Origin of the sequence: Companilactobacillus alimentarius DSM 20249 (genome assembly GCF_002849895.1) — a bacterium.
GTDB lineage: Bacteria > Bacillota > Bacilli > Lactobacillales > Lactobacillaceae > Companilactobacillus > Companilactobacillus alimentarius.
In genome coordinates, this window is record NZ_CP018867.1 from 1,845,490 (window position 1) to 1,960,832 (window position 115,343).

Below are 115,343 nucleotides of genomic sequence, written 5' to 3' on the forward strand. Positions count from 1 at the left end.
AGCCCTTAGAGAATAAGCAGATTGGTGTAATCACAACCCATATTGCTAATTATATTTTTCCCAATATAATTACGGGAATTGATCGTTATATTTCAAACGAAGGTTATACGATTCTATTAGGGAATACCCAAAATGATCCTGAGAAAGAAAGAACTAGTTTAGAGGGAATGCTCAACAGTAATATTTCGGGATTAATCATTGAACCGACACAGAGTGCGTTGAGTAATCCTAATAAGGACCTCTTTGATCAATTAGCAACATCAAAATTACCGACAGTTTTTATTAACTCTCACTATCCTAATTTGAAATTTAATTATATTGAAATGGACGATGTTGCTTCAGGCAAGGAAGCTACGGATACCTTGTTTGCAATGGGACATAAGCGGATTTTAGGAATCTTTAAAATTGATGATAGTCAAGGGGTTCATCGTATGAATGGCTATATTAATTCATACCAGACTCACAGTCAGTATTCATATTTAAGTGAGATCGTCATGTATCAATCAACTGATAATCTACATGCACTTTTCCAAAGAATTGAAACCATCTTTAGACGTGAAGACCACCCAAGTGCCGTTGTGTGTTATAACGACCAATTAGCGATCCAAATAATGGATTTGATTCGGACTCTGAATCTCAAGGTTCCTGATGATATTTCAGTGATTGCTTTTGACAATTATCAACTATCGAAGTACATTGCTCCCAAGTTGAGTACCGTTCAACATCCTAAAGAAAAGATGGGTCGACAGGCAGCTAAAATGCTCTTCGACTTGATGGATGGAAAGAAGGTACCTCCATATATAAAGTATGAACCAGAAGTAATTCTAAGAGAATCGACACGCAAGATTAATTAAATATGCTAGAAAATAATTTTAAATAAGCGACAACAATCGAATTGTGATTGTTGTCGCTTATTTTTTAGATGAAATTTATTTTTGAAAGATTAATTATAATAATAAATCCATTGATACGTACGAATATCAATGGATTATTAAATTGTTATCAGTATAAATATGCTAGAAAGCAATAATACAGCCTTGATTTATCCGTACAAATAAAGTAAGATGACTTTGTTGAAGAAAACGGTTACAAAATTGTTTGTTAAATAAGGAGGTATGACTTATGGGAAATTCAAAAAAGATTTCACGAGGCTTTATTTACTTCTTTGGTTCATTCGGAGGAATTCTATTTGGTTATGATATTGGTGTAATGACTGGTGCTTTGCCATTCTTACAGAGTGATTGGAATCTTCAAAACAGTGCCGGAGTAGTTGGAATGATTACATCGGCCGTGATGTTTGGAGCTATCTTTGGTGGAGCTTTGGCCGGGAAATGGTCAGATAAAATTGGGAGAAGAAAGATGATCTTGATTTCAGCATTAATTTTTGCTGCAGGATCTTTACTATCAGGAGTTGTTCCCAACAATGGTCAGTATTATTTAATAGCCGTTCGAATTTTTCTAGGATTGGCGGTTGGTGCTTCTTCCGCTTTGGTACCAGCTTATATGTCAGAAATTGCACCGGCTAATTTAAGAGGACGGTTAACCGGAATCAATCAAACGATGATCTGTACGGGAATGTTACTTTCTTATGTAGTTGATTTCTTACTTAAAGGTCTTCCGGAACAATTTGCTTGGCGCTTGATGCTTGGATTAGCAGCTGTACCCGCAGTTATCTTGTTCTTAGGTGTCTTGAAACTACCAGAATCACCAAGATTTTTGGTTAAAAATAATCGTCTCGATGAAGCTAAGACGGTTTTGTCATTTATTAGACCAGCAGATGAAGTCGAAGCGGAGTTAAAAAATATTCAAGAAACAGCAACAGATGATAAGGCAGCAACAAACAATGTATCGCTCAAAACAATGTTTAGTGGAAAATATCGTTACTTAGTAATTGCCGGTATCGGTGTAGCAGCCTTTCAACAATTTCAAGGTGCCAATGCAATCTTTTATTACATTCCATTGATCATTGAAAAAGCTACTGGAAGAGCCGCAAGTTCAGTTTTGATGTGGCCTATCGTACAAGGAGTATTGCTGATACTGGGATCATTATTGTTCTTAGTAATTGCCGACAAGTTCAATCGAAGAACCTTGTTAACACTTGGTGGGACTGTAATGGGATTATCATTTATTTTTCCAGCAATTTTAAATTTGTTATTTCCAAATCTAAATTCAATGACAATTATTCTTTTCCTAAGTATTTACGTGGCATTTTATTCCTTTACTTGGGCACCACTAACTTGGGTACTTGTGGGCGAAATATTCCCCTTGGCAGTTAGAGGCCGAGCATCAGGAATCGCTTCTTCAGCTAATTGGGTAGGATCATTTTTAATTGGATTGATGTTCCCAATCATGACTGAACATATGCCCCAAGAAATGGTATTTGCTATTTTTGGAATAATTTGTTTACTCGGAGTTTTGTTTATTAGAACTAGAGTACCTGAAACTAAAGGACATACATTGGAAGAAATTGAGCAACAAGGTGTTGTCAAAGAAAACGATAACAAAAATAAATCTATAAAGAGTTCTGCTATCAATAATTATTAGGAAGTGATTTGGATGAATTTAGTTGAAATATCAAAAGCCATTGCGACAGGTCATACTTCTTTAGGAATTGAACTAGGATCGACCAGGATTAAAACAGTTTTGATTACAGAAGACTATAAGACTATCGCCACAGGTAGTTATAACTGGGAAAACCAATATCAAGATGGTATCTGGACCTATTCGCTCGATGATGTTTGGAAGGGAATTCAGAACAGTTATGCTGCAATGTCAGCTGAGGTCCAAAGCAAATATCATAAGCCAATATTAAAAATAGGTTCAATTGGAATCAGTGCGATGATGCATGGATATTTAGCCTTTGACAAAGCCGATAAGTTGTTAGTTCCATTTAGAACTTGGCGCAATAATATTACAGCGGATGCGGCCAAAGAATTGACTACCGCATTTGATTTCAATATTCCTCAGAGATGGAGTATTGCTCACTTATATCAAGCTATTTTAAATGACGAACCACATGTAGCTAATATTAATTTCATGACTACTTTGGCAGGCTATGTTACTTGGAAAATTTCTGGAGTTAAGGTTTTAGGAATTGGCGATGCTTCAGGAATGTTTCCGATTGATGAGAAGACAGGTTCTTATTCACAGAATATGTTAGATAAATTCGATAATTTAAAATTGGTTAAGAAATATCCTTGGCAAGTTGAAGATTTATTACCTGAGGTAAAAAAAGCTGGAGAAATGGCTGGAAAGTTATCTTCACAGGGAGCTAATTTACTTGATCCTACAAAGAAACTAACAGCAGGCAGTATCATTGCTCCTCCAGAAGGCGACGCTGGAACTGGTATGGTCGGGACTAATAGTGTTCGTGAACGAACTGGTAATATCTCTGTTGGAACATCGGCTTTTTCAATGGTCGTATTAGAGAAGCCTTTGAAGAAGGTCCACAACAATATTGATGTCGTAATGACACCTGATGGTTCAGCTGTAGCAATGGTCCACGTTAATAATTGTTCATCTGATATTAATGCTTGGGCGGGATTGTTCAAAGAATTTGCTACGAGATTGGGAGTTCATCTTCCAGCCGACAAATTATATGAAGCTTTGTTCTTGGAAACTACTAAATCTGATCCGGATGCCGGTGGCTTAGTAAATTACGGCTATCAATCAGGTGAGAATATCACTGATATAAAAGATGGTCGGCCACTATTTGTCAGAACACCAAATAGCAAGTTCAATCTACCTAACTTTATTTTGACGCAGCTATATTCAGCCTTTGCACCTTTAAAAATTGGAATGGATTCTTTGAGCAAAGAAGAAAACATTAAAACAGATGTGATGATTGCTCAAGGTGGTCTCTTTAAAACACAAATAATGGCGCAACAAGTTCTTTCAAACGCTTTGAATTTGCCAATTACAGTTATGGAAAATGCTGGCGAAGGTGGACCTTGGGGCATGGCAATCTTAGCAATGTACGCCAAAGATAGTCACGGATTGAAATTAGGCGATTACTTAGATAAAAATGTTTTCACAAATTCAGAAAGTATGACTTTAAGTCCAGAACCCACAGGAGTTAAAGGATATGAAAAGTTTACACAGCAATATATTTCAGGATTATCAATTGAGAAGATTGCTGGAAATTTGAAAGGAGAAAATAATGCTCGAAAAGTTGAAGCAAGAAGTCTATGACGCCAATATGCGTTTACCAGCTTTAAATTTAGTTACGTTTACTTGGGGGAATGTTTCAGGAATTGACCGTGAGAAAGGTTTGTTCGTTATCAAACCATCTGGTGTGGAATATGGATCACTGAAACCTCAAGATATGGTGGTTGTTAATCTAAAAGGTGAAGTTGTAGAAGGCAATTTGAATCCTTCTAGCGATACGCCAACTCATACAGTTTTGTACAATGAGTTTCCTGATATTGGTGGTATCGTCCATACTCATTCACCTTGGGCAGTCTCATTTGCTTCTGCTAATATGGATGTCCCTGCAGCCAGCACTACTCACGCTGATACTTTTTATGGGGATGTTCCAGTCTCTGATCCTTTGACGAAAAAAGAAATTGAAGAAGGATATGAAGAGAATACTGGTAAAGTTATCGTTCGTACTTTCAAAGAAAGAGGTATTGACCCAGAAGCAATTCCAGCTGTATTAGTAAGTCAACATGGTCCATTTGCTTGGGGTAAGACGCCTGATAAAGCCGTTTATAACGCTAAAGTTTTAGAGGTGGCTGCGGAGATTAGTTATCACGCATTGCAGCTTACTAGAGATGATATTAGAGTTCCACAATACTTATTAGATAAACATTATTATCGAAAACATGGTAAGAACGCCTATTACGGCCAAACGAATGCTAAATCGAAAACACATGCTGAACACGTTTTGAATAATTAAAAATGGGAGAAAATATTATGAAGAATATGAAAGATTATGAATTTTGGTTTATTACTGGTAGTCAATTCTTATATGGACCTGAAACTTTGAAATCAGTTGAAAGAGATGCTAAAGAAATTGTTGATAAGTTAAACGAATCCAAGAGCTTGCCTTACCCAATTAAATTCAAGTTGGTTGCAACAACAGCTGACAATATCACTAAAATCATGAAGGAAATTAATTATAACGACAAGGTAGCTGGTGTGATTACTTGGATGCATACTTTCTCACCTGCCAAGAATTGGATTCGCGGAACTAAATTATTGCAAAAGCCGTTGTTACATCTAGCTACTCAAAAATTGAATTATATTCCTTATGACACGATTGATTTTGATTATATGAACTTGAACCAATCAGCTCATGGTGATCGTGAATACGCCTTTATCAATGCTCGTTTGCACAAAAACAACAAGATCATCTCTGGTTATTGGGGAGACAAAGACATTCAAAAAGATATTGCTAAATGGATGGACGTTGCTGTCGCTTACAATGAATCCTTTAATATCAAAGTCGTTACTTTTGGTGGCAAGATGAGAAACGTTGCTGTTACTGATGGTGATCGGATTGAAGCTCAAATCAAATTTGGCTGGACGGTCGATTACTGGGGTGTAGCTGATTTAGTTAAAGAAGTAAATGCTGTTTCTGAGAGTGATATTGATAATAAATATAAAGAACTTCAAAATGAGTACGATTTTAACGAAGGCGACAACGCTTCTGAAAAATTTGAACACAATACTAAGTATCAAATTAGAGAATACTTTGGTATTAAGAAATTCATGGATGACAGAGGCTACACAGCTTTCACAACTAACTTTGAAGATCTAGAGGGCTTGGAACAATTGCCAGGATTAGCTGTTCAACTTTTGAATAAAGAAGGTTATGGATTTGCTGGTGAAGGTGACTGGAAGACAGCTGCTTTAGACAGATTGCTTAAGATTGCTGCTCACAACAAACAAACTGGATTCATGGAAGACTACACACTCGACTTACGCAAAGGACATGAAGCTATTTTAGGCTCACACATGTTGGAAGTTGATCCAACAATTGCTTCTACTAAGCCAAGGGTTGAAGTACATCCACTAGATATTGGTAATAAAGCCGATCCCGCAAGACTAGTATTTACTGGTTCTCAAGGGGATGCAGTCGATGTAACTATGGCTGATTTTGGTAAGGAATTTAAATTGATTTCTTACGATGTTGAAGGAAATAAGCCAGAAAAGGAAACACCACATCTACCAATCGCAAAACAACTTTGGACACCTAAACAAGGTTGGAGAAAAGGTGCAGAAGAATGGCTAACTGCTGGTGGTGGACACCATACCGTTCTTTCATTCGCTATTGATTCTGAACAAATAACTGATTTGAGTAAGATGTTTGGCTTAACTTATGAGAATTTGAATTTGAAGTAACTAACAGGGTAAAAAAAACATAAAAACTGGCAAAATCCTACAATTATATCTATAGGATTTTGCCAGTTTTTATTTAGAGATATTTCAAAGAATTTATGTAAACAGATTATCCGAACAATTCAATAGGAATCGTTGACTTGGTTCGTGAAACAAGCTATGTTTAATGCAATAAATGAATAAATGGGAGAAATAATATGTTTACACCTGAAGATATTTTAGAAAAAAGTATCAATGCGGGCGTGGGTAAATTGAAGAAATCGCTGATTGCCAAGATGATTCTTGGTTTTATCGGTGGTGCAATGATTTCAATCGGTTTCTTGGCCTATGTCAGAGTTAGTGCTTCAATTCCGAAAGACCTAGCAAGTGTAAAAGCTTTTGTGGGGGCAACTGTCTTTCCAATTGGGCTGATTATTATTTTGTTAGCTGGAGGGGAACTAGCTACAGGAAATATGATGGCAGTTGGATCAGCTATTTTTGCCAAGAAACTGTCGATTAATGACTATTTGAAGAATCTAGCGATAATCACGTTGTTTAATTTCTTGGGAGCAATTTTTGTAGCTTACTTTTTTGGTCATGTAGTTGGTTTAACACATGTAGCACCATTTCAACAAAGCGTGATTACCATAGCCGCAAGTAAAACCAGTGCGAGTTTCCTATCCGCTTTTATTTCCGGTATTGGCTGTAACTGGTTAGTTGGCTTAGCCGTTTGGCTGTCTTATGGAGCTAAAGACGCGGCTGGTAAGATTATGGGGATTTGGTTTCCAATCATGATTTTTGTAGCCATTGGGTTTCAACATAGTATCGCTAACTGTTTCATTATTCCAGCAGCCATTTTCGAAGGTGGCAGTACTTGGAATTTGTTCTTGCAAAGCTTTGTTCCAGTGTACTTGGGTAATATTCTTGGTGGATTGATTTTTGTGGCTGGTTTTTATTACTTAAGTTATCAAAATCGACACCATTCGAAATATAGAAGTAAAGTTTTACAATTTCTCATGAATTAGGTTCAAAATCAGTTCTACAAAAACAATTGGAATCGATTGACCATCTGTTACAGAACGATTGGCAAAAGTTGCTCCTGGTAAAGTAATCGTATTAGGAAAAATTTTTGTTAGTTCAGCTTTGGGATTGGTCGTTATTAAAAAAGAATTCTTTGGCATGTCGTTAGCAATATCTGGTAAAAATTGAGCAAAATCATGCTTGTTACCACTGGCTGAAAAGAGGAGTAAGGTAGATTTCTTGGTCATTGTTAAGGCGATGTGGGCGGAATTGATATAGTCGTTGGAATAAAGGGACGGTTTACCTAGGTCGGATAGGCCATAATATAATTCTTTTGCAGGAAATGACGAGTAGTACGTTCCTAATAGATAATTTAATTCATCATTCATCAAACAATTAATTAAATTGTTAATCTGGTTTTGATTTACTTGCGATATTTGATTGATGACTCTGACATAATCATTTAAAAAGGTGCTAACTAAGCTGTTGGCATCTTTTTTTTGCTTGCCGCTGTGTAGGAAGTGAATTACTTCAAAGCGAAAATCTTTATATCCTTGAAAACCTAAGGTTTGGCAAAATCTCAAAACAGCGGAGGTTGAGGTTTTGGCTTCTGTAGCTAGTTTGGTGATAGTGAAGGTTTCAATATTCTCTGGATGATTAATGATATAGGCACTAACCTTTTGTTCAGATTTAGAAAATTTCTCTTGTTGGTTTTTTATATTGACGATGATATTCATTAATGGTGTACCTCGATTAGATTAAGTAATTTTACTTTACTGGTCTATGAAAATATTGTCAATTTATTTCAACAATTTTGTTGACAATGATAATACAAATAACTTATGATAAAAATATCATATGGAAATGACAAAATTGTTAGGAGGATAATGATATGTCAAAAGAATTGCCAAAAGGATTTCTCTGGGGCGGAGCTACCGCAGATTTCCAATATGAGGGTGGCTTTGAAGAAGGTGGACGAGGGATCTCTTCACATGATTATGAAACTGACGGGTCAAAGGACCATCCTCGCCATCACACAATGAAGATGCCTGATGGAACAATTATTGAACCTAACAGTTCCTTTATTTTGGCGGATCCTGTTCCTAAAGATGCACAGCCAGTATTTTTAGATGATCAGTATTATCCAAGCCACAAAGCAGTCGATTTCTATCATCACTATAAAGAAGATATTAAACTCATGGCAGGTATGGGTTTTAACGTTTATCGCTTTTCAATTTCTTGGAGTCGAATTTTTCCAACTGGAGAAGAGGAACAACCAAATAAAGCGGGCTTAAAGTTTTACGATGATGTTATCAATGAAATGGTTAAATATGGTATGGAGCCGTTGATCACAATTTGTCATGATGAAATGCCAGTCAATTTAGCTTTAAAATATGATGGTTGGAATTCTAGACGTGTGATTGACGATTATGTAAAATACGCCAAAGTTTTGTTTGAACATTTTGGCGATCGCTGTAAGTATTGGTTAACTTTTAATGAAATCAATGCTGTTCGTGGATTCGGACCAACTGGAGTTCGCAATTCACAGGGACAAGATCGCTATCAGGCTGATCACAATATGTTTGTGGCCTCTGCTAAAACCGTTAAAATGGGTCACGAGATGATGCCAAATAGCCAATTTGGAACGATGTTTGCGATGAGTGCGGCTTATGCTGCTACTTGTAAGCCGGAAGATATGTTCCATTCCTTACAAGAAAACCGTGAGAATTGGTATTTCATTGATGTTATGGGACGCGGTTATTATCCTAAATATGCTGATGAACTTTTGCAGCGGCATAATGTTGAAAAATTACAGATGGAACCAGAAGATACCCAGATTCTAAAAGAAGGTCAACTTGATTTTATTGCTTTTAGTTACTATCGTTCCAGCACAACTAAAGCTGGGGATGAATGGTTTAATGTTGGTGGCTCTTCAAACCCTTATTTGAAAGAAACGCCTTGGGGCTGGCCAGTTGATCCATTAGGATTGAGATATACAATGAATGAAATTTATGATCGAATTCAAAAACCAATTTTTATTGTTGAAAACGGAATGGGAGCAATCGACCAAGCTGATGAAAATGGTTATGTGGAAGATGATTATCGAATCGACTATTTGAAAGACCATCTTAGTGCCATGTCTGATGCTATCAATATTGACCACGTACCATGTTTGGGTTATACGATGTGGGCACCAATTGATCTAGTTTCCCTATCTACTGGAGAAATGAAGAAACGCTATGGTTTCGTTTATGTCGATATGGACGACAAAGGAAATGGTACTTTGAAACGGACACCTAAAAAATCTTATAAATGGATGAAACATATTATTGAAACAAATGGTGCAGCTTTAGACGAAACAAATTAGTAGAAAATAGAGCGGAACATAACAGGTTCAGCTTTCGAGTATTAAGACAAATGGACTAGGGTAATCGTACTTTGGTTCTTTCTTAAGTTTGTTTATTCAGATTAATTTAAGCTAAAAATAGCATCTATATTATTGAAAAAAGTCCCTGAAGAGTGGCGCACGGACAAATTTCTATATATAGGTGCCATTTGTGTTTTCATCATTAAAATATAGAACCACTATCTAGTCCGGAATAACAAAGTAAATTGGCTCAAATGTGAAATTATTCTTAGCAACTTGTTGCTTAGAATAAGGCCGAGCTTGAAGACTTTGCCCGATTTTGGGTTTAGCAAAGGCTCCAAGTCGTGCCCACATTGTTCCAGCCAAATTTGCTTTGCTATGGAGGACGGAATTTTTTACTAATCAAAGTTAAGAAAAAGCCGTACTTTGATTACCCTGGTCTATTGTTTTAAGTGGAAAATAGATTTGTTTGATTAATTATTTTTGTAAACTAGATAATTTCTCAAAGTCTTCACTACTCAAGTTAACATTGGCAGCATTGAGGTTATCCTTCAAATGATCTAATGAACTTGTTCCAGGAATTGGAATAATGTTCTTTGAACGCTTCAATAACCATGCCAAAGCAATTTGTGCAGGACTAGCATTGTATTTCTTAGCAATGTCTTCCAAAGGACTGTTGGTCTTAGCTAGATTACCAGTATCTAGTGGGAACCAAGGCAAGAAGGCTATATTGTTTTCTTCGGCGTAATCAACGATTCCATCATCATCCTTGTGGTGACCAACATTGTACATGTTTTCGACTGCATCAATCTTAGCAATCTTTTGAGCAGCTTTTAGTTCGTCAAGTGAAACTTGGCTGATACCGATGTGCTTGATTTTTCCTTCATCTTGCATTTTCTTTAATTCGCCAACTTGATCTTCGATAGGAACGTGGGAATCAATTCTGTGCAAGAACAATAAGTCCTCATGGTCACGATGGAACATTCTTAATGAAAGTTCTACTTCTTGACGAAGAAAGGCAGGCACACCAACCGGAGTCCATTCATTTTCACCAGTTCTAACTTGTCCAACCTTATCAGAAATAAAGATCTTATCTGAATCTGAATATTCTTTCAAAGCCTTGGCCAAATATGAATCAGCAGTCCAAGGACCGTAGGAATCAGCTGTATCAATGAAGTTAACTCCTAGGTCAAAGGCATTCTTGATCAAATCGACGGCGTGATCGGGATCTTTATATGGACCCCAAACTCCTTTACCAGTTAGTTGCATGGTACCGTAGCCTAGGCGATTAACAATAAAATTATCATCAAATTTGAATGTTCCAGCATTTGCTGCGTTATTTTTATCCATCAAAATTCCTCCTAATAATTAACTATTACAATAGTTAGATTAATTAAGTAGTTCATTTTATACAAATATTTACTCCGGAAAATATGAATATTATTGTCACGCAATATGATGTGTTGATATTTTTGAATTGGTTTCGGAATAGTGGTAACATTATATAACTTTAATTTAAGAGGTTACTATGACAGATAAATCTAAAATCAATGAACTAGATGAAAAGAAGATTGAACAGGCACACCTCGATGATGTGGTTGAAAAGATTAAAAAGTCTGAGGATCAACTTCAAGAACATATGAATGTTGCCGAAGAGGATTTAAAAGTTATCAATAACGCTTTTGATGATATTCATTTAGGAATGGATGGCGATTCGATTTCAATGGACGCTGCCCTTTCCATTCACCAGCAACAACAGATGTTGGATGAGCGTAATAATAGTTGGCAACAGTCTAAACAACGTTACGGAATTTTGAAGAAGCTAGAAAAGAATCCATTCTTTGCGCGACTTGATTTTCAGGAAAAAGGTGAACCAAGGGAAGAGACAGTTTACATCGGTTTAAGCTCGTTTACTGATAAAAATGATCATTTTTTGGTTTATGATTGGCGAGCTCCAATTTCTTCTATTTATTATGATGGAAAATTAGGTAAAGTCACTTATATGACTCCTGATGGTGAACAAGAAGTTAATCTATTTTTGAAGCGTCAATTCTTAGTTGAAGATGGCAAGATCAAGGCTTACTTTGATACTCAAGAGACAATTGGGGATCAGATGTTACTAGAAGTTTTGGATGGTAAGTCTTCGACTCATATGAAGGGTATCGTCAAGACGATTCAAAAAGAACAGAACAAGATTATTCGAGACACTACTTCTAAGTTATTGTTTGTTCAAGGAGCAGCAGGTTCTGGTAAGACTTCAGCAATTTTGCAAAGAATCGCCTATCTACTATATAGATACCGTGGGACTTTGACCTCTAGTCAAGTTGTCATGTTTTCGCCTAATTCGCTTTTCAATGACTATATCAAAGATGTTCTTCCAGAAATGGGTGAACAAAATATGGTCCAGATGACTTACAAACAATTCTTGGCACGTCGGTTGCCTAACTTGTCAGTCGAAAGTTTGTCGCAACAATTCGAAACAGTGGTCGATACAGCTAATAAAAATATTAGTAAATTTGTTTCCGATATTGAGTTCTTCAATATTTTGACTAACTACAGCAAGCTACTTGATCAAAGTGGCATGGCTTTTAAAAATATTAAATTCCAAGGTAAAGTATTCATCCCTAAGGAAAAAATTCAAGAAATCTACTATAGTTATGGTCCCCAATATAATCTAGGTAATCGCCTAGACGCAACGGTCGATCGATTGATCAAGATGCTACATCGTAAAATGGGTGCGGAGATGCGTTCTAATTGGGTGTCTGAACGAATTGAAAACTTAGACAAAGAGCAGTTACAAGCACTTTATAATGCGGCTGATCAAGAGTTTAAGAATGGTGACGAAGAGAAGAAGTTTTTGGCCCGTAAGATTGTGGCAGTGACGATGCAAGGCGTTTATAAGTACATCAAGCATTTGCGCTTCTTGAACGTGGCTGGGAACTATTTGAATTTCTTGAAGGCTGTTCCTAAAATTGTTGATTTAGAGCAACGTGGCATTACGAAAGAACAGTGGGAAGAGTACACGACCAATTTCGTTAAGTCATTCAATAGTAAACAAATTTCCATGAATAACCTAAGTCCTTATCTCTATCTATATGATTTGGTAACTGGTAAACATGGTGAACTGGATATGAAATTTGTCTTCATTGATGAAATTCAAGATTACACACCATTCCAATTAGCCTATATGAAATATAAATTCCCTCGGGCTAGATATACGATGTTGGGTGATTTGAATCAGTCCATCTTCACTAAGAAGAATAGTCAGACCTTGTTATCTGAAGCCCAGAGTTTGTTTGAAGCTGATGAAACTAGAGTGGTTCAATTGGTTCATTCGTATCGTTCAACCAAACAGATTACTGACTTTACGAAAGCCATTTTGACCAATGGACAAAAGATCGAACCCTTCAATCGAGAAGGCGATTTGCCTAACTTGTTTATGGCTGATAGTGAGTCTGAGTCACTTAAACAAGTGATGACGCAATTGAAGGTTAATGATAAGCGTAAGTTCACGACAGCTATTATCGCTAAAACTTTGGAAGATGCCGATCATCTGCATGAGCTATTGGAAGAAAAAGGCGTTAAATCAACCTTGATTCGTTCTGAAAATCAAAGATTGGCAACAGGAACAATTGTTTTGCCATCATTCTTGGCTAAAGGATTAGAATTTGATGCTGTAATTATGTGGGATGCTTCTAAAGATAAGTTTGATGAAGATGAGCAACAATTAGTTTATACGATTGCTTCACGGGCAATGCATAAGTTGACTATTGCTTCTATTGGAGAATTGTCACAGTTATTGCAACGAGTACCTGAGAAATTCTATACGAGGGAAAAATAAGATATAGCTAAATTCCTAATTTCTTTAAGTATGCCGTCGTCCACAAAATCCCTGTGGTTTGCGCTGTTACGTGAATCAGGTGCGTAATGATTTCAAAAACAAATAATAAAACCCTGATAGGATTCTAAAGTGCAACACAAAAGTTAGACAAAATTGAATATTGTTAAGCTGATAAGGCATGTTCCCTGTATTCGCGGGGAGTCATGCCTTTTGTTTTTCTTGAGATGCGTCGATTGTTAAACCAATCGACGTACTCCTTAGAAAGTTTCCTAAATTCTTTCATATCTTTACAAGGTGGAAATCCATTGAGACATTCTGTTTTGAATAGATGAAAGAAACTTTCGATTGGCGCATTGTCGAGACAATTTCCTTTGCGAGACATGCTCTGTATAAATCCATCTTCAGAAAGCCTATCAGTATAATAATTTAGTTGATAATGCCAGCCTTGATCTGAATGTATCACTGGGTTGCTTCCTTTAGGTATAACTGTCGTTAATTCATTTAATGTATCCATAATTAATTTACTATTGGGACTATTACTTACTTGGAACGCTAGAACTTCTTTGCTTGCCTCGTCGGTAATTGCGGAAACATAAGCCCATTCGTTATCCCTTAAACGAACTTGTGTGACATCTGTATGCAGGACTTTAAAGGGCTCAGTTTCATTAAACTGTTGATGTAAAATGTTGTGTGCGACCTTTCCAACAGTTCCTTTATATGAGGAATACTTTCCATTTTTATGACGATTATAAAGATTTACTTGAACATTTAACTCATTCATCAAGCGACGAGCTACGGCATCTGCTATGTGAATATCTAGTTTAATTAATCCTTCTTGTACGCGACGATAACCGTAGGTTAGGCGTCCACGACATTTTCCACTTTCAGTAATTTTTAATATTTCAGTTTTTATATCTTTGTACTTATCTACATGATTTTTGATATGTTTACGCTCATCATGGTAAGTGGCCTTTTTAAGTCCAATGGCCTTAAGAATATCGCCTATCTTATACCGTTCTGCTTTTGGAAGAGACTCTTGTTCTACCCTGATCTGATCAACTATTTGTGTTTTTTTGCGTCCTTTGAAGTTCCGAACAGGGTCATTGATTTTTTTAAAATATCATTCTCCAACTTTGTGTCATATAATTCTTGATTCTTCTTTGCGAGTTCCTCGCGAAGTTGATCTAATTCATTCTTGTTTATTAAATGACGTAATTTCTTTTTATCATTTTTCACTTTGGATTTTCTGCCTTTCGGATGAGACTTCAAGGCTTCTATGCCATGTTTATTGAATGCCGTTCTCCAGGAACTAATCTGACACTTGTTAACATCAAATCTGGCGGATACTTCAGCTAAAGTTTCATCATGAGTTTGATAGTAGTTTATCACATCAATTTTAAATTCAGCTGAAAAGCTCCGTTTAGTTTTTTTTCGCTTAAGCGAGTCTACGCCGCTTAAGCGATATTTTTGAATCCAGAAACTGACTTGCCGTTTAGGTAAATTATGTTTCTCTGAGAGACTTTGCATGCTGGTTCTACCTTGGAGGTATTCACCAACAACCTCTGCCTTTAATTTTGAACTGTATTTAACCATATAAAAAGCGCTCCATAACTGTTAGATTTCTTGTCTAACAATTATGAAGCACTTTATTCTATCAGGGTATTTTTTTAATAAATAGTGCTGTTATTCAAAAATTATATGTCTAAATCTATCTGAATAGAAAAAGAAATTCAGTCGGGAGCAAAATCCCTGTGATGGCTCAATAGCCAAATTATTCTTAGCAACTTGTTGCTTAGAATAAGACCGAGTTTTGAGATTTTGCGAACTATGCAAAAGCTCAAAATCGTGTCGGTTATGTTCCAGCCAATCACAGGGATTTTGTGGACGACGGCATACTTATACCAATTTCAATTCATGAGTTCTTCAAAATATCTTTAAAAAATTCGATAGTTATATCAACTAACGGCTTTAAAATAGCTGACATCAATAATAGTAGATCAACAAACAATAATTGGACTAGCCAAGTGGTCGACATGTCTGTTGTAATGTGGAAGTATAGCGCAAATAATCCCAAGAATACCGCCACGAAAACGAAAATATAAGTGATAGTTAATCTTGTAATTTTCTCTGCAATGTTTTCTTTGAGTTTCATGGTTTTTTCCTCCTCAATGGAAATAATAGCCCTCTTTGGTAACGCTTTCATTATAACATTTTTGCGGAATGATAAGTTAAAAGCTTGCACTTGACCTGATAAAATAGATATAGTTTAGGGTATTGTAATTAATTTTGATTGGAGATGAGAATGTGTCCCAGTCCACTTACTGGAATCGCATTGCAGAAAAAGCTAAAAAAGAACAGCGTCCATTTTTTAGTTTGGCACCAATGGAAGCTGTCACTGGTTCAGTATTTCGTCGTGTCGTTATGAAAGCAGCGTCACCGGATGTTTTCTATACTGAATTTACGAATGCTTTAGCCATCACGCACCCTTTAGCTAAGGAGGCTACGAAGGGACGTTTATATATTGATCCTAAAGAGAGCCCTAAGCCAATCGTTCAACTCTGGGGTAACTCTGGTGAAGACTTTGCTAAAGCAGCTGTAGAAGTTAAGAAGCAGGGCTACGAGGCAATTGATATCAATACTGGTTGTCCTGATATTGCTGTTATAAAAAATCATAGTGGAAGTGATTTAATCCGCCATTTTGATACAGCTAAAGAAGTAATCGAAGGTGCTCAAAAAGCAGGATTACCAGTCAGTGTTAAGACTCGCTTAGGCTTTAGTGAAATAGACGAATATAAAGATTGGATTCCTTTCTTGCTAGAACAAAAAATTCCAGTTTTAACAGTCCATGTTAGAACTAAAGAAGAAATGAGTAGGGTTCCAGCACATTATGAATTAATTGATGATTTAATTAAAATGCGTGATGAGATTGCGCCAGATACGCTTTTACAAATTAACGGCGATATTATGAATTATCAAGAAGGAATCAAATTAGCCCAAGAACATCCCGGTGTAGATGGCATTATGATTGGCAGGGGAATTTTCTCCAATCCTTTCGCCTTTGAAAAAGAGCCACAACAACATTCAAGTACTGAACTTTTGAGTTTGTTGCGTTATCAACTTGATTTGTATGATGAATTCGTAGCCAAGGGCATTCCTGGACACTTTGCACCATTGCAAAGATTCTTTAAGATCTATGTTCGTGGAATGAAGCATGCTGCTGAGATTAGAAATGACTTGATGCAAACTAAGACTACCGATGATGCACGTAAAGTTATTGATAAGATTGAAAATAATGGATACTAAAAAATAGACCAAAGTAATCGTAATTGATTACTTTGGTCTATTGTCGTAATGCGCAAATCTTCGTATGATTAACTCAATAAAGTTAGAGTGACACGATTCAAACGTTTCGACAGTTCAAACAATTTATCATAAGTAGGATCTTTTTGATAAAGAGCAATCTTGTCTTTTAATTGTTTCTGTTCGAATTGTGAGAAGTACGTTTTCAGATCGTGATTACCATAGAGCGTGGCTAATAGAGCAAATGATTCTGGCGAGATTTTATTAGAAGTTAAAATTTCCTTACGCAAGTTGGTAACTAATTCTCGTTTAACACTGCGATTAGGCAAATAATTGTTCGTTTTAAAAACCAATCCAGTTACAGCTTTAGTTACATCAACTTTGTTGACTAGTGAGTCACCGATTTCGTTGTAGATGATTCGAGTGATCTTTTCATTCGTAGCCATAGCTCGCAAAACATGCGTGACACTTTTACCTTGATTCTTATTGATAATTTGGAAAAACTCGTTGAGATATGTTTTGTCGTCGGGCAAAACCTTATTAATGATGACACTATTATCGGTTAGATCGATGATATCGTTTAAAGCTAAATCAAAAAATGAACTTTCAGCTAAATAGGCACGACGTCTGGTATTCTTAAAGATTCGGATACTACCTTTTTCATTACACGATAAAATAAAATATTTTTGAGGAATATTTAAATCCATAAAGTGCTCCTTCAATTTGACACCAACTCGTTTTGATTAGCCAGTGTGGCTTTAATTTCTGGTATTAATTCGTCTTCTAAAAGATTATAACCTTGTTTGGTAAAGTGCAAACCGTCTGCCTGCAACAATTCGTTAAGATTGTTAGTATTTGCCATTTTATGTAGCAAGTCAATATACGATACGTCTAGTTGCTTACTCAAATGTTCAGTCACTAATTCGAATTGTAGTTGACGTGTCCATGGTCTAGAACTATCCTTGCGCCAATCCGTAAAGGGAGGAGAGAGCAAGATGATTTTTTGACTCCCCAAGGTTTCAATAATATTGGTTAGATTAGCCGCAAATTTTCCAGGTTTGATTTCGTCGTCTATCGAGATATCATTGACACCAAACCCTAAAATAATCACTTTAGGATCCAATCTTTTGATCCGATCAACCCGTGTCATAGCATTATTGGTCTTGTAGTCGGCAATCGACATATTAATGACTTCGTAACCTTGAAAGTCCTTGCGAATGCGCTTAGCTAAAGTGTCACTAGGCTTGCCATTGCGAAATCCCATCAAAGTCGAGTCCCCAAATAATACTATTCTTTTCATATATTATTTTCCTTTTTTAAAAAAGTTCTATACTATACTAGAATACCAGAAAATAAATAAAAGTTAATTACTATATTAGGTAGGTTTAACAATATGCAGAGTTTAGCTAACTATGATGAGTTCTCAAGACAAGAATGGGAAAATTTTCATGGCGAGTATAAGAAGCAAGCCATCACCGATGGAGAATTGCGTAAGATCAAGTCTTTAGACGATGAAATATCAATTGCTGATGTGAAATCAATCTACGCTCCAATTCGACATCTATTACATATATACTTAAAGAATTATCGCAAATTAACCAAGTTGAAGAATGAATTTTTGAATAATGGAACTAGAAAAGTTCCCTTCATTATTGGAGTCTCGGGTTCTGTAGCCGTGGGTAAGAGTACAACCGCTAGATTATTAAAAATTATGCTAGAGCGTGCTTATCCACAATATAAAGTTTCCCAAATGACAACTGATGGGTTCTTGTATCCTAGTAAGATCCTAAAAGAACGTCATTTAATGGATAAAAAAGGCTTTCCTGAGACTTATGATATGTCGAAATTATTGGAATTTTTAGGCGAAGTCAAAACTAAAGGTGGAAAAATTAAGTATCCACTATATTCCCACAATATTTATGATATTATTCCGGGAAAGTATGAAGAATTGGATAATCCTGATATTTTGATTGTTGAAGGGATAAATGTTTTACAATTGCCCCATAAGGAACAGATCTATGTCAGTGATTTCTTTGACTTCTCTATCTATATTGACGCAGAAGTCGAAAATATCGAAGAGTGGTTTTTAAAACGTTTCGAAACATTGTTGGATTTAGCTAGAGATGATCACAATAGTTATTATTATCAATTTACGCAGATTCCAAAATCTGAAGCTATGCAGATGGCTCATGACGTTTGGGATACGATCAACTATCCTAATTTGCGTGATTACATTAAGCCAACAATGAACCGCGCAGACTTGATTTTGCACAAGTCAGAAGACCATCAGATTAATAAAATTTACCTTAGAAAATATTAAGCGCTCACAATATATGACATGGAACGCAATTTCGTATACAATAGAATAAATAAAAAAAGTGGGGGAATTTGATTTGAGCAAGCAATGGCCAGATGCTGATAGCATCATTGTTCTAGATTACGGTAGTCAATATAATCAATTGATTACTCGTAGAATCAGAGATATTGGGATATACTCTGAATTACTACCAAATACTATTACTGCTAAAGAAGTTAAAGAAATCAATCCTAAGGGTATTATCCTTTCCGGTGGACCAGATAGTGTCTACGATAAGGGTGCCTTTTCAATCGACCAAGACATTTACAAGTTAGGTATTCCTATCTTGGGTATTTGTTATGGTATGCAATTGATGTCTTATAACCTCGGTGGTAAAGTCGAATCAGCTAGCAACCGTGAATACGGTCACGCCGATATTACAGTGACTGATAAAGATGCTGCATTATTCAAGGACTTACCTGAAAAGCAATATGTTTGGATGAGTCATGGTGACCTCGTTAAAGAAGCTCCTGAAGGATTCAAAGTAGTTGCTACAAGTAAGAACGCACCTATTTCATCAATTGCTGATGATAAACGTAAGATGTACGGTGTTCAATTCCATACCGAAGTTAGAAATACTGAATTCGGTTCAGAAATTTTGAAGCACTTTGCATTTGACGTTTGTGAAGCTAAGTCTAACTGGTCAATGGATGATTTCATTGATCAACAGATTCAAAAGATTCGTGAAACTGTCGGTGACAAGAAAGTTCTTCTTGGTTTATCCGGTGGGGTCGATTCTTCTGTTGTTGGTGTATTGCTACATAAAGCTATCGGTACACAATTGACAAGTATCTTCGTTGATCATGGCTTGTTACGTAAGAATGAAGCTGATCAAGTTATGGATAGTTTGAAGGGTAAGTTTGGTTTGAACATCATTAAAGTTGATGCTCAAAAACGTTTCCTCGACAAACTTGCTGGAGTAACTGATCCTGAAAAGAAACGTAAGATTATTGGTAACGAATTTATCCAAGTGTTCAATGATGAAGCTCAAAAGCTTGATGGAATCGACTTCTTGGCTCAAGGTACACTTTATACTGATGTTATCGAAAGTGGTACAAGTACTGCTCAAACAATTAAATCTCACCACAATGTTGGTGGACTTCCAGAAGACATGCACTTTAAGTTAATCGAACCATTACGTACTTTGTTCAAGGATGAAACCCGTGAGTTAGGTGAAAAATTAGGTATGCCACACGAATTAGTATGGCGTCAACCATTCCCAGGTCCAGGACTTGGAATTCGTGTTATCGGTGAAGTTACCGAAGAAAAATTACAAATCGTTCGTGATAGTGATTGGGTTCTTCGTGATGAAATCGCTAAAAACGGTCTAGACGAAAAAATTTGGCAATACTTCACAGTCTTGCCAGGTATTCGTTCAGTCGGTGTCATGGGTGATGGCAGAACATATGATTATACAATCGGAATTCGTGCCGTTACATCAATCGACGGTATGACAGCTGACTTCGCTAAGATTCCATGGGATGTACTTCAAAAGATCTCAGTTAGAATCGTAAACGAAGTAGACCATGTCAACCGCGTAGTCTATGACATTACTTCTAAGCCGCCCGCAACAATTGAGTGGGAATAAAATTCCGTAGAAAAATATGAGAACTGGACATAATATGGTCAGTTTTCGAGTATTAAAACAAATAAGCCAAGATAATCGTATTTTGATTACCTTGGCTTATTTGTTTTAAACAGAAAAGTATATTCCAAACCCAATTGATAAAAAAATAAATAGTTATATCAAAATGAAATGGAATATACCAATTAGGCTAGATAAAATATTCTCAGGTAGAATTTTATGATTTATTGAAATTATATTTCCTCTACCATAAATAGAAAAGAGGAAAACGTGTTTATGAGAATATTTAAGAAATTATTGAGAGCCATTTTGGGCTTAATACTTTTAGTTGGATTAGTAGGTTGCTCTACTCAAACTAGTTCTGAAAGTAAGGAAAAGGTTGATACATCAAGCTCGAAGAAAACAGATACAACTAAGAAAAAAAACTCTGAAAAAATGAAGAAAGAAAAATCTGAAGAAAAAGATACCGAGGAATCAGAGAAATCAGAATCAATAGATGATTCTCAAGAAGAAAGTGAGGATCAAGAATCTAATGATGATGATTCTGAAAGCACAGATGAAGATTTAAGTTTTTCAATGGAATCTGATTATCAGACAGTACCAATGGAATATACATCAGCTCTAACAACTGCAGAGTCCTATGCAACAGATATGAATATGTCTAAGCAGGGAGTATATGAACAATTAACTTCGGAGTATGGGGAAAAATTCTCCAAGGAAGCTACCCAATATGCCATGAATAATATTAAAATTGATTGGAATGAAAATGCCTTAAAAACAGCTAAATCATATCAAGAAGACCAATCTATGTCTCCGGAGGCAATCAGAGACCAATTAACTTCAGAGTATGGAGAAAAATTTACACCAGAAGAAGCTAACTATGCAATCAGTAATTTGAATAAGTAATAACTTGATTCTCATTTCATGAGGGATTAACCAATCAGTTGATGTTTGGGTTCTTCTTATATTGTAAAATTGTATCCATTTATATATAAAGGCTAACTGGGGTCAAGGATGTGAATAATGATTTAATAAAAGCAAGTAATGAATGTAAATAAATCTTTACTCTAAATTCACGTAACTTTTACATGGACTTGTTAAAATAAAAAGCATTAAATCAATATGAGGTCAAAAATGAATATTCACTTGTATAAAGTTTTACTCGATTTTATTTCTTTAATTATAGTGGCGACCTTTTCAGTCTCTTTGACAATGTACCATTTAAAAGCTCAACTGTTTAATGTAAAAAATATACTCATATCAATGATGATATTTATTATGATTTTTTTGATAATAATTAAGTTTCATTTTATGTATTATTTATTGATATTAATTTTTTCGTTTTGTATACTATTCGATACTTATAAATGCACTAAAAATAAATCATGATTTTTGGAAGACAACTTTGAAAAATATACGTTGGATTTTTCCAATTCTTTATAGATCCTACGTTCAATAACTATGATATTATTACTTTGTCGAATTTGAGTATCGGGCAATGGTCATTCTCGCTACCAAAGAAAAGTAAAAAATCTATTTAAATTAAGAGCTGATTGCCATTTTATATGGATAATCAGCTCTTTTTGTTACAATAAATCCTAATAGTAGTGAAAGGAGAAATCTCATGTCAGCTAAAGAAGGTAAATTGGATAAACTTATTAAGACGGTGGATAAGTTAACGGATTCTAAAGGAATTTCAAAATTGGGAAAAACTTTAAACAAGACCTTAGATATTGCAGGCAATGTGATCAACTCCACGGCTGAGGTGGCTAATCACCAGTTAGATGAACGTAATAAACGCCATCTTGATGATATTAAACTTCCAGATATCAGCGGGCTGAATTTGGATCAAACTAGGGAGTTATTTGATTCGATGAATATTAGATATGCATTTTTAACTGTCGCACCTGACATTAAGTTAGCTGCTTCTAAGGTTGATACAGTTATTAAGACATTCCCCAAACCTAAGACTGTTTTGAAAAAAGGCAGTTTTGTAAAAATTTATTATCTTGACGCTACAACTCTGGAACAAAGCCAAGATATTTTGAAAAATTATATTGAATTAAAGAAGTCACGAAAAGAGTCTGCCAAAGGTTTTGTTAATAAAATTGGTCATGGAACAATGACTGGAGCTAAGGGCATTCTGAAAGCACCGAAAAAATTAATTCCTCATTCTAAGCATTCAAAGAAAAGTAAAACTACGGATGTTGAGCCATCCGAAAAATCTGATATGGAAGGTTGATTTTATTAATATATTTAGCTTTCAAGTGGGAAAATAATAGTTTGTTGACATAAATATTTGAAGTTATTATAATTAAATTACCTTTTAGGTAATTTCATGCAACAAACTGGAGGACGAAATGGAAATTTCCTACAAAAACAGGAAAGTGGAGAAACAGTGTGAAAGTTTAAGGGAAGCCAAAAAGAACCTTCCAGAGAAAGTTGCAAAGAAATTATTAAAGTTAGTCAATTTTATTAATGCTGCCGAAAATTTAAAGTCATTAATTAATAATCCTGTGTATCATTTTCACAGTTTAAAAGGAAATAAGGATGGTCTATATTCTTTAGATATAGATGGTAGAAGAAGTTCTTACAGATTAATTGTCTCATTTGGCAGTTTGACTAGTGACAATCTATTTGAAGAAGCTATTTTGATTGTTTCAATACAGATTGAGGAGGTCAGTAAACATTATGAATAAGGAAAAAATATATAAAGATTTAATTGCATTTCATCCAGGTTCGTATATTGAGGATATTGTCAATGAACTAAATATCACACAACAAGAATTTGCTGATCGGCTAGGGATATCTGCGAAAACAATCAGCAAAATAATAAATGGTGAAGATAATATTAGCAATGATATCGCTAATAAATTGGCAAAACTTACTGGAATATCAATAAATACATGGATTAATTTGCAAAAAGAATATGATATTAAATCAATGGAAATAAAAGATAAACAAAATGAGGATGAAGAGAAAAGTATCTGTAAATTAATTGATTTTGGATATTTAAAGAGAAATCACTTTGTTGAAGATAAAAAATATTCGAATGAAGAAAAAATTGTTGAATTAAGGCAAGTATTAAATATTTCAGATTTATCTAATCTATCTGAATTTAATTCCGTAGTTAGTTATCGAAATACTAGAGGCTTTTCAGAGAAATCGATTGTTAACTCTAATGTAATGCTAGAGTTAGCCATGAATGAAGCACGAAATGTAACTGATAATAAATATACAAAGGTAAAATTAGAGAAGATTCTACCAAGAATAAGGAAAATGTCTTTAGAATCCCCTAGGATATTTTATCCTGAGATAAAAAGGCTGTTGTTAGATTGTGGAATCGTACTCGTCGGATTGCCTAATCTAAAGAATGCCAATTTAAATGGTGCAACTAAAAGATTTAAAAATGGTAGTGTGATGCTTTTAATAACTGATAGAAATAAAAGGTCAGATATTTTCTGGTTCTCTTTAATCCATGAATTGGGACATATTTATCTCAATGATTTTTATTCAGATTATAAAGATGATGAGAAGTATTTGCAGAAGGAAAGAAAAGCTGATCAATTTGCTGCAAATTTCTTTATACCCGAAGATTTATACTCTAATTTTATAAATAAAAATGAATATGATAGAGAATCAATTCAACATTTTGCTAAGGAATTAAAAATAGATCCAAGTATTGTTGTAGGTAGATTGCAACGCGATAAGTATATTGATTACAGTGAATTCAATGATTTAAAAACTAGTTATAATATTGTTAGGTCAACTGATGTTTAATACTTGGCGTAGTTTTAATTGATAAAATAAACCGAAATCAATCATGGGGGAATCTGTCATGGCAAAGGAAATTTCTATCCATTTTGATAATAAAACAGATATATTATTACAAAAATACATAGAGAAACACAATCTTAGTGAAGAAGAATTTATTAAACAAGCTGTTGCTAAAGAACTTGAAGATTGGATTGATATACAAGCTGCTGATTCTTCTTATCAATCATGGAAAAAAGATGACTTTAAAACTAAGAACTGGCATGATTCTCTTAAAGAATTAGGATTAGACGACCAGTAGATCATTGGTTATTTTTAAATTTATAAAATATTTCAAAAAAGCATCCCTGATTAAATTCAGAGATGCTTTTTTATGCTCCTTTAAAAATGTCATATCCAGCACTTGTAAATTGATTAAGTAACTGTAATTCGTGATACCAAGATTTATCTTTTACGAAATGATGCTTTTTATTAATTGCAAATGATCCGTGAATGGAATAAACAAAAAGTGCTTCGGCTTCTGATTTGCTAAAACCGGTCCGTTTTTGGATGGCGGGTATTACTTTTGGTTTCTCATGAGCAATAATTCGTCCAATGATGTAGTCATTCAAACTAGGATCCATCAATAGATTGCGATATTTGGGGGAGTCGGCAACTCTTTGACAAGCTGGTATGAGCGATTCATTTTCTTCAAAAGAATTTAATGCCGGCTTTTTTTCAATTGTTGGAATCTCATCAGATTCATTTGTAAAAAGTAGGGCATCATCTAGAACTACATTTAAGACGTCGGTCAAATTATCAAAGTGTAAATAAAAAGTAGAGCGAGTTATTTCAGCTTTTCGACACAGTTTGGCAACATTTATTTTCGAATAAGGCTCTTTATCAATTAATTCTAAAAAGGCATCTTTAATAACATTAATTGTATAAATTGTTCTTCGATCAGTTTTACGATTATCCATTTTTGCATATACTCCTTAACAGATTACTTAAATCGTCTATAAAAGTAGTGATAAGCGAAAAGTGTACTTAACTTTGTTTGAAAAGTTAGATACATTAAGAACTATTCGATACACTATGTATCAGATTATACAATATGTTGATGATTTTGAGGAGGAAAAATGAATCCAGAAATAAAAAAAGCTAAAGAATTGCTCTCCAACAGTGATGCAATCTTAATTACAGCTAGTAATGGATTGTCGATTGCTGAAGGATACAATATTTTTGCAGACGACAAGAACTTTCGGGCTTACTTCAATGAATTTAAAGCCCTCTATGGAATTAGCAATTTGGTTCAGGGAGTGTATGCAGAATTGCCACAAACTGAACATGATATTTTTATGAAAAAAATACATCAGTATTTAATTGATGATTATCAACCAAGTGATGTCTTTCAAGATGTAAAAAAATTGGTTGCGGATAAAGACTATTTTATTGTTACTTCCAATGCTGATACCCACTTTCAATTGAATGAATTTAATCCTAAAAATATTTGGGAAGTTGAGGGTAACCTTGATGGAATGAATATGAAAAGCGAAGCTTGGATTCAGCAACAGCAACGTTGCCAAGATTTTACTAAAAGTAATAAAGACAAGAAATTAGTACAATTAGAACTTGGTATCGGTTCACATAATCAAATGATTAAGGAGCCAATGATGCAATTGGTTGCGAGTCACCCTAACTGGTCTTATATTACTTTGAATTTACCGAATGAGATTAAAGTAATTCCAGAAATAGAAAATCAATCAATTCAGCTGGCTGGCGATATTAAAGAAACTTTAAATAATTTATTGAAAGAAGATTAAAAGTGGACACAACATTTTATGAACAATTAGTAATGAAGACACAGATGAATTTTTCACAATATTATAACGTTTACGCTAGTGGGAAGACTCCAGTCAAATTGACTGAGAAGCCCGCCTTGCCATATAAGGAACAAATTAAGATTTTGGCCGACAAAATTAAGGAGGCAGACCATATCGTTATTGGTGGAGCCTCAGGATTGTCAGCCGCTGGTGGTGGAGACTTTTATTATAAGGATAATGATTCATTTAGAAAACTATTTGGTAAATTTGCAAAGAAATATGGCTTCAAAGGTGCTGCTGCAGGTTGGTCTTATCCTTTCCCGACTCGTGAAGAATATTGGGGATATTTAGCAACTTTTCTTTACACGACACAACATGCTGAGATTCAAAAGCCTTATCGAGATTTACAAAAGATCCTAAAAGGCAAAGATTACTACTTCTTGACGACTAATCAGGATACTCAGGGAGTCAAGGCTTTTTCTGAGGATCGTGTTTCTCAAATTCAGGGAGATCATCGATTTTTTCAATGTTCAAACTCATGCAATGATGAAGTTTGGGATGCTGTAAAACCTGTCGAAGAGATGGTCAAGGCTATGGGAGATGGGACTAAGATTCCTACTGAAATGATTCCTAGATGTCAAAACTGTGGTGCTGAGGCATTTCCTTGGACTAGAGGATTTGGAAATTTCTTGGAAGAAAAAAGATATCATCAAGAATATCAAAAGGTTTCTGATGATATTTTGGCTCATCTACATGATGACAAGTTATTATTTATCGAATTGGGTGTGGGTAGAGTGACGCCAATGTTTATCCAAGAGCCATTCTGGGCTTTGACGGGCAGTCTTGATGGAGCTTACGATGTTATGATTAATCGTGATTTTCAATTCTTACCAGAAGAAATTGAAGATAAGGGACAAGCTATTAAAGGAGATATTGCCCAAGCTTTGGATGATGTTTTAGTGGAAATGAATAAGTAGTTTTATCGAAGGGTTCATGATGAAATAACTTCAAATATCTTTGGTGATAAAGGATAGTTAAAGAGCATGCTTTGTAAATTCAAAGCATGCTCTTTTTATAGATTAAATCAAACCATTAGCCAAGCAGTAATGATAAATTCCATCTTCAGTCACATCGCCAATCACTTCATCAGCTATTTCTTTCACTTCATTCGAAGCATTACCCATGGCTAAACCGTAACCAACAGCATTTAACATTTCAATGTCATTATTTCCATCGCCAAATGCCATAGCTTGTGATTTATCCAGTCCATAATAATTTAGGATTTTAGCAATACCAGTTCCTTTGCCACTACTTGTGGGAATAATATCAATGGCGCGGTCCCACCAAGCGGTTATTTTAGAAGCTGCGGTATTTTGTATTATTTTTTCATAATCGTTTTTGCGAGCACCCATCATTAATTGGAAAATATCCGTATTTTCAATTGTCCGATCAAAATCTTCTGAAATAACAACTTCTTGATTAGCAAATGAGAAGTATTCGGCCAAATCATTGTCCGTTCCATTTGTAATAATGTTATCACTCGTCGCAATTGCCACTGGACGACCTAATTTCTTACCATTTTTAACAATTTGTTCGACGTCTTTTGTGGGAATTGGGTTTTTATAAATACTCTCAGTTTGATTAAAACAATACGACCCATTGAAGGTTAGAAAAGTATCGAAAGTCAAATTTTCAAAATGAGGCAAGGCAATTGGACTACGACCAGTTGCGATGCAGATAATAATATTCTGTTTTTTTAATCGTCTGAGTGTTTCTAAGGTTTTCTTTGAAATCTGTTTTTTTTTCATGTCGATTAAAGTTCCATCGATATCAAAAAAGATGATTTTTTTATTGTTCATAGACTTCACTTTCTCTAATCGTAATTTTAAAAGTTATTGGGTTGGGAATAATTTATCCAATGTTACCAATACGCCATCGTCATTATTTGACGGACAGATATAATCTGCAATGTCCTTTACTTCTTTAGAAGCGTTATCCATGGCATATCCTCTGCCACTATATTTCAACATTTCGATATCATTATTTCCATCGCCAAAGGCGACACATTGTTCTGAAGTAATATTCCAACGTTTGACCAATCTTTTTAAACCAGAAGCTTTATGACAACCCGGAACTATTAAATCTATTGATCCATGACCACTTCCGGTTGGAACGAGCAATCCCTTTAATTGATCTTTAAATAATTCAGTATAATAGTCGGTCTTTTCTACGGGAACGGTGGGAGCAAATTTTAAAATAGAATCGTCGACTTGGGCAAGGTCATCAACCCACTGCAATCTAGGGTAATATTTATTGGTTAATTCAAAGAAATCATCACTCACGGTTCCTCTTTCACAATAAGCACTACGTAAGCCACACATCACATTTTTAATCTCAGGATACTTTTTACATAGACTAAGAGTTTTCAAAATAGCTTCTCTAGAAATATTTGCTGAAAAAACTGTTTCTTCCTTATCCTTTACGAGGGCTCCATTTTCGGCAACAAAACTTAGTTCATTATAATAATCAGGGAAATGAGAACGTAATTGGTAATATTGATTCCCACTAGCTACGACGAATCCACAGCCGGCTTCTCTCATTCGAGCCAAAACTTGTTTAAATCTGGGAACATCATACGTATAATCGCTACGCATAAAGGTACCATCAATGTCGACGGCAACCAATTTAATGTTATAAGGATTATTATTCATTCTCATCTCTCCATTCGTATTTTTATTAGTATAAAAGCTATAAAACGCTTACTAAAAATCTCAGTTGATTATACCATATGTGTATTTGGGTGTGATATTAAATACCGTTATTTTGAAAGGCAGTATTGACATTATCTTGACAAGTAAAGATAAATTTCTTAAAGACAGCGTCGAATGAATGCGCTATCATAAAAATAGATAGTGAACAAATTATCAAAATTGCTTAATTAAAGGTGGGGGACATTTTGAATATTGCTTTGATCGTAACCATCGTACTTGTCATGGGGGTTATCTTCGTTAACGGCTGGACCGATGCCCCAAACGCCATTGCTACTGCTGTTTCTACACGGGTATTGAGACCGAATGTGGCAATTGGTATGGCTGTGGCAATGAACTTTTTTGGAGCTTTAGTGATGACTTTTTTTAATGCTCAAGTTGCAGAGACTATCAGTAATATCGTTAGTTTCGACGGCGCGGGTAATTCCAGTCAAATCGCTTTAGCTGCTGCTTTGTTTGCAATTGTTAGCTGGGCTGTTTTGGCTTGGTGGTTTGGGATTCCGACGAGTGAATCGCACGCTTTGATTGCGGGATTAACTGGTGCGGCAATGGCTTTGGGGGGATTGCAAGCTGTCAATGCTGCCGAATGGTGGAAAGTCTTGATAGGATTGTTAGTTTCGACTGTCTGCGGATTGGGTGCCGGCTATTTAATCACTAAGTTGATTATTTTTATTTTCCAAGGAGTCAATCGAATCTTTGCCAATAAATTATTTACAGTCGGACAAGCCTTCAGTGCCATGGCAATGGCCTTTTTACATGGTGCGCAAGATGGTCAGAAGTTTATGGGAGTATTCATGTTGACGCTCTACTACAATAATTTAGTTGAGAAAACGGGCAATGGGTTTGACATTCCTATTTGGGTAATGATCTTGTGCTCAGTTACGATGGGAGTGGGAACTTCTGTCGGTGGTAGGAAGATTATTAAATCAGTTGGGATGGATATGGCTAAATTAGAAAAGTATCAAGGTTTCTCAGCTGACTTAGGTGCGGCAATAACTTTATTTTTCTGTTCAATATTTGGCATTCCCGTTTCTACGACACATACTAAAACAACGGCAATCATGGGTGCTGGAGCTGCCAGGAGAGTCTCATCTGTGGATTGGAGCATTGTTAGAGATATGATTTTGGCCTGGGTATTAACTTTTCCAGGTTGCGGATTGATTGCTTATTTTATGGCAAAATTATTCATGATAATTTTTTAGGAGGAATTGAAATGATTCGAAAAAAGAAGTTTGATTTCTTTAAAGCAATGCAACACTTAGCTGATGATGCTTTGAAAGCTAGTAAAGTTTTGACCGAAATTATCGAAAATTATGATCCAGACCAATTTTCAGAAAAGTGTCAACAGATCAACGATATTGAAACTGATGGCGATGAGGATGTAAAGAAGACGATGAATGAATTGTACGTTGCCTTTATTACACCAATTGATCGAGAGGATATTGTCCAATTAGTGGATAAGCTCGACAACATTATTGATGGTATCAATGGTTTGACCTATGAATTTTACTATTTAAATATTCAAGAAATGCGACCTGAAACGGATAAGTTTATGGACTTAATCAATGAAGCAATTGCGGCAGTACAACAGTCCGTTGCAGAGTTTTCTCATTTTAAAAATTCTAAAACACTAGTCCAAAATATTGATAACACTAATCGAATTGAATCTTTGGGTGATGAATTGTATACCAAACATTTGCGCAAACTTTTTAGTGAAGAAGAAAACGATCCAATCACGATTATTAGATGGCAGAAGATTTATGGTGGGTTTGAGAAGGTCCTCGATTCCTGTGAAGATTGCGCTGATGTTATGGGTGGCCTAGTTATTAAGAACAGTTAATTAGGAATAAGGAGCAGATAATGTAAAACCTATCAAAACTAAATTACGGAAACAATCAGTAAAAGCATTGCAACAATGTAAAAAAGATGTAAAGAAAACGTATAAGTTATTTTCTCAAACAGCTCGTATAATTGAGTTACTTAATTTGTAAAAAATGAAAGAGGTAATCTCATAAGAGTCAAGAGAAGAAGACGTAAAAGATATATAACAATTTTTCTAGTAGTGTGTGCCTTTGCCGTTGGTTTAAGCTACTTTTTCAATAATTCCTATGCTTCAACTGGAATAGAGAATATCAAGACTAATCAGACCATTAAACACAAGCACAAGATTATTAAAGCTAATCTTACTAATTACTTGAACAGTGTCACCAAGGACAAAACAGCTAGTGTTAGTTTTTATAGTTTGGGTGCGGTTGATGGTAGCAGTGCTGCTAATAGTAAGTATGCTAAGCTTTATCAAAAGGGTGCTTTAGAGGTTGAATCGAATGCTTCGACCGTGAATACGGCGGCCAGCACTTATAAGTTGTATATAGCCGCTTATCTGATGAATCAAAAGCTTAACGGCAATTTCAGTTGGAGTGACACTAACTGGGATAGTTTCTCGAAAATGATTGTTAATAGTGAGAATGATTTCTCTGAAGCTCAGCTTGATAATTATGGGGCTGACGCTATCAGTCAATTTGTCAAAAATCAGGGATGGTATCCGTCGGTCTTTCGTGATGGGCAAGCCGCTCAAACTACTAGTTACAGTTTGCAACTTCTGTTAGAGGAGCTTGATGCTGGGACTGGCGCTTTTCAAAACAAGTCTGATCGAATTAAAATCTTGAAGTTGATGGGTCAACAAATTTATCGTACGGGTATTCCTGCCGGAGCGAGTGCTGCTAAGAGTGGTACAACGGTTCAAGATAAGGTCGGTTTCCTAAATGATACTAATAATGACGCCGGAATCGTTACGTTGCCAAATGGGGAAAAGTATATTCTGGTTGTTATGACAAATGGCCACAATCAAAGCGGACTCAGTGGTTTTTCACGGATTGCTGAAATCACAAAGAATGTCCAAAAAATTGTTTATGGATCTGACGCCGGAACTAAATTGGTGGATTATTCTAAATAATGATTAAACATAATAAAATCCTGTATTAATTGAAGTTTATCAATTAATACAGGATTTTTTGGATTAATTTTCAATCTTTCTTAAATGATAAAAGAAGAATCCAAAGAACCAGATTACTGAGAATACTACTAAAATAGTGGTTAAGGTTAAAATTTCAGTTCCTAATAAAACTTTTAGAACGTTGGAAACTGTAATGACAGTTATCATTGGTAAAATAGCAATCGTCAATGTCCGCCAAGATTTCTTCGTTAACATTAGTAGTCCTAGTACCAAAATTAAACTGTTAACAGCAACTATTAGAGAATCGGTAACTGGAATGCTAAATAAAGTAGGGGTGACAAATTGAATTCCTACAAAAATTCCGATGACTAGAAACATAAATAGCCACATAAACAGAAAGTTTAGAATTTTGTTGTCCAGAATTTTCCAATAGGTTGTTTGGTGAATGAACCAAAATATTCCTGTGATAAAGACTATCAAGGCTAGGCCATTTAACAAAAAGGGTACTAGATTCAATTGTTTAGATTGTCCACTTAATTGAGTAATCAATGTCCAAAGAACACTGATTGCAAAAAGTGTTCCGAAAAATTTGTATCTTTTTGACCAACTGATTTTGGTAAAATTTGTTATCAATTCATCAGCAATTGCTATCGGTTCTTGTCCAAAATAATCAATGGCATTTTGACTATTAGTTTGTGCGTCAATGATATCTTGGAGAATTTCCAACAATTTATTTTCTACTTCAAAATCATCATAGATTAAACTAGAAGTTCGAATGTAAATTAACAATTTATCATAATATTTAGCGTTGTCAGTGTTTAATTGTTTACGTAATTTATTATTGGCTGCAATCAATTCTTGTGTCTTAGTCATTTATTCCACCTTATTTTCCTGCAATGATTTGGTTGACAATCTGTTCTAATGAATGCCATTGGACGATAAACTTCTTTTTTTTCTCTTTACCTTGATCCGTCAATGAGTAATATTTACGAGAAGGTCCTTCTGATGATGGTTTGCGTTGACTCTTCAAATCACCGTTTTTTTCTAATTTTTGTAAAAGTGGATAAACGGTACCGCCAATTAAATTGGTAAAACCGAGTTGATTTAATTTTTGAACGAGTTCATATCCATAGACTTCGCCATCGGCAATGACAATTAAAACGCAACCTTCAAGGGTTCCTTTGAGCAATTGAGAATTATTCATTTTTTAACCTCACTAATATGTAATACATATTACTGGATATATACTAGTTTGTAAAGCCTAGTAGCAGGAAAGTTTTACTAAGAAGTTATAAAATAGACTTATTAATTTGTTGTGAGGAATAAGGATGGATAATGAGGAATTACTTAAATCAGAAATAATTGATCGACATGTTCGCCAAGGATTGGGGCTAAGTTGGCTGAATTTTGCGGTACTATTTTGCGCCACGATTATTGCCTGTGTCGGTTTAAATATGGATTCAGTAGCTGTGATCATTGGGGCAATGCTGATTTCACCAATAATGGATCCAATTATTGGGATGGGTTATGGGTTTGGAATTCGTGACACCAAATTGATTCGTAAAGCAGCTACACTTTATATTATTGAGGTTGTGGTTGCTTTAGTTGCGGCCACGATCTACTTTTCTCTATCGCCGATTAAGGACGCTAGTGATCAGATTATTGCTCGAACGCAGCCGGCTATTTGTTCTTGATCAATACTTTTTTCATTGCATTGGCAACGATGTTGGGTACCTTCATCTTCAACTTTAAGAAGAAACGAACCAAAGCGATACCTTTGAAAAATCAAATTTTGATTATCGCGGCAGCAATTGTCATCACGATACCAAGTTTGATTTCAGCTTCGACATTGGTCAAACAGACTTACAATCAGACGCAATTGACGAGTTTCATTGATAATGAATTGCCAAGTCTTTATGTGGTTAATAAAGAGATTGCCTCTGGAAAGATTAAGTTAACGGTTATCGGCAGTAATTTAAGTAATTCGGAAATAAATAAACTAGATGATAAATTGCCTGATTATCAATTAGGCGATTATAAACTTCAATTTCAACAGCTTTCGAAGGGTAATTATTTAAGCGTCAATGCCTTCAAGAAGTATGTCGATCAAGAAAAATCTGACAATGTACAAAGTAGTACTACTGATAGTAGTGATAAGAATCTTCTGAAGTTGGAGCAACAATTAAATAAGAAATATCCAGACGCTATTACCAAAGTTTATGTTGGACAATTGGTCGATAAGAGCAAGAATAAACAGGCACTTGTCCTGATTAAATTAAATAAGGATAATGAGGCGCAACAAGCAGAAATTAAGAAGTATACAGAGAATTTAGCTAAGAAATTAGATATTGATGCAACAGTTCACTTCACTGAGGAATAAAAGGGCAAACAAAAAAGCCCTAGGTGACCACACCTAGAGCCCTTTGGATACAGAGTAACTGAGAATAGTTACCCTTTGTTTGAAGTATCAAATTAATTATACCATTTTAAAGAGACCAGTGTGACAATCATTTTTGATTATCACACTGGTCTCTTTTAGATGGATAAATTATATCCTAAATATTTTTTATTATTAAGCAGCTGATTCAGCTGAACCGCCGGCTTCTTGTTCTTGTTTGAGCAATCTCTTGTCGTAACGTTTGATAAATGGATACCAAACAAGGAAGGCAACGATAGCGCAGACGATAGAAAGGACAGCACCTTTCCAACTAGCTGTTCCGATAAATCCACTCAAACCAACTGGTGTAGGCCATGGTTGTTGAGTAATGATCTTAGGAACTAACTTCAAAGTAATAGCGAAGTAACTTACTAGTCCTGAAGCTAATGGTGCAGCGATAAATGGAATCATCAAATCAACGTTATAAACGATAGGTAGACCGAAGAGAATTGGTTCATTGATATTGAAGATAGCTGGAACAACTTCAACTTTACCAATTTCCTTCAATTGAACTGATTTAGCACAAGTTGCTAGCCAAATAGCCAAACCTAATGTAGCACCAGCACCACCGATAATAACGAATCCGTTTAGTGGGTCACCAGCGAAGAAGTTGTTAGCTCCTTTAACGTTAGCAGCCATATTTGCTAAGACGATTGGTGTGTAGAATGAACTCATGATTGTTGAACCATGAACACCGAACCACCATAGGAAGTGGATCAAGAAGATGATGATCAAGAATCCCCACCAAGTATTAGTAATATCACTAATAAATGAGAATGGAATGAATAGTAACTTGAAGATATCGGTTCCGGCAAAAACCAAAGCCAAGTTGATAGCAGCGATTACGACAGCCACGCATAATCCTGGAATCAATGAACTGAATGAGTTCGAAACACCAGCTGGAACTGAGTCTGGCATTTTGATTTGCCAGTTGTGTTTTACAGTGAAGCGATAAATTTGAACTGTAATCCAACCAACAACTAAACCAGTAAAGATACCAACAGAGGCAATTCTAGTAATACCTGAAGTTGATACGGCAATACCAGCTCCGATAATGTTATTAGGATTTAGTGATTGTTGGAATTGAATAGTACCACTCTTCCAAATTAATTGTGGAACAGTGATAAAGAATGCCATCATAAACATGAACAAGGCATTGATAGGAACCAGAGCCAATTTTTCCTCTTGTTGATAGATCTTAGTATAAGAGAAAGTGAATTGACCCGCAAAGACTAGGGCTAAAATACCCATTGTGGCATTATAAATAACTTGGAATAAGTTCGTAAAACGTCCTAAACTATGTGCGTATAATGCGGCAAACCCAGGAATTGGGAATGCTTGTGGTAAAACAGTTAAAATTAAGAAAATAGCACCAATGATTGAGAATGGGATGACACTATAACCAGCATCCATGATGGCTCTAACAAATCTAGAACCAGCAAATTTACCGGCAATGTTGATCAGCTTATCCTTGAAGGTGCTTGACTCCTCATTTGCCATAAAAAATACCCCTCTTTCAAATTGAATACGATTTCAATTTTAATACAAACGCTTACAAAAAAGAACCACTTTTATAAAAAGATTAAATAAAAATAATCTCTATACTCCAATAGTACCAAGATGTCAAGACTCATTCGAAACACTTTTTGAAAGAAATTGGTATACCCCATAATGATAAATTGAGCCACAAAAAAAGTGCTAGGTGACCACACCCAACACTTTTCCGGATACAAGATAACCGAGAATAGTTATCTATAAATGCTGTATCAACTTAAGTATAACAGTTAACTTGGTAGATTGATACGATAATTTATAAGGTAATTCGAACTGGTAAGACTTTTTGTATTATCTTTAATAATTATTTACCCACTTTTATCGTCAAGGATATATAATGGTAGGAAAATAAATCGGGGGGTTAAACAATGGCACGAAAAGTTATCTTGTTTATTACCCAAACATTGGACGGCTATATTGCCAATGAAAAGGGAAAAATTGATTTCTCGTGGAATTCAAAGTTTTCAACTGGCAATGCGGTTGATCGAGAATATGAGAAATTATCAAGAAGAGTCGATACAGTTGTTATGGGACGTCACACATATAATCAGGTGGTCAATGACATGTAGCCCAATAATTATCCCTATGCAGACTATGAGAATTATATTATGACCACTCGTCCCTTACCAGATGAAGACAATATTCACTTCATTAATGGCAAAGTAGCTGAGGTAGTTGAGAAATTGAAAAGAGAATCTTCGCATGGCGATATCTGGATTATCGGAGGAAGTAACGTGATTGCTCCACTGGTAAACGCTGATTTGATTGATATTTATCATATCGGGATAGTTCCAATCGTTTTGGGAAAAGGAATTCCTTTGTTTTCTAATCAGGTGCAGTTTAAAGAATTGAATCTAGCTTCTGTGAAAAAAATTAATGAAATTGTTTATTTAGAGTACGTGAAATAATAAATAAAGAAATAGAGTTTAAGATGTAATAATTTATTAGCTAATTTATAGTGTAAATGCGAAAAATAAATGGGCCAAGGTAATCGAAGTACGATTGCCTTGGCCCATTTGCCTTAATGTTCGAAACTGACCATGTTATTTTTCGCTCTTTATTTCTTTGCCAATTATTAATTTTGAATTAAAAATGGATAATTTTATTTTTTTAAAGTGCTAAAATCAAGGTATATATACATTATGTAGTGATAGGGATTAACTTTGTGTTTTAAAGTCCGGAGAGGGGTTTTTTAGCTATGAAGAAAAATGTGAAATATATTGGCAGTGCGGTTGCAGTGGCCTTGCTCGCAGCTGGGGCACCTGTAATTGTTCCCATGTTAGAACCTACAGAGGACGCTTATGCATGGGCTAGTCCAATTAAAAATGATAATGCAACGCCTACGCAAATGTTAACAGCATTCAAGAGCCAATTCGATAATCGTTATATTGCAGACCCCGATACCTTAGTCCAAGCATTGAAGACATTATCGGGCGATTCATATAAGAATTTTTTGTATTTTAACAAAGATGATCCTAAACACATTCATGATATTCAAAATGATGCTGCTTTAGCCAAGTTAAAAGATCAAAGTAAATTATTACCAGGTAATTACTTTGAAGATTCTGCTTCCGATTATTATTATCGTGATATTTTAGGTTATATTTCTATCACCGGAGCAGGTAGTACAACTCCAGAGAATACAGCAAGTAGTGAAGATTTATCAACTTTAGCTGATAACATTTCGAGTGGAAAAGTTGCTTTGCCAATTACAGTAACTATTCACCTAGTTCAAAGTACGAATTCTAATGATGGAAATTACGATCCACCTTCACTTCAAGGCGTGGATCCTAGTTTGACTACATTTTCTTTCACAATTAGTTCAAGTAGGATGGACATCAAGCAAGATCAATCTGTTCCAACTGTCTTTATGGGTTCAACAATGACAGATTCAGCTTTGACGAGTGGAAATAATAGTTTATTAATTACTGACAATTATTCTAGTAGCACTGATAATTCTAGTGATATGTCAAGAACGCCTATTTATGGAAAGAGTTTGTTTAACTCTAAACAAAGTGCTTTAACGTATGCCAAATCTTCTAGTTTTGATCCTTCTTCTGGTGATAGTGGGGATGCTACAGATGCTTTAGATTCTAGTGGCAAACTAGCAAAAGCAGGAACTTATTATCAAACTATTTCGTATAATTTAGATAATGGCAAAGACAAAACAATTGATAATATGATTGCAGGTACAGAAAGCGCTTTTCCAACATATATAAATGGTAGTAAAGTTTCCGCAAACGATGGGACTGATTACGTTCTAAATAAAACAGCTAAAACATTAACAGTTGCCAGACCAATTACCGTCTCAGGAACTGCCACAGCTAAATTAAATAGCAATCTGGTTGTTAACCTTAATTCAGAAACTAATGATACCAGCTTAACCGATAGTACTAATGATATATTGGTAAATGATTTAGGTAATCCAATTAGTGTCAATAAGGTAGAGCTAGGCGACACATACTATAACGATGATAAGACTACTAAGCCAGCTGACAGTGTAGTCGATGGTAAATTTACTAAGACGGGAACTTATTATCGTAGAGTAACATTCTACTTAACGAGTATTGAAGGAATTGATTTTGAAGGCAATCTATCTAAAGATACTACTAATAATACCGTTACTTATGTTCAAGCTGTAAATGTAAATAATACGGTTACAAAAAATGTTTTATCTCCAAATACAACAGTAGGTAGTTCTAATAGTTCTACGGATGTAACTGGTGAAAATACCGATAAAACAGCGAACGAAAATACTTTAACTAATCCAAATGGATCATTGGTAGACACGACTAAGGGTGATTACAGTGGTATCAGTTTTGGCACTAATTATTATAAATATGATTCAGATTTTTATAATTCAAACGCAACATATTCTAACGTACTTAATAGTGAAGTTCTAAATAATACTGGAACGCCGACAAGTGGTGTGGTAGATACAAATGGAAACTTCGCTAAATCGGGTGATTACTTAAGAACAATTACCTTCAATTTAATTGATGGAGTGGTCGATACTAACTCGTTTGGTACAGATGATACTACCTATAAGTTGAGTACTGATGATGTGGGCAACAACACTGTTACCTATGTACAAAAAGTGCATATTGCTCCAGCACCGAAGACTCAAGTAAGCGTTGACCTAGACACCATCTCTGTTGGACCTGGGGCTATAAATAATACTGATAAAGCAAAATTAACTGGCACTGATAACGATACGTTGACTGATACTGATTCGACAATTTCTTCATTAATAGATACCACTAAAGGAACCAATGGTATCAGTTTTGGCGATAAATATTACACTGACGATGAATTAACAACCGAGTCGACTAATGGTTTGAATTCGGTGGGAACTTATTATCGTACAGTGACATTTTATTTAAATCAGGATAGCAGTACGCTTGATTTTGATAAAAATGTGGTTGCCTCAGATGATAATAGTGTGACGTTTGTGCAGACTATTGTGGTGAATAAAGTTGATGTTGAGGCAACAGTGCCCAATATTTCTTACCAAGTTGGAATGGATAATCCCATAGGACCTAATTATGATTTAAAAGTTGGTTCAGAATATTTGATAAATGCTCGAGTATCTTCTGGAAGTAATTATTATAATGGCGAAGCCAATGCTAAAAATAAAACCAACCCAATTAGTTATAAAAAAATTTCTGATATTAAAACACCTGGAGATTACTATCGTGAGTTAACGTTTGAATTGGGCGACAAATATGATGGGTTAGAAGTAAGCAACTATAATTTTCAATCAGTAAACGGCATAGCACCTGTTATTAGTAGTGACGGGAAAGAACTTACCTATATGCAAGAAATTAATGTTACTAAAAGTCCACTAGTGGCGGAGAGTATTGAAACAATTAAAGTGACTATGGGTGACAGCACTCCAATTTTTGGTGATAACGATAGTTTAACAATTGGTAAAAATGAGGTAGCTTCATCGGATCAATTGGAATACGGCTTTAAATATTATGATACTGCTCAAGATGCCCTTGATTCATACACCGGAAAAGAGGTTCCTGAATCTAAATATGTTTCAGGTAATGGATATAGTCCTGTTTTTCTAAAGAGCCAAACATATTTTCGAACAATAACTTTTAAAGTATTTGGATCAGTAGATTCTTATACATTTAATGGTACAGAAGGTACAGATTATGTACTGGGTGAAGATGGCGTAAAGGGAAGACTAATTACTTTTGCTCAACCAATTGTTGTTACTGGTCCTACAGTAACAGCTCAAATTCCGCCTCTAACCTTAACATATGGATCAGTACAATATAGCGATGTAACTAATACTGGAGAGCTGTCATTAGTCGATAGTACTACTGGTAAGTCCATAGGGACTACTGCGGGTAAAAATGAATTTTATGCTAGTGCTGAAGACGCATATGAAAATGAAATCGGGTATCTAGATTATAATGATTTAAATGCGGATACAACTTATTATCGTAGGATTACTTTTAATGTATCTAAGCCTGGTGATCTCACTAATCATGATTATACAAATGATTATGATTTTACGAATGAAAAAATTAATGGCTATTACGCAATAATCGGCAGGAATACGGTATCTTATATTCAAGAAGTGCATGTAAATCCTGTGTCAACAACGTTAAAAGTAGATTATCAACCAGTTAAGTTAGGTACTGCACTTGTTAGAGGAATTCCTATCGGGTATTTAATGAATAATAATGAAAATTTGCAAAATTCAGATATAATTCCTAAATATGCTTTTTATAATAGTGCTGAAGATGCGCTTAAAGAATCTAATCCAATTCTGAATCAAAAACCGGATCCGGCTTCGGAGGCCGATCTTACTATTTTTACCAAGGCCCGAGATTATTATTATCCATTAACGTTTACTGTTTCTAATGTGAATAATTATAAACTTAGTGGTACAGAAGGCGTCGACTATGTCGTTGATTCAACTAATAATACAATAACCTATGCTGTGAAGGTCACTGTTTCAAAGAGTGCAACGACAGCAACGGTACCAGATATAACCATTGGTGTAGGTGTTCCAATATCTACTATAGATAATGATTTTGATGGCATCAGTATTATATCTAATGATACTGGTAAGCCAATACCAAGTTCAGATCAGATTGGTGCCTATCCTAGAATAATTAGTTCTGAATTAACGCCTAGGTACTATGATACTAATGAAATTTCTGCAGATAATATTGGTACATTAACCCCCTTTGAAGGGAGTGCTTTTACAAAACCTGGAACTTATTATCGTTTAGTTGGATTATATAATTCAGATGTACCAAATTATAGTTTCGATGATCTTATTAACGGATCTACAGGAATGACTCAATCTGATGGAGAGGGAAATGAAATTGTCCTTTACATTCAAAAGGTCAACGTCGTTGCAAACCCTGTTTCCGAAAAGATTGATACGGTTTCCGCAAGTGTAGGAAGTGCTGTCACCTCTGCACCTTCTGGGGATAATGACTTAACCGCAAATGACGAATCGATTGTAGATACGTCCAAGACAAGTACTGGCGGTGAATACTTTGCTAGTGCAAGTGATGCTGTAAGTAACAATAATAGTCTAGGAACAACCTTTAAAAACAATGGGAAGGTCTATCGTAGAATTACTTTCGCTTTAAATAATCCTATCAGCGACTATAGTTTTGAAGGCATAGCAGGTAGCGATTATGTTGTTGATACTAATAGTAATACGGTAACCTTTGCCCAACCTGTAATTGTGAATACTTCAACTGTTGTACCAAATATTTCTACGGAAACTGTTCAAAATGGTAGTTTAATTAGCAGCTCAGAGAACGGAAATAACGATTTGATGGTTAATAATCAATCAATCGTAGCCGATAACGGTATTTCTTATGGCACTGATTATTATGATTCTTCTGATAAAATAGCCGATGTTTTGTCTGGTCAAGTTCAACCTGTTTCAAGTGTTACTGATGGAACCAACTTTACTAACGCAGGTAGTTATTATCGCATTATCAAATTCTCATTGAAAGATGGACTTGACGCTAGTGGTTACGCTTTTGGCAATGGGAAAGTCGATGGAAATACTGTTGAATATGTTCAAAAGGTTAATGTTAAAGCTAATTCTACTTTAGTTGAGGTACCTAGAGTTATTACTAATACAGGTGCTTTGACAACTAGCTTTGATGAACAAGCTGATTATGGCTTGACTAGTGCTGGCGGTTCAATCGTGAGTGCTGATGGTATTCAATTTGGCAACTATTATGATGATGTGAAATCTGCTTTATCACCTGCTACAGCAACTCCATCAGCTGGTGTAGATCAAGTAAATCATAAGTTCTTGAAAAATCAGACGTTCTATCGGACAGTCACTTTCACGTTGAAGAGTGACACAAGTAATTATGATTTCAGTAATTTACCAGCTGGTTCGTACAGCTTATCTGGAAATAAGATTACTTTGGCTCAGGAAATCAACGTTGAAGATAATCCTGCTAGTGTTGATATTTTTGATGCACAAGGCAGTTTAAATGGTCTGGTAATTAATTCTGAACAAGCTGATAAGAATAATCTTTACGTCACAGATGATTCTGGAAATAAGACTCCAATTTATCAAAGCATTAGTTTCGATTCTAATTACTATAGTAAAGATGATTTATCCGCTGATAGTGCTGTAAATATCACTTCTTCGGATGGTAAATTTACTAAAGCTGGAACTTATTATCGTGAAATCATTTTCCATTTGAAAGATGGTGTGGGTGATGTGACTGACTTCAATGGAACTGACGTTAAAAATATTGATAAGACAAATAATACAGTAAGCTTTGTTCAAAAAGTTAATGTCACTCCTAACACGACAACCGTTAATGTGAAAAATCTCAACGTTAATGTTGGAGATTCGACAAATATTAGTGATACGGCTGGTGACGGTTTAATTGATAGCGATAATAATTCATTGGTCGAAAATAATGGAATATCATTTGATACTAATTATTACTCCAGTGCTGCAGATGCTTTGAAGGGTGACACAAGTAAGGCAGTAAACGTAGGTACTAATTTCACAACTGCGGGTGAAACTTATTATCGCAGGATTACTTTCAAGTTAAAAGATGATGCTAATAACTATACTTTCACTGACTTGGTAAACGGTGTTGGCTCTACAAAGGATGGTAATTCGATTACCTTTGTACAAGCGATTACGGTTAATAAGAGTACTGTTACAAGTGATATTTCACCTCTACAAGCGATTAAAGTGGGCAGTACTACTGGCGATGTCAAGGAAACTTCGACTGATCAGTTATTCGATCAAAATGATAATTCGATCATTGCTAATGGTGGTAAAAAAGTTGGAACGGATTACTATGACAGTGCAGCTGCTGCTTTAAGTTCTGTTACTGAAAGCGATACGGCAAAATCACTTGGTGTTAAAGATAATAAATTTACTAAACCGCAAACTTATTACCGGACGATTACTTTTACCTTGAAGAATCCTGTTGATCAATATAGCTTTGCTGGTAAAGCTGGAGAGGATTATGTCATTGGTGCTGACAATAAGACAATTACTTATGTTCAATCAGTGACAGCTTCAGCTAACCCAACTACAGCAACTATTCCAGATATTAACGTTAATGTTGGAACTGAAGTTTCCTCAATTGATAATAATGTTGATGGAATTGAATTGATTGATAACAGTACTACAAGTACCTTGATTAATAAGATTACTGCTGATACGGTAATTTATAACAGTGTAAACGATGCTTTGATGGGTAACACTTCTAAGAAAGTGATGGAGACTAGTTTTCCTAGTGCGGGTCAAACCTATTATCGGAGAGTAACGATTACACTAAATGACGATGCTGCTAATCATGACTTCACGGATATGGTTAATGATGTTGAACCAATTATTTCTAAAGATGGTACGACTATAACTTATATCCAACAGATCAATGTAGGAGTTAGTGCGGTTAATGAAAAGATTGCTAATGTCACAGGTAAAGTTGGTGACAAAGTATCTGATGTTACACTAGGCACGAATGATTTAACTATAAATAATGGCAAAGGATCAATTATGACTAATGGGGGAATTAAAACAGGGGATGAATACTATAGTAGTCCAGAAGATGCAATAGAAAATGTTTCGGCCTTAGGTGATACTTTAAACAAACCGGGTACATATTACCGAACAATTACGTTTGAATTAAACAATCCAGCTAGTTCTTATACGTTTAATGGAACTGAAGGTACAGATTATTCGGTCGATGGAAATGAAGTTACCTTTGCGCAAAAGATTACTGTAGGTTCGATTTCTGCAACGGCTTCAGTGGATCCAATTAATGTTTCCGCTAAGACGAAGGTTTCCGTGATTGCTGGGGACCAAGACTACACGTTAACTGGAGCTGAGTTTGATCACGTTGGAACAACGTACTACAAGTCTCTTAAAGGAGCCTTAAATCAGGATAGTTCTGATGTAGATAGTGGGGCTGTCAGTGGTGATTATCTGAATGAAGGTAATTACTATCGTTTGATTTACTTTAACTTGGATTCTGATTTTGCTAAGGATTACGTAGTATCAGATGATAATGTCAAAGTAATTGACGAACATGTTGCTGTCTATGCACAGCCAGTAAATGTTAAAAATAAAGCTGCTTCTAAATATAATGTCAGTGTTGGAAAAGCTAATGTTGGCGATAACAAAGTAAGTGACACAGCTTCTGAAAATGAACTTTATGACCAAAATGGTCAAAAAATATCTGACGTTACTGTTTCTTATGGCAGTAAATATTATGACCGAGCAAGTGATGTCTTTGAGTCTGGCATTAAGACAACATCTAATGTTGATTCGGAGGGTAATTTTACTAAGGCTGATACGTACTACCGTGAGATTATTTTCCATCTCACATCTGCTGAGCTGGATGCGAATAATTTTGGTCCAGATGCTCAAGTTGACATGAAAAATAAGACGGTTTCGTTTGTACAGGCTGTTGTAGTTGGTGCTAATACAATTACTGTCACAGTTGATCCATTGACAGTTAATGTAGGCACTTCAATAAACGCTGACAACGTAACTAATACTGATTCCTTTAAGTTGACTGATAGTGCTGGTAAATCCTTGGGAACGGCGACGGTTGATAATACCTTTTACTCTAGTGTTGATGGAGCCTTGAATAAGAATACGACCGCAATTACTACGGGAGCAATTGATGGCGCCTTTGTTAAGGGTACTTTCTATCGTGTAATCACCTTTAAGACGGACAATCCTGATTTTGCCAAAGATTATGTTCTGAATAATCCTAATGTACGAATAAATGAAGATGGTTCAATCAGCTTTGCACAACAAATTAATGTTCAAAATAGTTCATTAGCTACTCCAAATATTGCTGTGGCTAGAACTACGACGGGTAATGGCGATGGCTTGAATGATAAGTCGGGCAATCAGCTATTTGATCAAGCTGGTAAAAATATTGCTCAAGATGTTACTTTTGGGACTGACTATTTCACAAACTATAATGATGTCTTTAAGGGTACTAAGCCTGGTAAATTTACAACGGCTGGAACTTATTATCGTGCGATTACTTTCAGGGTCAATCCGGCAGATATTAATAACAATACATTTGGAACTGATGCACATCTTGGAAAAGATACGGTATCTTATGTTCAAACGGTTGTCGTTGAACCTGATCAGGAGCAAATCAATGTTTCCAATCTGGATTTGAATGTAGCTGTTAATACGAAAGATAATCCTGCTTTGACAAGTACAGATAATTACACTTTGACGAATTCTAAGGGTTCTTTAGTTGATCCAACCAAGGGTATAGTTCTTGGCAAGCAATACTTTACTGATAAAGATCTAACCAAACCAGCTAAAGATGCTTCTGGTGTTAGAATTTTGAAAGCAGGCAATTACTTTAGAACTGTTAAGTTTTACTTAGTGGCTAATGCTGGTAGTGCTGATGACTTCGACAAAATTGGCGGCAAGTATAATTTAGCTGATAACAGTGTGACATTTGTTCAAAAGATTAAGGCCACGACTAGTTCAGCCATTTATAAAATTAATAATGCGACGGTCGAAAGTGATGTCTTAACAACTGATTCTGAGTTGAACAATCCGGAAGATATTTATATTGTTGGAAAAGATGGACATACAATCGTTGCCGACGGTGGAATTAGCTTTGATTCAAATATTTATAGTACTAAATCAGACGCTGAGAACCAAAGCAATCCTAATAAAGACGTTGATAAGAACAATAAGTTTACTAGAACTGGTTCTTACTATCAAAGAGTTACAGTTTCACTAGTCGACAATGGAGTTAATGCCTATGATTTTGGCGGAGATACTGCTGTTGATAAAGATAATAATGAAGTAACCTTTATTCGAGTCATTACAGTAAATCCTGCTAGTTCAACTGGTGGCAGTACTGGAGGAAACTCCGGTTCTACTACTGGTGGAAATTCTAGTTCTTCTGGAACTGGTTCAGGTTCAAGTGAAAATGAGAGTAATGATGATTGGACCTACACACCAATTAAGGGTGTTGTCACAACTGAATCAAATTATTCAGAATATACTTTGAACAATCAGAATAACGAAGAGATTGTCAATCGAGCTTTAATAGAGAACACTGCTTGGAAGACTGATCAATATCGGACTAATAAGAAGGGCGTAAGACAATATCGGGTAGCAACAGACGAATGGATCGATGCCAGTGATGTCGTCTTTGACCAAGAAGTTACTGACGACTGGACTTATAGTTCAATCAAAGGTGTTGTCACAACTAAGAACAATCGAGATTCATATCAACTGGATAGCCATACTAATAATCCTATCAATAATCGTAAATTAGCTAAGAATTCTGCTTGGAAGACTGATCTATATCGGAGTAATCACGAAGGTGTAAGACAGTATCGAGTAGCAACAGGTGAATGGATTGATGTTAACGATGTCGTCTTTAGCCAAGGGACAGCAGATGAGGATAATTGGATTTACACTAATATCAATGGAATTATTACGACAAAGACTGCTCAAGAGACGTATGCTTTGAACAATCAAGCTAATAAAATAATTAGTAAACGTTCTTTGGCAGAAGATACGTCTTGGAAAACAGATGAGTATCGGACTAATAAGGAAGGTGTAAGACAATACCGAGTAGCAACAGGAGAATGGGTTGACGCAAATTACGTCTTCTACGAAGAACCCGTTGCCACCGGAGTATTCAAGAATGCCAGCAAAGTTAATGGAATTATCAATTTGGATAGAACAAGTACAGTTTATAAATTGTATTCGAAAGAAAATCAATTGATAGAGGATTATTCATTAGCTAAGGAGACATCTTGGAAGGCTGATTATCAAGCAGAAGATTCAGATGGTAGTCTTTATTATCATGTTGGTAAAGATGAATGGATCAAAGCAGTTAAGGGAGTCCATTTCAATATTTATGCATGGTATTAAATTTAATAATAAAATCAGAGAGCACGACATAACATAGTCAGCTTTCAAACAATAAAACAATGGACCAAGGCAATCGTAATTTGATTACCTTGGTCCATTGTTTTTATTGTAATTTATTCCAAGAATCGGTTATTTCCTTTACCAATGGCTTTAATTGAGATTTTCTTTCTTTAAGGTAAGTGACATAGAGATCCATTGAGGCAGCCTCGTCACTGATAGGGATTTGGACTCGATCGTCAGATTCATCCAGAGATTGATCTATTTTAGAAATGTTAGTACTAAAGTAGGGGAAATTAGAATATTGGGTAATTTCAGAGAAAGCGTCACGCTGAGCCTGGTAGAGGAATTTGGCGTCAGGGATTTCTTGTTGGATAATGTCTTTCCAAATACCAATGTCAGTTAAAACAATAAAACTTAATCCTTTTAATTGCTGGAAAGTAACGGAATTTAAACTAGCTATCGCCATAAATTTATCCAGATTGACTGATAATTTTTCCGTTCCAATGTAAAGAGATTCAATTGCTGGTGTTTCAAATTCCTGATTAGTGATGATCATTGAATAGTTGTTTTCAATTAGGTTTTGTGAGATGGCATCAGTTGAGAATAGATTGTTATTAACTTCAACATTCTTAGCTAAACTCTTCATGTTTCTGAGAAGAATTAAGGGGCCTGGCACAACAGAAGCTACCTTGATGACACGGTGGCTGAAATCAAAATTTCTAACCGTATCAAAGAATTGTTGGTTCGTATCGAGTACTTTTTTTGCTTCAGTTGCGGCTAATTCACCAGTTTTAGTTAAGGAGATTCGATTAGGTTGACGATCAAAAATTTTCACGCCTAATTCATCTTCCAATTTTTGCATTCCACGAGTCACAGTCGGTTGTGTGACCATCAATTCTTCAGCTGTAGCGGCTAAGGTACCATATTTTTTGAAAGTTACGAGTTCCTCTAATAAATAATTATCTATCAAATGGGTTACCTCACAGTATGTTTTGAACGTATACTACCATGTCTATCTAGTAATTTTCAAACAATAACAATCGGTATAGTATAAGCACTGTTAAAAAGAAATGCGGAGGCAAGTGAAGATGCAAACAGTCAAATTAAATAATGGAATTGAAATGCCACAATTAGGATTTGGAGTTTTCCAAGTTACTGATCTCAAGGAATGCGAGGATGCAGTATTGAATGCTTTGCAAGCGGGGTATCGTTTGATTGATACTGCTGCAGCTTATCAAAATGAAGAAGCTGTTGGGCGTGCAATTAAAAAGAGTGGTGTTGATAGAAAGGATATTTTCTTAACATCAAAGCTTTGGGTTTCAGACGCCAACTATGACAGAGCTAAGAAAGCTATCGATACTTCTTTGGAAAAATTGGATACGGATTATCTTGATTTGTATTTGATGCATCAACCATATGGTGATGTAGCTGGAGCATGGCGTGCGATGAGTGAAGCTTATAAAGCAGGTAAAATCCGCGCTATCGGTGTTTCTAACTTTTATGCTGATCAAGTTAAAAATCTTGAATTATCAAGTGAAGTTAAACCAGTTCTTAACCAAATTGAAGTTAGTCCTTGGTATCAACAAATTGACGAAGTTAAGTTCAACCAAGACGAAGATATCCAAGTAGAAGCTTGGGCACCGTTCGCCGAAGGTAAACATGACATCTTCACTAATGAAACAATTGCTTCTATTGCTAAGAAGTATGGTAAGAAAAATGGTCAAGTCATTTTAAGATGGTTACTACAACGTGGTATCGTCGTTATTCCTAAGTCGGTTCATAGAAATCGTATGGAAGAAAATATGGATGTCTTTGATTTTGAACTATCAGATGACGATATGAAGACTATGGCAACTTTAGATAAGAAAGAAAGTCAATTCTTCGATCATCGCGATCCAACAACGATTGAACAAATCTTTGGCTCAAGTTTGGCTCAATTGAAATAATTATGAGTCCATTATTGGTTTTTAATTAAAAATCAAGTGGTTGTAAAGAGGAGAATAGATGGAATTTAAAACTTTAAACAATGGTGTTAAGATACCAATGCTTGGATTAGGTGTCTTTCGTATAAATGATCCAACTGAGTGTGAGGAAGCAGTCTATCAAGCAATTAAAGCTGGTTATCGTTTTATTGATACGGCTACGGCTTATCAAAATGAAGCAGCAGTTGGTCGTGGAATCAAACGGTCTGGAATAGATAGAAAAGAATTATTTATCTCAACTAAACTTTGGATTACAGATACGAATTATGAAGGTGCCAAAAGAGGTCTTAATAATTCTTTACGTCGTTTAGGCTTGGATTATATTGACCTGTACACTATTCATCAACCTTATAATGATTACTATGGTGCATGGCGTGCCATGGAAGAACTTTATGAAGCAGGAAAAATTAGAGCACTAGGTGTAGATAATTTCCGTCAAGATCGGTTAGCCGACTTTATTGAATTTAACAAAATAAAACCGCAAGTTAATTTATTGGAAACACATCCGTTCTATCAACGACAAGCAGAAACCGATTTTTTGAAATCAGAGAATATTCTACAAATTGCTTGGTCACCGTTTGCTGCCGGTCAATTTGGCATATTTACAGATCAGACGTTAATTAAGATTGCTAAGAATCATGGGAAAAGCGTTGGACAGGTAGTTCTTCGTTGGCTAATGCAGCGCGGTATTGCAGCAATACCAAAAACTAGTCACATTTCAAGAATGAAGGAAAATTTGGACATTTTTGATTTTGAGCTGAATAATGATGAAATGAATTCTATAGGCGAGCTTGAGCAGGGTAAAACGGTTGCGGGTAATCGTGAGACTGCTAAGGAAGTTAGAGAGTTTTTTGACGCATTCTCCCAATTAAACACAGATGAATAATGCTATCAAAAAAGTTTCAATGAACAATATAATTCATTGAAACTTTTTTATTTATCTTCATCAAATCGTAGTGTTTTTTTGATACTTTCGGGAAAATTTTTATCAACGTTTTTAGGAAATTCGCTTAAATCGTTGTCATTTAATACTTTGATGAAATGATTTATCCAACGATTGATAGTGATGTAATTAGCTTGATCACGATCTAATTTTTCTTCAAGCTGTTTTTGATATGTGGTCATTAATTCAAAACGGGTTTTAAGTGATTGACGGCCCTGAGCAGTCAAAGTAACATATTCCTTTACCATTTCAATGGGCATGTCATTTTCACGAAGAGCTTTAACTAATTTGATCCAGATCAAATCGTCTTCGCTAAAAATACGATTGTTATATTTATCTCGCTTTACATGGGGCAAAAGCCCCTTTCTATCATAATATCGGATAGCGGATTGAGTTAATCCGACATGTTCAGCTGCTTCTTGAATTGTAAGTGCCAAGTGACCGTGCTCCCTTGTTTAGAATTTTCCAAATATTTCTATTTATTTCAAATATAGCATAATTCTTATAATAAGAAATAAAGTTTCCACGTTACTATGTAATCTTGATGTATTGACTGCTGCAAATATATTTTAACAATATTTTAAAAATCAAAAGATTTATAGATATCATCAGAGCTAGTTTAATTTTACTAAAATTTGATTAAATTATAGCTGATAAAAATATAATGCGAATAAAAGTATAAATAAATATATATATAATGACAATTTAAGTCCATAAAATTTGCCTTGAAGCGTGGTTTAAGGCTTAATATGAAGCCGATTACATAAAGGGAGGATATTCATTTGTCAAAATATGAGGACGAAGTAAAAAATAATAATATATTTGGCTTCGGTGCTTTGAATGAAGCCTATGGTAAGTACTTTTCAGGTAACAGTTATGCTCAAGGACTAGTTCAGTCTGAAGACAATATTGATTTTAATGTTGCCAATGTTAACTTTGAACCCGGAGTTCGTAATAATTGGCATATTCATCATGATGGCTATCAAATCATATTAGTTACTCAAGGTGAAGGTTGGTCTCAAATTGAAGGCGAAAAGCCTAGAAGCTTGAAACCTGGTGACGTCGCAGTATTTAAGGAAGGCGTCAAGCATTGGCATGGAGCAAAAAAGAATTCATGGTTCTCGCATTTAGCAATTACTAAGGGAACTACAGAATGGTTAGAGCCAGTTTCTGATGCAGATTACGACAAATTACCAGAATAAAAACAGAAGAGGATAAATATTATGGCAGATAAAATTACAGCAGGTCGCGACAATTTGGGAGATTTTGCTCCTGAGTTTGCTCATTTTAATGATGATGTTTTATTTGGTGAAGTTTGGTCCAGAGAAGATAAACTTTCCGCACATGATAGAAGCATGATTACTATTGCAGCACTTATGTCAGCAGGAAATTTTGAACAATTAAAGAGTCATTTAGTAATGGGAAAAGCTCATGGTATTACTAAGGACGAAATAGTTGAGATTATTACACAATTGGGATTTTATTGTGGATGGCCTAAGGCTTGGAGTGCATTCAACTTGGCCAAGGAAGTATACGCTGACAAAAAATAACTTTTAATAAATTATTGCTTATTTATGGAGGAATGAATGTATGTCAGATGAAAACTTAGAGATTAAAAAACAAGGTTTTTATTCAGCTGGGGGTACGGTTCAAAAGGCTGATGGAACTTTTGATCCGATCAAAGGTCAGATGTCACCAGAAGGTCAAATAAGACATTCAGATCATGCTAATGTTTTTTATCAGTTACCAAGTAAGGGTAATGGACATAACATTATGTTTTTACCAGGATATGGCCAATCAAGAGTTAGTTACATGAGTACTCCAGACGGGCGTCCTGGATTTTCAGATATATTCTTGAAGAAAGGATATGGCGTTTACTTAATTGATCAACCGCGTCGTGGTGAAGCGGGTCAATCATCCGTTCCCATGACTCTCAGTGCACAACCTGACGATTTAAATTGGTTCACTCAATTCAGACTCGGACTATGGCCTAAGTTTATGAAAAATGCTCAATTTCCGACAGATGACCCCAGATACCGGAGAAATTGATTTTCCCCTTATTACTTCAACCGCGGTCGAAGCATTAAAGAAATCTGGACCATCCGTCTTAATGACACACTCACAAGGCGGAGTTCCGGGTTGGATGATTGGTTCAGCAAGTGATGATGTTACTGCTATTATCGCAATTGAACCAGGTGCTTTTGTCTTTCCTAAGGAGGAAGTACCAGAAAAAATCGTGACAAAATATCCAATGGCAATTGAGGGGATTCCAGTTTCAGATGATGATTATGTTTCTCTAATTAAGAAACCAATTGTCGTGTACTTTGGAGATAATATTCCATCAGAACCATCAAAGGTACCTGCTTGGGACTTTTGGCGTGGATCAGAAGGTGCAGAGTATTATTTTGATTACAAGCGTGGTGCTGCTGTTAACCGAGTTGAATTTGTCTCATGGTCACAACTTGATTGGCAAGAATTCCATCCAACAGAAATTGTTAAAGATTTGAAACAACCATATTTGATGATTTGTGGTGAAAATGCTTTTACACGTCCAGGAGCTGAAGTAATGTTTAAAAATGCTGGAAGTGAAAATAAGAAACTAGTTATTATCCCTAAAGCTCGTCATTTTGATTTATATGATGGGGAAGATTATGTTCCAACGGCAATTGAAAATATTACGGAATTCTTGCAAAAGAATATCTAGATGAAGAGATTTTCAAAAGGGATTGATCCGATTAGAATCAATTCCTTTTGAAATTAAGATGGAAATATAATTAATCACTATACATCAGACGTATAGCAGCATGCTTAGGTAGTAATTTTCAAGTTACCATTTCGGCTATACAATGAATTCATCAAGTAAGCAAAGAGGAAAAAATGCAAACAGTTAAATTAAATAACGGCATTGAAATGCCACAATTAGGATTTGGAGTTTTTCAAGTAACAGATTTAAATCAATGTGAACAAGCAGTTGTCGATGCAATTGCTTCAGGCTATAGATTGATTGATACTGCTGCAGCTTATCAAAATGAAGAAGCCGTTGGTCGTGCAATCAAAAGAAGTGGTGTTGATAGAAAAGATCTATTCATTACTTCAAAGCTTTGGGTTTCAGACGCAAATTATGAGAGAGCTAAGGCTGGTATTGAAACATCATTAAAGAATTTAGATGTTGATTATATAGATCTTTATTTATTACATCAACCATATGGTGATGTAGCTGGAGCATGGCGTGCGATGAGTGAAGCTTATAAAGCTGGAAAAATTCGTGCCATCGGTGTTTCAAACTTTTACCCTGATCAATTAAAGAATTTGGAACTTTCAAGTGAGATCAAGCCAGTAATTAATCAAATTGAAACTAGTCCTTGGATGCAAGAAAAGAGTGAAGTTAAATTTGCTCAAGGCGAGGATATTCAAGTTGAAGCTTGGGCACCATTTGCTGAAGGTAAGCATGACATCTTTACTAATGAAACAATTGCTTCTATTGGTAAGAAATATGATAAGAGTAATGGTCAAGTGATTTTGAGATGGTTACTACAACGAGGTATCGTCGTTATTCCTAAGTCAGTTCATAAGAATCGCATGGAAGAGAATATGAATGTTTTTGATTTTGAACTATCAGATGACGATATGAAGACTATGGCAACATTAGATAAAAAAGAAAGCCAATTCTTTGATCACCGTGACCCAGCAACGATTGAACAAGTCTTTGGTTCAAGTTTGGCTCAATTAAAATAATTTTTCGGAGGAATTTATATTATGACAAAAGTATTAATTTTAGGCGCTAATGGTCAAGTAGCAAGAATTGTTGAAAAACGTCTCTTAAAGGAACAACCAGATGTTGAATTGACATTGTTCTTACGTAATAGTGGACGTCTTGATTCATTGAAGGATGAAAAGAATGTCACAATTATTGATGGTGATATTGCTAATTATGATGATGTAAACAATGCATCAAAGGGTCAAGATATTGTGTATGTATCAACAGTTGATCACACTTCTGACAACATCATTACTAAAAACGTTGTGAAAGCTGCCAAGGAAAATAACGTTCCACGGATTATCGAGACTAGTTTACTTGGAATCTATAATGAAGTTCCTGGTGAATATGGTCAATGGAACTACAATCAAGTTAAGAGTGGCTTACCAGCTGCAATTAATGCCGATAAACTTCTATCAGAATCAGGTATTTCATATACTACCTTACGTTTCCCATGGTTGAATGATCGTGATGAAGTTAAGTATTCAATTACACATAAAGATGAAAAATATGTTGGTGTTTCTGGATCACGTCAAAGTATGGCTGATGTGATTGTTAAGATCATCAATGATCCTAAATACTTAGCTAATGATAGTGTTGGAATCGCCGATCCTGATACACAAGGTGAAACTAGACCCGTATATTAATCAAAAATAGCCTTGCATTTTTGCAAGACTATTTTATATTTCTAAATTCATTGTTAGTTTTGAACTGAATAGCGTAGCCAAACGGCATTGTTATCAAGTTGTTGTACATTCTTTAAAGTTAAGGGAACTGGTTTACGACCTTTTGGTCGACCATCAAATACGGCTGGCATGTTTGCACGACCGTCGACTCCAGCACCAATAACGAGACTAATCTCATCAGTAAGACCGGCATCCAGAAACGATCCGTTGATATGTCCACCACCAACGATAGCCATTCGTTCTACATCAAATTTGTCAGCCAGAATCTCAACGGCTCTATTTAGATCAATTTTGGTTTTTCCAGTGGCAATCCAAGAAATATGATTTTGATCAAGATAAGCTAAATAGTCTTTTTTGACTTGTTCACTAGTGATGATTAAATGTGGCTTTTTAGCATTTAGGTCATCTTCCCAAAGTAAGACACCTTTGGTATCGACAATCACTTCGTAACCTTTGGCATCAGAATTCTTGGCGAAATCTTCCTGCCCCAGTGGTTCAGAATGCTGAGATTCAAATCTACCAGCATGAGACAATTCAGTTTCGGCAGTAACACGACCACTCAAGGTTGTTGGAGCTTCAATACTTTGTAAGGTTGGATAATAATTGACAGTTCCTCTAAGTTGTTCAGTCATATCACAGTCAATTCGACCATCGAGTGAGACCATCATGTGACAAATAATATATGGTTTATTCATGAGTTTCCTCCAATAAGATAATTATTTTTAGTTTAATCCTTAAAGTAAACTTGAGGTCAAGACTTAAAACCAAAGAAGCTAAGTATACGCTTGAAGCAAGCTAGCATGTTTATGTAGTAATTTTCAAGTGAGTCCGATGGCTATACAATGAACTCATCAAGTAAGCAAACAGAGAAATTTATTACGATTAGAAAATCGAGGAAAAATTAATATGACAGAAGAAACTTTTAACTTAAATAACGGTGTAGAGATTCCTGCTATGGGAATCGGTACTTTTCAAATGCCAGTTGATGCTGCTGAACAAGCAGTCGTTGATGCATTAAAGGATGGCTATCGTTTGATCGATACAGCCAATGGTTATATGAATGAAACAGGTGTTGGTCGTGGAATCAAGCGCTCTGGTGTTAATCGTTCTGACATTTTCTTGAGTACTAAATTATGGCCTAGTGTTTATACTGACGAGAATGCAGTTGATGATTCTTTGAAACGTTTAGGAACTGATTATGTTGATTTGATGTTCTTACATCAACCAGCTGGTGACTTCTTAAGTGGTTACAAGCAACTCGAAAAAGCCTATAAGGATGGCAAAGTTAAAGCTATTGGAATTTCTAATTTCCAAGGTGAAAAATTGCAGCAACTTTTGGACAATGCAGAGATCAAACCACAAGTTATTCAATCAGAAGCTCATCCTTACTTTACCGAAGATGAAGTTAGAAAGGTTTTGAAACCATTTGGAACAAGATTGATGGCTTGGTATCCATTAGGTCATGGTGATAAGAGTTTGATCAATGAACCAGTCTTTGCTCAATTGGGTCAAAAATATGGTAAGTCTAGTGCACAGATTATTTTGCGCTGGCACACACAAATGGGCTTTATTGTAATTCCTGGTTCAACTAATCCTGATCATATCAAGGATAACCATAATATTTTTGATTTCACTTTAACTGATGAAGAAATGGCACAAATTGCTGCTATTAAGAAGAATATTCGTTACTACACACCATCAGCTGAAGCAGAAGAACGTTATGCCAATATGAAATTAGATTTTAGTACTGAAAAATAATAATAATATAGAAGAGGTTTATATATGAGTGAATCAAAAGTAATCGTAATTACCGGAGCATCAAGTGGTATTGGTAAAGCCAGTGCTGAGTTATTAGCTAAAGATGGCGCTAAATTAGTTTTAGGTGCCCGTCGCGAAAATGTATTAAAAGAAATTGCTGAGAATATTGATAAATTAGGTGGCGAAGCTGTCTATCAATCAACTGATGTTACTGATGACGATCAAGTAGAATCATTAGCTAAATTAGCTATCGACAAATTTGGCAGAATTGATGTTTGGATCAATAATGCCGGAATCATGCCACAATCTGTTTTATCTGAAAAGAAGATTCAAGATTGGAACAACATGATTGATATCAACATCAAAGGTACTTTGTACGGTATTGGTGCCGCTATCCCTTATATGGACAAACAAAAGTCTGGTCATATCATCAATGTTTCATCAGTTGCTGGACACCAAGCTCACCAAGGTAGTGCCGTTTACTCAGCTACAAAATATGCTGTTCGTGCTATTAGTGAATCACTTCGCCAAGAAATGGTCGATGCTAAGAACAATGTTCGTGTAACAGTTATTTCACCTGGTGCTATCAATACTGGATTATTATCCTCAGTTACTGATCCCGAAGTTAAAGCTGGTATGGAGAAGTTCTACGCTGCATACAGTATTCCAGTTGAACGTGTTGCTTTGACAATCAAACAAGCAATTGATCTACCAGCTGATGCAGCTTGGAATGAAGTTGTTATTCGTCCAACTAATCAATCAGGTTAAAAATAAATTTATCAAAAAATTTGAGGGAGATATTTAGCTATGAAAGCAGCAACGTTTGTAGAACCAGGAAAAATGGAAGTTAGAGATTATGATATGCCAAAGATCCAACAGCCTACCGATGCAATCATTAAGATTGTTCGTGCTTGTGTCTGTGGTTCAGATTTATGGTGGTACCGTGGTCTTGCTAAACGTGAAAAGGGTTCAACTGTCGGTCATGAAGCCATTGGTATCGTTCAAGAAGTCGGAGCAGATGTTAAAGATGTTAAAGTCGGCGACTTTGTAATTGCTCCATTCACACATGGCTGTGGTCATTGTGCCGCTTGTTTAGCAGGATTTGACGGCGACTGCATGAACAAAGAAGCTGGTGGCAATGGTGGTTATCAAGGTGAATACTTGAGATTTATCAATGCTAACTGGGCTTTAGTTAAGATCCCCGGTCAACCAGAAGACTATTCAGATGATATGCTTAACAACTTCTTAGCTTTAGCTGATGTTATGGCTACAGGATATCATGCTGCTTCTAGTGCTGAAGTTAAAGACGGCGATACAGTTGTTGTAATGGGCGACGGTGCTGTTGGGTTATCTGGTGTTATCTCAGCTAAATTACGTGGTGCAAAACGTATTATTGCTATGAGTCGTCATGAAGACAGACAAAAATTGGCTAAAGAATTCGGGGCTACTGATATCATCCCAGAACGTGGTGATGAGGCTGTTGAAAAGGTTATGGAGCTAACTGATGGCAATGGTGCTGACGCTGTTCTTGAGTGTGTTGGGACCGAACAATCAGTTGATACAGCTGTTAAAGTTGGACGTCCCGGTGCCATTGTTGGACGTGTTGGTGTTCCTCAAAAACCAGAAATGAATACCAATAACTTGTTCTGGAAGAATATCGGACTCCGTGGTGGGGTTGCCTCTGTTACAACAGACGATAAGAACGTTCTTTTGGATGCGGTATTAAGTGGCAAGATCAATCCAGGAAAAGTCTTCACTAAGAGATTTACACTTGATCAAATTCAAGAAGCTTATGAAGCTATGGATAAAAGAACTGCTATCAAATCATTGATCATTGTTAGTGGTAAATAAAGTAAACACATTTTAAAGTAATAAAAAAACTTTAACTTAGTCGGTTAAAGTTTTTATTTTTGCTAAAAATGTCTAAAGAGGGATTTGTTTTTGAAAAAAGAAGTAAGAACGAATAAACAAAGGTTTGGAATAGCCTTACCAATCATTCTTTTAACGTATTTTATGATAATTCTAGATAATTCAATTATTTTTACAAGTACAGTTAAAATAGCAAATGATTTGTCTTTAAACAATCAATCATTATCATGGATAACTAACGCCTATGCCTTAACTTTTGGGGGATTACTGTTATTTTCCGGTAAAGCCGGCGATGTCTTTGGTAGAAAAAGAGTCTATTTAATTGGACTGGCAATTTTTAGCGTTAGTTCATTATTAGTTGGACTTTCAAATAGTGCTGCTATGATTATCTCCATGCGTGCCGTTCAAGGTATCGGTTCATCAATTCTTGCTCCGAGTACTTTAGCATTGTTGATGGATAATTATTCGGGAAAAATGCGAACGAAAGCTATTGGTTATTACGGAGCGACCGCCGGATTGGGATCTAGTTTTGGACTTGTAATTGGTGGTATTATTGCCAGTTATTGGTCTTGGAGAGTGGGATTTTTCTTAAATTTTCCAATCGGAATTGCCATGTTATTACTCTCAATTAAATATTTGAGATCTGAAAAAACTTATGCTGAAAAAATTGATATTTTAGGAACTATTTTTTCGATTTTAGGAATCTCAGCTTTAGTCTATAGTATTGATGGAACTAACTATCGAGGATTATCATTGATTGTTGCCATCGTCAGTTTGATACTTTTCGTATTTCAGGAAAATAAATCTTCAGAACCAATTATGCCATTAACACTGTTCAAAAATTCGGAACGTAGTTTTGCTTATCTGGCCAGATTTGCATATATGGGATTTGCGGTATCGTACTTCTTCTTAACCCCATTGGCTATGCAAAGAGTATATGGATTTAGTCCCTTAGGATCAGCTCTTGGCTTTTTACCTGAAACAATTCCACAATTCATTTTTGCAGCGGTTGAGACTAGATTATCAACCAAGATTAGCAATTCCAAGTTATTGATTACTGGGATGGTTATTACATTTATAGGGGTACTTGCTACTGCAATTTTAGGAATTGGGTCTGGTTATGTGCTATCGATAGCTATTCCTATGATATTCGTCGGAATTGGACAGGCATTTGTGCTCAGTCCGTTGACTGTTTCTGGAGTTTCCCATACAACTCCAGAAATGACGGGTTCAGCTTCAGGTATTGTTAATACAGTCCATCAAATTGGTGGGTCAGTTGGATTATCTGTTGTTGTGACTTTAGTCAGCCGTTATTCGAATCCAGCAATGTCCTATAATCATGCAATGATATGGATTACTGTTTTAGTTGGTATAGCTCTAATCTTTTCATTAGGGATTATCATTTTTAACAATAGAAAAAAGTTGAAATCAAATTAATTTAGAAAGTATTCTCTATAATCCTTAACGTAATTTGCAATGTTACGTGGAGAATGTCCTAAAATTCTTTCGGTTTCATCAGTAACAGTTTTGGCGTTTCCCAGCTGAGTTATGAGGTAGAGCATTACCATGACGTTGACGAAATCCTTTTTCATACCGCGTTTTAACATGGTGTGGCGAAACTTTAAAAGACTAGGTTTGCTATAAGTGATTTTGGTTCCTAGTACTTGAGTCATTACTTCGGCAATTTCATAATAGGTCAAAGCTTGTGGACCAGTGATATTGAGTTTTTGATGAAGGTATTTGTCATCTAAGAGAGCTATAGCTGCTACGTCAGCGATATCACGGGTATCAATGAAACTAGTTTTGGATTTGCCAGCGGGGATAAAGAGATCATGATTTTTGACAATGTCCTCGCGATGAGTTGTGTTAAGGTTTTGCATGAAAAAACTTGGTCTGATAAAGGTATAAGGTAAATTCAACTCTTCAATTAGAGCTTCAATTTTATGATGGGGTGTTCGAGGATTTTTTTCGACACCAAAGAGTGAAATAAAAACGACTTGTTTTAATTGTTGCTCTTGAACATATTTCAAAAATGGCAACATATCTTTTTCAGGTTGAGCTAATTGTGGGGGACGAACGAAGAATATTTTTGCGACGTCTGTCAAAGCACTTTCAAAGGTAGAAGAATCTAAAAAATCAAAATGTCTCAATTCAAGATCAGGAATACTTGCTAATTTTTCCTGGTCTTTTTTGATATTGTGAACGCCAGCGACAACCTTAATGTTATGATTTTGACTCAAATTTTGAACTAGTGGGAACCCAATATTGCCATTGGCACCGATAATTAATATTTTTTCCATATTACACCTCGTCTGATTTTAAAAATTTACTCAATAGTTGATTAAGTTCTGTTTGTTCTGGAGTTGATAAGTGGTTTAAGTAAGAATCCATGACCTGATTACTGATTTGTTGTCCAAGATTTAAGTATTTCTCGCCACTTGATGTTAAAGAGATCAGATAGGAACGTTTGTCAGCTGAATCGACTTTTTTAGTGATTATTTTCTTAGTTTCTAAGCGATTAACAATCCCAGAAGCCGTGGGTCTATCCATATTTAAAGCTTGGGCAATGTTTTTAACAGTAGCTTGTTTTCGCGGAGACAAGAGATAAATTTGTTCCGCCACAGCCCACTGTTGAATAGTTATATTTTCCTTTAGTAATTGTTGATTTAATTGATAGCGAATTTCTTTAGAAATCTGCATTAAAAGATAACCTGTATTCAAGAAGATTCCTCCTATATAGTTAGTACACTAACTATATTATAGACGATTGGTCAAATATATCCAAAAATTGTCTGAATCTCTTGCTATCAAACGCGTTCGAGGGTCTACATTATAGTTGAGATCCAGAAAGGAAAGTGGAAAAATGTTTGCATATGTACAGATTTTTAAAGGTAAAAATAATGTGTCATACGGTTATGTCGATCTTTCTTTTACAAAGGATGCACTCGTAATTTCAACGTTAAAGGGTGATTTGCATCACAGTATCAGAGTTCCAATTAAGGAAATGACCGATATTGTGACGGGTAAATATGAAGGTTGGAATCAAGTTAAATTTACTTGTAATGATTTGAAATATTCAATTACTTATAGTGGCTATGGTGGTTATGACTATGTGAAGAATCATCTCATGGCAGACCTATTAGCTGAGTCATAAGTCTAAAAAATACAATGAGCCTGGCAATCCAATTAGATTACCAGGCTCAATATTTGTCTTGTTCTATTTTTGCTTAAGCTCTGTGCCAAGCAGCATAACCAATTGAAGGGAAGATTCCAATTAGTTGGTTAACTTGTTTACGATCGAATTTAAATTGAATTGCTGGCAACAATGCGTTGACAGCATTTTCAGCTTGATCACTGACTTCGGTGACACCAACTAAGTGTCCTTCATTATCGTGAATCTGCTTGCTTTCAGCGATAGGTTCTTTATCAACTTGATAATACCAATAGTTGGCAAGATCATTAGTGCTAATCTTGTAGCCTTTGTCTTTGGCTTCTTCAACTGACATACCGGCTTTAGCGATACGTGGAGAAGTGAAGACAACTGAAGGGATAACGGGATATTCAATGGCGTCTTGAGTTTGTCCGGAGAATAGTTCCATTAAGTATTTGGATTCAAAGTAAGCTGCAGGAGTAACTTTTGGAAGGTCGTTAGAGACAACATCGCCAGCAGCATAAATGTTCTCAACGTTTGTTTGGAGATGATCGTTTACGAAGACACCGGTTTTGTCATATTTAACGCCGATTTTTTCCAATCCGAGGTTATCAAGATTAGGAATTCTTCCAGTTGCGTCTAAAATCCAGTCGGTTGTTAAGGTTTGATTGTCGCCATAAGTAATTTGATAGGCGTCATTCTTTTTAGCAAAGGCTTGTACGTTAGAATTTTCAATAAATGTCACGCCACGCTTTTTCAAGTCATCGACGACTTTTTGAACATATGGTTGATAGAATTTTCTTAGAACTTTGTCGGTATGTAGCATAACCGTCACATCAGCCCCAGATTCATTGGCCATAGTAGCGAATTCCATCCCGATGTATCCAGAACCGATAATGGTTAATTTCTTAGGCAATTTCTTCAAGTTGAGGAAGTCTTCACTGTCATGAGCTAAGTCAGTTCCGGGAATATCCAAGCGATGGGGTCTCAAACCTGTAGCAATAACGATCTTTTCAGCAGTAACTTTCTTTTGGTCATCCACAATAACGGTGTGCTCGTCTTGAAATTGGGCGAATCCTTTGATGATTGTAGCACCAGCATTTTCCAAGCGATCAGTTAATCCTTGTGGCAAAACATCAATGATCTCTTGTTTGTGTTCAATGTTTTTAGTCCAATCAATTGAAATATCGCCCTTTAAAATACCATTTAAACGTTGTGCTTCACGGGTCACTTTGACTGGCTCATCAAGTGCAATTTTGGCATTACAACCACGGTTAGGACAAGTACCGCCGACTAAGCCGCTTTCGATAACACCAACGGAAACACCACTCTCAGCTAAAGGCGCAGCTCCGTCAAAAGTTGCGTGTCCAGCACCGATATAGAGTACCTCATAATCAAATTTTTCAGACATTAAATTATCCCTCCAATAATTATTCTATATGTTAAATTTAAAACATTTCTTACACCATGACAATTAATAGGCTCTTTCGTAGGGTAATAAGAAGTATTAGAATAATCCAAAAGGAGAAATTTGCTATGGATGTTGAGATAAAACGTGATGGATTAACTTTAAGAGGAACATTGATTAAGCCTAAGGCAAAGGAATTCAACTTAGTTGTTCTGATGCATGGATTCACTTCAAATCGAGGAATAGAACCGGAACAATTATTGTATCAATTGGCACAACGCTTTGAAGCTGAAGGGATGGCAACTTTACGTTTTGATTTTAATGGCCATGGTCAAAGCGATGGTCGTTTCCAAGATATGACTGTCTTGAATGAGATTGGTGATGGAAAAGCTATTTTGGATTATGCCCGCAATATCAAAGGTGTGAAAAATTTGTATTTAGTAGGACATTCTCAAGGTGGAGTCGTGGCTAGTATGATTGCCGGCTACTACCACGAAAAAATAGATAAATTAGCTTTGTTAGCTCCGGCAGCTACATTAAGAGATGATGCTTTAAAGGGAAATACTCAAGGATATACTTATGACCCTCAAAACATTCCCGATACTTTGGCAATTAAAAAAGGTTTAACGCTGGGTGGCTTTTACTTGCGGACGGCACAAACTCTCCCAATTTATGATGTGGCTAAGGAATATACTGGCCCTGTTTGTCTAGTTCACGGACTTAAAGATACGGTGGTCGATAAAATTGCTTCGACTAGATATGATGATGTTTATCAAAATGATCAATTGCATTTACTAGATGATGCAGACCATGGCTTTTCGATTGGTAATTCACGTCAAGAGGCTTTGAATATTACAACCGAGTTTTTGTTGGGATAAAAAGTTAGGCTATTTTGTGAAAACATCACTAGCTTTAACAAATTCGTTAGTCGCTACTCGATAATGTTTTGTTTCATTATCACCTAAATAAGCGATTCGATCATATTTCCAAGCAGTGTCATTGGCTAAACCGCGATTGTTGATTAATTGAGTCTCAGCTGAGAATAGATTAGTTATTGAAACATTTTTTGTATTAATGACACCACTTTGATTGATATAACGATAAATATCGTGATCTTTGACCCATTCATTGGTAGCCACACGATAATATTTTGTACCATTTAAAGTTATGATCTGATCAACTTTCCAATCTGACAGGGCAGCCAATTGACGCTGCTTATTTTTAACCATTTTGCCGTCTTTTATGTCATATAGATTGACATTTTTCTTCATAGTTGCGATTAAACCGTTGTATTTACTTGGTAGATTAGAGGAAGTATCTGCATCGTTATTGGTTGAAGAATTATTGTTATTTGGCTTGTCGATAGCAGTATTTTGAATAGTATAGGTAATCTTTTCTTTAGTGGTAATAGTCCCATCTTGGTTAACGTGAGCTGTAACTGTTTTCTTATCAGCAACATGTCCGGAAATTACGGGGACAGTGACAGAAATATCTGAACCAATTTTTCCAGTGACATTAGGAACAACTTGATTACCTAAATTAGAGCTAATAGTGACATCGGCGGTAACTTCGTTATCGTCTGTTTCGTCAGATTGATTTGATTCATAATAGAGTTCTAAAGTGGACGTCCTACCCGCATTCTCAAGTTTTACTAGAACTTGATTATCTTCGAGTTTTTCACCACTAATACCATATATACCAGTATTTAAAAAGTTAGGTTGGTTATCTATACTACTAGCAGATCCAACTTTGCCAAAGTTTTGTTCAAAAATTTTTCGATATAAAACTGACCCAGTTCGAATAGTAGTTCCTAGTTGTGGTAAATATTCATAGATAGTGCTGAAAGCTGTTTTATCTTTATTAAGTGTTGCTAAACTACTATCAGGCATCTTAGGTTCATCTTGTAGTGGAATCTGATCATTTAATTCTGCGGTAATTTTTTTAGAAAAATAAGGCTTGTTATCTAAGTAAACTTTGTAATTGATCGTATAAGGCATGGCCTTTTCTAAGTAAACATTAAATTCATTATTAGATTCTTTATCAATAGTTTTGCGGTCAAATTTTTTTATGATAGGTTCATCAGATTTGGCACCACCATCGATATCGTTTAAGGGGTCCCACTGAGTAAAGCCTTCAAAGTCGAGATCATAAGCGTCAAAGTAACCAATTAATTTTGGGGAATCATCAATCTCTTTTAAGGTTGAAACCATGAATTTGTCTCCCCTCTCATGGTAGGCGAAAGCATCCTCTTGTTGAGCAGTAAAGAATTCTTTTTTGGTATCTTTGAAAAGGTAATGAATTGTGGCTGAACCATCAGTTAACTCGCAAGTAATTTTTCTTACTGGTGTTTCCTTGTCAAAGAGGGTAAATGTCTGTTTTTTTTCGTCATAAACCATATTCAAATTGACATTTAAGGCCTCATATTCCAAATATCCACCTGCGTTTGATTCTGTTTCAATAGTAGGTGTTGCCACAGTGGTCTTCTTCTTTTCTTGAAGATCCCAGATGTTACGTTGGTTCAATTTAATATAACCAACTTCTAAGAATTTGCCAGTTTCTGCATAAGCTTCAATCGGAATAAAAGCTTCTGATCCTAATTCGTTCAAATCAAACTTCTCATCAAAGTTTAAAATTTGTCCATTAGGAACGGGCATATCCCTTGTTTCTGAACTTTTTGTGGCTTCAACATCGGTAGCTGTCGAATTGAGCGTGGTATAACAGAATCCTCCTAAGATAATTGCGGATAGTAAAATAGTTGTTGGTTTCTTCATGTTGAGAACTCCTTGCTTTTTGTGGTAGGGGGTTTTCAAGATACACTTGAAAGTTGCTACAAGTATAGCAAGGAATTTTGTACTGTGAAGTGAAAATATCATGTTATATCAACAAACAATTAAGTCTGAAAAAGATAATTATAGTAAATATTCTAAATATGCCGCCGTCCACAAAATCCCTGTGATTGGCTGGAACATAGCCGACACGATTTTGAGCTTTTGCATAGTTCGCAAAATCTCAAAACTCGGTCTTATTCTAAGCAACAAGTTGCTAAGAATAATTTGGCTATTGAGCCATCACAGGGATTTTGCTCCCGACTAGATTTCTTCTTTTATTTAGATAGATTTAGACATATTTTGTTGAATAACAACACCATTTTTTAAGACAAATAATACCCTGATAGAATTCGATTAAACTGAATTTTATCAGGGTATCGTTATTTATTTTAGAAATTATTGTGACAAAACTAAAAACCACCATCTAGTCGAACGGACGACGGCAGTTTAATACCAACTTTACAAGTTTAATTCAAAAGCTAATCGGGCATTGTCTTCGTGATTAACAGCGGGTTCGTCTACATAAATTTTCCCACGATGAACGTAACCAGAGTTCTTTGCCAAAAACTGCATACGTTTATTTAATAAGTGCGTATCAATTCTAAAATTACGAATACCATTTTGATAAGAATGGCTGATTAAATTAGAAATAAAGATTTTTCCTAAATGCTGGCCAGCGTAATCGGGATTGATAGCGATGCGGTGGATTGTTGCGTAAGGATCGGTGGTATTCTTCCAGTGACCATCAGTGATATTACGATAGTTTGGGTCATCCGCAATAATTAAGGTAGCTGTTCCAGCAATTTTGCCATCGACTATTAAAACCCAACATTGCTGGGCTAGAATATCGCTTTTTATGGTATCTAAACTAAGATAGCCGTTTTGCCATTGGGGACTGCCATCAGCTTTTAACATAGCTTGAGCCTGGGCGATAATATTCATAATTTTTTTTAAATCTGGAACTTGTGCACGTTTGATATAAACTGAGCTCAATTGTAAGCCTCCATATAAATAAGATGATTTAATTTTATCATTTTAATTCTAGTTAGTTGAACCACTATCTTCGATAAAAAGAAAATCTGGTGTTAAAAATTAGAATTATCTTAAATAACAAATTTAACTCTGATATTTTTTATTTGTTTATTAATTAAAAATTAAATTAGTCTTTGAATTTCAAAACATCATTAATAGGTTCACGTTTTGATTGGAAAGTGTTGATGGTGGTATCGGTTGGATAGCCGATGGAAATACCGACTACTAAGGTCTCGTCATCGGGGAGATTCATTCTTTGGCGAATCACTTCGGGAAACTTTACGCTGGTGTAATTGGGAATTGTTGCTAAACCCTTATCGGTTGCGGCTAACATGATGGTTTGAGCAAATGAGCCGACGTCAAAAATTGACCAAGATGATGAATTCTTGGGAATCGTTAAAAAGATGATAGCTGGTGAATTGAATAGGTGAATACTAGCAGAACTCATTTTTTCATGTGCTTCATCAAAATTTGGAAAATGGTGGACGATGTCATGGCGCCACTGTTGCATGTTTTCTTGAGCAGCTAAACTCCAATCTTTTCGGTGCATGACAGGAAAATCAGGATTGCCTTTTTCAGAAGCTCTTTTGACGTATTCATTTTTTATTTCGTTTAAAGTGTCACCCATGGCAACGTAGGCTTTCCAAGGTTGAGAGTTGACCCAAGATGGGGATTTTTGAGCTAGCTTGATAATTTCCGTTAAAGTTTTTTGACTGATAGATTGATTTTTAAAGTCACGAACGGAATGACGATTATTAACTGTTTCTTTGAATTCCATAATTTAAGTTCCAGTTTCTTTAATATTTTTTTGTAAGGTATCTAAGAATAATTTGGCAGCGGTTGGTAGAGTTCGATTCTTGCTCCAAATTACGGTATTAGGATCGGTTAGTTCTGGTGCTAAAGGCCGAAAAACTAATCCTTTATTGGAAGTAGTGTCGACCAGATCTTCATAGGTTAAGGCGATACATGCTCCAGTTTCTACCAATAATCCAGCATTAAAAATCAAATTGTAAGTTCCGACAAAATTCAATTGATCAAATAAATCTTTACTCCAATCTTGAAAGGATTTCTTGCCACGGATTTGTCGGGAAATTAAAATTGGACGACCAATTAAATCACGAGGGTAGATTTCCTTTTGTTTCGCCAATTGTTCATCTTTTCGCATGATCACGCCCCAACGATTTCGCTGAGGTAAGACTAAAGTGTGGTAATTAGTCAACTGTTTTTGACCCATGATGATACCGAATTCTAAAATTCCACTGTCGAGATCTGCCTTGATTGTATCGCCGTCGCCACTACGGAAATTGATGTGTATTTCAGGGTACTTGTGCATAATCTCTTTGATAGTTTGCATGACACATTTCAAAGCAATGCTTTCGCCAGAACCAATATCTAACGAACCGGAAATAACATCTTTTTTCTGAAGATTATAGGTGGTTTTGTTAACTAAGCCGACGATTTCTTTAGCCTGTTCTAATAAATAATAGCCATCTTGGGTCAATTGCAATTGTCTTTTGCCACGGATGAAGAGCTTGGTTCCTAAAGTGGTTTCCAAATCTGCAATTTGGCGTGACAAGGCTGGTTGTGAAACATGCAGTAAGCGGGCGGCACGGGAAATATTCTGTTCCTGAGCAATGATGATAAAGTAACGTAAGACACGGACGTCCATTAGTACACCTCTGTTATAAGTAAAAGTTATAGTAAACTATTATTAATAAGTATTTAACATTATAATAATCTCTTCGTATAATGAATTCAATCAAGAAATTAGGAAGCGAGGTTTTCTGTTGGAATCAAAAATGGATTTGGGAACTAAAGCGTATGATCAAGTTGAAAAAATCAATCAAGTTAATCAGAAACTAGTTCAACAATTAAATAATGGTACATATGGACCAAATGAAATCCGTCAAAGGGTTAGTCAGATTACCAATGAAAAAATTGATTCTTCGACCGAAATTCGTTTGCCCTTTTATACTGATTTTGGACGGAATTTGCATTTTGGTAAAAATGTTTTCGTTAATGCAGGAGTAATGATCACCGATATGGGTGGCATTTATATCGGCGACAATGTTTTAATTGGACCGGGAGTAACCATCGTGTCTGTTAATCACCGTATCGAACCAAGTCAAAGACGAAATCTTAATTTGAAATCAGTTTATATTCATGACAACGCTTGGTTAGGAGCAAATGTTACAGTCACTCCTGGAGTAGTGATCGGCGAAAATGCCATCGTCGCTGCTGGAGCTGTGGTAACTAAAAATGTGCCTGCCAATACGATGGTCGGTGGTGTACCGGCTCAGGTTATTAAGACAATTAAAGGAGAAAATTAGATGGATAAAGTAGTCGTAATTATGGGAGCTTCTAGTGGAATTGGCGCTGCTACAGCTAAACTTTTAGCTAGTAAGGGAGCCAAAGTAACCATTGCTGCCAGAAGAATGAATCGTTTGGAAGAAATTAAAAAGGATAATCCTGATAGTGATATTTTGGCAGTTGAAGCTGATGTCACTAAGGAAAAAGAAGTCCAAAATGTGATCGACAAGACAATTGAAAAATTTGGACGTGTCGATGTTTTGTTCAATAACGCTGGTATCATGCCAGTAAATAACTTGGACCAAATTGCTCGAGATGAATGGACAAACATGTTGGATATCAACATTAAAGGTGTTCTTAACGGAATTGCTGCAGCTTTACCAATTATGAAAAAGCAAAAGAGTGGACATGTGATCACGACTTCATCCGTTTTAGGCTATGAAGTATTGCCTGGTTATGCAGCCTATTCTGGTACTAAATATGCTGTTCGGGCAATTATGGAAGGTCTTCGTCAAGAAGAGCACAAGAATAATATCAAGACAACTATTATTGCACCTGGTTCAGTAAAAACTGAGTTATATAAGTCAGTGAATAACAGTGAAGTACATGCTGGTTTGGAAAAAGTCATGGAAGCTTCTGGTACTCAAATGGAGGCACTACAGCCAGAAGAGATTGCTCAAGCTGTGGCTTTTGTAATTGATACACCAAGTAATATGGCCGTTAATGAAATGGTAATTCGTCCTACAGGACAAGAAGTGTAGTTTAAATATATAATGAAAGCGTTATAACAAGGAGGATATTTATGTCAGTATTTGATGAGACTTTTACAATGAATAATGGAATTAAGATTCCCAAATTAGCTTTAGGTGTTTGGGAAATTGATGATGATAAGGTAGCCGATGCGGTTAAGTCAGCTGTTAAAATTGGTTACCGTCACATTGATACTGCTCAAGCTTATGGTAATGAACGTGGCGTCGGTGAGGGTGTTAGAAATTCCGATGTTTCACGTGACCAAATTTTTGTTAATTCAAAAGTTGCTGCTGAAATCAAAAATTATGACGAAGCTAAAAAATCAATTGATGAAACTCTAAGTAAGATGGGCTTGGATTACTTGGATATGATGATTATTCATAATCCACAACCTTGGATGGAAGTTAACCAGGGCAAAGACCGTCACTTTGAGGGTAACTTGGAAACATGGCGTGCAATGGAAGATGCTGTTAAAGCTGGTAAATTAAAGACAATCGGTGTTTCAAGTTTCCAAAAAGAAGACTTGGATAATTTGATTAAGAACAGTGACACAAAACCTGCTGTTAACCAAATTCAGATTCATATCGGCGATACACCACTAGACCTTATCAAGTATTCACAAGATAATGGAATCGTGGTCGAAGCCTTTTCGCCAATCGCTCATGGTGCAGCTATGAATAACGATGTCATCAAGAAGATGGCTGCCAAATATAACGTCAGCGTTCCCCAGTTGTGCATTCGTTTCGATTGGCAATTGAACGTGGTAGTTTTACCTAAGACTGCTAACCCAGATCATATGAAATCAAATGCCGATATCGACTTTGAAATCTCTGATGAGGATATGGCAACTTTGGCTAAACAAGACAAAATGGATTACGGCGATGCTAGCCTTTACCCAGTCTTTGGTGGAAAACTAGGCAGCTATAATGGAGAAACCGGTTCAGAGAATAAGTAAAAAGGAAAAATCTGAATTGTATTAAAAATGGAGAACATCAGCAATAGAATATTGAGGCTTATTTTAAAATAAGATATAATAGAAGCATGAAAAGAAGCCCTTAGTGTCGTGAGCTGATGGCTTCAATGCAAGTTTTAAATGACAAGACTTTAACTAACCCTTGGGGTTAGTTTTTTTTTATCTATTTTATTAATAAGGACAATAAAAAAAGAGCATTGGTGTCGTGAGACCCAATACCCTTAACGCAAATTTTGAATGACAATTTGTTTATCATTATTGATGCAAATTTACAGCGGTGATGATAATATATACATAAATCTATTTACAAAAAGAGGTGTTACTAATGAGTGAAATCAAATCTCTATCAGCGTTAAGGAATTATACAAAAGTGTTTGATGAATTAAAGCCAGGGCAGCCCGTTATATTTACGAAAAATGGGAATGAGGTAGGAACATTGGTTAATTCAGAGGATTGGAATAAACTTCAAACTGAAATAAGACTTCTAAAGGATTTAAGTCGCGAAGATAGTCAATTTAGTGGAAGTACGTTAAGCGAGTTTAGAAAGCGTCATAATAGAAATCATGTATAAGGTAGAGATATCCAAAGGTTACGAGTTTGATTATATGATGATTGAAAGTAACTTAAGGGTCAATAATTATAGTGATGACCGTATTAACAAATTGCTTAATAAGATTGATTACCAAATAGATTTGTTGGCGGAGACACCAGGAATGGGAATAAGGTTAGAAAAACATACTCAAATACCAAATGATTTTAGATTTCTGGTATGTGAAGATTATTTACAGTTTTATAAGGTTTATGAAAAAGAGAAAACTGTACGTGTACTTAGGTTAATAAATGGTAGAACAGATTATTTATCAAATTTAGGCTTAATTTGATTAAGGAAAAGGTACTCACTTTGATTCTATGAATAAGTCGGAAATAAGCTTAATTTTAAATTTCAAGAGATCATCGCTATATAAATAGAGGGTATTACTAGAGTACGGCAATATTGCACATCTAATTCTAGTAATATCCTTTTTTGCTTCCAATAATATAACCACGATTCAGTCCGGAATAGCAAAGTTGATTTGGCTAAGTCGTGCCCACTACGTTCCAGTCAAAATCGACTTTGCTATGGAGGACGAAAGTTTACACTAACCAAGGTAGAAAGTTGCTAATTATTATATAATCTAGGAAAGAAAAATTTTAGGAGAAAAAATGGCTAATAAGAAAAAATTAGAAGACATAATTCCACAATTTTTGGAGAGTCCCGAGTGTAAAGCACTGCATGATTACTCACGAGAAATGATTGTCAGAACCATCAAGATGATCAGTGAAGTAACCGATAATTCTGATCTTGGTGATTATAGTAAGTGGGATGAAGAATTTATTGTCAGTTTAGTTATGTCGATGGTTGATGAATTTGACGAAGGCGACGCTCATTCTTTTGCGATGATAATAACGATTTACGATGTTATAAAAGCTGTCTTGAAATATTTAGCAACTAATAAAGAAATTCCCGTTACATCGAAGAAAGTAGATCAACTTTTAACCGCTTTAGAAACAAAAATCGGGCTTAATGGTGAATTTCCCGAAAAGAAAATGGCTAAACCAGAGCATAATGATCCTAATCTTCCTAAATGGAGCCAACATATTGCTGACGATATTGCAAGTTATTCTGATAAGTGGGTCGACAGCTACATTCAAAGTCCTGACTGGAAGAAGCGCCAAAAGGGTGTTACTGAAGACTTTTTGGATTTGATTATGTCGGCTCTGACGGAATTTGCCTATGATATTTATCGAAAGACGCCCAAATCATGGACCAAAAAGGCTATGACAGAAATCATGCAAATGGAATTTATTGATAATTTAGAATTATCGAAAGCAGACTATCAACTAATAGTTCCAGCTTTGTCCGATTTATTCGATTTTGTCGCTAAAAAGGGTTGGCTAAAAGAACAAAAAGCGCAATCTTATAAACGATTTCTAATTGCAGGTGAACCGAAGATGCTTAAGGAAGCTAATGAAGAGTTTGAACTTGAGAAAGAAAATAATAATATTATTTCGTTGGATGAAGCTCGAAAAAATAAAGGAAAGTGATTTGATTTAATTCAGAAATTCGATCACTGATTTTGAGAATCTTTCAAAGTGTTGAAAAATACTGCCATGTCCAGCGTCAGAGTATATTATTAAAGTGCTATTTTTGATTTCTTGATTTAAGGCATATGAATTAACCGTCGGGACCATAATGTCATAGGCACCATCCACGATTAAAGTCGGATTTGTTATTGTCGATAGATCCATTGGCTTTGCTTTAGACCAATCGTTGATAGCCTTTAATTGCCGAAGGTAAACGGATAAGGTTGCCTTTTTGTCGCGATTGGACATTCGAGATTGAATCTGTTTCAAGTAAGTCGTGGTAATTATTTTTTCGTCAGGTATTTTAGTGAAAAATAAATATGACTTGATATTGTTTAAATGTGATAACGATTTTAGAAATTTCAGATTAATGATTTTCTCAGCTAAAGAAACGCCACTTCCGCCACGGGGACCAGTTCCAGCAAGAATTATTTTTCTGACGATGGTCGAGTCGAGTTCCAGTAGTTCTTGAACCACCATTCCACCCATTGAGAAGCCTAGAGCGTCAATTTGTTTAAAATTTAAAGCTTTAATAAATGTTAATGCATCAATTGCCATCTGTTTGATTGAAGTTGGAACTTTGCCACTCGAATATCCAACACCAGTATTGTCAAAAGCTATTAGATGTCTTCTTTGAGCGAGTTGATTGATTAGTCGAGAATCCCAAGTATCCAAAGTTCCAGCCATAAAATTGAACAGAACTAGAGGGATTTGGTCAGGATTTCCTAATTCACGATAAGAAAAAGTTATACCAGTGGCACTGACAATAGTTTTATTCGGAGCTGTTAAGTAATCTTTAGACATTGTTTCCTCCAATCAATTTATTCAAGTATACGAAAAAAGAATACTACTATACCTATTTAGTAATTTTTATATTTCCAATTTAGTTCTATTATTAAAATGTATAACGAGTGTAAAGGAGAGAATTATGGCAGAGACAAATATTCCAACATTTAAATTAAACGATGGTACTGAGATTCCTTCATTTGGTTTTGGAGTTTTCCAAATTCCCGCAGATGGAACAACTTACAAAGCAGTTAGCGATGCCTTGAAGTTAGGCTATCGTCACATTGATACAGCTGTAGCTTACTTCAACGAACAAGAAGTTGGCAAGGCTATTAAAGATAGTGGGATTCCTCGTGACCAAATTTGGGTAACTTCTAAAATGTGGTTACAGGATTTCGCTTATGAGGACGCTAAAAAAGCAATTGATACATCACTTAACAAATTAGGTTTGGACTATATCGACCTTTACTTGATCCACCAACCATATGGCAAAGTTGATGAAGCATGGAAGGCCATGGAAGAAGCTAAGAAAGCCGGTAAGATTCGTTCAATCGGTGTTTCCAATATGACAGTTAAGATCTGGAATCAATTTGTGCCAAAATTTGCGACACTTCCTAGTGTCAATCAAGTGCAATACAACCCATATTTCCAACAAAAAGAATTGCGTAAAGTTATGGCTAAAGCTCATGTGACACTTGAGGCATGGGGTCCATTGGGTCAAGGTGATAAAGAATTGTTCAATGAGCCAGTTCTAAACGATATTGCCAAGAAGTATGGCAAGGATGTTGGTCAAGTTATTCTACGTTTTGAACATCAAGAGGGAATCATTGTCTTCCCTAAGTCAGTTCATGAATCACGGATCGAATCGAACAAAAATATCTTTGATTTTGAATTAACTTCTGACGAAATGGATGCAATTCGTGCCTTGGACCGTAATGGTAAGGGTATGCATGATCCTGATGCACCAGGTGTTCAAGATATGTTGTTGAATGCTTTCGATGTTCACGCTAATGATTAATAAATAAAATAAGTGCTGATGGTAATCGTTGCTGATTATTATCAGTACTTTTTTATATATAACTTTTAATTATAGTCCTTAATAGAATATAAGTATTAGACATAGAATGAGCTTGCCACTAGTATATGAATTATCAAAACTAGAGGGTGAAATATGAAAATATTAGAGAAACTATTGTTAACTATTGCGGCCGTAACCTTGCTAGCTGGCTGTTCACAAAATAAAACTGATAATTCTAAGGCAACTAAGAGTACCAATGAACGAACTAGTCAAGTTACGACAGCACAAAAAGAGACTCAAACTAAGATTACTGTTTCTATTAATGGAACTGAATTAAAAGCTCATTTGAATAATTCTAGTGCCGCTAAAGCTTTTGCTAAAGAATTGCCAACAACTCTAAGCTTTAGAGACTACGCTGATATGCCTGAAAAAGTTGCTGATTTAAATCATTCGCTACCTACCAAAGGGATGCCGAGTGGACATGAGGGAACTAGGGGCGCCATCGGTTATTGGTCTCCACAACAGAGAATCGTTTTTTACTGGGGAACGGAAGATTATTATGAAGGAATTCATATTATTGGAAAATTTGATTCTAACAATTATCGAAATGTAATTAGAAATATGGGCAATAACGTGAATGTCAGAATTACTAAGGAATAGAAGGCCTTTAATAACAGTGATTCAGGCAAATAAGAATACAAAATAACTTGTTTGTTTTAAAATTATCATGTGGTAGTAACAAAATATTCAAAATTATCTTGTCGAAAATGAGGAGGATTGTATGTATAAAGATCTTAATAATAAAGTAGCCATTGTTACAGGTGGTTCTAAAGGAATTGGAACGGCAATTTCAGAACGATTTGGTAAAGAACATATGTCAGTCGTTATTAATTATCACAGTGATGAAGCTGGAGCTAAAGAAGCCGCTGAAACGGTGGAAAAAAACGGTGGTAAGGCTACAATTGTTCAAGCAGATGTTTCTACAGAAGAAGGCAATCAAGCCTTGTTGCAAGCAGCCTTAGATAAGTATGGCGATGTTGACGTTTGGGTCAATAATGCCGGGATGGAGAAGAAATCTCCAACACATGAAATATCCTTAGATGACTGGCAAAGGGTCATTGCTGTTGATCAGACTGGTGTTTTCTTAGGTTCTAAGACAGCCTTAAAATATTTTAGAGAGCATGATAAAGCTGGCAATATTATCAATATGTCATCAGTTCATGAACAGATTCCTTGGCCTACTTTTGCTAGCTATGCAGCTGCCAAAGGTGGAGTAAAACTCTTTACTAAAACAATTGCCATGGAGTATGCCAAATATGGTATTCGTGTCAATGCAATTGGACCTGGTGCTATCAATACGCCAATCAACGCTAAAAAATTTGCCGATAAAGAGCAATATGACCAAACTGTTTCAATGGTGCCAATGGATCGAATTGGTAAACCTGAGGAAGTAGCTGCGGGTGCTGCTTGGTTAGCTTCATCAGAATCAAGTTATGTTACAGGAATTACTTTATTTATTGATGGTGGTATGACCTTGTATCCTGCTTTTAAAGATGGTCAAGGTTAAAATTTTAGGAGAAGCCTGCTGTATTGGAAACGATATGGAAGGCTTTTTTTGTACAAAAAATTTATCTTTAAGGAAAGCTCATTTCATTAGTATGTGTTTAATGTATACTACCATGTTTATTTAGTAATTTTTTTATTGTCAGCTAGGCCATATACTATATTCATCGCTTGAGGGATATAGAAAATTATGGAAGTGGAAAAATATGAGTATCGTATTAATGTTATTACCAGCAGTTGCTTGGGGAATCTTACCATTGACTGTTGCTAGAGTAAAAGGAAGACCAATTAATCAGATTTTTGGAACAGCGATTGGCACTCTCTTAGTCAGTATCGTGGTATTTCTAATAAATAGACCAACTATTTCAATTTTAAGTTTCATTCTAGCTGCTCTAGCAGGTGGTTTTTGGATCATAGGTCAATTAGGACAATACAACGCTTATCGTTCGATTGGAGTTTCACAGACTATGCCGATTTCGACAGGTCTGCAATTGATTGGGACTTCTCTGATTGGTGTTTTGATTTTTGGAGAATGGGCTTCAAATAATGCCAAGATCTTTGGCGTAATCGGAATCCTACTATTGATTGTTGGAATTTCATTAACCGCTAAAAAGGATAAGAGTAGTAAAGCTAACAAGCAAACGGGCACGTTAGTCATGTTGGTTTTAACCACGATTGGTTTCTTGGTTTACAACTCGATTCCTAGAGCAATGACATCTTCTGGTTTGGCAATCTTCTTGCCAGAATCAGTGGGAATGGTTATAGCAGTTTTACTTTACCTGGTTTTCACTCGTCAGCCTCAAGTTTTACATGAGAAATCCAGTTGGCAAAGTATATTAGCCGGATTCGTTTTTTCAATTGCGGCGATCACATACATTTTGTCAGTTAAGGACAATGGAGTTAATTCAGCCTTTGTTGTTTCGCAACTTTCAGTTGTTATTTCAACTGTTGGTGGAATGGTCTTCTTACGTGAAAAGAAGAGTCATCATGAATTGATATTGACAATTATCGGTTTAATTCTAATTGTCGGTGGAGCAATCGTTACTACAATATTTTAAAAATTAAATTATATTATCGGAGGAATTTATTATGTATAAAGATTTAAATAAAAAAGTTGCTGTTATCACAGGAGGTTCTAAAGGAATCGGAACAGCTATTTCTAAACGTTTTGGTCAAGAACACATGTCAGTCGTTATTAATTACAACAGTGACTCTAAAGGAGCTCAAGAAGCTGCCGATGAGGTAGAACAAAATGGTGGTCAAGCAGTCATTGTTCAAGCAAACGTAGCGACTGAAGAAGGTAATGCTTCACTTTTGCAAGCTGCAATTGATAATTTCGGTGATCTGGATATTTGGGTCAACAATGCCGGAATGGAAACTAAAGCACCAACGCATGAATTGTCATTGGAAGACTGGAATCGTGTTATAGCAGTTGATCAAACTGGAGTTTTCTTGGGTTCAAAAACAGCTTTAAATTATTTCAAGAAACAAAACAAAGCTGGAAATATTATTAATATGTCATCAGTCCATGAACAAATTCCTTGGCCAACATTTTCTAGTTATGCTGCCGCTAAAGGTGGAGTCAAGATGTTTACAAAGACTATCGCTATGGAATATGCCAAAGATAATATTCGTGTCAATGCAATTGGACCTGGTGCAATTAATACACCAATCAATGCGAAAAAATTTGCGGATAAAGAACAATATGATCAAACAGTTTCAATGGTACCAATGAATAGAATTGGTAAACCTGAGGAGGTTGCTGCTGGTGCTGCTTGGTTAGCTTCATCAGAATCAAGTTACGTAACAGGAGTCACACTCTTTATTGATGGTGGAATGACACTTTATCCAGCATTTATGAATGGACAAGGTTAATTCCTTTAAACCTTAGTGAATGAAGTGTGGATGATACATTTGAAAAAATCAGTGATTTTAATAATTATGGGTTTAATTTTACTTTTGATAGGAGGCATCTTTTTTATGAATTATGAAAAGAATTTAGCTAATAAACGGAATAAAGCTACGATTGCTGGTCAAGCTATTGACGCAACGCAATTGGGCAGATCAGATAGTGAGTGGCGAAATGGTTACGGGATGCCTTCAGATGGTAAAGATACTAATAGTAAGAATCAACCAACGAGAAAATTAACTAAAGATGCTAAAAGTCTGATTATTTACTTTTCAAGATCAGGTAGTACTGAACTTTTGGCAAGTAAGATTGCTCAAGAGACTCAAGCAGACATCCTAGAAATAGTTGTGAAAGATCCCTACTCGGGCAATTATCAAAAGACTTTATCACGCGCTAACTCAGAACGAGAGAATCAAAACTATCCAGAACTTGATATGACGGTTCCAGATCTTAAACAATATCAAACAATTTATCTTGGTTATCCAATTTTGGCTATGACATTATCGCACCCTTTAACAGCTTTTCTTAAAACCTATGGTGCTCGCTTGTCAGGCAAAAAGATTGCTCCCTTTATGACTGAAGGTGGCTATGGACAAGGCGACAGTGTTCAACGAATCCGAGAGATTTTACAAGAACAAGGCGCATCCGTTGAGACTATTACTAAGGCTTTAGTAGTTGATGGTAATAAGGTTGATCGAGCTGATAAACGTGTCGATAAGTGGGTGAAACAAGTCCAATGATAAAACAGAATATAATCAAAATAGGAGTGATTTTGTTGTCGTTAATGTCTTTTAAGAGCCAAGTTGTGGATGCAGCAACAAATAAGAGTAAGACTGAAACAATAAATTATCGAACAACATATCAGGATAAAGAGTATAAAAAACAGGCAACAGTCTATGTGCCAGCTAAATATGATAATAAAAAGAAGCATAATATTATCTATTTGATGCATGGTTCAACCGAGTCGGGGCGTGATTTCTATCAAGATGGAAACTTCAAGAAAATTTTAGACAAGTTGAATCGAGTAGATAAATTAAAGAACACGATCGTTGTTTTTCCAACTTATTATCCTAACAGAAGTTTTGTTAATTCAGATTATTACAGGGATCGTCCGTTGAATAAGAATTTTGCTAAGAAAGAATTAACAAAAGATCTAATGCCAGCTGTGGAAAAAAAGTATCACACTTATGCCAAAACTACTGATAATGAAGGTTTCAAAGAATCGCGTCGACACAGGGCTTTCGGCGGTTTCTCCATGGGTTCTATTACCACTTGGTACGTTTTTGAAAATAATTTAAAATATTTTCATGATTTTCTACCGATGGCTGGAGATAGTTGGACCATAAAACCGGATGGAGGAGCGGTTGCTAGTAAAAGAACCGCAAGTCGTTTAGCAGAGTCGACTGATTCACGTTCTTTTCAAATTTTAGCAGCGGTAGGCGCAAATGATGGAACTAGTGGTTCCATGACACCGCAGATAGAAGCTATGTGGAGATTACCAGAATTTAACCACCAGAATTTGAAATATTATACGCAAAAAGGTGGCAGTCATTCGCCACAATCAATTGGGAAACAATTCGAGCATTATGCAGGAGAACTTTTTAAAAAATAAGTAATACTTAAGGAGAGAATAATATGTCAAAAAAATTTATCTATTCAATTGTATTATCGTTTATGGCGCTGATTAGTATATTCACTTTCAGTTCCATGAATGGAAGTACTGTTAAAGCAGCAAGTAAGACGTCGTCTAATAAAGTATTAGTAGTTTACTATTCAAATTCAGGAACAACTGAGGCAGCCGCTAAAAGGATTCAGAAACAAACGGGTGGAGATTTAGTTAAGTTGAAATTATCTCCTAATTATCCAAGCGATTATAATAAGTTGACAAAAGTTGCTAAAAGACAGATTGATAAAAATATTCATCCCAAAATTCTCAATAAAATTATGATGAATAAATATAAGACTGTTCTATTAGGATTCCCAACTTGGTATCAACGTCCACCAATGTTTATTAATACCTTTTTCAATAAATATAATCTAAAGAATAAGACTGTGGTACCATTTACTACAAGTATGAGTAGTCCTATGAAAGTAAATCGTCCATATTTGAAAAAGATGGCTCGTGGCAAAAAGATCAATTTACAGTCGGGCTTTAGAGCAAATAGTGCTAAGAAAACAACTAAGTATTTGAAGAACAATAATCTAATGAAGTAAGTTAGATCATAGATACGTTTAAAATTTTTGTAGTGAGGAGTTTGATTATGGCTAAGACAAATAAGCAAGTGATTATTTATTTTACTAGTTCTGGTACGACAAAACGAGCCGCAGAAAAGATTCAACAGGCGACTCAAGCAGATATTTTTGAATTACAAGCAGTTGAAGCTTATCCCAAGGATTATGAGGCAGTTGTTGCCAGAGGGAAGAAAGAATTAGATAATAAAATTCACCCTGAAATCAATCAAGAGAAATTGCCAGATTTTTCGCAGTATGATGAGATTTTCGTTGGTTTTCCAACTTGGTGGAGTCAGCCGCCAATGATTATTCACTCATTATTTGACACAGTTGCTTTTAGTGGCAAAACGATTATTCCATTTACCACTAGTATGAGTTCAACAATTGATGATTCAATGTTGTTCTTTGATGAAATGATTGCTAAAGATACTGGAGTCAATCTGATTGAGGGTATCAGATATGATAATGAGAGTAGTTTAAATAAGTTTTTAAAAAAGAATAACTTAATCTAATAGCTGTGCTGATCGTGAATACTTTACGATTGGCATAGCTATTTTGACGTTTAGTCATTTGGAAAATAAGATAGATATTAAAGGAGGAATTATATAATGTCAACGATTGTAATTGGTTCAGATAGTGGTGTCGGTTTAGAAACTGCTAGGTTGTATGGGAAAAAGGGACAGAGAATAATTTTAGTCTCGAGAAACCAAGCAAAGTTAGATATTGCCACTAAAGAACTAAACGATGAACAAATTTCCACAAGTAATTATGCTTGCGATGTTAATGATTTTTCAAAATTAGAGAAGATGATTCAGGAAATAACTGATAAAGACAAGGATGTAACCAATTTAGTTTATAACGTTGGAAATAAACATCTTGATAATGCTCTTTCTAGCGATGTCGAATTAATAGAAGATATTTTCAAAACTAACGTCTTGAGTGCAATAGTTTCAGCAAAAGCCTTTATTAAAGATACTGATGAGAGCTTGAAACGTTCTATTATCTTTACAGGTGGTGGCGCAGCAGTGCATCCTTCTAACAAAGCTTCAACTTTATCACTGACGAAAGCCGCTTTGAGAAGTTATGCATATACGTTGCATGAACAAGTTATTGATCAAAATATTTATGTAGGTTTGGTCACGATTCAAGGAATAATTGGTTCTTCTAAAGAAATGGCGCCAGAAAAAATTGCTAAAGCATATTGGAATCTATTAGAGGAGCGGAATAAAGTAGAAGCTTTCTACCCAGAAAAGATTACCAAATCAGAATTTGACTGAGCACTTTCAGTGAAATTTAGCTGGTTATCGTGTGATAATTAAGAGGTAAGGAAGATGGAAAGTAGGGTGATAATATGCCAGATAAAGAAATGACGTTAGATGAATTAAAAGAATATAACGGAAAGGACGGGAAACCTGCCTATGTTGCAATTGATGGTATTATCTATGATGTTACTGATGTTGACCCTTGGAAAAATGGAGAACACCATGGCAATGTCGCCGGTAAAGATTTATCGGAAGTAATTGGTCATGCTCCACACAAGCGCTCAGTATTAGCTAAATTAAATGAAGTTGGAAAACTGAAATAAAACTAAGTGTGACAGAATATAGTCATTGAGTATTAAGGTAAATAGATCAAGATAATCGTACTTTGATTACCTTGGTCTATTTTAGAGGGGGGAAAATTTAAATGGAACGTGAGGAAGTATTTGAATACGTCGACCAAAAGTATCAGACGAAGCCAGAGTATTTATGGCGCAAATATCCAAAATATTCAGTGTTACGACATCAAGATAATCGTAAGTGGTATGGATTAGTTATGGATGTGAAGCCTGAAAACTTGGGAGTTGATGAAAAGGGAACTGAAGATGTGATGGATATTAAGTTGAAACCAGAGCAGATTGATGTATTACAAGATGAAGCTGGAATTTTGCCCGCTTATCACATGAATAAAACTCACTGGGTCTCAATTCGACTTAACAAAGTATCCGACACTGAAATTCATAAATTAATCGATGCTAGTTATTTAGAGACTAAGAAATAATTAGAGCTTAATAGATGTTATTGTAGAATTCTTGAATAATTTCAAGAATTTTTTTTATTGCTCAAATACTTGATATGGTCCAAATCAACAAAAAAAGATAGTGGCTATTAAAAAATATGGTACTTTTCAAAGGATGGGTACCAAGGCATAATAAGGACACGTTAAAGAAAGAGAGTAATGATATGAAAAAAATTATGCTTAATCAATATGGCGATGTAGATGTTATGAAGATGGTCGAAGTTGATCTTCCTAAACCAGCCGCCAATCAAATAGTTGTTAAAACAGCTGCAATTGGAGTTAATGATCCAGACGTAGTTATTCGAGCTAATGGTCCTTTCCCAACCATGCCTAAAGAAATAAAACCTACACTTCCACATTCTCTAGGAGAGGATTTCTCGGGTGTAGTAACAGATATTGGTAAAGACGTCACTCGCTTTGAAGTTGGCGATCATGTAATTGGAATGTCCTTTATGAATACTTATTCTGAATATATTTTGCTAGATGATTCAGCGGTTGTCACAACTGTTCCAAAAGATTTAGATTTGGTGCCACTAGGTGGACTTTATCTAGGAGTCGCAACAGCCTATGCTGCAACAATTCGTGACGGACAAGCTAAGTCAGGTCAAAAGGTTCTAATTCACGGTGCTGCTGGTGGTGTAGGTTCTAAAGCCGTGCAACTCGCTAAGAGTGCAGGAGCCTATGTCATTGCCACAGGAACAGCCAAACAAGCTGACTATATGAAACAATTAGGTGCTGATGAGACGATTGATTATCAAACACAAGACTTTACCAAATTGGTTTCTGATGTGGATTTGGTAGTAAATTTGACGGGTCCTAAAACCCTGGCAGATAGTTACCAAGTAATTAAAAAAGGTGGTCGCGTAACCTCAGTTAATGCAGTGGTTGATCAAGAGGAAACAAAGCGTCGAGGAATTACTGGTACTTATTCTAAAGGATTCATGACGGTTGAAGAATTAAAAGATGTCATCGATCTTTATACACAAGGAAAACTAGACGTACGTGTGGATAAGACTTACCCCTTTGAATTAGAAAGCATCAAACAAGCTCATCGAGATTTTCAAGCAGGAGGAAATACTGGTAAGAAAATCATTGTTTTCAAAGACTAAGAAAATTTTGTACTCGTAATTTCTGAGATACATCATTGAATCAATTAAAGCCGATTAGTTTAGATTTTTAAATAATAGTAAAGAAGCCTTACAGTTATTAGACAATAGATCTAGTAGCTGTAAGGCTTCTTTTTTTATTATATCTTAAACACGCCATTGTCGAAGGGTAACTCAACGACGACATTATCGGTTAAACTAAATTCTTTTACATTCTCAAAGGCCTTTTTAAAATCAGTTGCTTCATCATCACTGAAAAGTTCTTTGATTTTCTTCATGATGTCGTCTTTATCCATTGAAGTATGGAATTTATAGAAATCCAAAACTTTTTGAGTAGAGTTCATAGCAACAAAAGTACTTCTGCTATTCTTATTAGTGTACAAGTAACAAGTATTATCTAAATAGCCTGTCGCAACTTTCTTATACAATTCCAGATTGTCTAATCCGATATTTGATAATTTAACAAACTTAGTTTGTTTATCCATGGTTATACCTACATTTTCTATATTTTGTTTTGTCTATGTATAAGCTATTCTGAGTGGGTTGAAAGGGTTTGTCAAATCAATATTCTATCTAAAATATAAAAAGTCATTGTATAAATCAAAATGCAAGCGTTTTATTGAAAATGTAATCAAACTGTAACTTATGAAGAAATTTTTAACGTGGTATATTTATATTCGCTGATAAAAAAATAGGAGTGTGGAATATATGCCACGTAATTTAAAAGAAGAAGTTGTATTCACAGCCATTATGGCCGGATTGATGGTTCTAGTAATGACAGGTTACAACGTTTCCATGGCGCAAGGACTTACTGGGGGGCTTGGAGCATTGGTCGTAGCAATTTTAAAGGGATATCCATTAGGCCTTGTAGTTGCTATTATCTTAGATTTATTGATTGTTGGACCGATTGCTAAGGGATTAGCTTTCAAATATATTATTAATGATTATATGAAAAAAAATACTGTTTTAATTGGAATCACAATTTCAGTTTTGATGGTTCTTGGTATGGTAACTTTGATGTCATTTTTCGGAATCACTGTTGAAGGTGAATTATCAAATGGTCACGTACTTGCTACTTATGGTCATACTTGGATCTTTAATTTGATAGTTGCATTACCTTTGCAATTATTGATCGTTGGACCAATCGCTCGTGGAGTGTTGGGTAAGATGCAAAATGCAGCTGCTAAGAAAGCTGAAACAGAAGTTATTGAAGAAGAAGTTTAAGATATAAAATAAAAAAGCTGGTAGACGGGATTAGAATTTCGTTTGCCAGCTTTTTTGAGTGGAAAAATTAATTAGTTATTGTTCTATTTTCTTAATGATCTTAGCTGGAACTCCACCAACTAAAACATTATCAGGAATATCTTTGGTAACTACAGCACCAGCCGCAACTACTACACCATTACCGATAGTGATGCCAGGACAAATTGTGCAGTGACCACCAATCCAGACATCGTTGCCAATGGTGACTGATTTGCCGATTCCTAGTCGTTGTTGGCGTCCTTTAGCTGTTAGTGGATGATTGACAGTATAAATATCGGTATTTGGTCCAATCCAAACATTGTTACCAATATTAACTGGTGCAATATCTAAGATGGTTAAATTGTAATTGGATAAGAAATTGTCGCCTACATGAATATTCTTACCATAATCCACGTTTAAATTGCTATGAACAATTAGATTCTTACCAGCTGAACCGAAAATTTCACGTGCTTTAGATTCCTGTTTTTCAGGTTGATTCTCTGGGATAGCATTAAAATCTCGACATAGAGTAGCGGAATTTGTCTTCCTATTAGAAACAGCCGGATCTGTTAATTTATACCATTCACCATCTTCGAGTTTTTGTAGTTCACTTTTAGCCATTTGTAAATCCTCCTAATCTCCAGACATTGAAGCAATGCGCATTTCCATAATGCGAGCATTCTTTGATTGCTTGCAAACGAAAACCATTGAATCCGCTATGTCTTCGCTAGTCAACATGATAGAGTTATTGTTCTCAGCAGTTGTTCTTCCGTGATTGATTTCAAATTGTGTATTCGTAGCCGAAGGATCCATACAACAAATTTTAATACCTTTTGGACGAAAAGCTTTATTAAGACTTTGAGCAAACCCACGGTTGGCAAACTTAGAAGCTGAATAAGCAGTTTCATCGCCATGACCATTAATACCTGTAACAGAAGAAGTGATAATAACCTGTCCTTCGTGACGTTCTACCATTTTTGGCAAAGTATGAAGGCAGATTGCGTAATCTCCACGCATATTGGTATTCATTAATCTGTCATAATCATCCATAGAACTATCAAGAAAATCTTGGACGAGTCCAATTCCTGCATTAGCTATAAGAATGTCAATTTTACCAAACAATTTCATAGCAAGTTTAACAACCTCAATTGACGTTTGTTCTTGAGTAATGTCACCGGCATAATATTTTGCCGTGATTCCATATTGTGAACATTCCTTACAAATCTTAGATAATTTATCTTCCGAACGAGCGGTTAAAACGAGATTTACTCCCTCATGTGCTAAGGCAATTGCAGTGGCCTTTCCAATCCCAGAAGAAGCACCTGTAATAATTGCTGATTTTCCATTAATTGATTTAAGCATAATAATTCCTTCTTTGATTTTATGAAACCTTTACATTTGTTATGGTACTAGTTGAACTATGGTTTAAGTCAAGAAAGGAATTAATTGAATACGAAAATCAATATTAAGTAAGTAAGGTTAAGCCCGAGGTTTAACGAAAAAAACTATCTATAAATTTTAATTTATTTTTAGTTAGATAGATTTACGTGAAGTACTTTCAGTTGTCGTATTCCTTTTCTTCAAATATTCTTTTCCATAATAGACTACATAGCAGGCAATCAGGAAAGGAATCATATAAAAGAGAGCTGAACGTTGGTTAGGATCAAAGACAATCAAGACGCAGGATAAAAGACTCATGATAAAAGTAGCCCAAGGAACAACTGGATACCAAGGCGTTTTGAACTTTAATTCCGAAAGAGAATGTCCTGATTTGAGAAAACTCTTCCGAAAGTTGATTTCAGAAAGAGCAATTGCCATCCAGACGATAACGACAGCTAATCCAGAGATGGAAACGAGGACTAAGTAAACTGTTGATGCAGCTACAACGCTGGAAACTAAGGCGAAGATTCCTCCAATCATACTGAGACAAAGGGCCAACATTGGAACGTCGTGGGAGTTAGTTTTGGCATATTTTAGAGGAATCATCCCTTCATTAGCCAGAGACCAAAGCATTCTGGTTGAAGCATAGAGTCCAGAGTTGGCAGCGGATAAGATAGCGGTCAAAACGACAAAATTCATTAGGTCGCCAGCAAAGGGTAAGCCAATGCTTTTGAAGACGAGGACAAAGGGGCTTTGATTAACTCCAGCTTTTTGCCAAGGAATCAAGGCTGACATAACAACGATACTACCGATGAAAAAGATAGCTAAACGTAATAAAGTCGTGTGAATTGCTCGAGGAATATTTTTTCCGGGATCTTTAGTTTCGCCAGCAGTGACGCCGATTAATTCTGTACCGGAAAAAGCAAAGTTAACAGTCAACATGGTAGTAAAAACAGCTTTGAAGCCGTTGGGAAATAGACCATCCTTGAAGAGATTGGTAAATAATGGGGCGTGATTGACACCTTTGATCGGAATGATACCAAAAATTGCTAAAAAACCGACGACTATAAAAACTACGATGGCAATAACCTTGATACTTGAGAATCAAAACTCTGTTTCAGCGAAGAACTTCACGGATAGGGCGTTAGAAATAAAGATGACGGCCATAAACAGAGCACTCCATATCCAAGTTGGAGAGTTAGGAAACCACTGGCGCATAATCAATCCAGCTGCAGTAAATTCCGAACCTAATGCTACAGTCCAGGTCAACCAGTACAAAATGGCTACGGTAAAACCTGTTCCGGGTCCAATGTAATTTTTTGCATAGACGTGAAAAGAACCGGTCTCAGGCATGGCAACGGATAACTCGCCTAAACAAAGCATGACTAAATAGACCACGATTGCTCCGATCCCGTATGCCAAAATTGTGCCAATAGGACCGGCTTCATGGATAGTGTAACCAGAGCTCAAGAAGAGTCCTGTTCCGATAACGCCACCTAAAGAAATCATGAATAAATGTCTAGCTTCCATGTTTCGTTTTAATTTAATATGAGTCTTTTTTGAAGTTTCCACGTGCGACCACCTTGTATAATCTTTGAGATTAGAATAAAATTAGAAAAGTTTAATTTTTATAATAAACTACATTATTTTGTATGGCAAGGTACTAGTAGTATGGGAGATGTAAATGTGAGTGATTTAATTTCAAAAGATTTGGAAAATAAAAAAGGTTTAGTTGTCGATGGGGCTATGGCGACCGAACTGGAGAAGCACGGTGTTAAAACTGATAATGACTTGTGGTCGGCAACGGCTTTGATTGAGAATCCAGAAGCCATTACCGCCGTTCACAAAAGTTATTTTCAAAATGGGGCTGACATTGCCATCACCAATACTTATCAAGCTAATGTAAAAAAGTTTATGGAACTTGGTTTAAGTGAAGAAGAAAGCAAGAATTTAATTGTTAAAGCTGTTGAATTAGCAAAAAAAGCTCGCAGTGAATACTTTGCGACACTTTCAAAAACAGAGCAATCAAAGAGACCATATCCGTTAGTTGCAGGAAGCGTTGGACCTTATGGAGCTTTTTTAGCTGATGGCAGTGAATATCGGGGCGATTATGATTTGACTGAGGCTCAATACCAAGCTTTTCATCGTCAAAGAATGGAGTTATTGGATTATGCGGGAGTGGACTTGTTTGCTTTTGAGACGCAACCTAACTTTAATGAAGCTAAAGCACTAGTTGATTTATTGACGGTTGAGTTTCCAGAACAACATGCATGGCTGACTTTCAGTGTCAAAGACAGTGAGACTTTATGTGATGGAACATCGCTATATGAAGCAATTCATTATTTTGACAATATTGAACAGATTTCAGCCATTGGAGTCAACTGCACTACTTTGGAAAATATCGGGGACATTGTTAAAAATATTCGTTCGGTGACAGATAAGAAGATTATCGTTTATCCAAATAATGGCGACATTTATGATCCAGTTACCAAAACTTGGCAAAAAAATCCTCAAGCAGATACTTTCAGTGATTTAGTACCAACTTGGTTGAGCGCTGGGGCTGATTTGATTGGGGGATGTTGTCGAACAACACCAGATGATATCAAACAAATTTCAAGAATCGTTAATCAATAAGATTAAAGACAAATACCCGAGATAAATCGCTAGTAACGATCTATCTCGGGTATTTATGTAATATTGGAATTACAGTATTTATTTAACGATATTAGTTTTGATTCGATCCATTGGTACTTCACGTGGAACAAATTTTTCAGAAGTTTGACCAATTGTTAAAGCGAAAACACCCTTGAAACCAGTGGGTAAGGTTTGGTTGGGAATTGATCCAACACAGGACATGTTATAATTAGCGCCGAGTCCTTGATTTTCAGCGGCTAATTCCATGTTGTGGGCAATTGCACCAGCAGAAATATCTTCCATGGCATCAGGATCCTTAGCAGATACGACGATAACGGTTGGAGCGTTATAGATACCGCTCATTTTATTAAGAATCTCAGAATTTTGAATGACGGTTAAACGATAATTGTCATATTCGCCCATACCAACGGGACTAGCATTGCCAGCCAATAAAATTTTATGAAGTTGTTTGTCAGTAATTTGACCGCTATATTGACGAACAGCTTTTCGTGAAATAATCATTTTCTCAGTTTCCATATAAAATCAACACTCCCTCACTTTTGTTTATAATTCTATGATAGTCTTTTTTAGATGATATTAATTGCTTAATTAACATTTAGAATAAAACTTATGCGAATTAATATAAACTGCCGTCGTCCGTTTGAATAGTGCTGTTATTAAAAAGCATATGTCTGAATCTATCTAGATAAAAGAGGAAATCTAGTCGGGAGCAAAATCCCTGTGATGGCTCAATAGCCAAATTATTCTTAGCAACTTGTTGCTTAGAATAAGACCGAGTTTTGAGATTTTGCGAACTGTGCAAAAGCTCAAAATCGTGTCGGCTATGTTCCAGCCAATCACAGGGATTTTGTGGACGACGGCATCCTTATAATAAATATAAGAATCATAAACAAATTCCAAATTGATTTTTTTTACGAAATTTGAGTATAACAGTTTCATTTTTTTTAAAAGTCGTATAAAGTTAATAGTATAGTAAATTAGAAGAATATTAAAAATTAATTAGAGGGCACAATATGACTGAAATAAAACATTTTTATGAAACATTTCATCCAGCACATTATGATATCTATCTTGATATCAATCGTGGCACTAAGAAAATCTCAGGTACAACTAAGATCAATGGTGACGCTCAAGAAAAAACGGTTCTAATTCATCAAAAGTATTTGAACATTCAATCCGTTGAAGCTGACGGGGAAGATGTTCCTTTCAAAGTTGATGATGAAAACGAAGGTATTCATATTGAACTCGAAAAAACCGGTGAAACTACTTTAACTATCACTTATGATGCTAAATTGACAGATTCAATGATGGGTATTTATCCCTCATATTATGAATTGAATGGCGAGAAGAAACAGATTATCGGAACACAATTTGAAACGACTTTTGCTCGTCAGGCTTTCCCATGTGTCGATGAACCTGAAGCTAAAGCTAAATTTGATATTGCTATTAAATTCGACGAACAACCTGGCGAGACAGTTTTGGCTAATATGCCAGAAGTACGTGAAGAAAATGGCGTACATTACTTTGACACAACTGTTCGTATGTCTACATATTTGATTGCATTCGCTTTTGGTGATCTTCAATCTAAGAAAACTAAGACTAAGAGTGGCGTTGAAGTTGGAGTATTCGCTACTAAAGCTCACAAAGCTAAGGAATTAGACTTCACACTTGATATTGCTAAACGTGCAATTGAATTTTATGAAGATTTCTATCAAACACCTTATCCACTTCCACATTCATGGCAATTGGCACTACCTGACTTTTCAGCTGGTGCAATGGAGAACTGGGGCTTGGTAACTTATCGTGAAGCTTACTTGTTGCTAGATCCTGACAATACTTCAATTGATACGAAGATGTTAGTGGCTACTGTGGTTACTCATGAATTGGCTCACCAATGGTTCGGTGATTTGGTAACTATGAAGTGGTGGGACGACCTCTGGTTAAATGAAAGTTTCGCCAACATGATGGAGTATGTTGCAGTTGATGCATTAGAGCCTGACTGGCACGTTTGGGAAATGTTCCAAACATCAGATGTTCCAGCTGCTTTACAACGTGATGCTACTGATGGAGTACAATCCGTGCACGTTGAAGTTCAAAATCCAGCTGAAATTGACGCCTTGTTTGATTCAGCTATCGTTTACGCTAAGGGTGCTAGAATGCTAGTAATGGTTCGTGCCTTGTTAGGAGACGACAACTTACGTAAGGGCTTGAAGATGTACTTTGAAGCTCATAAGTACAACAATGCCAAGGGTAGCGATCTCTGGGATGCCTTAGGTAAAGCTTCTGGCATGGATGTTGGTAAGATTATGAACTCATGGCTAGAACAACCTGGTTATCCAGTTGTATCTGCTAGTGTAGTTGATGGCAAGTTGACTTTGTCACAACAACAATTCTTTATTGGTGAAGGAAAAGAACTTGGCCGTCAATGGCAAATTCCTTTGAACAGCAATTATGATGCTGCTCCTACAATTATGGCTGATAAAACCATTACTTTAGGTAATTACGATAAGCTACGTAAAGAAAGTGGCAAGCCATTCCGCTTGAACGTTGGTAACAACTCTCACTTCATCGTTAAGTATGATGAGACTTTACAAAAGGATATTTTTGATAATATTGAAACAGTTGATACCATTTCACAACTTGGCTTACTACAAGATCTTCGTTTGTTAGCCGATGCTCGTCAGATTTCATACGCGGATGTTGTTCCAATGCTTGAAGGCTTCTCTGAAAGTGAATCTTCAACTGTCACAGCCGCAATGTATCGAATTGCTAATAATTTGAAGAAATTTGTGAAACCAGATAGCGCTGAAGAGAAAGCTTTGCAAGCCTTTTATGATAAATTAAGTGCTAAACAAGTTGCCCGCTTGGGATGGACACCTAAGGATAATGAATCAATTGACGATCAATTGACAAGACCTTATGTTTTGAATGCAGCTTTGTATGCTAAGAATGAAAAAGCAGTTGTTGCAGCACATGATTTATTTACTGCCAACAAAGATGATTTGGCCAATTTGTCAGCTGATATTCGTTACTTAGTTTTGAGAAATGAAGTTAAGAATTATGGCAATGAACAATTAATCAACAGTTTGTTGAATGAATATAAGACAACTTCTGACCCAAGTTATAAAGATGATTTGTCAGTGGCTATTCCAAGTACAACAGATGCTAAATTGATTGGTGAGATTGTTGATAAATTTGAAGATGCCGATACAATTAAGCCACAAGATCTACGTTCATGGTATCGTGGATTGTTGAACAACGATGCTGGGCAACAAGCTGCTTGGGATTGGATCAGAAATGATTGGCAATGGTTGGAAGATACCGTTGGTGGCGATATGGAATTTGCTACTTACATTACCGTTACATCGAACTCCTTCCATACGCCAAAACGCTTGGAAGAATTCAAGAAGTTCTTCGAACCTAAGATCAATACACCAGGATTGACTCGTGAGATCACAATGGATATCAGCATTGTAGAAACTAAAGTTAACCTAGTCGAAGATGAAAAAGAAGCTGTTAATGCAGCAATTGCTAAAGCTTAATAGCTTGATATTATTAAATTGAAATCACGCTTTTTTTGAGTATTAAAGAAGGCCCGTATAATAGCCGTCAAGACTATTATACGGGCCTTTAATTATGCCTGAAATTGTATTTAATATAGTTTTAACTATAAAATTAATCTAGCCTAACAAAAATATTGTACCAGTATTAAGTATATGCTATTGTATAGATATGGCGAATATCGCCATGGAATGGAGGCTCTTTATGCTTACAGTTAAGAACCTCACTGTCGCTTATGATGACACACCAGTATTTTCTGATGTTGCCGTTAATTTTAACGCGGGTAAGATAACTGGAATCATTGGACCGAACGGTGCAGGAAAATCGACCTTGATCAAAGCTATTTTAAATTTGATTAAAGTAAAGCAAGGTCAAGTTGATTATGACGGAAAGTCAATTAAGTCAGTACAAAAGAGTATTGCTTACGTTGAACAGAGAAAGGATCTCGATTTAACTTTTCCAATTGATGTCTTTGATTTGGTATTGACAGGAACCTACGGAAAGTTAGGCTTGTTTAAAAATCCTGGGAAGACAGAAAAACAAGCTAGTCGAGAAGCTTTAAAACAAGTTTCCTTGAGTGAATTTTCTAAACGCCAGATTGGGAATCTCTCGGGTGGACAATTACAACGGGTCTTTGTAGCTCGGGCAATCGTTCAACAAGCCGAGATTATTATTTTGGATGAACCTTTTGTCGGAATTGATCTTCAAAGCGAAACGGCAATCATGTCGATTTTAAAACAATGGCGTGACGCTGGAAAAACTATTATCGTTATTCACCATGATTTGAATAAAGTTACGAAGTATTTTGACGACTTAGTAGTCTTGAATCATGGAATCGTTGATTTTGGACCTACAAAAGAAGTTTATAATCCACAAAATATTGAACGAGCCTTTAGTGCAGATCTTTCTTCGGTCCTTTTTACAGGAAAGGCGGGTGTGCAGTGATGGCATCATTGATGGAATTCTTTCAAGCGTTAGGTAAGTACGATTTCCTCCAAAGTGCTTTATTGACAGCAATTATGGTTGGAATCATGTCAGGAATTATTGGTAGTTTCATTATTTTACGAGGGATGTCGCTGATGGGGGATGCCATTTCCCATTCGGTGTTACCCGGAGTTGCTGTGGCGTACATGTTAGGAATTAATATTTTGATTGGTGCCTCAATTTTTGGAGTGCTCGCCGCATTATTGATCGGTTTCGTAGCTTCAAAAAGTAAGATTAAAACTGACACATCTATCGGAGTCGTCTTTAGTGCCTTTTATGCATTAGGATTCATTTTGATCTCGATGGCTGAGAGTTCAACTAATCTACACCATATTTTATTTGGAAATATCCTAGCCGTAAGTGATTCTGATATCATGACAACCGCAGTTGTCTTAGGAATCGTGATTCTATTCGTAGTTACTTTCTATAAAGAACTTTTGGTAACATCATTTGACGCTACATACGCAAGGACTTATGGTCTCAATGTACAGTTGATTCATTATACTTTAATGCTAGTTTTAACATTAGTAACTGTTTCTGCTTTACAAACAGTAGGAATTATTCTAGTAGTGGCAATGCTTATCACACCAGCAGCTACGGCCTTTCTTTGGACGGATAAATTAGGCGTGATGCTTGTTTTGTCAACGATAATTGGAGCAATTTCCTCCATTATAGGATTGTTCTTTAGTTACACCCTAAACTGGGCTTCCGGTCCAGCAATTGTCATAGTTGCAGCAGTATTGTTTGCTTTATCGTTTGTACTTTCTCCCAAACAGAACTTCTTTAAACTGAAAGGAAGTGTCACACGATGAAACGAATTCTAGTTACCTTTATAGCGGTAGTGGCAATGATAAGTGGCGTGTACTTCTTTTTACATGGACGAACGAGCACAATGCAAACGAATAATAATAAGTTACACATAGTAACAACTAATTCAATTTTAGAAGATATGGTTCAAAACGTTGGGAAGGATCGCATCGAGCTTTACAGTATTGTAAAAAGAGGCACTGATCCACATGAATATGAGCCTCAACCGACTGATGTTTCCGCAGCAGCCGATGCTGATATAATTTTTCACAATGGTCTGAACTTAGAAACTGGCGGTAATGGTTGGTTTAATAAACTGGTAGAAACTTCACACAAAGAATTTGATAAGGAAGTTTTTTCAGCTAGTGAAAATGTTAAAGCTAAACATCTGACAACTAATCGGGATGAAGAGGATCCACATGCATGGTTGGATCTGTCCAATGGAATTAAGTATGTTCAACTGATTACACAAGTGATGAAAGAAAAAGATCCACAAAATGCTCAGTTTTATCAGAAAAACTCTGATAAATACATTGCTAAATTGGATAAGTTACATAAAACAGCTCAATCTAGATTTATAGATATTCCACAATCAAAACGACTCCTAGTCACATCGGAAGGGGCCTTTAAATATTTCTCAAGCGCTTATCACGTAACTCCTGCATATATTTGGGAAATAAATACTGAATCACAAGGAACACCAGAACAAATGGAAGAAGTCTTGAGTAAAATTAATCAATCAGAGGTCAAGAGTTTGTTTGTAGAATCATCAGTTTCACCGAAATCAATGAATAAAGTATCTAAAGAAACTGGTTTGAAGATACATTCGAAATTGTTTACCGATTCATTAGCTCAAAGCGGCAGTACTGGCGACACTTATTATTCTATGATGAAATGGAATATTGATAAGATTCACGAAGGACTGAGTAAATAAGCCGAAAACAAAATATTTTTGACTCAAATAAACAGTATTTATTTTCTAAGTACGTAACTGCTTTGACGTATAAAAACGAGAATAAATGCTGTTTTTTTTGCTTTTATGATACAAGTTTAATTAATAAGTCAGTTATGTCTCAGGTTTTATTTATCGGAGTTTATTTTTGATGAAATAAAATATATACGGTCTATAATAGAAATAGTGAATAATACTTTTTTATTTAAGTAATCAGAAAATATATATTTATTTTATTGGGGAGGGTTAATATGAAAAAGAACATTTTAGTGATATTGTTTTTGGCATTACTATTAATAGTAACTAAAAATAATCAACAAGTGGTTAAAGCAACACCACAAATGGATGCCCTACAAGAAGCACAAACCGGTTTAAGTGAAGCACCAGATAATCTAGGATTGGATGGTGATCAGTTCATAGTTGGGGATCTTTCAGGGTACGGTAGTGCTAAGAATAGTGCTATTCTACAAAACTCTTCTAGTCACTCAACAGGAACAACATATGATCCTTTAAGGGCTATCAGAATGACCAACTATATAAATCAACAAGGTTCGATTTGGTCTAATGTTGACGAAGGCAATTTTGTGGATATTCAAAAGAAACAAACTTTGTCATTGTGGATGTATTTTGGACCAGCGCAACATATCAATAAGAATGATGGTTTTGGTGATGGGATGGCCTTTGTTTTACAAAATCCTAGTAACGGAACTACATCCTTTTCACATCGTGGAACCACAATAGGAACTGGCGAAACTTTAGGTGTCTGGGGGATAGACGATAATAACAAGACTAGTGATCCTGCAACTATTGCTAGTACAGCTATTCCTAATAGTTGGGCTTTGGAGTTTGATACTAATGCCAATAATTCTGAAACATCAGGGAATGACTTTGATGAGGGGATTTCTGGACAACATATTGCCTACGCTGATCCCGCTTCTGCAGATACTTATGCTCGACACCATGATCTTCTTAACATTTTAAATAATACTAATTATTTTTCTATGAATCATCAAGGAATCCAAAATGTAACCTTGCATGATGGAAAATGGCATCACTTAACTATTTCTTGGAATCCTAATACTTTTAAAATTACGTATAAATTTAATGATAAGAACCCAGATGGCTCAAAGGGAAGTAATCCAATAACATATACTACCGATAAAATTCAGGCGACTGAGTTTGGTGGACACTCTGCGTTGAGTAGCAATAAATTGCAATGGGGTTTCACGGCAACAAGTGGTTCTGCTTATGAAGCTAACTTGATTGCTTTTGAATCCATTCCTTCATCTGTTGAAGCTGAAGTAAGTTCTGATGTTAGTGATTTGACGCAAGATAAAACTATTACAAGCGATAGTACGAATAAAGATGTTAATGCTGGTGATAAATTGAGCGTTAATTATCATTTGAAGTACGATAGTGGTAGTGATAAATGGCTTAATAATGTGGCAACGATAAAATTGCCTAGCAATGTAACTTATACCAATGGTGATAATAATCAGATCGTGGGTTATATTACTTATGATGATGGCAGTAAAGAACCTTTGTATACTAGTGAAATAGATAGTTCAACTAACACCTTAACTCATACAATAGGTAAAGATTTATCTTCCAGTTCGCCTAATAGTGCAACGATTTCTATTAATGGGACTGCTAATGATGTTACAAGTGATACCAAAGTAGCTTCCGTGCGGACTCAATTCGAGAGTGATAATTTAATTACGGATGCTGATACGCCTGAATTTACTATTAAGAAATTAAAACCAATCAGTTTGAAGTTGAATCAAAGCAATATGACTGTGGATAATAAGCAGGATGCTAATTTAACAGGTACTGTTTCATATGATGACGCAAGTGCTGTCGACAATTCACAAGTAACCGTTCATACGAATTTAAACGGCAAAGATCTAAACAGCTTTAAGATGTCTGATAGTAGTAATGCAAGCAGTGCAACTAGTGGTCAATTGAATTTCACTATAACTACTGATGAGTTGACACAACCTATCAACACTTTGAAAGTTTATGTTGAAGATGATGATGGAAATATTTCATCCACTTCAACAGTTAAAATTACTAAAAAGGGAAGCTTATCCTTGAGTGTTAGTGATTATTCATTTGGCAGCATTAATCAAGCTACTCCTACCGGTTTGATTTCACGCAAGGGAACTTGGAATATTGTTGTTTCTGATGGACGTGAAGAAGGTACGACTGATCCGTGGAATTTATCAGCCGCATCTACTGGTTTAACCAACGGTGATAATGCGTTTAAGGGTGGCTTGATTTTCAAAGACTCCAATGGTTCAGAGCAAACATTATCAGGTGAGAGCGCAGTGGAGATTGCAAAAGGCTACAAGACAATTACTGGCGATGAGAAAACTAACATCGGTCAATCTTGGAATAGTTCAGAGGGAATTATGCTAAAAACTAACGGACTTAATACTAGTGGCAACTATTCGGGAACGGTCAATTGGACTTTGTCAGAATCAATTTAAAATAAAAAAACTCAAAAACTTAGCATATGAGGGCTAAAAGTTTTTGAGTTTTTCTTTGAAATGTCTATAATACTATGATTTTTTGATTATTCAATTTATTTGCTCCATCAATTGAACAATGAAAAAAGTCAAACGAAAAAACGGTCAGTGTGATAACCATCTTAGATGATTAACGCTCTGACCGTTTTAGTGATTAAACCTAGTTGTTATTTCCAAAAATTTGAATGATACTTAAGAACAAGTTGATGAAATCAAGGACTAGGTTAACTGAAGCAAGTAAAGCAATGGCACCAAGACTCTCCGATGTTGCGTTGTTTTGATAAATACGTTTGATATTTTGAGAATCAAAAGCAATGTAGAACAAGAAGAGAATAACGATAACGCCACTTACAAGCATCATCAATGGAGTGCTCTTGAAGATCAAGAGATTAATAGCTTCGACGGCAATGACGGAGATAAGACCGATCATTAAGGTCCGACTCCACTTAGTCAAATCTTTCTTGGTAACGAAACCGATGAAAGCTGAGACAATAAAGATTGCTGAAGTGACAGTTAACGTTTGGATGATACTTTTAGCGGAATAGATATAGAAGATAGGTACTCCGATAAATGATAATGTAAACAAGAATCCTACGTAACTTAAGAATGTTAAGAAGTAAGATCTTGTTGCGAAACGTCCACAGAGACTAATGAAGGCGATAGGAACACCAATCATTAAAATCATGGAAATAATACGATGGTTTGCCATACCTTGGAAAAGTGCCATGGATAAGGCTGTGTTTTTAGCGATTGCTTGAGCACAAATCATCCAAAAAGCAATTCCCAAACCGGTATATAAGTAAACTAGTGATGTAAATCTCGCTAGACCGGTGGCTTTAACTTTATCTATACTTTGCATATTTTCCTCCTCATTTACTACTAATATAATTGTACAATAGAATAACATTTCTTAGTAAAATTAAAAACCACTTTGAGAATAATTAAGGTTAAAACCACTTGTGACAGTATTTAGACCACTCAAGCAAATGTGCTGTATTTGAGCGTTTAAAAGTAGTGTAATACTAATAACGAAAGGGTTGTTCGATGTGAAAATAAAAGTAGATCTTTCACCACAATATTTCGAAAAAGAGATTGTGATTCATGCGGATAAAAATGATGGCGAAGTTAAACAAATTTTGCATAGTCTAAAAGAAATTGAGACTAAATTTCATAGTCTGAATGGTTATTTGGATGACACAGTTTATTCGTTACAATTAACCGATATTTTATTTTTTGAAACTAACGATCGAAATGTTTACGCACATACGAAAAAGAATGCTTTTTTGATACATTATCGTTTGTACGAACTGGAAGAGAATTTACCGGATAATTTTCTACGAGTTTCTAAGTCATGTATCTTAAATACTGATGAAATTCTTTCGTTGACGCATTCGGTTACGGGAAACGTAGTTAAATTCCGAGATACTTACAAGCAAATTTACGTTTCTCGAAGATTCTTGAAGAATTTGAAAATTAAATTAAATCAAAGGAAGGTTTAGATTATGAGAAATAAAAATGGAATCTTTTGGGGCTTGTTTTTACTACTAAGTGCGGTCATTCTAGTAGTCAGCCAGATGCACCTTTTAACATATACTTTGAGCTTTTGGACAATCGTCTTTTCTTTATTCTTGTTGGCAGTTCTAATTAAAAGTTTAGTTTATTTTTCAATACCAGGAAGCGTTTTTTCCCTAGCTTTTTTGGCAATACTTTATGCAAAACCATTAGGTATCACTAATTTAGTTCCTTGGACAATTTTAGGAGCTGCTTTGTTAGTCTCAATGGGGTTGTCTCTAATTTTACGCCCACTTCTTTTTAAACATCGTCCATGGTTCAATTATAAAAAAGGTTATACCAGAGGACACCATGGTCCATTTGTCAGTTTCGATTACAATGCAGAACCTGATATGAAGACAGTCGACGCACCTGATGTTGATGTGTATGTAAAAATGGGCAATAGCGTAAGATATGTGAAATCTGACGATTTCCAAACAGCCAATGTTGACGTTAACATGGGAGAGGCAAAAGTTTATTTTGATCATGTGACTGTAAAAGATACTGCTGAGATTAATGTGAACGTGTCATTAGGTGGCGTAGAGCTGTATATTCCGCGTGATTGGAATGTGGTTAAAAATATTAATAATAATATGGGAAATATTACAGAAAACGGCACTTGCAATATAAATGGCGATGATCCCGACGTAGTTATTTCTGGATTAGTTTCCTTAGGTAATTTGAAAATTAATTATATTTAGGTATTGTTGATTTTATAACACTAATACAGTATTAACTCGCAAGTCCAAATACTATCTATATTCTTCCAAAATAGTAAAATCATAATTAAAAACGAGTGATAAGCGGGGACAAGTAAATGGAAAATTTCACGATCTACAATGAAACAATTGATGAATTGCCGATTATCATAGATTTGCCACACAGTGGTGTAGAAGTTCCCAGTGGGATTCGAGAAAAAATTATTCCTGACAGATTATTACCTAACGTGGATTGGTTTTTACCCGACTTATATAGTTTTTTACCACAAAATGGTTTTACGACATTACAAAATAATATACACCGATATGTGGTAGACCCTAATCGAAGTCTTAGGATGACTGATTCTACTGGTGATTATCGCCACGAAGTTGTTTATAGTAAGAATACTTTTGATAAACCACTTTATCAAAGAGAATTGACATCTGACGAAATCAATCAGCGGATAGAATCGTTTTATAAGCCTTACCATCAACAGTTACAGAAATTAATTGATCATAAATTAGAGAAGTTTGAAAAAATTTATTTGTTCGATTTACATAGTTTCGCAAAATATCCGCATGAAGATGTGACAACGGCTGATGTGGTACTTGGGAATCATTTTGATAAAACTTCTAGTATAAAATTACGTGAGTTTATGACTGAACAATTCAGTCATAAAGGTTATTCAGTCTCTAATAATTTTCCCTTTTCAGGTGGATACATCACGCCCCACTATGGTCAAAACCCTCAGGTAGAAGCTATTCAAATTGAGTTGGCATATCATATGTATATCGAGAATCGCTATTTTGGTGAAGAAGAACTCACTGGCGTAGATGCGGGGACCTTCACAACTGCTAAGAACAGTTTACAAAGTATTTTTATGGAATTACTTAATCAAATTCTTTCTGAATAAAAATAGTTAAGAGAGCGGACATGGTCGGCATTCGGGCTTTAAGTCAAATGAGCCAAGGTAATCGTACTTTGATTACCTTGGCTCATTTGTTTTACTATTTTTGATAAATTTTATAGTAAATTAATGTTATTTTCTGCACATTTTTCACGAAGATCTTCAGGCCAAACAGCCGCTTGAACTTCACCGACGTGAGCTTTACCAAGTAATAGCATGCAAAGTCGAGATTGTCCGATACCGCCACCAATAGTGTATGGCAATTCTCCGTTTAACAAAGCCTGATGGAATGGCAATTTGGCACGGTCTTGTGCATGGGCCATCTTTAATTGTTCCTTCATTGATTCTTCAGAAACACGAATACCCATACTTGAAATTTCTAGGGCATGTTGTAAGGGTTCATACCAGAAAAGAATATCGCCATTTAATTTCCAATCATCATAGTCAGGAGCACGGCCGTCATGACGTTTACCACTCTTCATAGGTCCACCGATTTGCATTAAGAAGACACAGCCAAGTTCTTTACAGATAGCATCTTCACGTTCTTTAGGTGTCTTGTCAGGCCATCTGTCTTCTAGTTCTTGAGTTGTAACGAAGTGGATTTCATCGGGCAGGTGATGAACAGCCTTAGGAAATTTGTACCAAACCTCGTGTTCCATATGCTTGATAACCTTGAAAATTTGCTTAACGGTATTTTCCAAAGTTTCAGTTGTACGTTCATCCTTAGCAATAATTTTTTCCCAATCCCATTGATCAACATAAATGGAGTGGATGTTATCAAGATCTTCATCTTTTCGGATGGCGTTCATGTTTGTGTAAATTCCTTCGTGCATGTCGAAGTCGTAACGTTTCAAAGCTAGACGTTTCCATTTGGCTAATGAGTGAACAATTTCGATAGTTTCATCGGGGATGCCCTTCATAGTAAAGGATACAGGGGACTCGACACCATTTAAGTTGTCGTTTAAACCAGTACCTTTTTCGACCATCATTGGAGCAGATAGACGTGATAAATTAAGTTCCTTACCGAATTCATCTTGGAAAGTTTCACGGATATATTGGATAGCCTTTTGAGTTTCTTTGACAGATAGTTTTGGATCGTAGTCCTTAGGTATAATTAAGTTCATTTTGATTCCCCCATAATTTAAATTTTTTAATTAATGCAAAATAAAAAAGTCTTTCATCTCAGTTATTAAATTAATAATAACTGGGACGAAAGACTTTTCGCGGTACCACCCAAGTTGCCTATCTCAAAATAGACCACCTCAATAAGAGCACAAGCATGCTCCACCGATGGTAACGTACCGGTTAACGTCTGTACTTACTTTGGCAAAGCCATTTTAGCCAGAAACATAAGAAAGTGTTTTTCAGAAATTCCATTTACTGTTTGGGTTCTCACCATTCCCAATTCACTGTCAGTGTGAAAAATCTTACTCGTCTTTCTTGTCGTTTTTATCTTGTGACACTTATATTAGCATTAAATTTGAAAATGTAAATACGAAAATTTGATAAAAACTAATTTTAGAAGTATGAATTAGAATTACTCTAATGTAGGAAAGCGTAAAAAATGATTTTAAATTTATATTTTAGGCGATGCCCATAAGTTGCCAAAGTGGAACACAAATGAGTAAGCCAATGATATTTAAAAACATATAACCAATAGACGATTTAGCCATAGCACCACGTGAAGCCATGCTATCTTGAACAGCAGCACTACCTGTCAGAATAGGAGCGTTCATGTAAGACAAGAGCCAAACATTAACACTAGTTGTAACGATAATAGCGATAATTGCAGGACTAAAACTCATTTGTGAAAAGAATGGAAGTAAGCCGATAGTGATTAAAGTACCTGTCGAGATCAAAGAAACAACGACAAACTTGCATAGGTAAATAATAATAGGCAAAACAATTACGGTAATATAGATATTTCCGATAATTGGAGAAATAGCTGGAGCTAAGATTCTTCTTAACCAAGTTGTTAAACCAGCTGATTGCATAACATTGCCTAAAGCCATAACAGTACCGATAAAGATAATTGTGTTCCAGCTTAAACGAGTCTTGAAATCTTCAGGAATCAAAACCTTCAGAGCAACTAGAACGCTGACACCGATAATGGCGGTAACAGCGGCTGGAATATTGAAAACTGATTCCAAAATCCAAAAGACGATAGCAACCAAGATAACGGCTGCGGTAATCTTTTCTTCACGTGACATTGGCCCTAATTCATCCAATTGTTTGGAAATGAACTCTCGAGAAACGGGTTTATCATCTTTGGGCTTGAATAGGAAGGTCAATAAGAAGTAACCACCAATCAAAATAATAATTGTCCAAGGAATCATCATAATGAACCAATTACCCCAGTTCAATTGGGCCTGAGCTTTGGCAGGTAAGAGTCCTTTGAAAGCATAGTTTTGTGCTGTAGCACTTAAGAAACTGGCTTCAGTAACGAAGAACCCCCAGAGTGCTGCGAGAAATAGTCCAGAACTGCCTTTACCAAAGGGTTTGTAGCCTAGAGCATTACTAATTCCCTTGGCAATGGGTGTACTCATTGCAGTTTTGGGATGAGCGCTAGGAATCATGGGTGCAATAATCGTTCCGGCTGTGAAAAGTGCTAAAGTTTGACCTCTAAAATTAGCTGGAAAGAAAGTCATAATCTTTAAAGCAATTCTTTTAATTAAACCAGTTTTGGTAGCAGCGGCACCTAAACCTAAACCACCGATAATGATCCACATTGTTGTCGTTGAGAAAATTTGATAGGCAATTTCAAATTTAACGGCGCCTAAAACGACCCAAGAGGAAAGCATCAATAAGCCAGTAGCAAAACTAGGAATAACGTTAAAGATCCAGAAAATATTGGCTGTAACTAGTGAAGCTAGAACAATCATACCTGCATGAGTTAGACCATGAGGAGTTGGAATAAAGAAGGTAATAATAACTCCAAGAACGATCCCAACTATGCCGGCAATTAACTTTTTGTGTTTCATAGTGGGTTACCTCGTGTTATTTATTTTCTGATGCTAAAATTTCTTGGTTGACCGGGAATTCAGGTACTTTGCCATTTGAGAAATCAATAATGGCTTGTGCGGCACCAAGTCCAAGGGCTTGATTAGCCTCAATAGTTGTTCCGGCCATATGACTTGTCAAAATAGTATTCTTACTTGTGAATAATGGATTGTTTGGAGTTGGTGGTTCAGGATTGAATGAATCAACTGCAGCTCCAGCAATAGTGTCCGCGTTTAAGGCAGCGGCTAGGTCATTTTCATTAATAATTCCTCCACGAGCCGAATTAATGATGAAAGCTGAATCCTTCATAGTAGCCAATTCATTGGCAGTAATCATATTCTTTGTTTCAGCTGTGAGTGGCATATTAATTGAAAGAAAATCGGCCACTGGATAAATATCTTTTAATTTTTTGTAAAGCTTTACTGGTGATTCTTTCAAATATGGATCGTAACCAACGACATTCATGCCAAAAGCTTGAGCTAATTTAACTAATTCACGACCGATTTTTCCTAAACCAAGAATGGCTAGAGTTTTGCCACGAAGTTCGTTACCGTTGAGGTTAAATTGAGTTGAGAAACCAGGCAATGAACCAATTTCAGTTAACTGATCTTTCTTTTCGTGGATTAATTTATTAGAAGCTAAAACTTTTCTACTTAACATCAACATAGTAGTGATAACGTATTCGGCGACGGAAAATGCGTTAGCACCATTAACCTTGGCAACTAAAATATTTTTCTTAGTAGCCTCATCAACGTCGACGTTATTAATACCAGTACCATTACGTGAAATAATTTTAAGATTCTCGCCAGCATCAATTACTTCGGCGGGTAATTCGGATGAACGCATGATTACAGCATAAACATCCTTGATTTCCTTCTTCATTGTTTCAATGTCGGTTCCAGCTGAAATATGAACGTCAAAACCATTGTCCTTAAGAAGCTGAATTCCTTTGTCATCAATCTTTTCGCTTAACAAAACTTTCTTCATATGTGATAGCCTCCCATAAAAGTTACGTATATCACTAATTTAATTTCACTGCTAATTATAGTTAATGATTTCACTAAGATACAGTCACTAAATGGACCCCAGACGAACTAAATATTACACATAAAAGATCAAGAATATTGTTTTGGAGGATTTTTAAAGCCTTTGCAAAAATAAAATAATCAAAAGCAAGAACAAAAAGTTCATCAGGGGTAAAGAATTGAACTGTTCATTAGTGAAAAATGTAACTACAATTAATTTGAAAATAGTTGCACAAAGTAATTTGAATGGAGGAAAGACGATGAAGATTGTTAGCGTTGATATTATGAAAGTTCCAAGTGAAGATCCTAGTTTTAGTGGCAATAGTCAAGGATCCAAAGAGGATTGGTGTCCACTAGTAATCAGAATTAACACTGATACTGATATTTGTGGTTTTGGTGAAGCTGGTCTTGCATATGGTAAAGGTTGGCGTGGTGGCTTTGGCATGTTGCAAGATTTTAGCCAAGTCATTATAGGTGAAGATCCCCTGAACATTGAGAAAATTTGGGATAAACTTTTCAATACTACTTATTGGGGAATTGCCGGTGGTGTTGTAGTCAACGCAGCTATCAGTGCCATTGATATTGCACTTTGGGATATTAAAGGTAAGTATTACAACACCCCAACTTATGAAATTTTAGGTGGAAAGACAAATGATCATCTCAGAGCCTATGCTAGTCAATTGCAATACAATTGGGGTGAACAGATCGACAAACTAAAATTGATTACACCTGAAGATTATGCCGAAGTGACAAAGAAGGTTATGTCTGAAGGCTATGATGCTTTGAAGTTTGATCCTATTATGCTAAGTGACCAACCAGATGGTGGTGGCGAGTGGAATACTAAAGGAACCGTCTCCCAACATATCATTAAAGTTGCTTACGATCGTGTTAAAGCAATGCGTGAAGTTGGTGGGGATGACTTGGATATCATTATTGATATGCATGCTAACTCAGATACGACTTCTGCTATTAAGATTGGTCAAGCACTTGAGGATTTGGATATTCTTTACTATGAAGAACCAGTTAATACATTAAATCCTGATAATACTTTGGAAGTTTCCCAAAGAGTTAATATTCCAATTGCTGCAGGTGAGAGAGTATTCACTCGTTGGGGCTTTAGAAAATTCTTTGAAGATCGCTCTATCAAAGTTGCTCAACCTGATCTTTGCTTAGCCGGTGGAATTTCTGAAGCTAAAAAGATTTGTGATATGGCTTATACGTATGATATCAATGCTCAAGTCCACGTTTGTGGAGGACCAATTGCGATTGCGGCAGCTCTTCAAGTTGAAGCAGTTATTCCTAATTTCCTAATTCACGAAGTTTACCAACGTGCTATCAATGCCAAAGATCGTGCAACATGCAAATATGATGATTATCAACCAGTAGATGGCTTTATTGATATTCCTGATAGACCTGGTATCGGACAAGAGTTGAAACCAGAAGTCATTGCTAAATGTAAGAAAGTAACTATTAAATAACGGAGGCTTTTAAAATGAAGGATAAATTTATTTTAGGCGGCTATACAGAAGATAGCTATACGCCCCACAATCAATCAGAAGGTATGTACGTTGCTACCCTGGATACAAACAAAAAAAAGATTACCGATATTAGTTTGTTAGCTAAAGTCGATAATCCAGCTTTTCTAAATTATTCTGAGACTGACGGAAAAATTGCGACCGTTTTGACTAAGGATGGTAATCAAGGTGGAGTTGGGATTGTTGATACCAAAACTGGTAAATTGATTTCAGCTAGTTATTTACCTAAGAAACACGGATCTTATGAAGCTTATGATGCTACGAAGAATCTTTATTTCTGGAATGAATTGCCATATACAGTTCCTTCATATATTTCAATCGACAGTGAACATAAGGTTTTGTTTGCCGCAAATTATAATACTAATGCTATTCATACTTTTAAGATGAACGATAACTATGAAATTACTGATAGTCATACTTATCCAATCGAAGGTCACGGACCACTAGTTGAACAAGATCACGCCCATATCCATTTTGCCAGAGAGTTACCAGATGGTAGATTGATTGTATGTGGATTAGGCTGCGATAAGTTATTCATCTATGATGTTGATTTCGATACTGCTGAATTAACTTTAAAATCAGCATTTGATGCAAAACCAGGATTTGGTCCTCGCCAACTAGCCATTGCTAAAAAAACTAATTACATCTATGTTCTAGGTGAACTGTCTAGCCGTGTCGGTGTTGTTGAGTACAACCATGAGACTGGTAAATTGGAAAGAATTGCCGACTACTCTAATATTCCTGAAGGATACGTCGGACACAGTGGCTCAGCTGCCATCAGATTGTCAACGGATGAGAAGTTCTTATATATATCAAATCGTGGGCATGATTCAATTACTGTTTATAAGATTTTGGACGGAGGGAAACATCTTGAGAAGATTCAAAATATTAAAACTGAGGGTGTCTTCCCACGTGATTTCAGTTTGAGTAAGAACGGTGATTTCTTGCTGTGTGCTAACCAAAACACTAACGATTTAATTCTCTTTAATCGTGATACCAAGTATGGTTACTTAAGTATTGCTCAAACTGGTATCAAGCATGATGCTTGTGTTCGTGTTCTTGAAGCTACTGATTTTCTAAATTAAAAAAGAGGCAAAATCATTTAAGATTTCACCCCTTTAATTCAGATATTAAACTGTTTAATGAAGGATTTTTATTATTCGGTTGATACAAGAAGGCGGAAGCATAATATTTATTAACATTGTTCGTAATTCTAAGGAATTTGATCATCGGATTCTGAGCTCTTTCCTTATTTATAAAAGGACTAGGATAGAAACCGACGCCGTTGTTGGAAGCAACTAGCATGTCACGCTGTTCTAACGATGAGACACGACTGATTTGTTCAGGCGCGAGGAAACCGTCAAATTTATCAAGGAAAACTTCCCTTAAATAGTAAGATTCAGAAGAACTGTAATAAAGGACTTTCATATGTTTTATCTCATCCAGACTTGCAGAATCTTTTCTAGCAAGGGGACTGTTGACACTCACGCCGAGCATTAATTCACCTTCAGCTAATTTGATTATTTCCATAGCTTTAAAGTCAGCGCTCTCACGCGAAAGATTGTAATAAGGTGTGACGGCAAAATCTAAATTATTACGTTTCAATAATTGAATTAAGCGAATACCACTTTCTTCTTTTAATTCGAGTTTGATGTCTGGATACTTTTTCATAAAAGGGGCAATGATAGTTTCTAAGATGACTGTTTGATTGAGGGATGAAAAGCCAATTCTCAAAGTGGGTGTTGGTTTTTCATTGATAGTCTGCATTTTAGTTAAAGCATCATTGTAAGTGTTAACGATATCCTGTGCTGTAATAACAAACTGCTTACCGGCACTATTTAATTTGGTACTATTTTTCTTTCGTTCAAATAGTGGGGTATCGAGTTCGTTTTCGATTTGATCCATCTGTTTGGAAACTGTTCGTGGAGAAAGAAATAATTTTTCGGCAGCGGATTTGAAACTACCGTTTCTAGCGACAGACAAGAACGTTTTAAGTCGATTGATTTCCATTATGATGATCCCCCAATAAAATAATTTTTGAACAACTAATATTATTATACATGAACAATTATTACTTCGATTAATCAATAAATATACGAGGAGATTTTTTATGAGTATTCCAAAAATTGAAAAGATGGATGTATATCCAGTTGCTGGCTATGACAGTATGTTATTAAATTTAAGTGGTGCCCATGGTCCGTATTTCACAAGAAACATTGTTATCTTAACAACTGATGAAGGTCAGGTCGGTGTTGGGGAAGTCCCTGGTGGACAAAAGATCACTGATACTTTGAATCAATCAAAAGAATTAGTAATTGGTAGAACAATCGGTGAATACAAAGATGTTCTTTTGAAGGTTAAAGAAAAATTCTCATATTTGGATAAAGGTGGTCGTGGTCAACAAACATTTGATCAAAGAATTATGGTTCACGCTCTAACAGCCATTGAAACTTCATTCTTGGATCTATTAGGTAAACATTTCCACGTTCCTGTTGCTGCGTTATTAGGTGATGGTCAACAACGTGAAAAGGTTGGCGTTTTAGGTTACTTATTCTACGTTGGTGATACAAGTAAGACCGATATGCCATACTTACAAGACGATGATAATTCCAGTGATTGGGGTAAGTTGCGTCGTAAACCGGCTATGGATCCAGAATCAATTGTTAAATTAGCAAGGGCTGCTTACGATAAGTATGGTTTTAGGACTTTCAAACTCAAGGGTGGAGTCTTCGATGGCGAAGAGGAAGTTGCTGCTATCAAAGCGCTTCATGAGGCATTTCCAGAAGCCAAACTTGATCTAGATCCAAATGGTGCTTGGTCATTGAAACAAGCCATTCATTATGCTGATGAATTGAAAGGTATTCTTCATTATATTGAAGATCCGTGTGGTGGCGAAGATGGTTTCTCCGGACGTGAAATTCTTTCTGAGTTCCAACAAATTACGCACATGCCTACAGCTACAAATATGGTTGATACCGACTGGCGTCAAATGTCTCATGCGATCGCTTTGAATTCCGTTTCAATTCCATTGGCAGATCCACACTTCTGGACAATGGAAGGAGCTGTTCGTGTAGCTCAATTGTGTAATGAGTTCAATTTGAATTGGGGCGTTCACTCTAACAATCATTTTGATATTTCATTAGCAATGGTTGCCAATGCTGCTGCCGCTGCTCCAGGTCGTGTTTATGATGTTGACACTCATTGGATCTGGCAAGATGGACAAAATCTTACAAAGAATCCATACAAGATTGAAAATGGACAATTGACTGTTCCTAAGACTAATGAAGGTCTAGGAGTTGAAATTGATCTTGATAAGATCAAAAAAGCTAATGAACTGTATCTTAAAAAGGGCCTTGGTGCTCGGGATGATGCCAAAGCTATGCAATTCTTAATTCCAAATTGGAAATTTGATCCAAAGAAACCTTCAATGGTTAGATAAAAAATATTATTAATAATGTCGGTAGGGTTTCATAATCCCTCTAGTTTGGTAATCAGTGAAATACATATCATAAATACAGTTGCATATTTTCCAATTCTCTTCCAAATACCACTCTGGCCTAACGATTTGTTCTTCTAATTTTATCTTAGTAGGGCGAACAATATCATAATCTTTGTCAGTTCTCAAATATCCCTTAGTGTAGCTGTCTACACGGCCATTGAAACTAATTTTATCTCCAACATGTAATAAACCGAGTTGTTTGAATCCTTTAGTTAGATTGAACCATAAATGATCAGTTATAAAGATTGTATTATCATTGGACAATAACTTAATATTTAACAATAAAATAGTCGGAACGGCGTGCTTCTTGTAATAATCTGTATATTTGAAACCATATTTTTTAAATTCTCCATAAAAATGAAATCTTTGATCAGTACCTAATTTCTGTAGAGCAGTTCGTTTATTCTTCTTCATAATATTTTCCTATTAACGTTTGATTAATAGGAAATTACGATGAAAAATTTATAATTTTACCTATTTCCTGCTACTGGATTCCTTCAGTCAAAAAATGATACAATCCCAAATCTAATTCATGTTCCAATCGAAGTGTAAATTCAACTAATTTGGTAGGCTTACCATCAGTGTTATTCTCCACAATATCTTTTGCAGTAAGAACACGTGCGGAACCAAGATAGTAAAAATCTTTACCATCAATTCTATCGTTGTTGGATTTTCTCACAAATAATTGAATCATCCCAAAACCCTTATGTTTGAGAATTTCACTCTCAACGGTGCTAGAGGTTGAACGTCCACTTTTGGAGAATAAGGGTAGAGTTGATCGGTCTGAAAAGGTGTTTTCGTATACCATCTTATTTTGAACTTTCACAGTCTTCTTTAAAGATATGAAAACAGGTAGAAAACGTCCATCATCTCTTAAGCCATAACCACCAATGTTTATATAATTAGGTTCATGTTTCCAATTTAACATCTTGATAATATCAGGACGGTAATATTTTTCGCCAATGGTAAAGCGATTATGATAGATTGCTGGGTTCTGATGTACATCCCAAAGCTTTGTATCTAAAGCATCTTCAAAATATTTTCTAAATGATTGTGATTGCAACATTTGTTGAAGTTCAGAAGCAAATTTCCATTTATCATCGATACGGTCAGTTAACACAATTTGACCGTATTTTTTTTGCTTTACTTTTGAAAAATAACTGAAATTTAGGACAGAAGACACATTGTCCAAAGTTTCACGGTCACAGAAAATGTTTTGAGATTGAAGTTCAGATAGAATTTCTTCATCAGTTAAAGTATGTCGAAGTAACAATTGCTTCAAGATCCAAGCTTCCACAGGACGTTTAGATACAGTGATTTCCGCAGAAATAAATCTCAAAAATGAGTATTGTTCTTTAGTAAGTGAATTGGAAAAAGTATCTTCAAATTTATTTTGCATGTCATAAACAGTCTTGAATTTGTCAATTATATCGGGAACGTCAACACTACCTAACTTGGCAAAATCCAGTAACATCGGCGACCGTAATCCGATTTTATCTTTAAGATTTTGATAAGCAGCCTTGAAACGATTCATGTCATTTAATCTAGTTTTTGAAACCGCTATTAAGATTCGATTACGAGCGACTTCTTCAAAATGAATCGTAGAAACACCCGAGATACTGGGGCTAACAATTTGTTTGAGTATTTTCTCTTTATTACTAGTGTGAGAACGGTCGAATGCCATTGGAATCATATAATTTTCATCATAATTACCGATGAAATCTAAAATTGTCACGAATTCTTTATGATTAAATTTACGTAATCCACGTCCTAATTGCTGTAAAAAAATAATACTGGATTTTGTGGGACGCATCATGACGATTTGATTGAGAATAGGAATGTCCACGCCCTCATTAAAAATATCAACTGTGATGATGTATTGTAATTTGCCATTAGTTAATTTTCGAACTGCTTTTTCACGAGTCTCAACCGTATCTTTTGCGGAGACAAATTGAGAATTGATGCCTCTATTCGTGAGTTTAACAGCCAATTCGCGACCTTCAGCAACACGACTAACAAAAATCAATCCGTGCACATTGTCACCGCGAGGACCATAGTAATTGGTTTTGTCGATAATATAATTTACACGTTCATCAGATACTAAATACTTCAAACTAGTTTTATCGTCGATAACCTCACCATTTTTCTCATAGTCGGTCACGCCAATATAGTGAAAGGGCACAAGAAGACCATTATCCAGTGAGTCCAGTAGTGAAATTTCATAAGCTAGATGATAATCGAAATACTTATAGACATTAGTTCTGTCAGTTCGCTCGGGGGTGGCTGTCATGCCAAGCATGAATTGTGGCTGGTAAAAGTTCATCATACGTTGATACATTGATTCTTTTTCACCGGGCTGATTTTGGCTAACTCGATGAGCCTCATCAATGATAATGTAGTCAAACGCATTGGCTCCCAATTGTTCACGAACCGATTTTTTAGAAATCATATTAACCGTAGCAAAAAGATAGCGAGTAGTTACTTCTTTTTGATTACCGCTGAGAATACCATAGTCGTTGTCAGATCCACCTAAAATTTCTTTGAAACTAGACATAGCTTTACGCAGAATCTGTTCCCGATGGACGACGAATAATAGACGTTTAGGATTGAATTGCTGAACATCGAAAGCTGCTAAATAAGTTTTACCAGTTCCAGTTGCTGCCACAACCAAGCCTTTTTAGCATGTTCAACATCTCGTAAATGTTTCAGAGCTTCTAAGGCTGTTTTCTGCATTTTGTTAGGAACAATTTTGCCAGATGGTTCAGTCTTTTTCTTGGCCCGATAATTTGAATAATTGGGTTGCCAGTTTTGGCGATAATTTTCTATCCACAATGGTGTCAAAGTTGTGGCTTGTTGCCAAAGATTAGTCAATTCATTTTTAACATTACGAATAACGTCGCCACGTTCGGTTGAAGTAATACGTAAGTTCCATTCAAAATTCTTTTTCAAAGCGTTTTGCGTCAGGTTGGAACTTCCAATCAGGGCACTTTCATAATTGCCATGGTCAAAATAGTAAGCTTTCGTATGGAAACCATCTTGATCTAAGACTTTAACCTCAAGGTTAGGGATTTGTAACAAATCATCGAATACGTCGGGATTGTTAAACTCTAAATAAGTTGAAGTGATGAGCTTTCCGCGGACACCATGTGCAGCAATGTCGGCTAGAATACTTTTAAGATCCAATAGACCACCTGAAGTAACGAAAGCAACTGCGATGGTAAAGGATTTAGCAGTGCGTAACTCTTCTTCCAAAGTGTCGAGTACAGTTCCATTTTGATTAGTTATTAATGCGGGTTGATAACGGGATAATGATTGTGTTGAGTTGTCGATGAAGCCAAATGCCAGACCTTGGTTAATTTCATGATCAATATTCATAAGTTCACTTCCAATTTGTAATTGTTCTAATAGACAAGTATAGCAGAGCAATTAAGTTTTATAGATATGTTGTGTACAATGAAAGGCGAAGGAAGTGTATTTTATGAGTAACTCCCAAATTAATTATTTTATAATAGATTCTAGTTCCAGCATTGAACACAATGACGTAGATTTTAAATATTACAGTTATCAAAATCATAATAACAACCAGCTCCATAAGGGGGATTTAATCATCTACCGCCGATCTGGCAGTGCCTCAGAATGGGGCAATGAGTTTTACCTTTACGGTGCTGGTAGATTTGGCGATGTTGTCAGACAAGATCCGACTACTGGTAACGATATTGTCACGATTGAAGAGCCTTATCTGTTTTCTCATTGTCTTATGAAGCAAAATTTACGTACTTTTGATTGGACGTTTCGTAAATTCAAAGGTAAGTGGTCGAACTTTTTTAATATGAATGGCATCACGCAGATAAATGAGCATGATTATAGAGGTCTATTAGAGCGTCAAAAAAATATGACACCTGAAATACCTGAATTATCAGATGAAGAAGAATTGCTGGCGGTAAAGTGTTATCAGGCTGAGAAGAATGAAATGTATTTTATCAATGATGAGGCCAAAGGTATTAAAACTTATAATGCTGTTCAAAAATTTTTCGCAGATAAAGTAAAATTTAATTATCATTATAAATCAGCGGTGGCGGGTCCAGTAGATGAGGATGATTTAGTTGTAGCGAGAATTATTCCTTGGTCAGAAAATCAGGAAATCCGTTTAGACCCACGTAATGGAATAAGTTTTACTAAAGAACTTGCCAAAGCCTTTACAGCAGGGTATTTCACTTTTAACGATAAAGGTCATATTATTATTTCTGATGTTTCAGCTCCAGATGCAGAAACCGATAAATTATTAAATAAATACAAAAATAGAAAAATACATATGAATTACCAATATTCTCCTAATAGAGAATATTTACAATACCATCGAGAACATATCTTTAAGAGATAACCCTATTGACGAATATAAAATTTCACTGTATTATATGGACAACAACTTTTAATTAAGTCCAGTGAGACTTGGAAAGTGCAATCGCTTATGGGGAAACCCCAACTAACTTTCTTTGTCGCACTGGCAGGGAAAGTTTTTTTTATATCTTGAATTTTTAATCAGATCCAGTGAGGTCTCAAAGGTTCAGTCTAAATAATCAAATTAAGACAAAACTTTAGGGATGCTGGATAAGCATCCCTTTTTTATGTCTCAAATATTGCGAAAGTTTGGAGAATATTATGAAAAGATATCTAGTTTTTGAAGATGGCACTTACTTTGAAGGTAAGGCCTTTGGCAGCAATATTGAAACGATTGGTGAGTTAGTCTTTACGACTGGAATGAGTGGTTATCAGGAGGCTATTACCGACCAGTCTTACAACGGACAAATCATTAATTTCTGTACACCGATGATTGGCAATTATGGTATTGCCAAAAAATTTAATGAATCACCTAAATCATTCATCAAAGGGGTTCTAGCACGAGAAATTGCGGATACGGTTGGTAATTATCAAAGTGAAATGACGATTGATCAATTCTTAAAGGAAGAAAATATACCGGGAATTTACGACATAGATACACGTGCCATTACTTTGAAAATAAGAAAAGCCGGAACCTTAAAGGCTGCTATCGTTGACGATTTGAATTCAGGATTAATGGATCAAATTGAGAACTGGAAACTAGATAAAGCTCAACTCAATCAGAATATTATAAAAAAACCTCAAACTTTTGCAGGTAGCGGTAAACATGTAGTCATGCTTGATTATGGATACAAGCAAAGTATCGTTGATGAATTACAAAAGCGTGATGTCAAAGTTACAGTCGTACCGGGAAATACTTCAGTCACAGAAATTGAGAACTTATTACCAGAC

Annotated in this window: 111 protein-coding genes, 1 pseudogene and 1 other annotated feature (2 of these 113 only partly in view); of the genes and pseudogenes, 74 read left to right on the forward strand and 38 right to left on the reverse strand. The window is 35.8% G+C overall.

Annotated elements, in window-relative coordinates; translation table 11 throughout:
- The 6 genes from LA20249_RS08820 to LA20249_RS08845 all read left to right on the forward strand — a co-directional run.
- Positions 1 to 854, forward strand: partial view of a GntR family transcriptional regulator gene (locus tag LA20249_RS08820; protein ID WP_083477894.1) — the 3' portion only. Its footprint begins 229 nt before the window's first position; the window shows 854 of its 1,083 coding nt (coding positions 230-1,083); the start codon falls outside the window, past its left edge; it ends in the stop codon at positions 852 to 854.
- Positions 855 to 1,122: 268 nt separating this feature from the next.
- A complete protein-coding gene (locus LA20249_RS08825) occupies positions 1,123 to 2,544 on the forward strand; it encodes a sugar porter family MFS transporter (RefSeq protein WP_057737989.1) in 1,422 nt (473 codons plus the stop codon).
- 12 nt (positions 2,545 to 2,556) lie between these two features.
- Positions 2,557 to 4,191 (forward strand): xylulokinase, encoded by a 1,635-nt coding sequence (locus tag LA20249_RS08830; RefSeq protein ID WP_057737987.1) that lies wholly within the window; start codon positions 2,557 to 2,559, stop codon positions 4,189 to 4,191.
- On the forward strand, positions 4,160 to 4,897 hold the full coding sequence (locus LA20249_RS08835) for an L-ribulose-5-phosphate 4-epimerase (protein WP_057737985.1): 738 nt from the start codon (positions 4,160 to 4,162) through the stop codon (positions 4,895 to 4,897). Before LA20249_RS08830 ends, LA20249_RS08835 begins: the two co-directional genes overlap by 32 nt.
- A gap of 17 nt (positions 4,898 to 4,914) precedes the next feature.
- A complete protein-coding gene (gene araA / locus LA20249_RS08840) occupies positions 4,915 to 6,345 on the forward strand; it encodes an L-arabinose isomerase (protein ID WP_057737983.1) in 1,431 nt (476 codons plus the stop codon).
- A gap of 194 nt (positions 6,346 to 6,539) precedes the next feature.
- Positions 6,540 to 7,346, forward strand: a complete 807-nt coding sequence (locus LA20249_RS08845) for a formate/nitrite transporter family protein (RefSeq protein WP_057737981.1) — start codon at positions 6,540 to 6,542, stop codon at positions 7,344 to 7,346.
- Here the strand turns inward: LA20249_RS08845 and LA20249_RS08850 are convergent.
- The gene (locus LA20249_RS08850; RefSeq protein WP_057737979.1) at positions 7,326 to 8,078 is read right to left on the reverse strand and encodes a MurR/RpiR family transcriptional regulator; all 753 of its coding nucleotides are present in this window, start codon (positions 8,076 to 8,078) and stop codon (positions 7,326 to 7,328) included. The genes LA20249_RS08845 and LA20249_RS08850 overlap by 21 nt on opposite strands.
- 155 nt (positions 8,079 to 8,233) lie before the next feature.
- On the opposite strand from LA20249_RS08850, the gene LA20249_RS08855 reads away from it, so the two are divergent.
- Entirely contained in the window at positions 8,234 to 9,709 is a 1,476-nt protein-coding gene (locus LA20249_RS08855; protein ID WP_057737977.1) for a glycoside hydrolase family 1 protein, read from the forward strand.
- 222 nt (positions 9,710 to 9,931) lie between these two features.
- Here LA20249_RS08855 and LA20249_RS11680 read toward each other — a convergent pair whose 3' ends face one another.
- Both LA20249_RS11680 and LA20249_RS08860 read right to left on the reverse strand, forming a co-directional pair.
- Positions 9,932 to 10,075, reverse strand: coding sequence for a hypothetical protein (locus tag LA20249_RS11680; protein ID WP_157054432.1), 144 nt, complete (start codon positions 10,073 to 10,075; stop codon positions 9,932 to 9,934).
- A 111-nt stretch (positions 10,076 to 10,186) separates the two neighbouring features.
- Positions 10,187 to 11,059, reverse strand: a complete 873-nt coding sequence (locus LA20249_RS08860) for an aldo/keto reductase (protein WP_057737975.1) — start codon at positions 11,057 to 11,059, stop codon at positions 10,187 to 10,189.
- Positions 11,060 to 11,237: 178 nt separating this feature from the next.
- On the opposite strand from LA20249_RS08860, the gene helD reads away from it, so the two are divergent.
- Positions 11,238 to 13,550: an RNA polymerase recycling motor HelD gene (gene helD, locus LA20249_RS08865; protein ID WP_057737973.1), complete on the forward strand. Its 2,313-nt coding sequence runs from the start codon at positions 11,238 to 11,240 to the stop codon at positions 13,548 to 13,550.
- 163 nt (positions 13,551 to 13,713) lie between these two features.
- Here helD and LA20249_RS08870 read toward each other — a convergent pair whose 3' ends face one another.
- The 3 genes from LA20249_RS08870 to LA20249_RS08880 all read right to left on the reverse strand — a co-directional run bounded on the left by LA20249_RS08870 (position 13,714) and on the right by LA20249_RS08880 (position 15,702).
- Positions 13,714 to 14,658, reverse strand: a complete 945-nt coding sequence (locus tag LA20249_RS08870; RefSeq protein ID WP_335583114.1) for an IS3 family transposase — start codon at positions 14,656 to 14,658, stop codon at positions 13,714 to 13,716.
- Positions 14,610 to 15,143: a helix-turn-helix domain-containing protein gene (locus tag LA20249_RS08875; RefSeq protein ID WP_101836851.1), complete on the reverse strand. Its 534-nt coding sequence runs from the start codon at positions 15,141 to 15,143 to the stop codon at positions 14,610 to 14,612. Before LA20249_RS08875 ends, LA20249_RS08870 begins: the two co-directional genes overlap by 49 nt.
- A 319-nt stretch (positions 15,144 to 15,462) precedes the next feature.
- The gene (locus LA20249_RS08880) at positions 15,463 to 15,702 is read right to left on the reverse strand and encodes a hypothetical protein (RefSeq protein ID WP_057738961.1); all 240 of its coding nucleotides are present in this window, start codon (positions 15,700 to 15,702) and stop codon (positions 15,463 to 15,465) included.
- A 152-nt stretch (positions 15,703 to 15,854) separates the two neighbouring features.
- On the opposite strand from LA20249_RS08880, the gene LA20249_RS08885 reads away from it, so the two are divergent.
- Positions 15,855 to 16,853, forward strand: a complete 999-nt coding sequence (locus LA20249_RS08885) for a tRNA dihydrouridine synthase (RefSeq protein WP_057738959.1) — start codon at positions 15,855 to 15,857, stop codon at positions 16,851 to 16,853.
- Positions 16,854 to 16,921: 68 nt separating this feature from the next.
- On the opposite strand, the gene LA20249_RS08890 is transcribed toward LA20249_RS08885, so the two are convergent.
- Entirely contained in the window at positions 16,922 to 17,557 is a 636-nt protein-coding gene (locus LA20249_RS08890; protein ID WP_057738957.1) for a GPP34 family phosphoprotein, read from the reverse strand.
- A gap of 11 nt (positions 17,558 to 17,568) precedes the next feature.
- The gene (locus LA20249_RS08895) at positions 17,569 to 18,150 is read right to left on the reverse strand and encodes an SGNH/GDSL hydrolase family protein (protein ID WP_083477923.1); all 582 of its coding nucleotides are present in this window, start codon (positions 18,148 to 18,150) and stop codon (positions 17,569 to 17,571) included.
- A gap of 93 nt (positions 18,151 to 18,243) precedes the next feature.
- On the opposite strand from LA20249_RS08895, the gene coaA reads away from it, so the two are divergent.
- From coaA to LA20249_RS08930, 7 genes are all read left to right on the forward strand, one after another.
- Entirely contained in the window at positions 18,244 to 19,170 is a 927-nt protein-coding gene (coaA, locus tag LA20249_RS08900) for a type I pantothenate kinase (protein WP_057738953.1), read from the forward strand.
- 73 nt (positions 19,171 to 19,243) lie between these two features.
- The gene (guaA, locus tag LA20249_RS08905) at positions 19,244 to 20,794 is read left to right on the forward strand and encodes a glutamine-hydrolyzing GMP synthase (protein ID WP_057738951.1); all 1,551 of its coding nucleotides are present in this window, start codon (positions 19,244 to 19,246) and stop codon (positions 20,792 to 20,794) included.
- Positions 20,795 to 21,067: 273 nt separating this feature from the next.
- On the forward strand, positions 21,068 to 21,697 hold the full coding sequence (locus LA20249_RS08910; RefSeq protein WP_101836895.1) for an Ltp family lipoprotein: 630 nt from the start codon (positions 21,068 to 21,070) through the stop codon (positions 21,695 to 21,697).
- A 718-nt stretch (positions 21,698 to 22,415) separates the two neighbouring features.
- The gene (locus LA20249_RS08915) at positions 22,416 to 23,033 is read left to right on the forward strand and encodes a PASTA domain-containing protein (protein ID WP_057738949.1); all 618 of its coding nucleotides are present in this window, start codon (positions 22,416 to 22,418) and stop codon (positions 23,031 to 23,033) included.
- Positions 23,034 to 23,151: 118 nt separating this feature from the next.
- Positions 23,152 to 23,490, forward strand: coding sequence for a type II toxin-antitoxin system RelE/ParE family toxin (locus tag LA20249_RS08920; protein ID WP_057738946.1), 339 nt, complete (start codon positions 23,152 to 23,154; stop codon positions 23,488 to 23,490).
- Positions 23,480 to 24,571: a HigA family addiction module antitoxin gene (locus tag LA20249_RS08925; protein WP_057738964.1), complete on the forward strand. Its 1,092-nt coding sequence runs from the start codon at positions 23,480 to 23,482 to the stop codon at positions 24,569 to 24,571. The genes LA20249_RS08920 and LA20249_RS08925 overlap by 11 nt, the downstream gene beginning before the upstream one ends.
- Before the next feature lie 58 nt (positions 24,572 to 24,629).
- A complete protein-coding gene (locus LA20249_RS08930; protein ID WP_057738944.1) occupies positions 24,630 to 24,866 on the forward strand; it encodes a DUF6290 family protein in 237 nt (78 codons plus the stop codon).
- Positions 24,867 to 24,936: 70 nt separating this feature from the next.
- Here the strand turns inward: LA20249_RS08930 and LA20249_RS08935 are convergent, their stop codons facing one another.
- Positions 24,937 to 25,524, reverse strand: a complete 588-nt coding sequence (locus LA20249_RS08935; protein WP_057738943.1) for a TetR/AcrR family transcriptional regulator — start codon at positions 25,522 to 25,524, stop codon at positions 24,937 to 24,939.
- A gap of 159 nt (positions 25,525 to 25,683) precedes the next feature.
- Between LA20249_RS08935 and LA20249_RS08940 the strand changes: the two genes are divergently transcribed.
- On the forward strand, positions 25,684 to 26,367 hold the full coding sequence (locus LA20249_RS08940) for an SIR2 family NAD-dependent protein deacylase (RefSeq protein WP_057738941.1): 684 nt from the start codon (positions 25,684 to 25,686) through the stop codon (positions 26,365 to 26,367).
- A 2-nt stretch (positions 26,368 to 26,369) separates the two neighbouring features.
- Positions 26,370 to 27,344 (forward strand): SIR2 family NAD-dependent protein deacylase, encoded by a 975-nt coding sequence (locus LA20249_RS08945; RefSeq protein ID WP_199488138.1) that lies wholly within the window; start codon positions 26,370 to 26,372, stop codon positions 27,342 to 27,344.
- A gap of 102 nt (positions 27,345 to 27,446) precedes the next feature.
- Here LA20249_RS08945 and LA20249_RS08950 read toward each other — a convergent pair whose 3' ends face one another.
- Together LA20249_RS08950 and LA20249_RS08955 are read right to left on the reverse strand one after the other, a co-directional pair.
- Positions 27,447 to 28,226: a Cof-type HAD-IIB family hydrolase gene (locus tag LA20249_RS08950; RefSeq protein ID WP_057738939.1), complete on the reverse strand. Its 780-nt coding sequence runs from the start codon at positions 28,224 to 28,226 to the stop codon at positions 27,447 to 27,449.
- A gap of 33 nt (positions 28,227 to 28,259) precedes the next feature.
- Entirely contained in the window at positions 28,260 to 29,078 is an 819-nt protein-coding gene (locus LA20249_RS08955) for a Cof-type HAD-IIB family hydrolase (protein ID WP_057738937.1), read from the reverse strand.
- 281 nt (positions 29,079 to 29,359) lie between these two features.
- Between LA20249_RS08955 and LA20249_RS08960 the strand changes: the two genes are divergently transcribed.
- From LA20249_RS08960 to LA20249_RS08970, 3 genes are all read left to right on the forward strand, one after another.
- Positions 29,360 to 30,337 (forward strand): inorganic phosphate transporter, encoded by a 978-nt coding sequence (locus LA20249_RS08960; protein ID WP_101836922.1) that lies wholly within the window; start codon positions 29,360 to 29,362, stop codon positions 30,335 to 30,337.
- An 11-nt stretch (positions 30,338 to 30,348) separates the two neighbouring features.
- Complete coding sequence (locus LA20249_RS08965; protein ID WP_057738933.1) at positions 30,349 to 30,975, forward strand: DUF47 domain-containing protein; 627 nt, start codon at positions 30,349 to 30,351, stop codon at positions 30,973 to 30,975.
- Positions 30,976 to 31,197: 222 nt separating this feature from the next.
- Positions 31,198 to 32,088, forward strand: coding sequence for a serine hydrolase (locus LA20249_RS08970; protein WP_083477922.1), 891 nt, complete (start codon positions 31,198 to 31,200; stop codon positions 32,086 to 32,088).
- A gap of 63 nt (positions 32,089 to 32,151) precedes the next feature.
- Here LA20249_RS08970 and LA20249_RS08975 read toward each other — a convergent pair whose 3' ends face one another.
- Positions 32,152 to 32,961, reverse strand: coding sequence for a hypothetical protein (locus LA20249_RS08975; protein WP_057738929.1), 810 nt, complete (start codon positions 32,959 to 32,961; stop codon positions 32,152 to 32,154).
- A 10-nt stretch (positions 32,962 to 32,971) separates the two neighbouring features.
- Positions 32,972 to 33,292, reverse strand: coding sequence for a PadR family transcriptional regulator (locus LA20249_RS08980; protein ID WP_057738927.1), 321 nt, complete (start codon positions 33,290 to 33,292; stop codon positions 32,972 to 32,974).
- A gap of 124 nt (positions 33,293 to 33,416) precedes the next feature.
- Between LA20249_RS08980 and LA20249_RS08985 the strand changes: the two genes are divergently transcribed.
- Together LA20249_RS08985 and LA20249_RS08990 are read left to right on the forward strand one after the other, a co-directional pair.
- Entirely contained in the window at positions 33,417 to 33,782 is a 366-nt protein-coding gene (locus LA20249_RS08985) for a DUF389 domain-containing protein (protein WP_057738925.1), read from the forward strand.
- Complete coding sequence (locus LA20249_RS08990; protein ID WP_057738923.1) at positions 33,773 to 34,468, forward strand: hypothetical protein; 696 nt, start codon at positions 33,773 to 33,775, stop codon at positions 34,466 to 34,468. Before LA20249_RS08985 ends, LA20249_RS08990 begins: the two co-directional genes overlap by 10 nt.
- A 192-nt stretch (positions 34,469 to 34,660) precedes the next feature.
- Here LA20249_RS08990 and celB read toward each other — a convergent pair whose 3' ends face one another.
- A complete protein-coding gene (gene celB / locus LA20249_RS08995; protein ID WP_057738920.1) occupies positions 34,661 to 36,025 on the reverse strand; it encodes a PTS cellobiose transporter subunit IIC in 1,365 nt (454 codons plus the stop codon).
- Positions 36,026 to 36,447: 422 nt separating this feature from the next.
- Between celB and LA20249_RS11885 the strand changes: the two genes are divergently transcribed.
- The 3 genes from LA20249_RS11885 to LA20249_RS09005 all read left to right on the forward strand — a co-directional run bounded on the left by LA20249_RS11885 (position 36,448) and on the right by LA20249_RS09005 (position 47,486).
- Complete coding sequence (locus LA20249_RS11885) at positions 36,448 to 36,648, forward strand: dihydrofolate reductase family protein (RefSeq protein ID WP_235806760.1); 201 nt, start codon at positions 36,448 to 36,450, stop codon at positions 36,646 to 36,648.
- A 39-nt stretch (positions 36,649 to 36,687) separates the two neighbouring features.
- The gene (locus tag LA20249_RS11890; RefSeq protein WP_235806759.1) at positions 36,688 to 36,987 is read left to right on the forward strand and encodes a dihydrofolate reductase family protein; all 300 of its coding nucleotides are present in this window, start codon (positions 36,688 to 36,690) and stop codon (positions 36,985 to 36,987) included.
- A 290-nt stretch (positions 36,988 to 37,277) separates the two neighbouring features.
- Positions 37,278 to 47,486 (forward strand): hypothetical protein, encoded by a 10,209-nt coding sequence (locus tag LA20249_RS09005; protein WP_057738918.1) that lies wholly within the window; start codon positions 37,278 to 37,280, stop codon positions 47,484 to 47,486.
- A gap of 103 nt (positions 47,487 to 47,589) precedes the next feature.
- On the opposite strand, the gene LA20249_RS09010 is transcribed toward LA20249_RS09005, so the two are convergent.
- Positions 47,590 to 48,456 (reverse strand): LysR family transcriptional regulator, encoded by an 867-nt coding sequence (locus LA20249_RS09010; protein ID WP_057738915.1) that lies wholly within the window; start codon positions 48,454 to 48,456, stop codon positions 47,590 to 47,592.
- Between the two features lie 118 nt (positions 48,457 to 48,574).
- Between LA20249_RS09010 and LA20249_RS09015 the strand changes: the two genes are divergently transcribed.
- Together LA20249_RS09015 and LA20249_RS09020 are read left to right on the forward strand one after the other, a co-directional pair.
- Positions 48,575 to 49,432: an aldo/keto reductase gene (locus tag LA20249_RS09015; RefSeq protein ID WP_101836897.1), complete on the forward strand. Its 858-nt coding sequence runs from the start codon at positions 48,575 to 48,577 to the stop codon at positions 49,430 to 49,432.
- A 58-nt stretch (positions 49,433 to 49,490) separates the two neighbouring features.
- The gene (locus LA20249_RS09020) at positions 49,491 to 50,354 is read left to right on the forward strand and encodes an aldo/keto reductase (RefSeq protein WP_057739014.1); all 864 of its coding nucleotides are present in this window, start codon (positions 49,491 to 49,493) and stop codon (positions 50,352 to 50,354) included.
- A gap of 47 nt (positions 50,355 to 50,401) precedes the next feature.
- On the opposite strand, the gene LA20249_RS09025 is transcribed toward LA20249_RS09020, so the two are convergent.
- Positions 50,402 to 50,848, reverse strand: coding sequence for a MerR family transcriptional regulator (locus LA20249_RS09025; RefSeq protein ID WP_057739015.1), 447 nt, complete (start codon positions 50,846 to 50,848; stop codon positions 50,402 to 50,404).
- Positions 50,849 to 51,193: 345 nt separating this feature from the next.
- On the opposite strand from LA20249_RS09025, the gene LA20249_RS09030 reads away from it, so the two are divergent.
- The 6 genes from LA20249_RS09030 to LA20249_RS09055 all read left to right on the forward strand — a co-directional run bounded on the left by LA20249_RS09030 (position 51,194) and on the right by LA20249_RS09055 (position 54,815).
- The gene (locus LA20249_RS09030) at positions 51,194 to 51,613 is read left to right on the forward strand and encodes a cupin domain-containing protein (protein ID WP_057739016.1); all 420 of its coding nucleotides are present in this window, start codon (positions 51,194 to 51,196) and stop codon (positions 51,611 to 51,613) included.
- A gap of 21 nt (positions 51,614 to 51,634) precedes the next feature.
- Positions 51,635 to 51,961, forward strand: coding sequence for a carboxymuconolactone decarboxylase family protein (locus LA20249_RS09035; RefSeq protein WP_057739017.1), 327 nt, complete (start codon positions 51,635 to 51,637; stop codon positions 51,959 to 51,961).
- 40 nt (positions 51,962 to 52,001) lie between these two features.
- Entirely contained in the window at positions 52,002 to 52,460 is a 459-nt protein-coding gene (locus LA20249_RS09040) for an alpha/beta hydrolase family protein (protein WP_057739018.1), read from the forward strand.
- Between the two features lie 61 nt (positions 52,461 to 52,521).
- On the forward strand, positions 52,522 to 53,115 hold the full coding sequence (locus LA20249_RS09045) for an alpha/beta hydrolase (RefSeq protein WP_158294594.1): 594 nt from the start codon (positions 52,522 to 52,524) through the stop codon (positions 53,113 to 53,115).
- Positions 53,116 to 53,288: 173 nt separating this feature from the next.
- On the forward strand, positions 53,289 to 54,146 hold the full coding sequence (locus LA20249_RS09050; protein ID WP_101836898.1) for an aldo/keto reductase: 858 nt from the start codon (positions 53,289 to 53,291) through the stop codon (positions 54,144 to 54,146).
- Between the two features lie 21 nt (positions 54,147 to 54,167).
- Positions 54,168 to 54,815 (forward strand): NAD(P)H-binding protein, encoded by a 648-nt coding sequence (locus tag LA20249_RS09055; RefSeq protein WP_057738577.1) that lies wholly within the window; start codon positions 54,168 to 54,170, stop codon positions 54,813 to 54,815.
- Positions 54,816 to 54,868: 53 nt separating this feature from the next.
- On the opposite strand, the gene LA20249_RS09060 is transcribed toward LA20249_RS09055, so the two are convergent.
- Positions 54,869 to 55,549: a dihydrofolate reductase family protein gene (locus tag LA20249_RS09060; RefSeq protein ID WP_057738575.1), complete on the reverse strand. Its 681-nt coding sequence runs from the start codon at positions 55,547 to 55,549 to the stop codon at positions 54,869 to 54,871.
- Positions 55,550 to 55,760: 211 nt separating this feature from the next.
- On the opposite strand from LA20249_RS09060, the gene LA20249_RS09065 reads away from it, so the two are divergent.
- The 4 genes from LA20249_RS09065 (at position 55,761) to LA20249_RS09080 (ending at position 59,918) form a co-directional block, all read left to right on the forward strand.
- Entirely contained in the window at positions 55,761 to 56,612 is an 852-nt protein-coding gene (locus LA20249_RS09065; protein ID WP_057738573.1) for an aldo/keto reductase, read from the forward strand.
- Between the two features lie 24 nt (positions 56,613 to 56,636).
- Entirely contained in the window at positions 56,637 to 57,380 is a 744-nt protein-coding gene (locus LA20249_RS09070) for an SDR family oxidoreductase (protein WP_057738571.1), read from the forward strand.
- Between the two features lie 39 nt (positions 57,381 to 57,419).
- The gene (locus tag LA20249_RS09075) at positions 57,420 to 58,463 is read left to right on the forward strand and encodes a zinc-dependent alcohol dehydrogenase family protein (RefSeq protein ID WP_057738569.1); all 1,044 of its coding nucleotides are present in this window, start codon (positions 57,420 to 57,422) and stop codon (positions 58,461 to 58,463) included.
- Between the two features lie 90 nt (positions 58,464 to 58,553).
- A complete protein-coding gene (locus LA20249_RS09080; protein ID WP_083477911.1) occupies positions 58,554 to 59,918 on the forward strand; it encodes an MFS transporter in 1,365 nt (454 codons plus the stop codon).
- On the opposite strand, the gene LA20249_RS09085 is transcribed toward LA20249_RS09080, so the two are convergent.
- A complete protein-coding gene (locus LA20249_RS09085; protein WP_057738567.1) occupies positions 59,915 to 60,781 on the reverse strand; it encodes an SDR family oxidoreductase in 867 nt (288 codons plus the stop codon). The genes LA20249_RS09080 and LA20249_RS09085 overlap by 4 nt on opposite strands.
- 1 nt (position 60,782) lies before the next feature.
- Complete coding sequence (locus tag LA20249_RS09090; RefSeq protein ID WP_057738565.1) at positions 60,783 to 61,202, reverse strand: MarR family winged helix-turn-helix transcriptional regulator; 420 nt, start codon at positions 61,200 to 61,202, stop codon at positions 60,783 to 60,785.
- Between the two features lie 142 nt (positions 61,203 to 61,344).
- Between LA20249_RS09090 and LA20249_RS09095 the strand changes: the two genes are divergently transcribed.
- A complete protein-coding gene (locus LA20249_RS09095) occupies positions 61,345 to 61,635 on the forward strand; it encodes a hypothetical protein (RefSeq protein WP_057738562.1) in 291 nt (96 codons plus the stop codon).
- A gap of 73 nt (positions 61,636 to 61,708) precedes the next feature.
- On the opposite strand, the gene LA20249_RS09100 is transcribed toward LA20249_RS09095, so the two are convergent.
- Positions 61,709 to 63,043 (reverse strand): dihydrolipoyl dehydrogenase family protein, encoded by a 1,335-nt coding sequence (locus LA20249_RS09100; protein ID WP_057738560.1) that lies wholly within the window; start codon positions 63,041 to 63,043, stop codon positions 61,709 to 61,711.
- Between the two features lie 125 nt (positions 63,044 to 63,168).
- Between LA20249_RS09100 and LA20249_RS09105 the strand changes: the two genes are divergently transcribed.
- On the forward strand, positions 63,169 to 63,918 hold the full coding sequence (locus LA20249_RS09105; protein ID WP_057738558.1) for an alpha/beta hydrolase: 750 nt from the start codon (positions 63,169 to 63,171) through the stop codon (positions 63,916 to 63,918).
- Between the two features lie 9 nt (positions 63,919 to 63,927).
- Here LA20249_RS09105 and LA20249_RS09110 read toward each other — a convergent pair whose 3' ends face one another.
- From LA20249_RS09110 to LA20249_RS09125, 4 genes are all read right to left on the reverse strand, one after another.
- The gene (locus tag LA20249_RS09110; RefSeq protein WP_057738556.1) at positions 63,928 to 65,811 is read right to left on the reverse strand and encodes an SLAP domain-containing protein; all 1,884 of its coding nucleotides are present in this window, start codon (positions 65,809 to 65,811) and stop codon (positions 63,928 to 63,930) included.
- 516 nt (positions 65,812 to 66,327) lie between these two features.
- A complete protein-coding gene (locus LA20249_RS09115; RefSeq protein WP_057738554.1) occupies positions 66,328 to 66,861 on the reverse strand; it encodes a GNAT family N-acetyltransferase in 534 nt (177 codons plus the stop codon).
- A 166-nt stretch (positions 66,862 to 67,027) separates the two neighbouring features.
- The gene (locus LA20249_RS09120; RefSeq protein WP_057738552.1) at positions 67,028 to 67,678 is read right to left on the reverse strand and encodes a nitroreductase; all 651 of its coding nucleotides are present in this window, start codon (positions 67,676 to 67,678) and stop codon (positions 67,028 to 67,030) included.
- Positions 67,679 to 67,681: 3 nt separating this feature from the next.
- A complete protein-coding gene (locus LA20249_RS09125) occupies positions 67,682 to 68,569 on the reverse strand; it encodes a LysR family transcriptional regulator (protein WP_057738550.1) in 888 nt (295 codons plus the stop codon).
- A gap of 118 nt (positions 68,570 to 68,687) precedes the next feature.
- On the opposite strand from LA20249_RS09125, the gene LA20249_RS09130 reads away from it, so the two are divergent.
- The 6 genes from LA20249_RS09130 (at position 68,688) to LA20249_RS09155 (ending at position 73,018) form a co-directional block, all read left to right on the forward strand.
- Positions 68,688 to 69,230 (forward strand): DapH/DapD/GlmU-related protein, encoded by a 543-nt coding sequence (locus tag LA20249_RS09130; RefSeq protein WP_057738548.1) that lies wholly within the window; start codon positions 68,688 to 68,690, stop codon positions 69,228 to 69,230.
- Positions 69,231 to 69,971, forward strand: coding sequence for an SDR family oxidoreductase (locus tag LA20249_RS09135; RefSeq protein WP_057738546.1), 741 nt, complete (start codon positions 69,231 to 69,233; stop codon positions 69,969 to 69,971).
- A 41-nt stretch (positions 69,972 to 70,012) separates the two neighbouring features.
- The gene (locus LA20249_RS09140) at positions 70,013 to 70,915 is read left to right on the forward strand and encodes an aldo/keto reductase (protein ID WP_057738544.1); all 903 of its coding nucleotides are present in this window, start codon (positions 70,013 to 70,015) and stop codon (positions 70,913 to 70,915) included.
- A 343-nt stretch (positions 70,916 to 71,258) separates the two neighbouring features.
- On the forward strand, positions 71,259 to 71,504 hold the full coding sequence (locus tag LA20249_RS09145) for a type II toxin-antitoxin system Phd/YefM family antitoxin (RefSeq protein ID WP_057738541.1): 246 nt from the start codon (positions 71,259 to 71,261) through the stop codon (positions 71,502 to 71,504).
- A gap of 34 nt (positions 71,505 to 71,538) precedes the next feature.
- Positions 71,539 to 71,814, forward strand: a complete 276-nt coding sequence (locus tag LA20249_RS09150; protein WP_158294595.1) for a type II toxin-antitoxin system RelE/ParE family toxin — start codon at positions 71,539 to 71,541, stop codon at positions 71,812 to 71,814.
- Between the two features lie 322 nt (positions 71,815 to 72,136).
- A complete protein-coding gene (locus tag LA20249_RS09155) occupies positions 72,137 to 73,018 on the forward strand; it encodes a hypothetical protein (RefSeq protein ID WP_057738537.1) in 882 nt (293 codons plus the stop codon).
- 6 nt (positions 73,019 to 73,024) lie between these two features.
- Here the strand turns inward: LA20249_RS09155 and LA20249_RS09160 are convergent, their stop codons facing one another.
- Positions 73,025 to 73,861, reverse strand: a complete 837-nt coding sequence (locus tag LA20249_RS09160) for an alpha/beta fold hydrolase (protein ID WP_057738535.1) — start codon at positions 73,859 to 73,861, stop codon at positions 73,025 to 73,027.
- Positions 73,862 to 73,985: 124 nt separating this feature from the next.
- Here LA20249_RS09160 and LA20249_RS09165 point away from each other — a divergent pair, with 124 nt between their 5' ends.
- The 13 genes from LA20249_RS09165 to LA20249_RS09225 all read left to right on the forward strand — a co-directional run bounded on the left by LA20249_RS09165 (position 73,986) and on the right by LA20249_RS09225 (position 83,732).
- On the forward strand, positions 73,986 to 74,861 hold the full coding sequence (locus LA20249_RS09165; RefSeq protein WP_057738533.1) for an aldo/keto reductase: 876 nt from the start codon (positions 73,986 to 73,988) through the stop codon (positions 74,859 to 74,861).
- Between the two features lie 153 nt (positions 74,862 to 75,014).
- On the forward strand, positions 75,015 to 75,521 hold the full coding sequence (locus tag LA20249_RS09170) for a cyclophilin-like fold protein (RefSeq protein WP_057738529.1): 507 nt from the start codon (positions 75,015 to 75,017) through the stop codon (positions 75,519 to 75,521).
- A gap of 121 nt (positions 75,522 to 75,642) precedes the next feature.
- On the forward strand, positions 75,643 to 76,428 hold the full coding sequence (locus tag LA20249_RS09175; RefSeq protein ID WP_057738520.1) for a glucose-1-dehydrogenase: 786 nt from the start codon (positions 75,643 to 75,645) through the stop codon (positions 76,426 to 76,428).
- Positions 76,429 to 76,630: 202 nt separating this feature from the next.
- Positions 76,631 to 77,482, forward strand: a complete 852-nt coding sequence (locus LA20249_RS09180) for a GRP family sugar transporter (protein WP_057738518.1) — start codon at positions 76,631 to 76,633, stop codon at positions 77,480 to 77,482.
- 31 nt (positions 77,483 to 77,513) lie between these two features.
- Positions 77,514 to 78,299: a glucose-1-dehydrogenase gene (locus tag LA20249_RS09185; protein WP_057738516.1), complete on the forward strand. Its 786-nt coding sequence runs from the start codon at positions 77,514 to 77,516 to the stop codon at positions 78,297 to 78,299.
- Positions 78,300 to 78,404: 105 nt separating this feature from the next.
- Positions 78,405 to 79,073, forward strand: a complete 669-nt coding sequence (locus LA20249_RS09190; protein ID WP_057738514.1) for a flavodoxin family protein — start codon at positions 78,405 to 78,407, stop codon at positions 79,071 to 79,073.
- A gap of 44 nt (positions 79,074 to 79,117) precedes the next feature.
- Complete coding sequence (locus LA20249_RS09195; RefSeq protein WP_235806752.1) at positions 79,118 to 79,945, forward strand: alpha/beta hydrolase; 828 nt, start codon at positions 79,118 to 79,120, stop codon at positions 79,943 to 79,945.
- A gap of 23 nt (positions 79,946 to 79,968) precedes the next feature.
- Positions 79,969 to 80,547, forward strand: a complete 579-nt coding sequence (locus LA20249_RS09200) for a flavodoxin (protein ID WP_057738510.1) — start codon at positions 79,969 to 79,971, stop codon at positions 80,545 to 80,547.
- Positions 80,548 to 80,594: 47 nt separating this feature from the next.
- Positions 80,595 to 81,077 (forward strand): flavodoxin, encoded by a 483-nt coding sequence (locus LA20249_RS09205; protein WP_057738508.1) that lies wholly within the window; start codon positions 80,595 to 80,597, stop codon positions 81,075 to 81,077.
- Between the two features lie 96 nt (positions 81,078 to 81,173).
- Positions 81,174 to 81,842, forward strand: a complete 669-nt coding sequence (locus LA20249_RS09210) for an SDR family NAD(P)-dependent oxidoreductase (RefSeq protein ID WP_057738506.1) — start codon at positions 81,174 to 81,176, stop codon at positions 81,840 to 81,842.
- A 74-nt stretch (positions 81,843 to 81,916) separates the two neighbouring features.
- The gene (locus LA20249_RS09215; RefSeq protein WP_057738504.1) at positions 81,917 to 82,150 is read left to right on the forward strand and encodes a cytochrome b5 domain-containing protein; all 234 of its coding nucleotides are present in this window, start codon (positions 81,917 to 81,919) and stop codon (positions 82,148 to 82,150) included.
- Between the two features lie 101 nt (positions 82,151 to 82,251).
- Positions 82,252 to 82,605 carry an MmcQ/YjbR family DNA-binding protein gene (locus LA20249_RS09220; protein ID WP_057738502.1) on the forward strand — a complete coding sequence of 118 codons (354 nt, stop codon included), beginning with the start codon at positions 82,252 to 82,254 and terminating at the stop codon, positions 82,603 to 82,605.
- 182 nt (positions 82,606 to 82,787) lie between these two features.
- The gene (locus tag LA20249_RS09225; RefSeq protein WP_057738500.1) at positions 82,788 to 83,732 is read left to right on the forward strand and encodes an NADP-dependent oxidoreductase; all 945 of its coding nucleotides are present in this window, start codon (positions 82,788 to 82,790) and stop codon (positions 83,730 to 83,732) included.
- A gap of 137 nt (positions 83,733 to 83,869) precedes the next feature.
- Here LA20249_RS09225 and LA20249_RS09230 read toward each other — a convergent pair whose 3' ends face one another.
- Entirely contained in the window at positions 83,870 to 84,214 is a 345-nt protein-coding gene (locus LA20249_RS09230; RefSeq protein ID WP_057738498.1) for a hypothetical protein, read from the reverse strand.
- Positions 84,215 to 84,437: 223 nt separating this feature from the next.
- Between LA20249_RS09230 and LA20249_RS09235 the strand changes: the two genes are divergently transcribed.
- Positions 84,438 to 84,953 (forward strand): DUF2798 domain-containing protein, encoded by a 516-nt coding sequence (locus tag LA20249_RS09235; protein WP_057738496.1) that lies wholly within the window; start codon positions 84,438 to 84,440, stop codon positions 84,951 to 84,953.
- Between the two features lie 75 nt (positions 84,954 to 85,028).
- Here the strand turns inward: LA20249_RS09235 and LA20249_RS09240 are convergent, their stop codons facing one another.
- The 3 genes and pseudogenes from LA20249_RS09240 to LA20249_RS09250 all read right to left on the reverse strand — a co-directional run bounded on the left by LA20249_RS09240 (position 85,029) and on the right by LA20249_RS09250 (position 87,881).
- Positions 85,029 to 85,592 (reverse strand): sugar O-acetyltransferase, encoded by a 564-nt coding sequence (locus tag LA20249_RS09240; RefSeq protein WP_057738494.1) that lies wholly within the window; start codon positions 85,590 to 85,592, stop codon positions 85,029 to 85,031.
- A gap of 12 nt (positions 85,593 to 85,604) precedes the next feature.
- Positions 85,605 to 86,333, reverse strand: coding sequence for an SDR family oxidoreductase (locus LA20249_RS09245; protein ID WP_057738492.1), 729 nt, complete (start codon positions 86,331 to 86,333; stop codon positions 85,605 to 85,607).
- A gap of 171 nt (positions 86,334 to 86,504) precedes the next feature.
- Positions 86,505 to 87,881: pseudogene (locus tag LA20249_RS09250) on the reverse strand (amino acid permease).
- A 156-nt stretch (positions 87,882 to 88,037) separates the two neighbouring features.
- On the opposite strand from LA20249_RS09250, the gene mmuM reads away from it, so the two are divergent.
- The gene (gene mmuM / locus LA20249_RS09255) at positions 88,038 to 88,985 is read left to right on the forward strand and encodes a homocysteine S-methyltransferase (protein ID WP_057738490.1); all 948 of its coding nucleotides are present in this window, start codon (positions 88,038 to 88,040) and stop codon (positions 88,983 to 88,985) included.
- Between the two features lie 78 nt (positions 88,986 to 89,063).
- Here mmuM and LA20249_RS09260 read toward each other — a convergent pair whose 3' ends face one another.
- On the reverse strand, positions 89,064 to 89,522 hold the full coding sequence (locus LA20249_RS09260; protein WP_057738488.1) for a nitroreductase family protein: 459 nt from the start codon (positions 89,520 to 89,522) through the stop codon (positions 89,064 to 89,066).
- Between the two features lie 497 nt (positions 89,523 to 90,019).
- Here LA20249_RS09260 and LA20249_RS09265 point away from each other — a divergent pair, with 497 nt between their 5' ends.
- The 5 genes from LA20249_RS09265 to LA20249_RS09285 all read left to right on the forward strand — a co-directional run bounded on the left by LA20249_RS09265 (position 90,020) and on the right by LA20249_RS09285 (position 97,799).
- Complete coding sequence (locus LA20249_RS09265) at positions 90,020 to 92,548, forward strand: M1 family metallopeptidase (RefSeq protein WP_057738486.1); 2,529 nt, start codon at positions 90,020 to 90,022, stop codon at positions 92,546 to 92,548.
- Positions 92,549 to 92,771: 223 nt separating this feature from the next.
- Positions 92,772 to 93,512 carry a metal ABC transporter ATP-binding protein gene (locus LA20249_RS09270; RefSeq protein ID WP_057738484.1) on the forward strand — a complete coding sequence of 247 codons (741 nt, stop codon included), beginning with the start codon at positions 92,772 to 92,774 and terminating at the stop codon, positions 93,510 to 93,512.
- Entirely contained in the window at positions 93,512 to 94,363 is an 852-nt protein-coding gene (locus LA20249_RS09275; RefSeq protein WP_057738482.1) for a metal ABC transporter permease, read from the forward strand. The genes LA20249_RS09270 and LA20249_RS09275 overlap by 1 nt, the downstream gene beginning before the upstream one ends.
- Positions 94,360 to 95,292: a metal ABC transporter solute-binding protein, Zn/Mn family gene (locus LA20249_RS09280; protein WP_057738480.1), complete on the forward strand. Its 933-nt coding sequence runs from the start codon at positions 94,360 to 94,362 to the stop codon at positions 95,290 to 95,292. Before LA20249_RS09275 ends, LA20249_RS09280 begins: the two co-directional genes overlap by 4 nt.
- 269 nt (positions 95,293 to 95,561) lie before the next feature.
- Positions 95,562 to 97,799 carry a lectin-like domain-containing protein gene (locus LA20249_RS09285; protein ID WP_057738478.1) on the forward strand — a complete coding sequence of 746 codons (2,238 nt, stop codon included), beginning with the start codon at positions 95,562 to 95,564 and terminating at the stop codon, positions 97,797 to 97,799.
- 199 nt (positions 97,800 to 97,998) lie between these two features.
- Here the strand turns inward: LA20249_RS09285 and LA20249_RS09290 are convergent, their stop codons facing one another.
- Positions 97,999 to 98,697, reverse strand: a complete 699-nt coding sequence (locus LA20249_RS09290) for a Bax inhibitor-1/YccA family protein (RefSeq protein WP_057738470.1) — start codon at positions 98,695 to 98,697, stop codon at positions 97,999 to 98,001.
- A gap of 187 nt (positions 98,698 to 98,884) precedes the next feature.
- Between LA20249_RS09290 and LA20249_RS09295 the strand changes: the two genes are divergently transcribed.
- The 3 genes from LA20249_RS09295 (at position 98,885) to LA20249_RS09305 (ending at position 101,001) form a co-directional block, all read left to right on the forward strand.
- Positions 98,885 to 99,337, forward strand: coding sequence for a LytTR family DNA-binding domain-containing protein (locus tag LA20249_RS09295; RefSeq protein ID WP_057738468.1), 453 nt, complete (start codon positions 98,885 to 98,887; stop codon positions 99,335 to 99,337).
- Positions 99,338 to 99,340: 3 nt separating this feature from the next.
- Positions 99,341 to 100,090 carry a LiaF transmembrane domain-containing protein gene (locus LA20249_RS09300; protein ID WP_057738466.1) on the forward strand — a complete coding sequence of 250 codons (750 nt, stop codon included), beginning with the start codon at positions 99,341 to 99,343 and terminating at the stop codon, positions 100,088 to 100,090.
- Positions 100,091 to 100,206: 116 nt separating this feature from the next.
- Positions 100,207 to 101,001, forward strand: coding sequence for an N-formylglutamate amidohydrolase (locus LA20249_RS09305; RefSeq protein ID WP_057738464.1), 795 nt, complete (start codon positions 100,207 to 100,209; stop codon positions 100,999 to 101,001).
- A 110-nt stretch (positions 101,002 to 101,111) separates the two neighbouring features.
- Here the strand turns inward: LA20249_RS09305 and asnA are convergent, their stop codons facing one another.
- From asnA to LA20249_RS09320, 3 genes are all read right to left on the reverse strand, one after another.
- On the reverse strand, positions 101,112 to 102,119 hold the full coding sequence (gene asnA, locus LA20249_RS09310; RefSeq protein WP_057738462.1) for an aspartate--ammonia ligase: 1,008 nt from the start codon (positions 102,117 to 102,119) through the stop codon (positions 101,112 to 101,114).
- Between the two features lie 78 nt (positions 102,120 to 102,197).
- Positions 102,198 to 102,448, reverse strand: a binding site (T-box leader).
- Positions 102,449 to 102,578: 130 nt separating this feature from the next.
- Entirely contained in the window at positions 102,579 to 103,976 is a 1,398-nt protein-coding gene (locus tag LA20249_RS09315) for an SLC13 family permease (protein WP_057738460.1), read from the reverse strand.
- Between the two features lie 16 nt (positions 103,977 to 103,992).
- A complete protein-coding gene (locus tag LA20249_RS09320; RefSeq protein WP_057738458.1) occupies positions 103,993 to 104,982 on the reverse strand; it encodes a hydroxyacid dehydrogenase in 990 nt (329 codons plus the stop codon).
- A gap of 298 nt (positions 104,983 to 105,280) precedes the next feature.
- Here LA20249_RS09320 and LA20249_RS09325 point away from each other — a divergent pair, with 298 nt between their 5' ends.
- Positions 105,281 to 106,498, forward strand: coding sequence for a mandelate racemase/muconate lactonizing enzyme family protein (locus LA20249_RS09325; RefSeq protein ID WP_057738456.1), 1,218 nt, complete (start codon positions 105,281 to 105,283; stop codon positions 106,496 to 106,498).
- Positions 106,499 to 106,512: 14 nt separating this feature from the next.
- The gene (locus tag LA20249_RS09330) at positions 106,513 to 107,640 is read left to right on the forward strand and encodes a lactonase family protein (RefSeq protein WP_057738454.1); all 1,128 of its coding nucleotides are present in this window, start codon (positions 106,513 to 106,515) and stop codon (positions 107,638 to 107,640) included.
- A 25-nt stretch (positions 107,641 to 107,665) separates the two neighbouring features.
- Here the strand turns inward: LA20249_RS09330 and LA20249_RS09335 are convergent, their stop codons facing one another.
- Positions 107,666 to 108,565 (reverse strand): LysR family transcriptional regulator, encoded by a 900-nt coding sequence (locus LA20249_RS09335; RefSeq protein ID WP_057738452.1) that lies wholly within the window; start codon positions 108,563 to 108,565, stop codon positions 107,666 to 107,668.
- Positions 108,566 to 108,665: 100 nt separating this feature from the next.
- Between LA20249_RS09335 and LA20249_RS09340 the strand changes: the two genes are divergently transcribed.
- Positions 108,666 to 109,994, forward strand: coding sequence for an enolase C-terminal domain-like protein (locus LA20249_RS09340; RefSeq protein WP_057738450.1), 1,329 nt, complete (start codon positions 108,666 to 108,668; stop codon positions 109,992 to 109,994).
- 9 nt (positions 109,995 to 110,003) lie between these two features.
- Here the strand turns inward: LA20249_RS09340 and LA20249_RS09345 are convergent, their stop codons facing one another.
- The 3 genes from LA20249_RS09345 to LA20249_RS11895 all read right to left on the reverse strand — a co-directional run bounded on the left by LA20249_RS09345 (position 110,004) and on the right by LA20249_RS11895 (position 113,429).
- The gene (locus LA20249_RS09345) at positions 110,004 to 110,468 is read right to left on the reverse strand and encodes a hypothetical protein (RefSeq protein ID WP_057738448.1); all 465 of its coding nucleotides are present in this window, start codon (positions 110,466 to 110,468) and stop codon (positions 110,004 to 110,006) included.
- 70 nt (positions 110,469 to 110,538) lie between these two features.
- Positions 110,539 to 112,719 (reverse strand): DUF3427 domain-containing protein, encoded by a 2,181-nt coding sequence (locus LA20249_RS09350; protein ID WP_235806751.1) that lies wholly within the window; start codon positions 112,717 to 112,719, stop codon positions 110,539 to 110,541.
- The gene (locus LA20249_RS11895) at positions 112,686 to 113,429 is read right to left on the reverse strand and encodes a phospholipase D-like domain-containing protein (protein WP_235806750.1); all 744 of its coding nucleotides are present in this window, start codon (positions 113,427 to 113,429) and stop codon (positions 112,686 to 112,688) included. The genes LA20249_RS09350 and LA20249_RS11895 overlap by 34 nt, the downstream gene beginning before the upstream one ends.
- A gap of 103 nt (positions 113,430 to 113,532) precedes the next feature.
- On the opposite strand from LA20249_RS11895, the gene LA20249_RS09355 reads away from it, so the two are divergent.
- Together LA20249_RS09355 and LA20249_RS09360 are read left to right on the forward strand one after the other, a co-directional pair.
- Positions 113,533 to 114,435 (forward strand): HNH endonuclease family protein, encoded by a 903-nt coding sequence (locus tag LA20249_RS09355; RefSeq protein WP_057738446.1) that lies wholly within the window; start codon positions 113,533 to 113,535, stop codon positions 114,433 to 114,435.
- 278 nt (positions 114,436 to 114,713) lie between these two features.
- Positions 114,714 to 115,343, forward strand: the 5' portion of a protein-coding gene (locus LA20249_RS09360) for a carbamoyl phosphate synthase small subunit (protein ID WP_057738444.1). The gene runs 429 nt beyond the window's last position; 630 of the gene's 1,059 nt are visible here — the first part of the coding sequence; it begins with the start codon at positions 114,714 to 114,716; its stop codon lies beyond the right edge, outside the window.

What these genes read in the sequence shown, in the direction of transcription:
- LA20249_RS08825 (WP_057737989.1), top strand. Translation starts at nt 1,123, where the DNA reads ATGGGAAATTCAAAAAAGATTTCACGAGGCTTTATTTACTTCTTTGGT.
- LA20249_RS08830 (WP_057737987.1), top strand. Translation starts at nt 2,557, where the DNA reads ATGAATTTAGTTGAAATATCAAAAGCCATTGCGACAGGTCATACTTCT.
- LA20249_RS08835 (WP_057737985.1), top strand. Translation starts at nt 4,160, where the DNA reads ATGCTCGAAAAGTTGAAGCAAGAAGTCTATGACGCCAATATGCGTTTA.
- araA (WP_057737983.1), top strand. Translation starts at nt 4,915, where the DNA reads ATGAAGAATATGAAAGATTATGAATTTTGGTTTATTACTGGTAGTCAA.
- LA20249_RS08845 (WP_057737981.1), top strand. Translation starts at nt 6,540, where the DNA reads ATGTTTACACCTGAAGATATTTTAGAAAAAAGTATCAATGCGGGCGTG.
- LA20249_RS08850 (WP_057737979.1), bottom strand. Translation starts at nt 8,078, where the DNA reads ATGAATATCATCGTCAATATAAAAAACCAACAAGAGAAATTTTCTAAA.
- LA20249_RS08855 (WP_057737977.1), top strand. Translation starts at nt 8,234, where the DNA reads ATGTCAAAAGAATTGCCAAAAGGATTTCTCTGGGGCGGAGCTACCGCA.
- LA20249_RS08860 (WP_057737975.1), bottom strand. Translation starts at nt 11,059, where the DNA reads ATGGATAAAAATAACGCAGCAAATGCTGGAACATTCAAATTTGATGAT.
- helD (WP_057737973.1), top strand. Translation starts at nt 11,238, where the DNA reads ATGACAGATAAATCTAAAATCAATGAACTAGATGAAAAGAAGATTGAA.
- LA20249_RS08875 (WP_101836851.1), bottom strand. Translation starts at nt 15,143, where the DNA reads ATGGTTAAATACAGTTCAAAATTAAAGGCAGAGGTTGTTGGTGAATAC.
- LA20249_RS08880 (WP_057738961.1), bottom strand. Translation starts at nt 15,702, where the DNA reads ATGAAACTCAAAGAAAACATTGCAGAGAAAATTACAAGATTAACTATC.
- LA20249_RS08890 (WP_057738957.1), bottom strand. Translation starts at nt 17,557, where the DNA reads ATGGATTTAAATATTCCTCAAAAATATTTTATTTTATCGTGTAATGAA.
- LA20249_RS08895 (WP_083477923.1), bottom strand. Translation starts at nt 18,150, where the DNA reads ATGAAAAGAATAGTATTATTTGGGGACTCGACTTTGATGGGATTTCGC.
- coaA (WP_057738953.1), top strand. Translation starts at nt 18,244, where the DNA reads ATGCAGAGTTTAGCTAACTATGATGAGTTCTCAAGACAAGAATGGGAA.
- LA20249_RS08910 (WP_101836895.1), top strand. Translation starts at nt 21,068, where the DNA reads ATGAGAATATTTAAGAAATTATTGAGAGCCATTTTGGGCTTAATACTT.
- LA20249_RS08915 (WP_057738949.1), top strand. Translation starts at nt 22,416, where the DNA reads ATGTCAGCTAAAGAAGGTAAATTGGATAAACTTATTAAGACGGTGGAT.
- LA20249_RS08920 (WP_057738946.1), top strand. Translation starts at nt 23,152, where the DNA reads ATGGAAATTTCCTACAAAAACAGGAAAGTGGAGAAACAGTGTGAAAGT.
- LA20249_RS08930 (WP_057738944.1), top strand. Translation starts at nt 24,630, where the DNA reads ATGGCAAAGGAAATTTCTATCCATTTTGATAATAAAACAGATATATTA.
- LA20249_RS08935 (WP_057738943.1), bottom strand. Translation starts at nt 25,524, where the DNA reads ATGGATAATCGTAAAACTGATCGAAGAACAATTTATACAATTAATGTT.
- LA20249_RS08940 (WP_057738941.1), top strand. Translation starts at nt 25,684, where the DNA reads ATGAATCCAGAAATAAAAAAAGCTAAAGAATTGCTCTCCAACAGTGAT.
- LA20249_RS08950 (WP_057738939.1), bottom strand. Translation starts at nt 28,226, where the DNA reads ATGAACAATAAAAAAATCATCTTTTTTGATATCGATGGAACTTTAATC.
- LA20249_RS08955 (WP_057738937.1), bottom strand. Translation starts at nt 29,078, where the DNA reads ATGAATAATAATCCTTATAACATTAAATTGGTTGCCGTCGACATTGAT.
- LA20249_RS08960 (WP_101836922.1), top strand. Translation starts at nt 29,360, where the DNA reads ATGGGGGTTATCTTCGTTAACGGCTGGACCGATGCCCCAAACGCCATT.
- LA20249_RS08965 (WP_057738933.1), top strand. Translation starts at nt 30,349, where the DNA reads ATGATTCGAAAAAAGAAGTTTGATTTCTTTAAAGCAATGCAACACTTA.
- LA20249_RS08975 (WP_057738929.1), bottom strand. Translation starts at nt 32,961, where the DNA reads ATGACTAAGACACAAGAATTGATTGCAGCCAATAATAAATTACGTAAA.
- LA20249_RS08980 (WP_057738927.1), bottom strand. Translation starts at nt 33,292, where the DNA reads ATGAATAATTCTCAATTGCTCAAAGGAACCCTTGAAGGTTGCGTTTTA.
- LA20249_RS08985 (WP_057738925.1), top strand. Translation starts at nt 33,417, where the DNA reads ATGGATAATGAGGAATTACTTAAATCAGAAATAATTGATCGACATGTT.
- celB (WP_057738920.1), bottom strand. Translation starts at nt 36,025, where the DNA reads ATGGCAAATGAGGAGTCAAGCACCTTCAAGGATAAGCTGATCAACATT.
- LA20249_RS11885 (WP_235806760.1), top strand. Translation starts at nt 36,448, where the DNA reads ATGGCACGAAAAGTTATCTTGTTTATTACCCAAACATTGGACGGCTAT.
- LA20249_RS11890 (WP_235806759.1), top strand. Translation starts at nt 36,688, where the DNA reads ATGACCACTCGTCCCTTACCAGATGAAGACAATATTCACTTCATTAAT.
- LA20249_RS09005 (WP_057738918.1), top strand. Translation starts at nt 37,278, where the DNA reads ATGAAGAAAAATGTGAAATATATTGGCAGTGCGGTTGCAGTGGCCTTG.
- LA20249_RS09015 (WP_101836897.1), top strand. Translation starts at nt 48,575, where the DNA reads ATGCAAACAGTCAAATTAAATAATGGAATTGAAATGCCACAATTAGGA.
- LA20249_RS09020 (WP_057739014.1), top strand. Translation starts at nt 49,491, where the DNA reads ATGGAATTTAAAACTTTAAACAATGGTGTTAAGATACCAATGCTTGGA.
- LA20249_RS09035 (WP_057739017.1), top strand. Translation starts at nt 51,635, where the DNA reads ATGGCAGATAAAATTACAGCAGGTCGCGACAATTTGGGAGATTTTGCT.
- LA20249_RS09040 (WP_057739018.1), top strand. Translation starts at nt 52,002, where the DNA reads ATGTCAGATGAAAACTTAGAGATTAAAAAACAAGGTTTTTATTCAGCT.
- LA20249_RS09045 (WP_158294594.1), top strand. Translation starts at nt 52,522, where the DNA reads ATGACACACTCACAAGGCGGAGTTCCGGGTTGGATGATTGGTTCAGCA.
- LA20249_RS09050 (WP_101836898.1), top strand. Translation starts at nt 53,289, where the DNA reads ATGCAAACAGTTAAATTAAATAACGGCATTGAAATGCCACAATTAGGA.
- LA20249_RS09055 (WP_057738577.1), top strand. Translation starts at nt 54,168, where the DNA reads ATGACAAAAGTATTAATTTTAGGCGCTAATGGTCAAGTAGCAAGAATT.
- LA20249_RS09060 (WP_057738575.1), bottom strand. Translation starts at nt 55,549, where the DNA reads ATGAATAAACCATATATTATTTGTCACATGATGGTCTCACTCGATGGT.
- LA20249_RS09065 (WP_057738573.1), top strand. Translation starts at nt 55,761, where the DNA reads ATGACAGAAGAAACTTTTAACTTAAATAACGGTGTAGAGATTCCTGCT.
- LA20249_RS09070 (WP_057738571.1), top strand. Translation starts at nt 56,637, where the DNA reads ATGAGTGAATCAAAAGTAATCGTAATTACCGGAGCATCAAGTGGTATT.
- LA20249_RS09075 (WP_057738569.1), top strand. Translation starts at nt 57,420, where the DNA reads ATGAAAGCAGCAACGTTTGTAGAACCAGGAAAAATGGAAGTTAGAGAT.
- LA20249_RS09085 (WP_057738567.1), bottom strand. Translation starts at nt 60,781, where the DNA reads ATGGAAAAAATATTAATTATCGGTGCCAATGGCAATATTGGGTTCCCA.
- LA20249_RS09095 (WP_057738562.1), top strand. Translation starts at nt 61,345, where the DNA reads ATGTTTGCATATGTACAGATTTTTAAAGGTAAAAATAATGTGTCATAC.
- LA20249_RS09100 (WP_057738560.1), bottom strand. Translation starts at nt 63,043, where the DNA reads ATGTCTGAAAAATTTGATTATGAGGTACTCTATATCGGTGCTGGACAC.
- LA20249_RS09105 (WP_057738558.1), top strand. Translation starts at nt 63,169, where the DNA reads ATGGATGTTGAGATAAAACGTGATGGATTAACTTTAAGAGGAACATTG.
- LA20249_RS09110 (WP_057738556.1), bottom strand. Translation starts at nt 65,811, where the DNA reads ATGAAGAAACCAACAACTATTTTACTATCCGCAATTATCTTAGGAGGA.
- LA20249_RS09120 (WP_057738552.1), bottom strand. Translation starts at nt 67,678, where the DNA reads ATGGAATTCAAAGAAACAGTTAATAATCGTCATTCCGTTCGTGACTTT.
- LA20249_RS09125 (WP_057738550.1), bottom strand. Translation starts at nt 68,569, where the DNA reads ATGGACGTCCGTGTCTTACGTTACTTTATCATCATTGCTCAGGAACAG.
- LA20249_RS09135 (WP_057738546.1), top strand. Translation starts at nt 69,231, where the DNA reads ATGGATAAAGTAGTCGTAATTATGGGAGCTTCTAGTGGAATTGGCGCT.
- LA20249_RS09140 (WP_057738544.1), top strand. Translation starts at nt 70,013, where the DNA reads ATGTCAGTATTTGATGAGACTTTTACAATGAATAATGGAATTAAGATT.
- LA20249_RS09145 (WP_057738541.1), top strand. Translation starts at nt 71,259, where the DNA reads ATGAGTGAAATCAAATCTCTATCAGCGTTAAGGAATTATACAAAAGTG.
- LA20249_RS09150 (WP_158294595.1), top strand. Translation starts at nt 71,539, where the DNA reads ATGATGATTGAAAGTAACTTAAGGGTCAATAATTATAGTGATGACCGT.
- LA20249_RS09155 (WP_057738537.1), top strand. Translation starts at nt 72,137, where the DNA reads ATGGCTAATAAGAAAAAATTAGAAGACATAATTCCACAATTTTTGGAG.
- LA20249_RS09160 (WP_057738535.1), bottom strand. Translation starts at nt 73,861, where the DNA reads ATGTCTAAAGATTACTTAACAGCTCCGAATAAAACTATTGTCAGTGCC.
- LA20249_RS09165 (WP_057738533.1), top strand. Translation starts at nt 73,986, where the DNA reads ATGGCAGAGACAAATATTCCAACATTTAAATTAAACGATGGTACTGAG.
- LA20249_RS09170 (WP_057738529.1), top strand. Translation starts at nt 75,015, where the DNA reads ATGAAAATATTAGAGAAACTATTGTTAACTATTGCGGCCGTAACCTTG.
- LA20249_RS09175 (WP_057738520.1), top strand. Translation starts at nt 75,643, where the DNA reads ATGTATAAAGATCTTAATAATAAAGTAGCCATTGTTACAGGTGGTTCT.
- LA20249_RS09180 (WP_057738518.1), top strand. Translation starts at nt 76,631, where the DNA reads ATGAGTATCGTATTAATGTTATTACCAGCAGTTGCTTGGGGAATCTTA.
- LA20249_RS09185 (WP_057738516.1), top strand. Translation starts at nt 77,514, where the DNA reads ATGTATAAAGATTTAAATAAAAAAGTTGCTGTTATCACAGGAGGTTCT.
- LA20249_RS09190 (WP_057738514.1), top strand. Translation starts at nt 78,405, where the DNA reads ATGAATTATGAAAAGAATTTAGCTAATAAACGGAATAAAGCTACGATT.
- LA20249_RS09195 (WP_235806752.1), top strand. Translation starts at nt 79,118, where the DNA reads ATGTCTTTTAAGAGCCAAGTTGTGGATGCAGCAACAAATAAGAGTAAG.
- LA20249_RS09200 (WP_057738510.1), top strand. Translation starts at nt 79,969, where the DNA reads ATGTCAAAAAAATTTATCTATTCAATTGTATTATCGTTTATGGCGCTG.
- LA20249_RS09205 (WP_057738508.1), top strand. Translation starts at nt 80,595, where the DNA reads ATGGCTAAGACAAATAAGCAAGTGATTATTTATTTTACTAGTTCTGGT.
- LA20249_RS09210 (WP_057738506.1), top strand. Translation starts at nt 81,174, where the DNA reads ATGTCAACGATTGTAATTGGTTCAGATAGTGGTGTCGGTTTAGAAACT.
- LA20249_RS09215 (WP_057738504.1), top strand. Translation starts at nt 81,917, where the DNA reads ATGCCAGATAAAGAAATGACGTTAGATGAATTAAAAGAATATAACGGA.
- LA20249_RS09220 (WP_057738502.1), top strand. Translation starts at nt 82,252, where the DNA reads ATGGAACGTGAGGAAGTATTTGAATACGTCGACCAAAAGTATCAGACG.
- LA20249_RS09225 (WP_057738500.1), top strand. Translation starts at nt 82,788, where the DNA reads ATGAAAAAAATTATGCTTAATCAATATGGCGATGTAGATGTTATGAAG.
- LA20249_RS09230 (WP_057738498.1), bottom strand. Translation starts at nt 84,214, where the DNA reads ATGGATAAACAAACTAAGTTTGTTAAATTATCAAATATCGGATTAGAC.
- LA20249_RS09235 (WP_057738496.1), top strand. Translation starts at nt 84,438, where the DNA reads ATGCCACGTAATTTAAAAGAAGAAGTTGTATTCACAGCCATTATGGCC.
- LA20249_RS09240 (WP_057738494.1), bottom strand. Translation starts at nt 85,592, where the DNA reads ATGGCTAAAAGTGAACTACAAAAACTCGAAGATGGTGAATGGTATAAA.
- LA20249_RS09245 (WP_057738492.1), bottom strand. Translation starts at nt 86,333, where the DNA reads ATGCTTAAATCAATTAATGGAAAATCAGCAATTATTACAGGTGCTTCT.
- LA20249_RS09260 (WP_057738488.1), bottom strand. Translation starts at nt 89,522, where the DNA reads ATGGAAACTGAGAAAATGATTATTTCACGAAAAGCTGTTCGTCAATAT.
- LA20249_RS09265 (WP_057738486.1), top strand. Translation starts at nt 90,020, where the DNA reads ATGACTGAAATAAAACATTTTTATGAAACATTTCATCCAGCACATTAT.
- LA20249_RS09270 (WP_057738484.1), top strand. Translation starts at nt 92,772, where the DNA reads ATGCTTACAGTTAAGAACCTCACTGTCGCTTATGATGACACACCAGTA.
- LA20249_RS09275 (WP_057738482.1), top strand. Translation starts at nt 93,512, where the DNA reads ATGGCATCATTGATGGAATTCTTTCAAGCGTTAGGTAAGTACGATTTC.
- LA20249_RS09280 (WP_057738480.1), top strand. Translation starts at nt 94,360, where the DNA reads ATGAAACGAATTCTAGTTACCTTTATAGCGGTAGTGGCAATGATAAGT.
- LA20249_RS09285 (WP_057738478.1), top strand. Translation starts at nt 95,562, where the DNA reads ATGAAAAAGAACATTTTAGTGATATTGTTTTTGGCATTACTATTAATA.
- LA20249_RS09290 (WP_057738470.1), bottom strand. Translation starts at nt 98,697, where the DNA reads ATGCAAAGTATAGATAAAGTTAAAGCCACCGGTCTAGCGAGATTTACA.
- LA20249_RS09300 (WP_057738466.1), top strand. Translation starts at nt 99,341, where the DNA reads ATGAGAAATAAAAATGGAATCTTTTGGGGCTTGTTTTTACTACTAAGT.
- LA20249_RS09305 (WP_057738464.1), top strand. Translation starts at nt 100,207, where the DNA reads ATGGAAAATTTCACGATCTACAATGAAACAATTGATGAATTGCCGATT.
- asnA (WP_057738462.1), bottom strand. Translation starts at nt 102,119, where the DNA reads ATGAACTTAATTATACCTAAGGACTACGATCCAAAACTATCTGTCAAA.
- LA20249_RS09315 (WP_057738460.1), bottom strand. Translation starts at nt 103,976, where the DNA reads ATGAAACACAAAAAGTTAATTGCCGGCATAGTTGGGATCGTTCTTGGA.
- LA20249_RS09320 (WP_057738458.1), bottom strand. Translation starts at nt 104,982, where the DNA reads ATGAAGAAAGTTTTGTTAAGCGAAAAGATTGATGACAAAGGAATTCAG.
- LA20249_RS09325 (WP_057738456.1), top strand. Translation starts at nt 105,281, where the DNA reads ATGAAGATTGTTAGCGTTGATATTATGAAAGTTCCAAGTGAAGATCCT.
- LA20249_RS09330 (WP_057738454.1), top strand. Translation starts at nt 106,513, where the DNA reads ATGAAGGATAAATTTATTTTAGGCGGCTATACAGAAGATAGCTATACG.
- LA20249_RS09335 (WP_057738452.1), bottom strand. Translation starts at nt 108,565, where the DNA reads ATGGAAATCAATCGACTTAAAACGTTCTTGTCTGTCGCTAGAAACGGT.
- LA20249_RS09340 (WP_057738450.1), top strand. Translation starts at nt 108,666, where the DNA reads ATGAGTATTCCAAAAATTGAAAAGATGGATGTATATCCAGTTGCTGGC.
- LA20249_RS09345 (WP_057738448.1), bottom strand. Translation starts at nt 110,468, where the DNA reads ATGAAGAAGAATAAACGAACTGCTCTACAGAAATTAGGTACTGATCAA.
- LA20249_RS11895 (WP_235806750.1), bottom strand. Translation starts at nt 113,429, where the DNA reads ATGAATATTGATCATGAAATTAACCAAGGTCTGGCATTTGGCTTCATC.
- LA20249_RS09355 (WP_057738446.1), top strand. Translation starts at nt 113,533, where the DNA reads ATGAGTAACTCCCAAATTAATTATTTTATAATAGATTCTAGTTCCAGC.